The sequence below is a fragment of the Shewanella sp. SG41-3 genome (assembly GCF_014164545.1).
GTDB lineage: Bacteria > Pseudomonadota > Gammaproteobacteria > Enterobacterales > Shewanellaceae > Shewanella > Shewanella vesiculosa.
This window is the reverse complement of sequence record NZ_JACJFJ010000005.1, coordinates 346,029-444,661: the sequence shown is the minus strand read 5'-3', so window position 1 is coordinate 444,661 and position 98,633 is coordinate 346,029. Positions and strand designations below refer to the sequence as shown.

Sequence of the window (98,633 nt, the reverse complement as noted above, 5' to 3'; positions counted from 1 at the left end):
TACTAATACTAATACTAATACTAATACTAATGCTTTAGTCATTAATAAGGACGATAAAAATATAAATGGGGTTATTATTTCTACTCAAGCGAAATAATAAATAGTCAGTAAAGGTTATACAGTATCACTTTATCATCGTTTTTAGGTGAGGGTTTTACTTATCTCCTAAACAGGAAATAAAAATAATGACAATAAGTCAACATGAGGCTTCATTCAAACTGATGAATGAAGAGCAACTTCCCGTTGCCAAAAATAAATTGCACGGTTGGAAACATTTTGCAGGTTTGTATGCTGGGGAGCATGTTGCCGCAACTGAATTTGTTATTGGGGCAACGTTTGTCGCTTTAGGGGCGTCGACCATTGATATTCTTTTAGGCTTACTTATTGGTAACCTACTAGCCATGTGTTCATGGTGGCTATTAACTGCACCAATTGCGGTCGAAACGCGTTTAAGTTTATATAATTACTTAAATAAAATTGCCGGCGATTCGATGACTAAGCTTTATAATTGGGCAAACGTGGTGATCTTTTCGGTGATATCGGCAGCAATGATCACTGTATCATCCACTGCAGTTCGCTTCTTGTTTGATATTCCCGCACAGTTAAATTGGTATCCCAGTAGTCTATGGTTTGTGATGATTGTATTAGCCGTTGGCTCAATTGTTGTTGTGGTCGCCATGTATGGTTTCTCGACTGTGGCAGATTTTTCTAAAATCTGTGCGCCTTGGTTATTTGTTATCTTCATCGCGGGTTCTTTTTCGTTATTCCCAGCGTTAGCAAATCATGTGATTGGTAGCACTACTCTCAATAGCTGGCAAGATTTTATGACGATAGGTGATAGCTCAATCTGGACCGGCTTAAATGATAAAGGCGAGCCTGGTATTGGCTTGCTCGAAGTGATTGGTTTTGCATGGGCCGCCAATTCAATTACTCATTTTGGTTTGATTGATATGGCAATTTTTCGTTTCGCTAAACGTAAAAGTTATGGTTTATTATCAGGTGTCGGGATGTTCTTTGGTCATTACTTAGCGTGGATCTCCGCAGGTATTATGGGGGCGGGGACTGCCGTCATACTTAAGACCACTATTAGTCAACTCGATCCTGGTGATGTGGCATATCAAGCTCTAGGTTTTTCTGGCTTTGTGATTATTATTATTGCCGGTTGGACTACTGCTAACGCCAATCTCTATCGCGCAGGATTAGCTGCACAGTCGATATTTGTTAAACAATCTCGTGAACGGACTACTGCGATAGTCGGTCTTGTGACCATGGTGATTGCCTGTTTCCCGTTTGTATTTACTCAGATGTTACCCTTATTGACTTACGCTGGTTTATTAGTCGTTCCTGTGGGAGGCATAGTGTTTGCTGAACACGTGTTATTTCCTAAGATTGGTTTAACTCGTTATTGGGCTAAATATCAAAACTTAACCAAGAGCACTCCGGCAATTGCATCTTGGGCATTAGCACTCGTGTTTGGTTTTGGCCTAAATACGCTTGATATTATTTCATTTTATTATTTGTTTATTCCTACATGGATATTCACCATTATTATTTATACTTTATTAGCTAATAAATATGGTGCAGGTTTGGATTATTCTGAACATATTAAAGCTGATGAAATAGAGCAAAAGCAAATTGCACAATATCAGGATACTATGGCCAAAGGTGATAATCCTCACGTTGAAGACCACAGTAAATTAACAAAATTACTCAATGGTTTTGCATTTTTCTCATTAGTTATGATTAGCATTTTGGCGGCAAGAGTGATGTTTTATAGCCCAACGATGGAGATCTATGCCGTTAATAAATCACTGTTTGAAACCATCTGCCTGGTTTGTACTGTTATTTATTTTAGTTGTTCTTATGTCGCATTAAGAAGACATAAAAAATTAAATTACCATACTACTGAACCAAGACTTATGCGAACAACGGCAAATGAGTCTTAGTCTGAAGTGTTATTTGATTGAAATAACATTCAGTTCCATCATTTATTATTTTATGAGGCATGTACATGCATCACGCTCAACAAGTAAGCGTTCCACTTAAGACCTTAAATCAACAATGTTTATCCACTTTACCTTGTGATGTTGATGTACCTAGGTACGATCGTAGTAAGTTAACAGCAGGTATCGTTCACATTGGTGTTGGCGGTTTCCACCGTGCTCATCAAGCGGTATACATTAATGAGTTATTAAAACAGCCGGGCTCTGAATCTTGGGCTATTTGTGGCGTTGGTTTATTAGAAGCCAATCGTAGTTTACGTGATGTGTTGGTTAAACAAGACTACTTATACAGTTTAACCGTGCGTCATCCGAATGGTCAGATTGATCATCAAGTGATTGGTGCTATGATTGATTTTCTGTTCGCACCAGAAAATAAGCAAGCCGTGATTGATCGATTGATACATCAACATACTAAAATTGTGTCACTGACAATTACTGAAGGGGGCTATAACTTTAACCCTGCTACGGGTGAGTTTGATTACTCTAACCCAGATATTATTCATGACATGAGTTATCCAGAAGATCCTATTACCGCATTTGGTTATCTAACTGCCGCATTGAAGCAACGTAAAATCAAAGGGATGAAACCTTTTACGGTGCAGTCTTGTGACAATATTCAGCATAACGGTGATATGACTCGTAAAATGCTGTTGGCATTTGTGAATAAAAACGATACTCAATTAGGCAAATGGATAGCAGACAATGTCTCGTTTCCTAATGCGATGGTAGATCGTATCACCCCAGTGACCACCAAAGCCGACATTGACTATGTTGCCAGTACCTTAGGTATTAATGATCAATGGCCGATCACGTGTGAAGCGTTTAGCCAATGGGTCATTGAAGATAATTTTAGTGATGGTCGTCCACCGTTAGATAATGTCGGTGCACAATTTGTGGCTGATGTTACTCCGTTTGAAAAAATGAAGATCCGCTTATTAAATGCTGGCCATTCAGTATTAGGTTTATTAGGATCTATCCAAGGCTTTGCCACCATTGATGAGTCAGTATCTGATCCACTATTTGCAGGCTACTTACGCCGCTTTATGGACGATGAAGTCACGCCGTTAATTGAACAACTTGAAGGGATTGATTTAACCCAATACAAAGACACCTTAATTGAACGTTTTGCCAATCCGAACATTAAAGACAGTTTGGCGCGTATTTGCTCAGAAAGTTCGGCAAAATTGCCTAAATTTATCATTGCATCGATTAATGAAAATATCGCCTTAGGCCGCGATAGCTCATTGGCGACTTTAGTGATTGCGGCATGGTGTTTATACAGTGATAAGCGCGTCGATCAGCAGGGGCAGACATTAGCGATTAGTGACCAAATGGCACCGCAATTACACGATTTTGCCAGCAAGACGGCGCAAGATCCGTTGGCTTTTTTACAGTTAAGCGATTTATTTGGTGATCTTTGTCATCAAGCAAGCTTTTGCCAAGATTATCGCCAAGCGATTGCGGCCTTATATGCACCAGAAAGTGAGATTAAAACCATTATGCAAGCAAGATTAGACGCTAAGGAATAGTGATGAACAGTATATTAATCAATCATAAAGCCACCGAAGATATCAATATCAGCTGTTTTGGTGAGGTATTATGGGACTGTTTTCCTGACGGTAAACGCGTTGGCGGCGCGCCGTTAAATGTCTGTGTCAGACTCAACGCCCTGGGGATTAAAGGGGCAATGATCAGTGCGGTTGGCGACGATCAATTGGGTCATGAATTATTGGCTTTCATTGATGAACGCGGCGTTAATCGGAATTGTATCGCCATTGATACCGAAAAAAGTACCAGTACAGTGCAAGTGAGCTTAGATAAAAGTGGTTCGGCGTCTTATGACATCGTCGCGGATACTGCGTGGGACAATATCGCATTAACTGACGCTATCATCGATCTTGTTCATTGTTCAGATGTGTTGGTGTTTGGCAGTTTAATCGGTCGAAGTGCGGTGTCACTTGGTACATTAACGGCGCTGGTAGGTTTAGCCAAATTTAGTGTGTTTGATGTCAATCTTCGTGCGCCACATTATCAACTTGAGAGTATTGTCGAGTTAATGAAGCAAGCAGATTTTATTAAGCTCAATGATGATGAACTCTACGAAATCGCTAAGGCCATGGGCTCGCCATTTCACTCACTTGAGCAAAATCTCGAGTTTATTGCTGTCCAAACCCATACCGATTATTTATGTGTCACCAAAGGCAGTCATGGTGCATTACTGAGTATTGCTGGGAAGAAGTATTATAATTCAGGTTATTTAGTCAATGTAGTTGATACCGTTGGCGCCGGAGATTCTTTTTTAGGGTCGTTACTGTATCAATTGTGCACTGATACTAATCCGCAGTATGCGATTGATTTTGCTTGTGCAGTGGGTGCTATGGTTGCTCAGTCTCATGGGGCTACGCCACAGCTGACGTTAAATCAAATCCAAGCGTTTATGTACCCAAAGTAAACAGTGCGATGTTTTTTTGTGTGAAGTGTGTGAAGTGTGAGAAGTGTGAGAAGTGTGGGTTATTTCCTCTTATCTAACCCGTTAGCGCTTGGTCGTAATGACCAAGCGCTTTTTTATGGAAACTTAACGGCGGCAATTAATTTTATTGCTCGCTGCTTAACTCCATAATACCCGCTGCTTTTGAACCAAATAGTTGCTGATGTAAGCGACTTGCAAATCCATCTGTCATGCCAGAAATATAATCGGCAATCACTCGCATTGAATTATTCCCTTCATTACGCTCCGCTAACCATCGCTCACGAGTATTGACGGGTAAAAGACGTTCAGGATCTGAGGCAAATGCTTCAAATAATTCCATCACAATTTGTTGGCCTTTGTATTCCAGCATTTGGATTTCCGGTTTACGAATAACGTACTTGAATACTAATTGTTTCAGTACATGCAATGTTGCAGCAAAGTCTGGCTCCAGTTCGGCATTATATTTTAATAAGTCTTCGTCAAACTGCGGATTGGCACTAATACCAATCGCGGTGACGAAACCGTTGACTAAGGTACCGATAGCATCTTTACGTAAATGATGCTCATGGGAAAACAGTTTGCCACCAATGCTAGCCATTTCCGATATCAGCCATTGATCTTTGATTTCAGTTAATTGATCGACCACATCGCGTTGCCACTGATGTTGGTTGACAATCCCCATGACAATGGCATCTTCGAGATCGTGTACTGCGTAAGCTATGTCATCAGCCAACTCCATAATTGAGCAATCAAATGATTTATAGCGTGTTTTTAAATGGGGATAATCAAGGTGCGTATGGCTTTGTTCACTGCTGATAAATAATTGCCTGTCAGACTCGGATAATGGCGCTAATACCCAATCAATAATGGGCTTGTCATCATTAAACAATCCTTTCACCGGCGGCCATTCTGAGGGTTTTAATTGACGGTGATTAGCGATATCTGGACGTTGTTGATCCACAAATAACTGCCCATGAGTTGCGGGATATTTCATTACCCCGAGTAACGTTCGGCGGGTCAGGTTCATTCCCCATGAAGGCGTGTAGGGTTCTAAACGAGTTAAAATCCGAAAGGTTTGCCCATTGCCTTCAAAGCCACCATGATGGCGCATCATGTAATTTAATGCCACTTCACCGCCATGTCCGAAAGGAGGATGGCCTATGTCATGGGCTAAACAAATTGATTCAATAAGGCTCATTGAATTGAGTAAATACCGCAGTTCTGGATATTTCCGCCGTAGTTGAGCAGTAATGCCAGTACCAATTTGTGACACTTCTAATGAATGTGTCAGCCGAGTGCGATAAAAGTCATTCATACCAACGCCAAGCACTTGTGTTTTGGCTTGAAGCCGACGAAATGCAGCTGAATGCAGAATACGGGCGCGATCACGCTGAAATGGACTACGATGATCATTTCGGCGTTGTTTATCTTCACCGAGTAAACGCTGTAGCCAACGACTTCTCTGTTGTGTATCACTGGACTCGATGGTGTTATCAGGCATAAAATTCCTTTACAGCATTTGATTAATTTCGTCTAAATTCAATGTGAAACTTGGAATAAAACACTCACGGAAATAACCTACAGCAGGGTTAGTGTTATCGTCTAACATTTGTTCTAAACGTTTACGGGCACTATTAAATTCACTATTACCGGCTTTTTGTTCTTCTAGGCACTTTAAATATGCGCAAAGTGTATCCGCCGCTTTTACAATGGCCTTATATTGTGGGTCGGCTTCTTCACTGATAAACAGACTACGATAATCTTCTCTAAACTCAACAGGGACCATTTCCAGCATACGCTGTTCTGCTATAGCTTCTATTTTTTTATATTCAGCTTCGATTTCTTTATTAAAGTACTTTACTGGTGTCGGTAAGTCGCCGGTCAAAATTTCACTGGCATCATGATAAATGGCAATCGCAGCCGCTTTATTAGCATCTAAGTCAGTAGCGAATTTTTTATTACTGATGATCACTAAAGCGTGAGCGACCATCGCCACTTGCAGCGAATGCTCTTGAACGTTTTCACGGCGTACGTTATGCATTAACGGCCAACGTTGGATCAGTTTCATCCGTGATAAATGGGCAAATAAATGACTCATGAGACTCCTTACTGCGCTCAATAGTTTGTCTCAGCTTACAGCAGCTTATCGATAAAAAAAAGCGACTGTTCAGTCGCTTAGTATTTTATGGCAGAGATATTGTGTCTATTGACGATAATCTTCTAAGAAATTGCCAAATTCAGTCATTGCTTTAGTTAGATCTTCTTTATACGGTAAAAAAACCACGCGTAAATGATCCGGTTCTGGCCAATTAAAGGCTGTGCCTTGAACTAGCAAAATCTTTTTATTTCTGAGTAAATCTAATACCAAGCGTTCGTCATCGCGTAAATTAAACTTTTTCATGTCTAATTTCGGGAATGCGTACAAGGCACCTTGAGGCTTTTTGCAACTGACACCAGGAATTTGGTTAAGCAATTCATACACTGCATCACGTTGAATCGTTAAACGGCCATTAGGTAATATCAGCTCATTAATGGACTGATAGCCGCCCAATGCGGTTTGAATCGCATGTTGATTGGGTACGTTGGCGCACAAGCGCATTGAAGCAAGCATTTCTAAACCTTCAATGTAGCTTTTAGCGGCTTTTAAATTACCCGATAACATCATCCAACCCACACGAAAGCCTGCGGCGCGATACGCTTTTGATAAGCCATTAAAGGTGATAGTTAAAATATCATCAGACAAGCCTGCTGCAGGAATATGTTTAGCTTCGTCATAGAGAATTTTATCGTAAATTTCATCAGCAAATAAAATCAAATCGTGCTGGCGACATAGCTCAATAACTTGCAACAACAACTCTTTACTGTAAACCGCGCCAGTAGGGTTGTTTGGGTTGATTAATACTATCGCGCGGGTGCGAATGCTAATTTTACTGTTAATGTCGTCTAAGTCAGGAAACCAATCAGCTTCTTCATCACACCGATAATGCACTGCTTTGCCGCCAGCGAGGTTTGCTGCTGCTGTCCATAACGGGTAATCAGGCGAGGGGATAAGGACTTCATCATCAGTATTGAGCAAACCTTGCATAGCCATGACGATAAGTTCTGACACACCATTACCAATATAGATATCTTCAATATCAACCCCAAAAATACCTTGTGCTTGATAATGTTGCACAATTGCCTTGCGGGCAGAAAATAAGCCTTTTGACTCACAATATCCTTGAGCGCTTGGTAGATTTAAAATAACGTCACGCACAATTTCTTCTGGCGCTTCAAATCCAAACGGGGCCGGGTTACCGATATTAAGCTTTAAGATACGATGACCTTCGTCTTCTAAACGGCGGGCTTCTTTATGCACTGGTCCACGGATATCGTAGCAAACAGAGTCAAGTTTATTGGATTTGATAATGGGTCGCATACTACTCTCAATAACTAAATACGGCTTAAGTTAGCGAACCATAACGAATTTATCGTTATTGTGAAAGGGGCAAATGGGTAAAAATGATAATAATATCAGTCAAAAATACTGTTTTTTGGGCTAAATTAGGCTTTGCTTCAGTGTTTTATGCTGTTTATGACGCTGTTTTTAGCGGTGATATAGGGTTTAATAACAAAAAAGCCAGCACGTAGTGCTGGCTTTTAATGAGTTGACTTGTGTTATTACTATTTTACTAATAACCCAAGTTAACTGGCGATTAAACGCGCTTTTTGAACTCGCCTGTACGAGTATCAATTTCGATCTTGTCACCCACTTTAACAAAGTCAGCTACCGTAATAGTACCACCACCAGTAATGGTAGCTGGCTTCATTACTTTGCCTGAAGTGTCGCCACGAGCTGAAGGCTCTGTGTAGATAACTTCACGTACAATGTGAACTGGTAATTCAACAGAAATTGCTTTCTCGTTGTAGAAAGTCACTTGGCAAACGTCTTCCATACCATCAATGATATAGTCAGCAGCATCACCTAAGTTGTCAGCTTCTACATCATACTGGTTGTATTCTTCATCCATGAATACATACATAGGGTCAGCAAAGTAAGAGTAAGTACAATCAAGACGTTCTAAAATGATATCGTCTAACTTGTCTTCACCTTTAAAGGTTTGTTCAGTACCAGAATCTAGCAATACGTTCTTTAATTTTAACTTAACGATTGCAGCGTTACGGCCAGAACGAGTTGTTTCAGTCTTCTGAACAACCCATGGGCTGCCATCTAACATGATCACGTTACCAGGACGGATTTCATGAGCAGTTTTCATTTCACTATTTCCTATATATTTGGACTTTTTTTATTTATAGAGCAGTATCTTAGCAATTGTTAACGAATTGAACGAGTCGACTCGCAAGATCTGCATCATTTAACGCGTTAATTGGCCATTTAATCGCATGGTGCGTTAAAGGCAAACTAACAGAATTTAACTGTTGCCAGTGCATTACTACCGAGTTTGTATCACCACAGTTGAAGGCCGAATTCACCTCAGACCAAGTGGTAGCAATTTCTGGAGCAAGATTATCGCAGTAAATTTGCATAAAAGCTTGTAATTTTACCAGGTGATAATCATCTTCTTGAGGATAAATGTGCCATATAAAGGGTTTTGCGGCCCATTGAGCACGTAAAAACGAATCTTCACCCCGCACAATATTAAAATCACAGCTCCATAGCAAGCGATCAAAGTCATTTTGATCTGTCATAGGTAATATATGTATGGTTAGGTTGCCAAGAGTAAATTGTTGACCGGGCATCAAATCTGCAATGGCGCAAGGCAATAAACTGGATAAACTATGTAAACTACGGCCTTTAGGGATAAGCGCATGGATGGGTGTTGGCGATGCTTGCCATAATTCACACAGCGCAGTTAACGCGGGAGTTTCATAACTGAAAACACTGATTACCCTATCTTGAGCATTAATACCCTGCAAATCTAGTTGCTCGAATAATGCTAATTTATGTTTAGGATCGGCTTGCCATTGATCTCGTTGCTTGAATAATTGTGTTTCACAAATCAGTCCGCCAGTTTTAGGGCTAAATCCTGGAAAGTAAAACCACTTCTTAACACCATTTGGCTGTGTCGATGGTAGTCCATGACAGCCATCAACCCATTTTTCAGCGCTTAAATATTCAAGGTTTAACCAAATAGGCGTCTGAGTATCTGGCTGAATATGTAACTGGCCAATAATAGATTTAACCTGTGATGGTAATTCACAGGCAAAGGCTTCTATTATCACAGCACCAGCTTTATACTCTATTTTAATTGGGGTTTCCCAATGAAAAATATTCACACCATTAAATTCCTGCTGGCTTTTTGCAGGATTTAGCAAGGGTAAAATATGAGAAAAACTCAATAGATCGTCGACCCATAAATTAATGGGTATGCCATATTCGCTTGCCAATTGTTTAGCTAAACGCCAAGTTACACCTATGTCGCCGTAGTTATCAACCACGGTACAAAAGATATCCCAATGAGGGGATAATGGGTTTGAATGATGGACTGACATATTAATAGTTACTTAATCATTAAACCTAAACTATAGGCATAAAAAAGCGGCTATAAAGCCGCTTTCAATCACAAAACTAATCTGATGATGTGGGTTAGTCTTCTAACTCAGCTAAACACATTTCTTCATATATCTGCTTAACCCAACCGTCAACACGTTCTTCGGTAAGTTCTGGCTGACGATCCTCGTCAATCCCTAAACCAACAAAGTGCTTGTCATCAGCCATGCCTTTAGATGCTTCAAAGTTATAACTTTCTGATGGCCAATTACCAATAATAATGCCACCACGAGCTTCAACGATATCTCGTATCATGCCCATAGCATCAAGGAAGTATTCAGCATAATCTTCTTGGTCACCACAACCAAAAATAGCGACTAGTTTATCGGTGAAGTCGATTTGCTCAAGTTCCGGGAAAAAATCATCCCAATCACACTGTGCTTCGCCGTAATACCAAGTTGGAATACCAAACATAAGCAAATCGTATTCAGCAATTTGCTCTTTAGTACTCTTGGCGATGTCTTTGACATCTAACATGCTTTTACCCAGTTTTTTCTGGATCATTTTGGCTACAGCTTCGGTGTTGCCAGTGTCGCTACCGAAAAAAAGACCTACAGTTGCCATTGTCTATCCTTTAAATATCTAGTTCGCGTTGTGCGATGTTCTAAAAACGTCTCAGTTGTCGAGTTGCTGTTGCAGAATAAATTCGATTAACTGGCTACGGCTGATGTTACTGTTCAAAGCTTGTTGGTTCAAGGCATCATATAAATCTTGTGACACCTTTAACTCTATTCGTTTTAAACCGTTAGCGCGATCACGCTGAATTTGGTTACGCTTATTGATCTTTAATTGCTGCTCACGAGACAGTGGGTTACTTCTCGGACGCCCACGGCGAGTTTCTGCGGCAAAAAGGTCAATAGTCGTTCTATCTGTTGTTTCTTTTGCCATTGTACTCTTTAACCGATCCCAGAGCCTTCCCAGGTCATCTGAATAATACCTTTTGCAATAAACCCGGCGCAGCCGAGGAATAACACTGCCCAAACAATATATCGACCAAATTTAGGGACGTCACCCTGTTTAAGCACATCATGGATAGCCATGCCGATAAAAAAGAATATCGATGCAAAAAACAGGTTTAAGCCAACCGCTTCAATTTGATCCATGTATTGGTTTAACATACTTCTACCTTCGCGATTAAGTGTCTGGCGAAAAGAGGGCGCGAATATATCACATCAGGATACGATCGGCTATGTACAAAAGGGGAAATATTAAAAATTTACCCTTGGTTTTGTTCAATAAACTCAGACACGATACGGTTAAATATCTCTGGCTTTTGGGCATGTAACCAATGACCAGTGCCATTTAATGTTTTCGCGCTGGCATGTGGAAATTGACGCATGATCTCATCGCGATGTTCAGCCGTGACATAATTTGACTCACCGCCACGGATAAATAATGCAGGCTTATCGAAATGATTGTCATCTGTTAACGGTAATGTCCAGCCAATAATACGATCATAAGATTCAATTAGCCCAGTTAAATTCATTTTCCATTCAAAACCGCTATCAGTGCGTTGCAGATTCTTAAGTAGAAACTGCGATGTTGGCTCATCAATACCGGCAGACGTTAAATGTACTAAGGCAGATTTGCGCGTGGTATTGGCGTTTAATTCTAAACTGGTTAGGCCTGCAAACACGATTTGATGTCTTGGGCTGTAGGCAACAGGTGCGATATCGGCAACAACCAAGCTTATAACTCGCTCAGGATGTAGCAGTGCCATTGCCATGGCAATTTTACCACCCATTGAGTGGCCAACCACATGGGCTTGTGTAAGATGTAATTCATCGAGAACATCTATCATGGCATCAGCCAACTGTGGGTAGTCCATCTGGTCCCAATGCTCACTTAAGCCATGATTGGGGACGTCAACCCGAATAACTTGATGCTGTTGTTCAAGTACACTACCGAGATTTTTTAGATTATCAAGATTGCCAAATAGCCCGTGAATAAGTAGGACGGCTTCACCTTGACCAGAAGATACGAAATGCATAACGCAATAAGCTCATTGGGACAATTTGTACGGCAGATTTTGCTGTAATGAGCCAATCAAATCAAGTCATCATAACGATAGTGACCATTGTTGATGATATTTTACCCGCCTTTTGATAAATTTTTAAGAATATAGGCCATTTAATGATTTTGTGACTTTATTAGTTGGTTAAGCTTGGCTTACACTGAAGCCATAATTTTTGATCGCATTAGTAATAGGCGATCTGCGCTCCCGAATTACCAAGCGCCAGTCAAATAATGGCGACAGTAGTAACAAAGACTGATAGAAAAAGGATGACTCTGATGAAATACATTGAGATTGACGAAGAACTTTATCGCTTTATTGCCAGTAAGACTGAACGCATTGGCGAAAGCGCTTCGGATATTTTACGTCGTTTACTGAACTTGTCAGTTGAAAATGTCGATATAAGTTTACCCGATTCCATCAGTCAGCCCAGTTTAGAATCTGAATCAGCAGCTAATCATCATCCGGTTTTTAACCAAGCAAAAGCTGCTGTTGAAAAAATCATTGCTGAACAAAATAGCACCGGCCAATACAATCCTGCGGATGAACAAACATCGGCACCAGCAACGATTGATTTTGATGCTATTGTTAGTCAGCATTTGTTGAGCCAGCAAAAAGGTGCAGTAGGGCGTTTTATGCACTTATTAGCCAGTCTTGAAACCACAGCTCGCAGTGACTTTGATAAAGTACTGAATGTACAAGGGAAAGGGCGCTTGTATTTTGCCCGTTCTAAACAAGCGCTACTCAATTCTAGTCAATCTTCTAATCCAAAAGAAATCGCTGCTAGCGGGTTTTGGGTGACAACCAATAACAATACTGCCAAAAAACAAACGATATTAACTGAAGTATTAGAGCATTTAGGTTGCGATAGTGAACGAGCCAAGAGTATCGCTGAACACATTTAATGTTTGAATTTTGTTGAGAATTATATTTTTCATTTACTAACAGGAGACCATTCGTGGCCATTCACACACGCGCAGGGCAGCAAGCTTTACAAACGGATTTAGTGAATATTCCTAAATTAATGAGTCATTATTATCGCATTATTCCAAACGTGGAAGACGTGCAGCAAAAAGTGACGTTTGGCACTTCAGGCCATCGTGGTTGTGCCTATACCGCTAGTTTTAATCAAAACCATATATGGGCTATCACCCAAGCTGTGGTTGATTATCGTATTTCTGCCAATATTACCGGTCCAATGATTGTTGGTTTTGACACTCATGCACTGTCTTATGCGGCGTTTATGTCCGTCATTGAAGTGTTAACGGCTAACCAAGTCAAAGTATTAATTCAACAAGATGACGGTTTTACCCCGACACCTGTCGTGTCTCAAGCTATTGTTCGTGCCAATTCGTCTGCACCTGCTGCCTTAATCGATGGTTTAATCATTACGCCTTCGCACAATCCTCCACAAGATGGTGGCATTAAGTACAATCCACCTCATGGTGGACCTGCTGAAGGTGAAATTACTAAAATCATCGAAACAAAAGCCAATGAATATCTCGCCAATCAGCTGTCAGGCGTTAAAAAAGTCAATTACGGTGTCGCGGTTAAATCGGGCTGGATTGATGAAGTTGATTTTATTGCACCTTATGTTGAATCTCTTGCTGAAGTGATTGATACGGAGGCGATTAAAAAAGCCAACATTCGAATAGGTGTTGATCCTTTAGGTGGGTCAGGTATTTATTATTGGCAACACATTGCGACACAATATGGTCTTGATATCACCTTAGTTAATGACAAAGTTGATCCTACTTTTGGCTTTATGCCATTAGATAAAGACGGCAAAATCCGCATGGATTGCTCCTCTCCTTATGCGATGGCAGGCTTATTAGCCTTCAGCGAAGATTATGATTTATGTGTTGGTAATGACCCAGATTATGACCGCCACGGTATTGTGTGCCCGGGATTTGGTTTGATGAACCCGAATCATTACTTAGCTGTTGCGATAGATTATTTAATGACCCATCGTCCGCAATGGTCAGAGTCGTTAGCTGTTGGTAAAACCTTAGTATCAAGCGCGATGATCGACAGGGTTTGTAATGCCTTAGGCCGTCCTTGTTTAGAAGTACCAGTTGGTTTTAAATGGTTTGTTGATGGCTTAGCCCAAAGCACCATAGCATTTGGCGGTGAAGAAAGTGCCGGTGCCGCTTTTTTAAAGCGTGATGGCAGTACTTGGTGTACCGATAAAGATGGTTTTATTTTAGCCTTGCTTGCGGCGGAGATTTTAGCCGTAACCGGTAAAACACCCGCTCAGCGTTATCAAGAGTTAACGACCAAGTTTGGCGAGAGTTTTTATACTCGTATTGATAGCCCTATTAGCCTTAAGAAAAAGGCCAAGTTTGAGCAATTAAATCGTGATAGTTTCACTGACACTCAATTAGCGGGTGAACCCATTACGGCTATTTTAAGCCACGCACCTGGCAATAATGCCGCCATTGGTGGCATTAAAGTCACTACCGAAAATGGCTGGTTTGCTGCGCGTCCATCAGGTACTGAAGCCTTGTTTAAAATCTACGCCGAAAGCTTTATTAGTCAGCAGCATTTGGATGACATTATTACTCAAGCACAGACTATGATTGACCAAGCCTTAAAAGGCTAAGTTTACTGTTAGTTGTTTAATCAATATAAAAAGCACTGATTTTCAGTGCTTTTTTTGCTTCTATTGATGAGATTTTTTTGTCAGTATGGCTTAACTGTTGGTTGTTAATAATTAATGTTAAGTCATTTCAAGGAAGATATTAATGAATAAATATATGTCACTACTTTTTTTACCGGCAATGATGTTAACGGCTTGCCAAACTCAACTTGAAACTGTTCAAGTACCTCAAGCCGTGTTTAATACAAAGGTAATCACTATTGAAAATTCTCAACTCAATCAATATTGGTTATTGGAGCAGATTAAACCTGTAATGTTAAACAAACGTCCTGATTGGTTACCAAGAGGTGCAGGTAAGGGCGAATATTATATTACGATTGACTCAAACGGTAACGAAGTCAGTAAAGAGCTTATTGGCTCGCAGCCAGAGCGCTGGATGACGCAAGCATTGGTCAATAAGATGCCAAAACAGCAGTATGAGCCTGCGGCATCGAATATTAAGCGAGTACCAGTAAAAGTGAAAATGGATTTTGAAGTAAAGCGTATGAATTGATCTTGAGGTTACTTAACCTGTATTGAGCGATTTAACCCAATATAACAACAGGGCAGAATAATACATTCTGCCCTGTTGTTATATTACAAACTAAACATTATTACTGACGATAGTCACTACGCTAAATCAAATCGATCAGCATTCATTACTTTAGTCCATGCTTTAACAAAGTCTTTAACAAACTTTTCTTTTGCGTCATCTTGAGCATAGACTTCTGCATAAGAGCGTAAAATAGAGTTTGAGCCGAAGACCAAATCAACACGCGTCGCAGACCACTTCATCTTGCCTGTTTTGCGATCGATGATGTAATACAGGTTATCGCCGGCAGGTTTCCATGTGTATGACATATCGGTTAAATTTACAAAAAAGTCATTCGATAATACGCCTACATTATCGGTAAATACGCCGTGTTTAGTATTGTCATAGTTAGTACCTAGTACTCGCATACCGCCGACCAAGACCGTCATTTCATGAGCGGTTAGGCCCATTAATTGAGTACGATCGAGCATCATTTCTTCAGGCTGAACAATGTAGTCCTTCTTTTGCCAATTACGATAAGCATCGTGTAATGGCTCTAACACTTCAAATGATTCAATATCGGTTTGCTCTGCAGTGGCGTCACCACGACCAGGAGCAAATGGCACAGTAATCTTAACCCCTGCTGCGTGAGCTGCTTTTTCAACCGCAGCGGTTCCGCCTAGGACGATTAAGTCGGCCATACTCACAGGTTTTGTTAGTCCAGCTTGAATGTCAGTTAGGGTATCTAACACTTTATTTAATCTTGTGGGTTCATTGCCTTGCCAGTCTTTTTGCGGCGCTAAACGAATACGCGCCCCATTGGCTCCACCGCGATAATCTGAACCTCGGAAAGTTCGGGCACTGTCCCAAGCTGTCGCCACGAGTTCAGCAATGCTTAATTCACTGGATAAAATTTTAGCTTTAAGCTCAGTGATTTCTTGTTCACTTAAGCTGTAATCGACTTGTGGAATAGGGTCTTGCCAAATAAGATCTTCAGCAGGCACATCAGTTCCAAGGTAACGACTTTTAGGACCTAAATCACGGTGAGTCAGTTTAAACCACGCGCGGGCAAACACCTCTGAGAAATAGGCAGGGTCTTGATAAAAACGGTCTGAAATTTTGCGATATTCAGGATCCATTTTCATCGCCATATCAGCATCGGTCATAATTGGACTTAAGCGAATAGATGGGTCTTCAACATCAACCGGTTTATGCTCTTCCTTGATGTCGATAGGTTGCCATTGCCATGCACCAGCCGGACTCTTTTTCAGTTCCCACTCGTAGTTAAGCAGTAATTCAAAGTAGCCGTTATCCCATTGAGTAGGATGGGTTGTCCAGGCACCTTCGATTCCACTGGAAACGGTATCTCGGCCTATGCCTCGACTGGTTTTATTTAACCAACCAAAGCCTTGGTCTTCTAATTCAGCACCTTCAGGTTCGGCTTGTAAATTGTCGACATTGCCATTACCGTGACATTTACCAACAGTATGTCCACCCGCGGTTAACGCGACGGTTTCTTCGTCATTCATTGCCATACGTTCAAAGGTAGTGCGAATATCATGGGCGGTTTTTAATGGATCAGGATTACCATCAACACCTTCAGGGTTGACGTAAATTAATCCCATCATTACGGCTGCTAATGGATTTTCAAGATCTCTTTCACCAGAATAGCGGCTGTGCTCTGAACCGCTTGGGGCAAGCCATTGTTTTTCAGATCCCCAATAAATATCTGTTTCTGGATGCCATATATCGGCGCGGCCACCTGCAAAACCAAATGTTTTTAACCCCATAGACTCATAAGCTACGTTACCGGCTAAAATGATCAAATCAGCCCAAGAGAGTTTATTGCCATATTTCTTTTTGATCGGCCAAAGCAGTCTGCGCGCTTTATCGAGGTTAACGTTATCAGGCCAGCTATTGATTGGTGCAAAGCGTTGATTGCCAGTCCCTGCGCCACCACGACCATCAGCAATTCGATATGTACCTGCAGAATGCCAAGCCATGCGGATCATTAATCCACCATAATGGCCCCAATCTGCTGGCCACCAATCCTTACTGTCTGTCATTAAAGTGGTTAAATCGTGTTTTACAGCAGCGAGATCGAGGCTTTTGAATGCTTCGCTGTAATTAAACGTCGGATCCATTGGATCCGTCTTTTTGTCATGCTGATGGAGAATATCGAGATTGATCGCTTTAGGCCACCAATCCATGTTATGGCTATCGTTTGAAGTATTGCTGCCATGCATAACAGGGCACTTACCTTGACTATGTTGTACTTTGTCCATGAGATTTCCCTTTATCACTAGAGTAGCTTAATTTTGATATATCATTGGATGACAAGCTCAGGCTAACTGACTGTGGTTACTAATTAAAGCGACTTTTTCCGGTTCTGTTAATCGCTTTTATTGATACATAAAAGTAAGTCGTTGATTCAAGTTTGCGCTAACGTAATAAACTCAGTCTAGTTATCAATACCATAAATGCGCCAGTAAATAACATCATGATGGAAATATACCGTCGGTTTTGCCAAGTCATAATGTTTACACTGTTTATCAACAAGCCCTAATGAGAGCCAAGATTAACACCATTAACCTTTTTTAAAGCCGCTGTGACTGACATGTTTTATGCCAATGCCATTTAGTGGGTTAGGTTTAAATACATCATTAGCCTTAACGATAAGCATTGTTAAGGCAATTATCTGGATGTAGAACCAGTTCTTATTGCATTGAGGAAGTAAAAATAGATGAGTTTTATTAACGGCTAGCGCATTGTCTAGGTGCTACACATAAAAATGGCTAACCCAATACAGGTTAGCCATTGAAGCGATAATACACTATAGCAGTTGTGCCAAAAGGTTGTTGCTTTACAGTGATCAATAATCTTTAAATCAAATGCTTAAGGGTGACTGTTGGTAGGGTTTTATCCACGATAACCAAATAATTTTTGTTCCATGATTGCTTTGCTTACGGCTTCCGGAACGGCGTTAATCCAATCGCCTTGACCGCGGCAAATTTGTTGTAAAATTTCTCGCGAGAAAATATTAAATAAATCAGGGTTGCTCGACTCAATACTGGTGATAAAGCCATTATCGAGAACATGACGGAATAAATAGCGCAGATTATTGGGGACACTAATGGTCGTTAAGTTATTCAGATCACCTTTTTCATCTCGTTCAGGGTAAACGAACAAGCGCGTGTTATCGGGGAATAATTTACCGAATGCTTCGAGTATTCCGCCTTCCATACCGCGATAATATTCTTCATCAAAAATTTGTTTAATATTAACCATACCGACCACAATGCCGATTTGTAATTGGGTGTATTGGCGGAAATAGGCTCGTAACGAGAAATATCGGGTATAGTCGGAAACCATGACATTGTAGCCGAGTAAATTAAGTAACTTGACCCGTTCCATAATGTCTTTTTCAGACATGTTGGCATCTTTACCGCTCAAGTCATTTAAGGATATTTCAGCAATCAATACGGTACTTTTATCTGTTACACCATCGAGTAAGGAAAAGGCTTTATAGCCTTGTTCGATCATATCGACATTAAGTTTTGTTACTGGCTTAAATGAACCTCGAATGGTTAATACGTTCTTTTTGTAAAGCATGTCAGCAGGAACTGCGACACTGCCATCCGCTTTAAACATAATGGCGCGCGTTTTCCAACTGCGAATAAGATGAATATTCTTGGCTTGATTGTCGACATCTTCAAAGTAGGGCCCTTGAAAGTCGATACAATCAATCTCTATTCGATTAGCTTTCATGTTATCGGTTAATGAATCGATAATCATTTTCGGATCTTCAAAATAGTAATAACTGGCGTAAATGAGGTTGACCCCTAAAATCCCTAATGCTTGTTGTTGTGCTTCAGCGGTATCGTCAAACATACGCACATGAACAACAATATTAGACGGCTCTGCCCCCGGGTACATTTGAATTCGCACACCACACCATGCATGACATTCATTTTTACGATTAAAGCTCTTGGCTGAGACAGTTGCTGCGTAGGTAAAATAACGCGAAGACTTAGAGCGAATAGCTCCTACACGGTCAACAACGAGATCAAACTCTTGCTCCATCATTGCCAATACGCGTGCTTTACTTACATAACGACCATCTTCTTGAACACCGTAAATAGCGTCAGAAAATTTCATATCATAGGCCGACATGGTTTTCGCTATCGTACCCGCAGCAGCACCAGCGACAAAAAAGTTACGTGCGACTTCTTGTCCTGCACCAATTTCAACTATAGTGCCGTACTTTTTTTCGTCTAGGTTTAAACGAAGAGCTTTTTCTTTTGTGCCACGGGAACTGACTTGCTTATCCATAATATCTCCACACGATAAAACATTGGTATCTTAAGATTACTGCTAACAATGTTATAGCAAGTTAAAATATCCGCTAGTGCTGAAAGGATATTTGTGGCGATAAATTAATAATTTAACCTTTTTGAATAGCTTATAGATGTTTATTGCGACACTTTTGATCATCGTCAACCGTGAGGATCGCGTTAATAGCATGATTGCCGCAACCATACACGTTGCGGCTTTATAACTTTATTATCTAGGTACATCCATCATGGTTTGTAAAAATACCGCAGAAAAGGGGGCTTTTTGCTGTTTTTTAATTTGAGGACTTAAGCCATTTTCAAACAACACAAATAAATAGTTATGACCATTACTCACATTCACTCTACCGGCCAAGTTTGCAATTCCTAGCATACTGCCGGTTTTTGCAAATACATGATGTTTAAGTGGTGATTTATTAAAATAACGTTTGTAACGTAAGGTGCCACTGACACCTGACTCTGGAAGTAAATCGAGCAAGAATCGGTATTCTGGTTGTTGATATATGACGGTGAGTACACTTAATACGTGTTCTGGTGTGAGCAAGTTATAGCGTGATAAACCTGAACCATCGGCAATGTTTGCCGTCGATAAGTCGATACCTATCGAGTACAGAATGGTTTTCAATGCCTGGCCACTGCGAGCAAAGTCGCTTGGGGTTTGATAATACACCTCACCGAGTTTTTTTAATAAACTGTCGGCAATTAAATTATCTGATTCGAGTAACATGGTTTCTAGCAATTGCGGTAAAGCATCAGATTGGTGGCTGGCAATAACTTGCCGTTGAGCCATAAACTTGGGCTGCTTGTTCATCTTAATTGTCGTAATGGGGTGGTTATAGCTAATTCCTAAAGATTCGAGTTGTTTAGCTATGGTGTGCTGAGCGTAAATTTGCGGATCGCTAATGGCTATTGCTAAAGGTAATGACTTAGCCCCGACATGACAACCGCTTAGGTGATAGCGATTATTATCGAAACGACTTAAGGTTAACTGACACTGGGGTACTGACTCAGTGAGGTATGCAGGCAGAGCATTGGCCACTGGTAATGTAACAGCGGGCTTTACCACTGGGTTGTCTATGGTAGGTGAAACAAAATATGCGTCATTAGTGATGTCAATTGGGCGATTTCCCATCATGGTGATTTTCGCCACTTTATTGTAACCATTGGTGGATAATCGACCATAGACGCAATTTTTATTAATGATAAAAGGTGAGATTGGCGCAGCGTAGCAAATCCCTAAATCGTCCCATACCCAGCCAGGTGCCTGTAATTGGCTGTCTTGTTCGCTCGCCAACATAATATTCCCGGTAAGTTTTGTGATCCCCAACGTGCTTAAGGAACCAAGAAGTTGATGTAAATCTTGGAATGTTAAGGTTGGATCGCCACTGAATTCGATATAAATGTCACCAGAATAAACCCCATTGTTAATCTGAGTTTTATCCAGCGGTTGATCGGCTAAGGTTGTGAGTTGGGTTTGATAGCTAAATTGTTTACCGAGTTGCTTGGTTGCTGCCAATGCGGTTAACAGTTTTTGAACACTAGCAGGTTGCATTAATGATTGATTATTATATTGAAATACTGTTTTTTGACTGGTCATATCCCACACGGTAATGCCCAGTTGTGAATGTATCGGCTTTAATAGTTGCAACATATTATCCAGATACAGGGCTGCGGGTTGTTGATTAATATTATCTAGGGGTGAAGAAGGTATCTGTGGTTGCACCACCGCAGGTCGAATAAGCTGCTCGGCAGCGCTGACGGTATTTGGTAGGCAGATGATCATCAAAGACCCTAATAGAGATAAAGTACGCCTCAGCCATAAAGGTTGTTGCCTATGAGATAAATGTGGCCGTGGGAGATGGAATAGTATTGAAGTCATATAAGTCTACATCTAGGTATCACTAACGATAGGTTATGGTAGCTGATGCTAACCTTGGCTGATACGAATTTGATAATGTTTCGTCCTTTTTGATGACATGCTTATCCCTTTAGTGTGATTATCATGTTTCTATAGCTGACCATAGGCTGGCTAGTTCGCAAGCAATATGGCATTAAAGTATTAATTATCGACAAAAAAACACACTAAAACGGCTGCTAAGTAAGAAAAATCTTGCTCATCACCTTGTTAATCGGTAATTTCTATCAGCTTAAGAGGACGCCAATCTCAACTATCTGCCAAATATCAATGCTACAGTGCTGCAACAGCAGTATTTGATTGCATATTGTGTCTTAGCAAAAGCAGATTTGAGTTTGATAGACTGGCGATAATTTATCGTTAAACAGTATTGTTTTTACTGAGATGTTATTTTGTCAGTATTATCGCAATCGCGTTGTAAGAAACATCATCAGTTGAGGTTGGTTATAAAATTGGCCTTTATGTCGAGGCAAACATAGCGTGTGCTTAAACATGCAACCTTATGCTTGTTAAACAATTGAACAGCGTACTCACAATTACAATATATCGCTGTGATGTTTTTGAATTTGATCCCATTACTGATAAGCGTAATGGTCACCCATTTTAAGGAGGATGCCTTGCTGGATAAGCTAGGTGGTATTGCCCTAAATGCAGATGCTGTGTCTTGGTTGCTTAACCCGAAAGATTTTAAGCAAGCCTTGCTAACTAAAATCGCAGCGGCAACATCTTCAATTTACATCGCGGCATTATATGTTGAAGATGATGAAGCAGGTCGTGAAGTATTGCAGGCGTTATTAGACGTCAAAGCCCAAAATCCACAAATAGATATTAAGGTATTAGTTGATTACCACCGTGCACGCCGCGGCTTAATTGGTCAAAAGGGCGACAGTGGCAACTATATTTTATACCGTAAATTAATGGCTGAAGCGTCACACCCATTTGATATAGTGGGCGTGCCAGTAAAGTCGCGAGAATTTATGGGCGTGTTGCATCTTAAAGGTTTTATTATTGACGACGCCGTGATTTACAGTGGCGCGAGCATTAACAATATTTATTTACAACAACAAGAAAAATATCGGTTCGATAGATATCATGTTATTGACTGTCCAGAGCTTGCTCGCAGCATGCGTGACATGATCAAACAAGATATCGTCAGTGATCCTGCTGTAAGCATATTAAGTCAATCTGGCGATATTGAAGAAAACCCTGAAAAGAACGACATCAAAAGCTTTAAACATCGTTTATCTCAGGTGCGCTATCAGTACAAGTCAACCACAGTCGGTAACCGTATTACACCGTTAGTTGGCCTTGGCAGAAAGAACAACCAATTAAACGACACTGTGATAAACCTGGTTGATTCCTCTACAAAAGAGCTGTTTATTTGTACCCCTTATTTCAATCCACCAACGATTTTGACTCGTGCATTAGCTAGACACCTGCGTGAAGGGAAGAAAATAGATATCGTTGTAGGTGATAAAACCGCCAATGACTTTTATATTCCACCGGATCAGGATTTTTCAACCATTGGTGCATTGCCTTACATGTATGAACAATCACTGCGTAAATTTGCCAAAAATCAGCAGTGGGCGATCGAGAATGGACAACTTAATATTCATTTATGGAAAGATGGGATTAACAGCTTTCATTTGAAAGGCATTAGTGCCGATAATCGCAAGCATCTGATCACCGGCTCTAACTTAAACCCGCGAGCTTGGGCGTTAGATTTAGAAAATGGTTTATTGTTGCATGATGAGTCGGGGAGTTGGAAAGAGTCGTTCATCAAAGAGCAGCACTATATTTTACTCCACACTGAACGATTATTTCATTATAGCCAAATTGATACCTTGCAGAAGTACCCAAAACCAGTGAAAAAAATTATGAATCGAATTCGCCGTTTAAAAGCAGACTTTTTATTGCGGCGTATCTTATAATTACCTCATCAGTGTCATATCCGTTCATCACCAAATTTGGTGATGAATTTTTTTCACCTCAGAGTTCTTTAATGTCAGAGTTATCAATAAAATCAATTAAACCGCCTATTCATGCAGTCCATCGCTTACATGAATACCGAAAGTCATTATCGACTAAGCCGTTTGGTGCCCGCGGTAAGAAGCTGATTAGGTGTAATCTTTGTCTCTTAGGTGAATTATTTTGTACCTGTGAACATCGGCAATATTTAACCACTAACGTTAGCTTTATGTTGGTGATGTATAACGACGAAGTCTTAAAGCCCACTAATAGCGGCAGGTTAATTGCTGATTTAATTCCAGATACCCATGCATTTTTATGGACTCGAACAGATACCGACAGCGCAATGTTAGCGTTACTCGATAATCCTCAATACCAACCCTTTTTAGTGTTTCCACAACAATATGTGCAGAGCGAGCAAATTATTGTTGAGCAAATAACCCCAGCCTTGCTAACTTCGGAGCAGGGGCAAGCTAAAATTCCTTTGTTGGTAATGCTTGATGGCAGTTGGCGCGAAGCAATCAAAATGTATCGCAAAAGCCCGTATTTACATCAAATGCCGGTATTATCATTTGCGCCAGAAACCTTAGCGACTTATGCACTACGTAAAGGCAGTCATGATTTTCAGTTAGGCACAGCTGAAGTTGCGGCGCTGGCATTAAGCGCTGCTCAAGAGCCTCAAAATGGTTTGGCACTATCGACCTGGTTTGATTTATTCGTAGAATCTTCATTGCTTGGGCGTAATCGCCGCGCAAAAGAAACCTTAACCCCAATTGCTGTGTATATTGATGCGTTTAAACTCGCATTAAAAGTCAGTCATGAGCACATAAAACGCAGTATTTAGGCGGCTTAATCGACGCCAAACGGTTGCATATTGTGACTAATTACGAGATGCTAACAGACGTTTATTACTTGAGTTATATTGCTAACAAATGAGCGAAGCTAAGGCTTTACGCTAATGTCAGGTTTTCATTAAGGACTGTTTTATACGTTATGGAAGAGTTGATCAACAGTGCTAAAGCGCTAAATGCGAAGAAATTGGTTGTGTTGTGTCGTCTTGAACCGGGTTGTTTAGGCCCTGATGGCATCGATCATATTGACGCTTTTTGCCAAGTTGCAGAACGTGCATTAGTGAATTTTAATGCCGATATATGTCATTGGTGTCTTGCGCCTCGCTTAGATAAAAGTTTGATTGAAATACAATACAGCCTTGCAGGAAAAGTCTTATCTCGTGATAAAGCAATTAAGTTTATCAGCTCTTTTGAACAAGACCTTGATGTCATAGAAGAACGCTTTGAAGATAAACTGACTCAATTGATCAATCAGTATATCGCCCGTAAACGTTAGATTGAGCATAGCGTGCTTTAGCTTTTCCTCCATGCGACTGATGCTCGATCTCATATCGTTAACAGTTTAATCCTATGTTATTTGGGGTTAATAATAGGATTTATTATGACTCCCTTTATCGATTCAGCCGCCGCTGAAGCCAGCCCAACATCTTCCGAAACTCAAATATTGCACCAACAATTACAACAGCAATTTGGTTTTACTCAGTTTAGAGAAGGCCAACAGGCGGTTATCGAAACCATTTTAGCGGGCCATTCTGCGCTAGCCATATTTCCTACCGGTTCGGGTAAATCCTTGTGTTATCAATTTTGCGCTCAACAGTTACCTAAGCTGACTTTGGTTATTTCACCGTTATTAGCGTTAATGAAAGATCAATTGGCCTTGTTAGCGAGTAAAGGCATAGCTGCAGCGAGTATTGATTCAAGTTTAACTTATGATCAAACTCAGCAAGTGATGCGCGATATTCGTGAGCAACGTACGCGGATTTTGATGGTATCGGTTGAGCGTTTTAAAAATGAGCGCTTTAGGCAATTTCTCAAGTCGGTTCCCATTTCTTTGCTGGTGGTTGATGAGGCGCATTGTATTTCGGAGTGGGGACATAATTTTCGCCCCGATTATCTTAAAATCCCTCAGTACTGCCAAGAGTTTTCCATACCGCAAAGTTTATTATTAACCGCGACAGCCACTGAACAAGTTAAATTAGATATGGCTAAGCGTTTTGGTTTGTCCGCGCAACACATAGTACAAACCGGGTTTTACCGAGCCAATTTAGATTTGGCAGTTGTTGCAGTGAGTCAGCAACAAAAACTTACTCAGCTTACACGTACCGTAAAAGACTATTCCGGTAGCGGTATTGTTTATGTCACCTTGCAGCAAACTGCTGAAGATGTAGCCGCGCACCTAATCGCTGAGGGTATCAATGCCGCGGCTTATCATGCGGGAATGGATCAAATACGACGTCAACAAATTCAACAGCAATTTATGGATAATCAAATCCAAGTAATTGTGGCAACCATTGCCTTTGGCATGGGCATTGATAAATCCGATATTCGTTTCGTTATCCATTTTGATTTGCCTAAATCGATTGAAAACTACAGTCAGGAAATTGGCCGAGCAGGGCGTGATGGTCAATTATCCCATTGTGTGACACTCGCTAACTTAGACGGCTTAAATACTGTTGAAAATTTCGTTTACGGTGATACTCCTGAACTACAAAGCATTGGCCAGTTATTAGAGACTATTGCCTCAGAAACTGACAATGGTCGCTGGGAAGTACAAGAATACCCTTTATCAAGCGCATGCAATATTCGCTCATTGCCGCTAAAAACTTTATTTGTCCAATTAGAGCTATTGGGCGTGATCCGTCCAAGTTATGCTTATTTTGCAGAATTTAAATACCGCTTTGTTGAAGAGCAGGAAGCCATTCTCAGCCGATTTAACCAACAACGTCAGCAGTTTCTTCGCCAAGTGTTTGCTCATACACAGTTTAAAAAGATTTGGGGACAGTTGGATTTTGATACTTTATATCAACAACATGGCTGTGAACGGCAGCGTGTTGTGGCTGCACTAAATTATTTAGCAGAGCAAAATTTGATTATTCTTGAGACAAAAAAAATCACTCAAGTGTATGATGTACAAGAGCAGGCATTAGCGACACCGCAACAATTGCACCATTTGACTCAGCAACTGGGTCAATATTTTAGTGACAATGAACATAAAGAGATTGTGCGGATTGGTAAGCTAGTCGAATTTTTTGAACTTGATCGTTGTTTAAGTGCGAATTTAGCTCAATATTTTGATGACCACTCAGTGCCACAAAATTGCGGTCACTGCAGTGTTTGTCGTGGGCAAATTGCCATCTTATCCAAACAAGCTGTGGCTCCGTTACCAGACTCGGCCACAGTGACAACATTGCTTGAACCGTTAATCTCAGTGGCTCAAGCAAAATCGTTACCCACTCCAACCATTGCTACGCAAGCTAAATTCCTTGCTGGTATGATAATGCCAATGTTTAGTCGTTTGAAAGTTAAACAATTAGAGGGCTTTGGACGTTTTAGTGCTTATCGATATCAAGATATCCTGGATACTGTTAAGAAGGTAAATTCATGAAACCGGTTCCTAAAATATTGTTAGAGCGACACGGTGAGTTAATACAAAGTGAAGGTGTGACAGTCGTGTCCCATATTCAACGTCAAGTTGGAGACTGGGTGGTACAGACGTTAATGATTAAAGATTGTGATGTGCCATTTAAATACAAGCGACCTCAACGTTTCAAGAGCTTGTTAGATCATAAAGTCAATTTGATTTATTACCCATCGAAAGAGGTCATTGGCGGCTTTGAAATTGAAATAATGCAAGTAGTAAGGGTGCGCCGTTACTAAAACCTATATTAAGCTCAGCTCACCAAGCTTTAGGTGTGCTGAGCGCAATATCAGAGAGCTTGAGAACTTGAACCCCCCAGTATGTTTATCATCTCTATCTGCACCGTTATTGGCTGCTTGAATGCGATGCCCTCACAAAGTCAATCAATAGTCGATGATTAAAGACTCAAGAATTACTTAAGTCCTTTATATCTAGAGCTTACTGCCCACTAAACACAAACTCATTTGCGGTTTTCCATAATCTATAGCGTAATTCTGTTCCTTGTGGCAAATAAAATACTTTTGGTTGACGACTGTCATAGCTGAGTGTCAGGGCTTGATTGAGAACAATAAATTTGGCTTTTTTCGCTTCAGTACACATCATTCTGGTCGTCGGCCCCTGCATGACCTGATCGACTTGATAATAGACATATCCCCAACCAGGTAATGATAGGGTGTTAATATCGCCCATCAGTTGAGTTTTATTACAGTCAACGACTTTATTTTGGCCTATTTGCACTTCAAGCATGTAATCTTGTTCATTTGTCAGAGCAGGCAATGTCAGGATGTGTTGCACCATTCCAGAAGTGGGTGCTGGATACATTTTTGTGGACTCTTGCGCTTGATAGTCACGGGTATCCATCACGCTGCTACTGATGTTTATGCTGTTTAAGTGATTGTTGTCAACTGGGTTGGTCGCACAAGAGCTAAATGATAATGCACTCGCTATGACAACGGTAAGTGTGAGAGATATTTTCTTTGCATAAGCAAATGTTTGCTGGTTCATCTTGTTTCCTTATGGAGTAAATATTGCCAATAATGAGTGGCTGGTTGGCTTATCTATTTACATTAAACGTGCTGTAACTGAAAAAGGGTTAAATAAATAAAGTTAATTTTCCCATGTTTAATGGTTAACATAACGAACAATAATTGAGTTTAGTTCATAAGTATGACATAACATACTGATAACCTTTAACACATTGTATTTATCAAAAAGGTATCGTCGTCGATGCATAATACCCAAAATCTTGAGCAAACCGCGCATATTCTGAATTTAGCGTTACCTAAAATGGCGTCTTTAGCTATTCCTGTAACGCCAGAAAATTATGCTATTTGGTTTGAATATTTTGCTGAGACGAACCTTAATTTAAAGCGCTCTATTGATGGCTTAATTGCTAATGGTGTTAAATTCACACCCGAAGTTAATCTAGGCTTATATAATCGCTTTATCGAAGAACGCTCTCCAGAAATCATTGAAAATGTGCAAATTGAAACGCATATTTTGATCAATAGTTTGCTGAGTAAGATAGAGCAGCTTAATGAAGGTACAGAAAAATTCTCAAGTAATCTCAATCAGTACGGTGAAAAACTGCAAACCAACCCTAATGTCGATGATCTTAATCTTATTGTGATGAGTATAGCGGCTGAAGTTGAACAAGTCATTGCCAAAAACCGGCAAATGTCGGCGAGTCTAGAGTCGTTGTCGACAGAGATCCTTCATCTTAAAGATGAAATGGACAACTTAAGTAAAGTCGCCATGATGGATGAACTCACCTCATTAAAAAATCGCCGTTCATATGAACTGTTTGCCGCGGAGCAGGTGACTAAGTTTGTTGATACTCAAACCGTATGCAGTCTGTTAATGATTGATATCGATGATTTTAAGCAATTTAATGACACCTTTGGTCATTTAATTGGCGATAAAGTGTTGGCCTATGTCGCCTTAGCGATGAAGAATACGGTTAAAGGTGACGATTTAGTCGCTCGGTATGGCGGTGAAGAGTTTGTCGTGATGTTACCTAATGCCAAACTTAATGATGCTGTGAAAGTCGCCGAAAAAATCCGCGAGCGAATTTCATTAAAGCAGCTTTCTATCGGTAAAGAGAAAAAACAAAATCTGGGCCATATTACCGTTTCTATTGGTGTGGCAACCATTAACACAGGCGATGATGTTGATACTTTATTATCGCGAGCAGATGAACAACTCTACAAGGCTAAAGCAGCAGGCAAAAATTGCGTTAAGTTCGGTTAATGCCAAACCGCTTTATTCTCGAATGTATTTATTCCCTGATTTATGGCTATACGCTTTTAGCCTAGTACTCAAATGATCATGAATTATTTTAGGTTTGTGTTTAGCTGCCGTTAATCATTACCTTTTGATCATCATAATGTTATTTATCTTCAGCCTTAGTGCGTAAATCCATGTGCATTTTTATCAGATGTTCTTCCATATCAAACGACACAGTAAAACCAAGTGATTTAGCCAAGTTGGCCATGTTACGGTTTTCAAACATGGTAAAGCCCATTAAGAAAGGCGTGTTATTGGTTTTGTAATAGGCAATCAGTTTTTCGAGTAATAACTTCCCTAAACCTATCCCTTGATAGTTACTGCGCACAGCCATTGCAAACTCAGCTTCGGTATTATCTGGGTCTATAGAGGCTCTGACGGCGCCTAAGGTGAGCTCTTCACCGTCTGCAGTCATTGTGGTTGCAATAAACGCCATTTCTCGCGAATAATCAATTTGAGTTAATACCGCCATCTCTTCGTGGGTCATGCGCGAGCGCACCCCAAAATAGCGTTTATATCTGTCTTCATCACTTAATGAATTATCAAACTCTAAATGCCTGGGTTCATCTTCTGGCAAAATAGGTCGCAACATGACGTGTAGACCATTTTTTAAGGTGGTGGTTTGTTCTAATTCCTTAGGGTAGGGCAAAATAGCTAATCTGTTCAGATTATCTTGTGGGGTGTCATGCAGACGGATATTGACGTCTAATAAGGTGATTCTTTCGCCCGCAGCCAACACGGGGTTTATATCGATTTCGGCGATTTCTGGACAATCTATAATCAAGTGTGAAATTTGAGTCAGCATCACACACAAGGCATTCATGTCTAGCCCTAGGGGTAAATGACGGTCACGCAATTTATGCGTTTTAAGTGCTTGAATGACCATATAGCGTGCCAACGCCATATTTAATGGTGGCAGTGCCACAGCAGCATCGCGAGTCGGATCCCATTCAGAACCACCTTCACCTAAACAGATCGCAGGGCCAAATACTGGGTCATTAATCACCGAGACTCTAATTTCTTGTGCGCCTGCCGTTAAGGCCATTTTTTGAATGATTAATCCGTCTATTTTGGCTGTAGGATTAATTTGATGAACCCGTTCAATAATAGAGTGGGCCGCATGGCTAACTTCTTCGTCTGAGGTTAAATTCAATACCACGCCATGTACATCTGATTTGTAAAGTATGTCGGGTGATTGCACTTTCAGCGCAACCGGATAACCTGCTTGATTAGCGACATTAACCGCTTCATCAACATCTTTTACAAACCAAGTTTCAATGGTGTTTAACCCGTAAGCCCTTAAAATATCAACCGCTTGATGAGTTTCCAGTACCGTTTGACCGTTTTCTAAGCTGTGTTGCAATAATGCCCGTGCTGCCTTGCTGTCAGTGGGGATGTTATCAGGTATTGATTGTGGTACTTCTTGGAGTAGCTTTTGGTTACGTCGAAACTCAACCATGTGCATAAAGGCTCTTACAGCACCTTCTGGAGTTCGATAGGTAGGAAGACCCGCCGTGGTAAAGCGTTTACGACCGAGGTAGGCTGAATCTTCACCGCTCCAATTGGTGAGCATATTAATTCGATGTCGGTTGGGATGTTGGTTAACCGTATCAATAATACTATTGGCAATTTCGACACTTTCACCCAATATAGACGGCGAATGCAGCACTAAAATAGTGTCAGTGTCGTTGCTGCTCATAAGTACTTTTAATGTATCAGCGTAGCGTTGGCTGTCGGCATCACCAATCATGTCGATAGGATTTTGTTTCGACCAGGTACTGGGTAAAATAGCGTTAAGTTGTGTAACTGTTTTTTCGGATAATTGAGCTAGTTTACCGCCTTTGATAATTAACTCATCCGCAGCCAGTACCGCAGGACCGCCGCCATTGCTCATTATCACTAAACGTTCCCCCTTAAGCGGGGTGGAATGCGCCAGACTTTCAACTGCAGCAAATAATTCAATGAGATCATTTACCCTAAGCATACCTGCACGTCTAAAAGCGGCTTCATAAACAGCATCATTGCCACCAATTCCGCCAGTATGCAGCATTGCCGCTTGAATGCCTTCTCGGCTGCGGCCTGATTTGATCACAAAGATAGGTTTGTTTCTTGAGGCTGCTCGGGCGGCAGACAAAAAATGGCGCTTTTCATTAATGGAATCAATGTACAACATAATAGCGCTGGTTTTACTGTCACGGCCTAAGTAATCGAGTAATTCATCAAAATCGATATCGGTGGCATCGCCTAGTGAAATAAACGATGAAAAGCCAATTCCCTTGTTGTTCGCCCAATCAAGAACCGTGGTACAAATTGCAGCAGATTGCGATACAAAAGCAATTTTACCTATGTTAGCTCCTGCATGCGCTAAGCTGGCATTCAATCCCATTGGCGGTAATATCATCCCCAGGCTGTTAGGGCCTAACAAACGCATGCCGTAGCGTTTAGCATATTGCTTGGTAATTTCGAGTAAATTGTTACCTTGCTCGTCGGTTTGCGATGCCATCCCAGAGGCCATAATAATCGCCACTTTGCAGCCAAATTGAGCTAAGCGTTCGACAATACTGGGAACCTTTAGTGCATTGGTGCATATAATGGCTAAATCAGGTTTGATGGGTAAGGCTTCAATGTTCGGGTAAGCTAAGACTCCCATGACTGCGGTATATTTAGGTGTTACCGGCATAATAGGACCCGAAAAACCACCTGAAAGTAGGTTCTTCATCACCGCTTTTCCTGCACGTTTATTGCCGTTAGATGCGCCGATAACCGCCACTGACGTGGGCTTAAATAGCGCATTAATGCTGCGTTGACTCATAGAATTTGACCTTAGCTGGCTGGCAATAAACACTGTGATTATGCTTAGATTAACATAAACTTTTATCAAATAACGATAAACAATCTATTTTACTTGATGAGATATTTTATGAATAAAACCAATTACTCAGAAAGTTTTTTGACAATTAATTGTCACATCTTAAAATTGTATACTGGCTTACACTTTAGACTAAAAATCAATGTTGAATGAATAATAGACAAGGCTCTGTAATGCATCAAAGTAAAAGGGCCATTAAGGCCCTTTTTTATGGTTGATACTCATCATTGCAAGTCGAAGTTGCCCGTGACTAGTGTTGCTCGGTGACTGTTGTTGCAGACGAGGATTTAGGTGCATAAATATTGATAAGCTTGCGCATCATGTCTTTACCGTCTTCAATTGCAATGTATAAGCAAGGAATGAGACACAAGGTCACCACAGTTGCGAACAGTACCCCAAAGGCCAATGATACCGCCATTGGAATCACCATTTGAGCTTGCATACTGGTCTCGGCCATAATCGGTACTAAACCAATGAATGTAGTCAGCGAGGTTAGCATGATGGCTCTAAAGCGGCGGCAACCTGCATTTAAGACAGCCTCTTTTATTGGTACCCCTGATTTTCGCGAAGTATTGACATAATCGACCATCACTAACGAATCATTCACAACCACACCCGCAGCAGCGATAATACCAAACATAGATAGCACACTTAAATCGATACCCAGGATAATGTGTCCCATTACTGATCCAATGACACCAAACGGGATCACAGACATGATCATAATAGGTTGAATGTATGAGCGTAGTGGAATTGCCAATAAGCTATAAATCAGCAATAACGATAAAATAAAGTCACGCATTTGGGTATCTGCGCTGTCTAATTGCTCTTGAATACTACCTGATACTTCACTGTGTACCCGCGGATACTTAATTAGCAACTCTGGCATAAAGTTATCACGGATATCTTTAGCCAATTTAAAGGGTTCAGTTTGATCGGCATCCACACTGGCCCATACGTTAATCGTACGGTTTCCATTTTCACGGCGGATGCTGTTAACCCCTTGAACCACTTTAATGTCTGCCACTTCGGATAAAGGTAACTCTGTCCCTTGTGGAGTGTTAATCATCACATCTTGTACCAGTGCAATAGAATTGCGCTGTTCTTCTGGATAGCGAAGCATTACTTTAATTTCTTCACCATTTCGAATAATTCGCTGCGCTTCTAAACCGTAAAAACTGTTACCCACTTGCGAGGCAATATTGGCCAGTGTTAGGCCTAATGCATTGGCTAACGGTTTTAATTGGAATTGCACTTCTTTAACACTTGATTGGCGACTGTCATTAACGTCACTGACACCCTTAAGTGAATTAAGCTTTTGTTTCAGCTCTAGTGATGCTGCAACTAATTGGCTCTCATCTTTTCCCTCAAGTCTAAAGCTAATGTCGCCGTCTTCACGACCGCCACCCATTAAACTGTCCTGAATGCTAAATGATTTTACCCCAGGAATTTGCGGCATCGCCTTACGCCATAAATCAGCTAAAGCAAATGTATCCATTGGTCTGAGTGACGGATCGACTAGTTTAGTCATTACTTCTGCAGTCGTTTGATCTTTAAGATCAACCTGCATATCAGAAATCATTTTTTGGCCGTATTGTCGCTCTATTTTTTTATCGACATCGTATAAGGTTTGCTCAATTGCCAATGCCGCCGCAAGTGTCGATTTCTCTGAGGCATCTACGTTCATTTCAACTGTGACTCTAGGGAAGTCATGAGGGATTTTTGGTTGACCAATAAAGCGCACCAAACCACCCATATACAGACCAACACAGATCAGGATCAAGCTGATGAACAACATGATCACGGCATAGCGATACTGAACCGCTAATTCAAGCGAAGGGCGATACATAGAAGTAATGAATATATTCAAGCCACGATCAATTTTGCCTTGAATAAAATTGACCCCGTTACGCAACCAATCTAATGGATTTTTTGAACCGGGTTTAACGATTTTAGGTTTTTTCATGTGCGCCAAATGCGCGGGTAAAATCAGCTTTGATTCTATTAATGAAAACAACAAACATAAAATAACGATATAACCAATAGCCTGACCAAATGCTGATGACGGGCCATCGTCCATAGTGATGGGGAGGAAAGCAGCAATAGTCGTCAGTACCCCAAAGGTTGCTGGCATGGCGACTTTTTTGACCCCACGGATAACACTGTCGATACTTTGGCCGTGTTCTTCAGATTCGCTGTGGGCACTTTCGCCCATCACAATCGCATCGTCGACCACGATCCCCAGCACCAAGATAAAGGCAAACAAGCTAATAACGTTGATGGTGACATCAATAAATGCCATTGGCATAAACAGTAGGGTACCTAAGAAGCATACTGGTAGTCCCATCATTACCCAAAATGCTAATCTAACCCTTAAGAATAGCGCTAGCATAATAAATACCAGTACGGCACCACTTTTCATACTGTCGAGCATCAGCTGTAAACGCCCATCTAAGTAGTAAGTCATGTCAACCCAAGGCTCAAGCTTAACTCCTTGGGGTAATATTTTTTGCTGTTTTTCGACAAAATTATTAATTGTTTTCGCTACATCGGTAATGCTCTGATTTTTAGCCGCACCAATAAAGAAGGTAACCGAATTCTTGCCATTAAATTTTGAGTATTGAATACCTTCTTGAAAGCCATCGTTGACGGTGGCGATATCACCCAATAAGATCTTAGTGCCATCATCTAATGTTAATAATGGTAGCTGTTCAAACTCATAACCTACATAGGCTTGGTTCTGGACTCGTAAATTAATGTAACCATTTTCTGCTTTAATTTGTCCTGCAGACATATTTCGTGAATAACCACGCACTGCACTAGCAACATCGTCAAAGGTTAAACCATATTCGCGTAAGCGATCTTTGCTGACTTCAATACCGATTTCATATCCAAGACCGCTATAATATTCGCTAATATTGACACCAGGCAGTTGCATTATCTCATCGTTAATTCGCTCGCCTAAATCTTTGAGCTGTATTTGGTCTAAATCGCCATACAGACTTAAATACATCACCTCTTGTCTGAATTTAATTCGTTCAACTTTAGGTGGTTCCATACCGCCTGGAAAGGTTGAAATAGAGCCAATTTCGGCTTTAACTTCTTCAAGTACTACTTGAGGATCATATGATTCCTCAACTTGAAAATACCCTTGAGCCATATTACGGTTTGAATAGGTAATGACCCGTTTTAATCCTTGAACACTCTCTAAAGCTTGTTCAATTTTAATGGTAATGCCTTCTTCCACTTCTTGTGGTGCAGTGCCTGGGTAGACTGCGCTGAATTGGATCCAGTTAATTTCAACAGCAGGGAAGAATTGCTTGCGGATAGTATTAGCAGTCAACAGACCGCCGAGTAAAATAATGATCATCAGCAAGTTTGCCGCGACACTATTACGGGCAAACCAAGCGATGATTCCTTTATTCGTATCGTCCATGATGTTTATTTACCTTCCATAGCGATTTCAGTTTTATCGGTTTCTATCGGCTCGTCCTGAAGGATTTTATCTACCGGCAACGCCAGCTTCATGCCTTCTAATGGGTAATCAAGCGCTGATGTGATGACTTCCATTCCAGGATCCAGACCTTCAGAAATAACCACATTGGCGCCTTCTTGGCGAATAATCTTTACGGGTTTATAGCGTAAGGTGTTGTCGCTATCCATTATTGCGACTAAGCCATTTACAATTAAATGACGTGGAATAACGGCGACATTGCCAGCATTACTACCTTGAATGTTTGCAGTAACATAGGTGCCGAAACGTAATTCATTTTTATCAGTTTTAAGTCCATATGGGTCTTCGATTTCAGCAACCAGGTAGGTCATGCGACTTTTACTGTCAACAACTCCTTCACTGCGAACTATTTTCCCTTGCCACTGTTGTTTACTTCCGGCGAAGTTACCCATTAATGTCACTTCAGAATGAGTGCCTTTTTGATCCAAATATTGCATTTCTTTATCGGCGAGAGGTAAGCGAATTTCAGCCGTATCGGTATTATAAATGTGTCCGATTTTACTTCCTGTGGTGACATAAGCACCTAAACCAATTTCACGGCTAGAAATAAGTGCATCATAAGGGGCGCGGATCACAGTCCGTTCTAGATCTCGATGTGATCGGAGTAAATCGGCTTCTGCACTTTTTAGCTTAGCTAATTCTTGAGCGAGTTGTGGTTTACGCAAACTGAGAGCGGTAGGCTTACTATTGGTAATTTCTGCCCATTCACGTAAGGCAACTTCACCATTAGCGCGTTCTTGAACCATGTTAGCTTTTGCTGATGCCACATTAGCCTGAGAATCTAATAAGCCAGCTTCGTAATCACTAGGATCAATCTTAGCTAAAATATCGCCTTTTTTAACAAAGCCACCTTTGACGAATTTATCCGCTAGATAAATGATTTCACCACTGACTTGTGCAACCAATTCGGTATCGTACTTGGCTGCGACGACACCGTATGAACTGACCGAAAAGGTCATGGGTTTGTACTCGATGGCTTCCACTGATACCAGAGGAGTAGTATCAACGACAGGCTTTTCCTCTGGGGGCTTTTTTAACGCAGAAATCCCAACTAAACCAGCTATTCCAATTGCTAATACTATTATCGGTAGTATGATTTGTTTTTTAGTTGCCACGATCTTTCCTTATAAAATAATGCGTTATTTTTGCAGTAAGCCAAGTCAATACTGCCAATAGTCTTTTTTGTCATTTATATGTTAATCGAAATGTTTAATCTTTGGTGTTTCATTGTGTAAACTTGTGTGTCAACCCAAGGAGAAAACAATGCAAGTCGCCAATACATCTAGATTACAATTATCATTAATAACCCTTGATGACAGTGCATTATTATTTGAACTCGACCAGGACGAGCGAGTCATGCATTTTCTCAATGGTGGAATTAAAACCACACAGCAGCAGATTGATACGGTGATGATGCCAAGATTAGCTCAATATTTACATCCTGCTAAAGGTTGGGGGTTATGGAAAGTCCAAGCGCTTGATTGTCCTGAAAATGAGCAACACGGCTTAAGCGGCGAGTATTTAGGCTGGGTATTAGTCAGACCGATGCACTTTTTTACCCAAGCACAGCCACATAACTTGGAATTAGGTTGGCGGTTTAAACATATCAGTTGGGGTAAAGGCTATGCTACCGAAGCAGCGAAAGCGGTAATGGAGGCTGTGAGTGCCTCAGCTGAAGTAACCCATGTCAGTGCTATTGCAGTAGAAGACAATCTAGCTTCAATTGCAATAATGAAAAAACTCGGTATGACTTTTCAGCATAAGAGTATTCACCGCGATCCATTAGGTGATACCGAAGCGGTGTTCTACCAAAAAATGGTGTAATACTCATTTGATTCATTTTGATAACAGCTATAAAAAAAGAGCAGCCTAAGCTGCTCTTTTTAATTAAATGCAATCAATTACTTTTTCGCGTCTAGGTAACGCTCAGCATCAAGTGCAGCCATACAACCCGTTCCGGCAGAAGTGATGGCTTGACGATAATGTTGATCCATTACGTCACCACATGCATAAACACCTTCGATGCTAGTTTGTGTTGCATTGCCTTGTAAGCCACTGTTAACTTTTAAGTAACCGTGATTCATTTCTAGCTGATCAGCAAAAATGCCAGTATTTGGGCTGTGGCCGATCGCAACAAACACACCCGCGACTTCTAGGTCGGTAACTGAACCATCTTTAGTGCTCTTTTTCTTAAGACCTGTCACACCCATGTCATTACCCGTCACTTCTTCCAGTGTTTGGTCTAGGTGTAAAATGATATTACCGTTAGCGACTTTATCCATTAAGCGGTTAATCAAAATCTTTTCTGAACGGAAACTATCACGACGGTGAATTAAGTGAACTTCAGACGCGATGTTGCTTAAATAAAGTGCTTCTTCAACAGCAGTGTTACCGCCACCGATAACCGCAACTTTTTGGTTACGGTAGAAGAAACCATCACATGTTGCGCAGGCAGAAACACCACGGCCCATGAACGCTTCTTCAGACGGAAGGCCTAAATATTTAGCCGATGCACCTGTCGCAATAATTAGTGCATCACAAGTAAACTCTCCGTTGTCACCTTTTAAGCGGAAAGGGCGCTCAGTTAGGGTCACTTCATTGATATGATCGAAAATAATTTCAGTATCAAACTTTTCAGCGTGCTTTTGCATGCGTTCCATTAATGCTGGACCAGTTAAGTCTTCCGCATCGCCTGGCCAGTTTTCTACTTCCGTAGTGGTCGTTAATTGGCCACCTTGTTGCATACCTGTGATCATCACAGGATTTAAATTTGCACGCGCAGCATAAACAGCAGCGGTATAGCCGGCAGGGCCAGAACCTAAAATTAGTAGGTTAACGTGACGAGCTTCACTCATGATTTTGATCTCCGATAACATGCCTTAAGCAATTTGCATGGGATTGTATGGAATTTACTGCGGCGGGTAAAGTGAAGTTGAGTGTAGGAAATCGATTGGGGTTATCTATTATGTAAATATTCCGTTTCAAGTGAACGAACTGACCTGACATAAATCAAAACTACCCAGCACCTGTTGAACTTCATTCGATATAATAATTAATCGTTATAATTTGCTTAGGTAGAAGCAACCACAACGAGAAAATACACCAAATGAGTACTGACGAACAATATAAGTGATATGAAAAATTTTTATTATGAACAAATTATAACTGGTGTTCAAAAAATCGTTTTTGAAATAGCGCCTGAATAATTGCTGTACTAAAAGCATATCTTGGATCAGAAAAATAACATTTATTCCAATGAAACGACATTGCTAATAGCTAAGGCCTTATATTACTTTAAGAATTATACATCGTTTTTTTTTAATGATAATATAAACATTACTCACGGAATGAAGTTCAAACGATTCATCGTAGCTTCAATAGGATTGATTTTTTAAAGGACTAATCTATGTCAAATGATATAGAGCTATGCTATAGCAAAAGTAATACCTATCCAGTAAACCCAAATAACGAGCCAGCTTTTGCTACGTTTCAACAAGACAACCCACATATTAATAGTGCCTTTGTCTCTGCGGGCACTCCGTTTATTATGCGTAATGGAGCTAGCAATGGTTCTAATTGGCGAAAAGAACGCCCTGAATTAGTTTGCACGCTTAGTCAAATACAATCTTTACCGCAACAAGCAAAACGAAATATTGCTTTGATGGATGATATGTTTGGAGGCGAAAACCTACAAGCCCTCGCTGATTTTTATCAAGCTGAATTAGCACCCATGGTGCGCAATGAAAGCATCGGAGCCATAGGTGCAGCATCTACAGCTTTAGATACGAGATTAAGTAACTTTGCTAAAGCCGCTCATAAACTTCAAGATGCATTAGAGAAAGTTAGAATAGGCGCACAAGCAAAATATCCTAAAGCCAAAATGATGATGTTAGAACAAAACGCAAGGGAACTTGGGAAAGACTTCAATCAAAAATTCCTGACAGAAATCAATAAATACATTGGTCGGGTCAAAAGAAAAAGAGGTACTGTTTACAGTAATGCTGATCGTGGTATCAATAAAGCAAAAAGCGGTAGGTCCATAAAACCGATTCAATTTACCTCTACAGTTGATTTTCAAAATTTACGCGCTTTTGAAATGGGAGCAAATCTTCTCGGTAAAGGATTAATTGTGCTTGATGCTGGGATCCGTGCGGGCAATGTAAATGTTGATTATTTAGCTGGAGCCAATTGGCAAAAACGTGCAGCAGTTGAAACAGCCGGTTTTGGTATGGGTACTGCAGCAGGTTTATGGGGGGGAGGTCAAGTCGTAGCGGCAGGCCTAGGTGTTGCTATGCTAGCTACGCCAGTTGGATGGGTCATTATTATCGGTGCTGCCATATCGGTTGGAGTTGTAGCAGCTAAAGGTGGAGATATTGCTGGGAAATGGGCTGCCAATAAAGCCTATAATATCGGAGATTGGCTTAATAGCCTGTAAAGGAGGTATTCATGTCAGAACTATCAACTGAAGACTGGATGGGTATATTTTTTTGTATTACCTTCTGTATGTGGAGTATTGCTGTACTTTTGTTTGGCCGAATTACCGTTAAGCATATTGAGCGCGAAATGGCAAAAGAGGACATATTGCCGGCAGAATGGGATAAAGGCATAGGTATGAGATACCCCGCTTATGCGAGTATTATCATGCGCCCTAACGCTAAAAGGCATGCTTCTATTGTTGACATAGAAGCTACCAAGCGCTTTAGTCGAAAAGTCGACTGGTATTTGGCTGTATTTGTACAGATCTCTAGTGTTGTGTTTTTTACTCTTATGTTCACTGTTGCTTATCTATACGGCCCTGATAGCTAGCAAAATTGGTTGAGTTAATATTTAGATACGACGATAACAATTGGTATTGTGGTGACTAAGGCCGGTAATGGGATTGGGATATTCGGAGCTAATAAAGCCTTTAATTTAGGTGACAGGTTAAATGGCCTATTGCGAGGGATTTATGTTAGAACTATCAACTGAAAGTTGGATGGCAATATTATTTTTTATTACTCTTTGTATATGGTGTATTACAACTTTTTTATTTGGCCGCATTAGCGTTAAGCATATTCAGAGCGAAATGGCGAAAGAAGGTATAGCACCGCCTGTTTGGGATAAAGGAATAGGTACTATTATCGTTACTTACTCCTTAATTATGGTGTTCCCAAAGTTGAATCCAATAATTATCGATTTTGAAGCTGTTAGACGACATACGCGGAAAAAGGATAAAAAACTCGCATCATTATACGTTGCTTCCAGTGCTATTATTTTTATTATTGGGGTAACAATCTATTATTCATACATCTCTGATAGCTAGCCGATTTGATTGAGTGATTATTATTGGTTCATCCATTGAGGTTGGAGGGGGGCTAAATGGGTTATAGCTTGGAAATTCGGAGCCAATGAGTCCTATCATATAGGTGACTGTTTAAGCAGTTTATAATCGAGGTTTTCATGGATGAACTATCCACAGAAAGTTTGATGGCTATTATTGGCGGACTGTCATTTCTTATATGGGGGATCGCCATATTATTATTTGGTCAAATTACCGTTAAATATATTGAACGCGAGATGGCGAAAGAGGGGATATTACCTCCTGAATGGGATAAAGGTATCGGTATGAGGTATCCTGCATACGCAAGTATCATTATGCGTCCTAATGCAAAAAGAAACGCTTCCACTGTCGACATAGAGGCGACTAGACGTTTAAGTCGAAAACTTGATTGGTACTTGGCTGTATTCGTTCAGGTTTCGAGCGCTATTTTTTTTACTATTATGTTTACAGCCTATTTTTTATATGGTTCAGAAGACTAATTTGAAAATTATTCTTGTACTACTGGTACTACTGGTACTACTGGATATCTTGCAGCTAAAGTGGTGATTAATTTGATCAATGGACTGCATAGGTTCATGGTTGAATAATTTATAAGTGAGATATTGATGTCTGAACTTTCTGTTGAAAATTGGATGGCTATTATTGGTGTTTCAATATTTTTATTTCGGGTATATCAACATTCTTGTTTGGCCGCATTACTGTTAAGCATATTGAACGTGTAATGGCAAAAGAAGGAATAGATCCACCTATATGGGATAAGGGTATTGGTGCGCGAATTTTGGCTTATGCAGGGATAATTGCTTTCCCTAACCTCAAGCGACATGCTTCTCTTGTAAATATAGAGGCAACTAAACGCTTTACCCGGGAAAAAGATAAAAAACTTGCATGGTTGTATATTATTTCCGTGGCTAGCTTTTTTATTGTATTAATAGTTTTTTATTTATTTCTTGAACCCGACAAAATACTACGCTAAGTAACAGTTAACCATTTAGCTCCCATTTGTCTTGATTAGCAATAGCTCTGTTAACAACATCTGATGGTTAATTTTCTAAATTTTATCTGAGCTTTAATTGCGAAAGTTTATTATTTGATTCAATTTGTTAAAATTATGAAGCAAGCACTGAATTTATAAGACTAAGAGTGAGGGGTTGGACTCATGGCAGAACTATCCACAGAAAGCTGGATGGCGGTATTGTTTTTTATTGTATTGCTTATATGGGGTACGGCCATATTTTTATTTGGCCGTATTACTATTAAACATCTTGAGCAAGAAATGTTGAAAGAAGGGATAGAGCCCCCTGCTTGGGATAAAGGTATTGGTGCACGAATGGTTGCTTACGCTGGGGTTATTGCTTGGCCCAACCTCAAACGTCATGCTTCTCTTGTTAATATTGAAGCGACAAAGCGCTTTAGTCGAAGCAAAGACAAAAAACTTGCGTGGTTCTACATTATTTCTTCGGTAAGTATTTTTACTCTTGGATTATTTATTTACTATTTATATATCCATAAGAGTTAATAGTGTGTGTTTGTTTCATTGTTGAAATAAGGACATCCCTCTTATTTCAACAATGTGTCGTAAACTCAAAAATATCAGTGATTTTGGTTGATCACGTAATAAGAAAAGTATTATTTATCTCAATCCAATTAGTAAACCAAATGACAAGTTGGTAGGTTATTTTTTTCTAAATAATTCTGGTGATATTCCTCGGCTATGTGGAATGTTTGTATCGGTACAATTTCAGTCACAATATGACGCTGTCCCCATTTACCGCTGCGTGCTAATGCCAGCTTTGAGGTTTCAGCTTGGGCTTTTTGCTCTTTATCGTGAAAAAATATCGTACTGCGATATTGAGTGCCAATGTCGCCACCCTGCATGTTTAACATGGTCGGGTTATGGTTTTTCCAAAACACATCCAGTAGGTCGTTAAAACTGACCACTTCAGGATCAAATTCAACTTGGACAACTTCAGCATGGCCAGTGGAACCCGTCTTCACTTCTTTATAAGTTGTTGCAGTGTCTTTGCCACCCATGTAGCCACACGTTGCGTTACTGACGCCGTTAATTTCACGGAAAAAATATTCAACACCCCAAAAACAGCCTGCACCAAATGTTGCTAACGCCATGACATACCCTTAAAACATATTATAGAAGTCTAGATGGCTGTAATTGTGTTGAATATTGTGATGTTTTGCAAGCAAACTTTTATTAATAAATAAAACTAACATATGCCTGCAATAAAATAGTCTTTGGCTATGATAGAATCTGCCGTAATAGGCATCTTAGTTAACAGCCGTTTACGTCAAGTTTAACTACGCCATATAATAATGAGACAAGGAGTTGATAGTGTTATCTGACCTGATGATAAACCACGATTTTTTAGCCTATACCTTAGCAAATCCGACTCGACTACCAGCAGCGTATGACTTTATGTTAGCCCAACATACTCGGGTTGATGTATTAGATACTGGGGTGATTGTATTTACGCCAACAACTGCCACTAAAGACATAGTGTTGTCATGTGCCGTGCACGGTAATGAAACTGCGCCAATTGAAATATGCAATCAACTGATTAAAGATTTGCTGACTCAACGTATAGTGGCCAAGCAGCGTGTAATGTTTTTAATCGGTAATCCCGCTGCGATCATTAATAAAACCCGTTTTATTTATGAAAACATGAATCGCCTATTTAGCGGTGCGCATTCAAAGGGCGAGGGTTTAACTCACCCAGAGCGCCATCGAGCTAAAGCGTTAGAGCAATACGTGGCTGACTTTTTCAATGCCAATAGCGACAATCAACGCATTCATTACGACTTACATACTGCAATCCGTGCTTCAAAGCATGAAAAGTTTGCCATTTACCCATACCGTCCAGGTCGTGCTTTTAGCGGCGAGCAAATTATGTTTTTGGCGGCATGTGGTGTTGATACCATGTTATTCCATCATGAACCGACAACTACGTTTAGCTATTACTCCTCAGAGCAATTTCAAGCAGATGCATTTACCGTTGAATTAGGAAAAGTGATGCCATTTGGTCAAAACGACATGAGTCGTTTTGCGCAAACTCATACTATGCTTGAAAAACTGGTTACTGAGCCTCAGTTAGCGCCTGTTGAGTTTGACGCAAGTAAGGTCAACTTGTATAAGGTGTCTAGGTCGATTAATAAACATTTCGATGACTTTGAATTTAGCTTTGCTGGTGATGCAGAAAACTTCAGTGCTTTTAGTCAGGGGGCTGTGTTAGCGACAGAAGGTGGTAAAGCGATCACCGTCGAACAGCCACAAGAGGCCATTGTATTTCCGAATGCAAATGTACCCATTGGGCAGCGTACAGTGCTATGTTTAGTACCTGCACCGAACGAGTCAATCTTATAGTCGTAAAGCAATATATACATGTCAATCGTGAGTAAAATACGTTTACAGTGAGAGTAAGTATTGATAGGTAGTTTACGTTAACGTAATGTCTACTCGCATAGTATAAATAGAGCCATGTTTATGTTGAACATGGCTTAACAATAACAAGAGCATAATATGAGCAACGCACCACTGACCAATGAAACAGTGCACCGTGTCAGCTTCTTAGACAAAGCGTCATTGCACATCCCCATTTTGCGTATTTTGCAAGCTGATGGCACCACATATGAAAATGCGGTTTTACCAGTAATCGACAAGGCTCTGGCCGAAAAAATATTTGATACCTGTGTTTTTACACGAGTATTAGACGAGCGTATGTTGGGTGCGCAACGTCAAGGACGAATTAGTTTTTACATGACCTGTACCGGTGAAGAAGCCTCAATTATCGGCAGCACAGCAGCGCTGGATAAAGACGACGTCATTTTGGCTCAATATCGCGAACACGCCTCATTGCGTTATCGTGGATTTAGTACTGAACAATTTATGAATCAAATGTTCAGTAACGAGAAAGATTTAGGTAAAGGTCGCCAAATGCCGATCCATTACGGCAGCCGTGAACTCAATTACCAAACCATTTCGTCACCACTGGCAACGCAAATTCCGCAGGCGACTGGTGTTGCTTATGGTATGAAGTTACAAGGCAAGCGTAATGTGGCCATTTGTTATTTTGGTGAAGGCGCTGCATCAGAAGGTGACTTCCATGCTGGTTTGAATATGGCTGCAGTACTCAAGTCTCCTACCATCTTTTTCTGTCGCAACAATGGTTATGCTATTTCTACCCCAACCGAAGAGCAATTTGCCGGTAACGGTATTGCCAGTCGCGGCGTAGGTTACGGTATGCATACCATACGTGTAGACGGTAACGACATGCTCGCAGTGCTAGCCGCTACGCAACAAGCTCGAGCTCACGCATTAGAGCACAATGCTCCGGTATTGATTGAAGCTATGACATATCGTTTGGGTGCGCATTCTTCATCAGACGATCCATCTGGGTATCGTTCAAAAGAAGAAGAAGCAAAATGGCAACAGCACGACCCAGTAAAACGTTTTAAATTGTGGATGATCAACAAAGATTGGCTTACTGAAGCCGATGAAGCCAAGTTATTTGAACGTTATCGCGAAGAAGTGTTAGCGGCAGTTAAAGTGGCTGAAAAGTTGCCGGTGCCGAAACTCGACGAAATTATCGAAGATGTGCTTGATAAACCAACTCCAGCGCTTAGAAAACAGCTTAAAGAGTTGAAAGAGCATATCGCTAAGTATCCAAAAGCCTATCCAAAAAGCGCAGGGAGACTCTAAATCGTGGCTCAAATGAATATGTTACACGCCATCAATGAGGCGTTATCAATAGCCATGACTGCCGATGAGCGCATGGTGATTTTTGGTGAAGATGTGGGTCACTTTGGTGGCGTTTTTCGTGCGACTTCTGGTCTGCAAGAACAGTTTGGTCGTGATCGTTGTTTCAACACACCGCTAACAGAGCAAGGCATTGCAGGTTTTGCTAATGGCTTAGCATCTTATGGTATGACTGCGGTTGCTGAAATTCAGTTCGCTGATTATATTTTTCCAGCATTCGATCAAATAGTTAATGAATCAGCAAAATTTAGATACCGCAGTGGTAATCAATTTGATGTGGGTGGATTAACCTTCCGAACCCCTTATGGCGGTGGGATAGCAGGTGGTCATTATCACTCACAATCTCCTGAAGCCTATTTTACCCAAACACCAGGCCTAAAAGTGGTTATTCCACGCAATCCAGAACAAGCAAAAGGATTGTTGTTGGCATCTATTCGCGATCCAAACCCGGTTATTTTCTTTGAACCTAAGCGTTTATACCGCGCATCTGTTGGCGAAGTGCCAGCCGGTGACTACGTTATCGAATTAGGTAAAGCACAAGTGGTTAAGCAGGGCAGTGATATTACAGTCCTGGCTTGGGGCGCACAGATGGAAATCGTTGAAAAAGCCTGTGAGCGAGCGGAAAAAGAAGGTATTTCATGTGAAATTATCGACTTACGTACTATCGCACCATGGGATGTTGAAACCATCGCTAAATCAGTCACCAAAACCGGTCGTTTACTGATTAACCATGAAGCCCCTTTAACCGGTGGTTTTGCTGGCGAGATTGCCGCAACGATCCAACAAGAATGTTTCTTATCGCTTGAGTCACCAATTTGTCGAGTGTGCGGCTTAGATACGCCTTATCCATTAGTGCATGAAAAAGAATACATGCCAGATGAGTTAAAGACCTTCGAAGCTATCAAGGCCACAGTTGCTTATTAGGAGTAAGATATGATTAAAGATTTTATTTTACCTGACATCGGCGAAGGTGTAGTGGAATGTGAATTAGTCGATTGGTTAGTCAGTGAAGGTGACATGGTTACCGAAGACCAACCGATTGCTGATGTAATGACTGACAAAGCCTTAGTACAAATTCCTGCGCCACATGCCGGAAAAATCACTAAGCTTTATTACGCTAAAGGCGAAATAGCCATAGTGCATCAGCCATTATATGCGGTTGAGATGGACGGTGATGACACCTCTAGTGTGTCTGAGACTCCTGTAGCTGCTGTCACTCCGGTTAAAGAAGCTGTTAACGATACATCGGCTAATCACGCTCCTGTTGACAGGGATAACTCTGTCGCTGCGACAACAAAAAGCTCATCAAATATTGAAGAATTCTTACTACCCGATATTGGTGAAGGAATTGTTGAATGTGAGCTAGTTGACTGGTTGGTAGAAGAAGGCGATATGGTGGTCGAAGACCAACCGATTGCTGATGTCATGACAGATAAAGCGTTAGTGCAAATTCCGGCGATGAAAGCCGGTAAAATAGTTAAACTGCATTACCGTAAGGGTCAGCTTGCTAAAGTGCATTCGCCTCTATTTTCCATCGAAGTCGAAGCTGATGCTGATAGTGCATCTGCTAGCGTTGACGTGGTTCAACAGGCTCAAGCAGCTGCACCACATGTTAATCTAGAGCCCGTTGCCCAAGGTAAAGCGTTAGCCAGCCCAGCTGTTCGCCGTATGGCGCGGACACTCGATATAAATATCGCAACTGTAGTGGGTACGGGCAAAAATGGCCGTGTTTACAAAGAAGATATTGAACGTCATCAGCAAGGTGCAAGTGCCTCTCAACCCGCTGCAAATACAAATGCTGCTTCATCGTCTGCTGATCAAGTTACAAGTCCTGTCAGTGGTCAATTAGTTAGCCCTGCTTCAGCAAGTGATCGTGTTGAACCTATCAAAGGCGTCAAAGCTATTATGGCTAAAATGATGGTTGAGTCAGTATCGACAATTCCACATTTTACCTATTGCGAAGAATTTGACTTAACTGAATTGGTTGCTTTGCGTGAAAGTATGAAGCAGCGCTACTCAACCGACGAAGTGAAGCTCACTATGATGCCATTCTTTATGAAGGCCATGTCGTTAGCTATCAATGAATTTCCGATCTTGAACAGTCAAGTAAACGCTGATTGTACTGAACTCACATATAAGTCGCGCCATAATATTGGTATGGCAGTTGATTCTAAAGTGGGTTTATTGGTTCCGAATGTTAAAGATGTGCAAAATAAGTCTATTTTAGATATTGCCGCTGACATTTCACGCTTAACCACAGCTGCACGCAGCGGCCGTGTGTCACCAGCCGATTTAAAAGATGGGACTATTTCAATTTCTAATATCGGTGCATTGGGCGGCACGATAGCAACACCTATCATTAATAAACCTGAAGTGGCGATTGTGGCATTAGGTAAGTTACAGATACTGCCTCGATTTAACGCCAAAGGTGAAGTTGAAGCACGTAAGATTATGCAAGTTAGCTGGTCTGGCGATCACCGCGTTATTGACGGTGGCACCATAGCTCGCTTCTGTAATTTATGGAAACACTACCTAGAGCAACCACAAGAAATGCTCTTAGCCATGCGTTAATAATGATTAAGCTATCTTATGCAAAAGGACGCTAACGCGTCCTTTTGTTTTAAGTGGCTTTTTCGTATAATACACAAACAATGTAAATCGATTGGAACTTTGTATGAGTCTGTCGGCACCTAAAATTGAAACTATTGAATATCCGTTTCCGCCCAAACCTGCCGTGTTGTCTGACGCTGAAAAAGCACAATATAAAGCACGTATCAAACAGTTATTGATTGATCAAAATGCAGTCCTTGTTGCCCATTATTATACCGATCCTGAAATTCAAGCATTAGCTGAAGAAACTGGTGGTTGTGTGTCAGATTCTTTAGAAATGGCTCGCTTTGGTCGCGATCACCCAGCAAAGACATTAATTGTTGCTGGGGTTAAGTTTATGGGCGAAACCGCTAAAATCTTAAGCCCTGAAAAAACCATTTTAATGCCCACTCTAGACGCAACCTGTTCGTTAGATCTAGGTTGTCCGATTGAGCAATTTAATGAGTTTTGCGATGCTCATCCAGATCATACTGTTGTGGTGTATGCCAACACCTCTGCAGCAGTAAAAGCTCGTGCAGATTGGGTGGTCACCTCAAGCATTGCTTTAGAAATTGTTGAGCATCTCGATAGCCAAGATAAAAAAATTATCTGGGCACCCGATCGCCACTTAGGCTCCTACATCAATACACAAACTGGCGCCGACATGTTGTTATGGCAAGGCGAGTGTATTGTGCATGATGAGTTTCAAGCTAAAGCATTGCGCGAGCTTAAAAAGCAGCATCCTGGCGCAGCCATTTTGGTTCACCCAGAGTCACCAGCTAGTGTGGTTGAGCTTGCTGATTCTGTAGGTTCTACCAGTCAGTTGATTAAAGCGGCGCAAACCATGGCCAACGACACCTTTATTGTTGCCACGGATCGCGGTATTTTTTATAAAATGCAGCAGGCTGCTCCAGGTAAAACCTTGCTCGAAGCCCCAACCGGCGGCAACGGTGCCACCTGTAAGAGTTGTGCCCATTGCCCGTGGATGGCCATGAACGGCTTGCAAGCTATCGAAGCTTCACTAGTTGATAGCGATAAAACTAATCATGAAATATTTGTTGATGATGAACTGCGCGTCAAAGCACTCATCCCACTAACTCGCATGCTCGATTTTGCCAAAGAATTGAATATGAAAGTGAAGGGCAACGCATAAGTAAATAGCTAAGTTTGCGAATCAATTACTAGCCTGATAAAAAACCGACTCCATGTCGGTTTTTTATTCTCAATTGTTATTGTTGTGGTGCGGTATTCTGTTAAATTTTAAATTGCCCAACTAAGGTATTAAGTTGCTTAGACAAATCAGCAAGGTCCTCGCTTGCCTTGGCTGTTTGCATTGCACCATCCGTAGTCTTAGTAACGATATAGTTGATGTTATTGATGTTTTTATTAATCTCATTTGATACCGCACATTGTTCATTTGCTGCACTGGCGATTTGAATATTCATCTCAGTGATAGTATTGACCGCTGCAAAAATGTCATCGAGCGCTCGGTCGGCATTATTTGCCTGTGCTACACAAGAATCTGTGACCTTACTACTTTCTTTCATGACTTGAACTGCTTTCGCTGCACCACTTTGTAATTGTTCTATCATGGCTTGAATGTCTTGGGTTGAGGCCTGTGTTCGGCTTGCTAAGGTTCGAACTTCATCAGCAACAACAGCAAAGCCTCTGCCTTGTTCGCCAGCGCGAGCAGCTTCGATTGCGGCATTCAGAGCTAACAAATTAGTTTGATCAGAAATATTGCGGATTACTTCCAGTACACTATCAATGGCTGTTGTTTGGCTTTGTAAATGTGAAACAGTTTCTGTCGCAATGTTGATTTCTGATGCTAATTGATTAATTTCTGATGACACTGCGCTGACGACAAGTTTTCCCGTTTCTGTTGCTTCATTGGCTTTTTGGGCAGCATCAGCTGCTTGAGTAGCATTTTGTGCAACCTCTTGAACGGTTGCACTCATTTCATTCATCGCGGTCGCAACCTGCTCAGTTTCCTGTTGCTGTTGAACGGTATCAGCTCGTGTTTCAAGTGTAATATTAGATAAGCGTTCAGCAGAGTTATTAAGCAGCTGAGTAGCTGACATCACTTGGGTAATTGTGCTATGAACCTTGGTAGCAAATTGGTTGAATGCTTTGGATAGCTGAGTAATTTCATCGTTGCCGATAACGGTTAAACGCAGTGTTAAGTCGCCATCGCCATCTGCAATATTATTCATCGTGTTAGTAGTAGTATTAATTGGCTTTGTAATACTTCTGCTTACCACCCAAGCAATGGCTATCCCTAATAATAACGCAATAATACCTACAAAAATCATAGTTAAAGATACTGTCTTTAGTGCACTCGTATTATGAGTACGATCCATTGCGATTTCTAGGACGCCAATAGGTTGACCAGAAAAATCTTTTATTTGACGTAAGTAGATAGCATAGGGGGTGTCGTTTAATGTTGACTGGCTATTAAGCACTTCACCATTAAATGCTTGCGTTAAATCGGCATTATTTGAAAAACTATTAGGTTTTGTTGTGGTTCCAAAAGCTTCAAATCGTCCATTTTTCTCAGTGTAGAGAGCAATATCGACGTTATAATCTTTTTTAAATTCGTCAAAAAATGTTTGTCCAAAAGACATACCAAACTCAACAGAGCCAATATGTTTGTTTTGATAATTTATCGGCATAATTCCGCGAATGCCTATCCCAGCGACTCCTTTTTCTAGTCCTTTAACCGCTTTTTTGTCTCGATTTGCGACAACGATGGTTTGTCTAAAAGAGGATAAATCATCCCCAAACTCCTCTTGCTTGTGAACCCTTAAAAAGGACGTCGCAGGAGGTAAGTGGAACTGGAATTGACGAACGCCATAACTATTTTTTAATGAGTCGAAAAGCGGAATAGTTCTAGCCGCTAATTCATTTCTATTGCCCTCACTGAATAGCTTTTGTAATTCTCTATCGCTAGCAATGACAGTTGCTAAAGCTTGAGCCAATTTCCCTGTTGATTCAATATCAGCTGTAGCCGTTTCATATAGCTTGTGTAGCTCGCGTTGCTCGGCGCTATCGATAGTGGCTGAGAATTCAGATAGTACGAAAGGAATAACGGTACCCATGACTAAAAACAATACAATGGCAATACCTAAGATAATACGGTTGCCGATAGTTAAATTAAATTTGCTCGCCATTTTTAATTCCTTTGACCTTTTGTAAATAAATAATATTTAATGATTTAAAATATCAGCTATAAACAGAAAATAAACAAGGCTCTATTGGTCGAATTTTGTGCTCTATGTTGTAATAACTTATCTTTACTCATAATTAAATTCATTTCATTACTCTCATTCCATTTTGTACGATTAATAGACTAGTGAACGAATTGAAATAGAAGGGGAGTCGAATCTGTCTTACTTTATTTAGTGCTATTTGACTTCGTCACTTATAAGCAATAGATATTGGGTAATAGGATATGACAGCTAACAGTGTATGTATGATTTTAGCGTGTTGATAAAATTTTAGGCGATGAATTTAATGATAATAGAAAATTGCAGTATTATTTGGATCCCCGAGCGATGAACTAACTTTTTAATAAATAAAAAAGCCCCGCAAATGCGAGGCTATTAAGTAGATCTTAACGAGCTAATTTATAGTTTAATTACTTAGCGTTCATTAACGCAACAGCGTTGTCTAACATGCGGTTACTGAAACCCCATTCGTTGTCATACCATGACATTACTTTCACTAATCGACCGTTAACACGAGTTTGTGTAGCGTCGAAATTAGAAGAGAAAGGATTATGGTTGAAGTCGATAGACACTAATGGCTCTTCATTAATCGCTAATACTTCAGACATTGGTGACGTTAGTGAAGCACGGGTAATGATGGCATTCACTTCTTCAACAGTGGTATCTCTAGAGGCTAAGAATGTTAAATCAACTAAAGACACGTTGATTGTTGGCACTCGTACCGCTAAACCGTCAAATTTACCCATAAGCTCAGGAACCACTAAACCTACTGCAGCTGCTGCACCGGTTTTAGTTGGTATCATTGACATTGCTGCAGCGCGAGCACGCCGTAAATCTGTGTGGTATACATCAGATAGACGTTGATCATTGGTGTAAGAGTGGATCGTGGTCATCAAACCAGATTCAATACCAATTTCATCATTTAACGGCTTAGCAATAGGTGCAAGGCAGTTAGTGGTACATGATGCACCAGAAATGACTGTCATGTCTGAAGTTAATATATCGTTATTCACACCATATACGATTGTGGCATCAACATTCTTACCAGGAGCTGAAATAATAACTTTCTTAGCACCAGCAGTAAGGTGTGGTTGCACAGATTCTTTAGATGTGAAAATACCCGTACATTCAAAGACAACATCAATTTTTAATTCTGCCCAAGGTAACTTTGATGGGTCACGTTCTTGGAAAGTTAAAATTTTGTCGCCATTAACATAGATAGCTTCATCGTCATGATCAACTTTCGCGTTGAAACGACCATGTACAGTATCGTACTTAGTTAAATGAGCATTAATAGAAGCATCACCTAAATCGTTTAACGCAACGATTTCGATTGGGTAATCTTTGTCGCTTTCGTACAGTGCACGTAGAACGTTTCTACCGATACGGCCATAGCCGTTAATTGCTACACGGATAGTCATCTCATATCCCTCAAGTTAAAATAATTTGGTGGCATATCATTCGCCTGGTTGTAAAATTACCAAATTGGCCGTAATAATCAAGTTAAATCACCCAAATATGCCGAATTAAGCCAATAATATTCGTATTTTTTTTACATTTAGCCCATTTTGAAGATATTTTAAGCACAGTTTTGTAAGTAATAATAAATTTAATAAGCCACAAAATGGATTCAAAGTTCACAATCCTAGCTTATTTTAATAATGCTTCACTGTGACTATTGGCAAATTGTTCGCTCATTACCACTGAAACGAGTTCAATGGCTTGACTGTCTAATGTCGATGCAAGCGCTTGATCCCCCTTAATGATAGCTAATAACTGTTGTTCATCTGCTTGGTTTTCACTGATCAATAAGTTGGCTCTGGTCAACAGGTATTCTTTTTCACTATCTTGTTGTTGGCGGTAAATAGAAGCGAGAGCTAAAAACCAGTCAGGATCAATATCTGCTGGCTTGGTGGTAGCAAGCAAATGCAAATAAAGCGTTTTGGCATCATTAGGCGAAACTCTCACATAATAGGCTGCTAGTTGAGTAATGATATCGTTATCGACAAGCAATCCTTGCTTATAAGTGTTTTCTACAATCGCTAATCCTGCTTGATCGTTAAAACGCATCCAACGATAAAAAGCTAAATGCACTTCGTTATTTGCACGGGTGGTTTCTTGAAGTTCGCTGAGTGTCTGAGTGCTTACCGCAAAAGCGCGTTCTCGATCACGGGTTCGGTCAGTATTAATTTTATGTTGTACACCAGCAGCCAATTCGATGCATTTACTGTATTTCTCTAAGTAAATAAGTTGCTGGTAAAGTTGTTTACCTGTAGGCGATGAGCTCTGTTTTAACGCATATCTGTGGCGGATCAGGTCACCTTTCTCAAATCGGCACCAACTATCTTTGTGTAAATCACTACAAAGTTCAGGATTATTTTTACAAATAAGGTCGCTGTTTCGGTCATTATCGCAGCCAAAAAGGCCAAAACAGGCCCCGATAACTGTAAATGATGTAATTAATACAAAATTATGGCTCAAAAGCGTCTCCGAGCGGTAAATTGTCTAATAAAATTACACATTTACCGAAAATTTGTTACTAGCGAAATCGGCTGTATTTCTTTACAATGTCGGCGACCAACAGGGGGCCACCCCCATACAATATACTAAATTATTGGTCTTTTCTTTTTGTTACTCAAACCTTTCTGAAAAAACGAGAAAAGTGAGATAAAGGATCCCTACATGAGCGCAGATAAACATTTACAAAGTTGGCAAGAACGTTTCGAAATGGCAGAAGCAATGCAACCGTTGCTTGGCAAGTTGTATCGTAACCAAGGTATTGAGGTTATGGTATATGGTAAACCACTACTCAATGCATCAACCATCGAAATCATTAAGTCACACCGTTTAGTACGTCGTCATGTCGGTGAAAAATTACGTCTTCGTGAAAGTTTCCCATTTGTTGTAGCACTTAGCAAATTAGCCATCAAGCATTGCCGAGTCGATATTGGTAAATTAGCGATTAATTACTGGCGTGATAACAAGGATGCAAGTGGTATCGAAGCTTATATGGCACAGGAGTTGTCAGAAGCGGTTAATCATGGTGATGACACCCCAGCTCGTGATGTTGTACTTTATGGCTTCGGTCGAATAGGGCGTTTGTTAGCTCGATTACTCATTGAGCGTACTGGTAAAAGTAATAAAATGCGCCTTCGTGCCATTGTATTGCGTGGTGGTAAAAAAGGTGATTTAGAAAAGCGTGCCAGTTTATTACGTCGTGACTCAGTACACGGACCATTTAATGGTTCGGTTGAAGTTGACGAAGAAAACAACGCAATTATTGCCAATGGAACTTACATTCAAGTCATTTACGCTAACTCACCAGATGAAGTTGATTACACTAAGTATGATATTAACAACGCGTTAATTGTTGATAACACAGGTATTTGGAAAGATGAAGCTGGTTTAGGTTTACACCTTAAGAGCCCTGGAGCAGCAAAAGTATTATTAACAGCTCCAGCCAAAGGTGCGATTAAAAATATCGTTTACGGCGTTAATGAAAACGATATCCTTGATTTAGACACCATAGTGTCAGCGGCAAGTTGTACAACTAATGCCATCACACCAGTGTTAAAAGCGGTTAATGACAAATATGTGATTGAAAATGGTCACGTAGAAACGATTCACTCATATACCAACGATCAAAATTTAATTGATAACTATCACAGTGCAGATCGCCGTGGACGTAGCGCTCCGCTTAACATGGTCATTACCGAAACAGGCGCGGCTAAAGCTGTTGCTAAAGCATTGCCTATATTAGCGGGTAAACTAACCGGTAACGCGATTCGCGTTCCAACGCCTAACGTCTCTATGGCTATCATCAGTGTTAATTTACAACACGAAACTAATCGTGATGAACTGAATGAATACTTAAAAGATGTCGCATTGCAATCTGGGTTACAAAATCAAATCGATTTTACTGAATCGACTGAAATTGTTTCAAGTGACTTAGTGGGTTCACGTTATGCAGGTGTTGTCGATTCACAAGCAACGATTGCAGAGGGTAAACGTGCCATTTTGTACGTATGGTATGACAACGAATTTGGTTATAGCTGCCAGGTTGTTGGCGTTATGCAAAAAATGCTTGGCTTAACCACATTATCACTACCTAAAAACTAATATTTAATTAGTACCAAGTTTGCTGACAGTGGATGTTTAACAAGGTTTGCAAAGTGAATATCGCTGTTTATTGAGTACTTACCCAGGTATGTAGTCTTGAAAGCATCTCTTTGGAGATGCTTTTTTATCCGCCTTGTAATATATTTAATCAGAATGATGATTTATGCATCAAACAGTCATTTTGTTGCAATAAATCTGTTTTTATTGATTGACTATCAGAGCTAAAACGGTAGAATGCCATTCCGCAGTCAGGGGAAACATCCTCTTATTGCAACGTCTCGTTTTAAATAGAGCGTTAAAGAGATACAAATGCGACATTAGCTCAGTTGGTAGAGCGATACCTTGCCAAGGTATAGGTCATCGGTTCGAACCCGATATGTCGCTCCAATTTCTTATCTCCTCCGATGGATTTGATTTTGGTTAAAGCATGGCGCGATGGCAGAATGGCTATGCTACGGATTGCAAATCCGTCTATCTCGGTTCGACTCCGGGTCGCGCCTCCACAAAATTGCGTTTAATTGTTACTTTTAGTAGCGGTCAAAACAACACTTTGCCCGAGTGGTGGAATCGGTAGACACAAGGGATTTAAAATCCCTCGCTGAATAAGCGTGCCGGTTCAAGTCCGGCCTCGGGTACCATTATTTATAGTAAGAAATTACATACTTAAGTATGGTGTAAAAAAGCCTCAACAATAGTTGGGGCTTTTTTACGTCTGCAATTTGGCTTATATATTCAAAGGTAAGAAGATATAAGCAGAGAAGATAAAATCCCTCGCGCTCTGGTTGAACATCAGGCGTACAGGCGCAAGTCCGGCCTCGGGTACCATTATAATCTCTAGCAATAGAGAGTGGTGTAAAAAAGCCTCAACATTAGTTGGGGCTTTTTTACGTCTGTAATTTAGCTTACACATTAAGTGATAAGTAGATAGATAAAAAGCTGAAAAGATAAAATCCCTCGCGCTCTGGTTGAACATCAGGCGTACAGGCGCAAGTCCGGCCTCGGGTACCATTATAATCTCTAGAAATAGAGAGTGGTGTAAAAAAGCCTACCCATGCAGTGATAAGTAGAGAGATAAAAAGCTGAAAAGATAAAATCCTTCGCGCTCAACTTGAACATCAGGCGTACAGGCGCAGGTTAATTTGATGATACATCGCGTATTGCTCTTGATATTTTGAGCTGATTTTAGATATAGCCACAATGTGCCTTGCATGAGTTAAAGGCCAGTAATGAGCTTGGTGTGAATTTGGTATGAAGTTGATATTTTAATCGGGTTGCACTGCAAGGCATCGAAATGATTGCTAAGCAATAGCATCATCTGGAGGGCTAAGAGATTAAAGGCTAGACTAGCAGCTTATAACGCAAGATTATTCTTGCGCTACAGGCTGTAAAGGGGACTTATTGAGCAGGATCGTCTACTTGAATTTGGCCGACGTACAATACAGGCGCCGCATCAATATCATTTGCATCCATCATGGTGGCGATGCGCTCAACGGCCGACAATAATTGGCTTTGTTCCCATTCTTCAAGATTTTGATAACGCATAATAAAATGCTCTTGTAGCGGTTTAGGTGCACTGTTTAATAATGTTTTACCAGCATCACTCAATGACAAGTGTACTTTGCGCTTGTCAGTTTCACTGCGCGTTCTAATCACCATGCCACGATTTTCGAGTCGATCAATTATGGTCGTCACTGTCGCCGCACTTAAATTAATCTCTTGCGCTATTTTTTTTGCTAATGGTGCTTCAAGTTGATCCACTTTCTGCATAACCATTAATTGTGGTCCAGTCAGACCGGATAGTTTATTTAATTGACGCGAGTGAATATCAATAGCTCTGATCACTCGCCGTAATGAAATTAGTAGTTGTTCGTATTTTTCCATAATCCCCTCATAATTCACCACGCACCATAACAGAATTCAGCTTATGACTCATGTCCAATATCAAAAAAAAGCAGAATAATGCTATAGACATTATTCTGCTTGGTTATTTTTTCAATTATGGCAAATTATAAGCTAAAAGTACGCGCCACAGATACCACAGCACGAGTATCACTGATATCGCTATCTAGGCTGGTATCTTCTACTGCAAGGTTGAAATCAAAACCTTCCCAGCTTGTCATGTATTCTGCACGATAATGGTTGTAAGAATCACTGTCTCCCCATGCCCATTTATTTTCGTCTTGAGACGTTGAACGATCGAAGCTGACGCGAATGTCATGACCTTCTGCAACAGTGAAGGTATGGGCTGCCATCATGATGTAATGACCTGCATCAACACCAAAATAATCCCATGAGTACCAGAAGTTTAATTCACTTTGACCAAGCGATGAAGCATAACCAAACTTGGTGTATACCTCTGGATAGTAATACTCATCAGAGGCATCATCGCCGTGATATGTGTAGTAAGCAATACCCGCATCGAGCGATACTCGATCTGTTAATTCAAAATATTTACCAGCATAAAAATCAAGCTCTAGCCAAGTATCATCTCCGCCACCAAAGTCTACGTTTGATGCCCAAGCACCGACATACCAACCATCATCGGCCGCGTAATCTAGGCTAGCTTGTAATGCTGGGCTATTATCTGTTTGGCTTACACCATTAAAAGTGTAATCAGACGTTGCATTAACCGTTGTGCTCAGTTCTCCTGCCATGACAGAAGTGGGTAGGGTAAATAAACTTAATAGGGCTAACTTTTTTATTGTCGTATTCATCATTATTCCTTGGATTGTTTTTATTGTTTAGTCTGCTAATTCGATTTTAGTAAAATCGATTTTATTTTCTTTTGGAGAGCGTTCAATATCCCCGACCGTACGATGGTGCGATTTCAAAATGTATATGAAACAGCTTAATATCAAGCCTATAGCCAGTGCGCCTACTAATTGAATCTGTAAAAAGTCTAGTTTAAATAATAAGGTTAAGCCACTCAGTACAACAACATTACCAACGATATAAGGAACTTTACCAAAACGTTCAACAGTTATGTTCAAATTGTCAGTATATAAACGAACGAGTGAATCTAATGAGTTAATTACAAATGTTATCCCTACTACTACCATAGCAAGATTATAAAACCCTGAGGTATCGAGAGCGTTTGCACTGTAGTAATACAACACTGTAAACCAAATCGCGATCGGGATTGAAGGGAATACCATCATAGCCAGTAACACTTGATAGGTTTTCATACCACCCACAAAGCGTGCAGTAAATTGACCAATCATAATGCTCCAAGCAAACCACCAGAACAGGTAGAACTCATGATAATCGTTTATCGGTAGTACAAAGTTATGAATGTTAGCAAAGTAGTCGCCAATTAATGCAAATGTAGTGAAAAACTCACCGACACTTGAGTCATCGGATAAAAATGCACCAGACCACATAACGGCGATTAAGCCTAAGAATAACCAAGTACTGCCTAAACTGAGATAACGAACATAGCGAATACTGGTGCTTGAATACACTGCTGCAGCAATAACCATAAACACAATGAGGTAGAAGCTGCCGACAATGCTTTCACCATCACCTAACTGTGGTAAATACCAAGGTAAATTGCTTAATAATAAATAAGCGGTGAAGGCACACGTACCAATGATAACGATGTTATTGATAAACTTAATCAATGGGATTTCAAAATACTTTACTCTGGGTTCAATGACACAGAAATAGAAGCAGGTTAAAAAGTAAAATGCCCAAATTAAGCAAGCCCAAAAGCCAAACTCAATTGCCAGTGGATTAGTAAATCCATATTCTGGACTGGCAGCTAAATCGGCATAACCGGCAAACTCAGTCAACGGGAACATGATTAAACCTACATCTAGCCCGGAGGTGAACAAAATAGCAATAAAGGTAAACTTACGTACTGGGGTGACACCAATACACTGCATGTTACCCCAACGATAAATCACAAATGCGATTGCGGCAAAAGTAAATAGAATACCTATTGATAACCAGGTCGTCATTTTTTGGCTCCTTGTTGTATGTTTTTAATGCCATAGAACAATTTTTAAAGGCAAAATGCCCTCAAGCCTTAAGTATCGTGTTGACGATAGTTAAACCCTGATAGATTGATCTCAGCTAAATTGGCCATTTACAATTGTGAAGGTTGGCCACAACCTGCTATTGATGTGTATATAGGAATACACATCAATGAATGAGGGCTAATCGGAATGTCGTTTCGGAGCTTGTAAGCGTTGTGATGTTTGCCAATGCTTAGCAATAGTCACTTTTGCCAAACTGGGTGCCAGTGGCTTGTTACCTAAAATAATGTCGGCAGCACGCTCGGCAACCATGATGGTCGGTGAGTTCAAATTCCCATTAGGAATGGTTGGAAAAATAGATGAGTCAACGACTCTTAAACCGTTAATACCGTGAACTTTCGTTTCTGAATCAACCACGGCCATATCATCCTCACCCATTTTGCACGAGCAAGAAGGGTGATAGGCACTTTCAACTGAGCTTCTGACAAAACGGTCAATTTCTTCATCGGTTTTGACCGCTAAGCCTGGCTGAATTTCTTCACCACGATATTCATCTAAACCCGGTTGATTAATAATTTCACGGGTCAAACGAACGCACGCTCTAAAACCTTCGATATCATCTTGATGTGACAAATAATTGAACTGAATTTGTGGGGCAACCTTGGCATCATTTGATACGACCGTTACTGCACCGCGGCTTTTAGGTTTGTTGTGGCCAATATGCACTTGGAAACCATGGCCCGCAAACGCTTCTTTACCGTCGTAACGCATTGCAGCAGGTAGGAAATGATATTGCAGATCTGGCCACTCTAAACCCGCTTTTGAGCGGATAAAACCACAAGACTCAAAATGGTTAGTTGCGCCTAAACCCGATTTATTTAAAATCCATCGCGCACCAATAAATAATTTGCTTAATGGATCTATCTTGCCATTAAGCGAAATCGGTTTTAAGCACTTAAATTGGAAGTAAAACTCTAAATGGTCTTGCAAGTTTTGGCCTACACCAGGCAATTGATGAACTTGCTCAATACCTGCACTCGCTAATGTACTGGCATCGCCAATGCCCGACAGTTGTAAAATATGCGGCGAACCAATAGAACCTGCTGATAAAATCACTTCTTTATTGCAGTTAACATCAATTAACTCGCCTTTACGTTCGTAACGAACGCCAACAGCCGTTTTGCCTTGCATAATTACTTTATGTACAAGCGCATGAGTAACCACGGTTAAATTCGAGCGTTTCATCGCAGGGCGAAGGTACGCATTGGCTGTAGACCAACGCACGCCGTTTTTAACTGTCATGTGCATTGGGCCAAAGCCTTCTTGCTGACTGGCATTGTAATCACTCGTCGCTAGGTAACCGGCATCGACACCTGCATCAACAAAAGCTTGATATAACGGGTTTTTCATCTCATTACCGTTATTAACTGCTAATGGACCTTTATCACCGCGATAAACATTACCGCCAAAAGACCAGGTTTCAGCTTTTTTAAAGTAAGGCAGACAGTGAGCATAATCCCAGTCTTTTGCACCTTGTTGCTGCCACTCGTCAAAATCACGCGCATGGCCACGCACATAAACCATGCCATTAATGGATGATGAGCCGCCGAGTACCTTGCCTCGAGGGCAATGCATACGACGATTATCTAAATGGGGCTCTGCTTCTGTTTCAAACTGCCATGCATACTTTTTGGTATTCATCGGGATAGATAACGCCGTAGGCATTTGAATAAAAATGCTTTTGTCGCTACCTCCGGTTTCAAGTATGAGGACTTTATTGTCTGGATTTTCCGTTAAGCGGTTGGCTAATACACAACCTGCGCTTCCGGCACCGACAATAATATAATCGTATTCATGAGATATTTGCGTAGACATTAATTGGTCACTCCTAAAATGGGCTTTCAAGTGACTGCATACCAACGTAAACAGCTTTAATTTGGGTGTATGCTTTCAAGGTTTCAGAGCCATTCTCGCGGCCAATACCAGACATTTTGTAACCACCAACCGGCATTTCTGCTGGTGAGGCACCATAAGCATTGATCCAACAAATACCAGCTTGAATTTGATGAATAACCCGATGAGCGCGAGTAATGTCTTGGGTAAACACCCCAGCCGCTAAGCCTAGATGTGTACTATTAGCACGTTTAACGACTTCGTCTTCATCAGTAAAGGTCAATACCGACATGACTGGGCCAAAGACTTCTTCTTTAGATAGCGTCATTTCATCAGTGCAATCAGTAAAAATTGTTGGCGCGACAAAGAAACCATTTGGCGCATTGTCAGGCTTTAATGCACTGCCGCCCGTTAACAAAGTCGCCCCTTCTTGTTTACCAATCTCAATATAATCAAGCACTTTTTGTTGATGATCACGTGAAATCAACGCGCCGAAATTAGTGTTAGGGTCCATTGGGTCGCCGCAAACAATATTCTGCTCAGTACGTTCTTTTAAACGTTGAATAAATTGTGGATAAATATCTTGCTGCACAAAGACTCTCGTACCATTGGTACACACTTCGCCTTGCGTATAAAAATTGGCTAACATTGCCGCAGAAACGGCATTTTCAACATCGGCATCGTTAAATATTATCAATGGCGACTTACCACCAAGTTCCATGGTTACGTCTTTAAGTGTTCCCGCCGCAGCTGCCATGACTTTTTTACCGGTACCGACTTCGCCAGTGAATGACACTTTAGCGATATCTTCATTACTGGTTAGCCATGCGCCCACTTTACCGTCACCTTGAACAACGTTAAATACGCCATCTGGTACGCCAGCTTGTGTGAATATTTCTGCCAAACGCATTGCACCGCGTGGTGTTTCTTCTGATGGCTTAAAAATCATCACATTACCGCAAGCGAGAGCAGGGGCCGCTTTCCAACAAGCTATTTGCAGCGGATAGTTCCAAGCACCAATGCCGGCACAAATGCCTAATGGCTCGCGGCGAGTGTAATAAAAGTCCGCTCCAACAGGTTGTTGATTGCCTTCAATACTTGGGGCAAGTCCGGCAAAGAACTCTATAGAGTCGGCGCCAGTAACCACATCAACTACCGATGCTTCTTGCCATGGCTTACCGGTATCCAATACTTCACCTGCTGCAAGTTCATCATTTTGTTCACGTAGTAGGGCAACGGCTTTTAATAAAATGCGGCTACGTTCGATTGGCGTCATTGCCGACCAAATTGCAAATCCTGCTTTCGCGCTCGCGATAGCCGCCTGTTGTACTGTTTCGGTAGCCACTTCAACTAAATAACTGACATCACCAGTCGCAGGATTAATAACCTCGAAGGTTTCTCCGCTACCATTTGAAATGTATTTACCGTGAACATAATTTTGGTATGTAATTAACGCTGACATTCAATTTCTCCGTGTTGCACGATCACAGCCTCAATAAAGGCTTTAGATAAAATTTGGGCTTGCTTAAAATCTTCTATAGGGGTGGAGCTCAGCGCGCTGCGTAACCAAAAACCATCAATCACTGCAGCGGTTTGCTTTGCTGCATTAATCGCTGCGGTATTGGGTAATAATTGCTTAAACGAAAAAAGCAGATTGCTGTATAACCGCTGACTATTAATATTTTGTAATCTTGCTAGCCCAGGATCGTGCATCGCTTGGGACCAGAAGCTTAACCATGTTTTTGTCGCGGCATTTGAACGTTGTAATTCAGTAAAGTTTGCTTCCACTATCATCGAAAGCCGTGCTACTGGAGTTAATGTTTTGCCTGATGTTCTCGTCAGTAATGCCTGCTTTAATTCATCTAACAGAAATTTCTGCGTGGCTTCTATTAACCCTTGCTTGCCACCAAAATAGTGACTGATAATTCCCGATGACATTCCCGCCAAGCCACTAATGGTATTAATCGTAGTGTGTTGCAACCCATGACGTTCGACTGACATTAACGTGGCATTTATCAGCTGTTGTTGTCTGACGTTTTTCATTATCGGTCTTGACATAAAAGGGGTCCGTTATCTGTATTAAGAGTTATTAATTGAACGCTCAATTAATAAGTATGCTAATGATTAGTGCTGTAACTATCAAGCTATAATTTGATATAGGTCACAACAAAGGGGTTGTAAAATAGGGTAGGAATGCGATTATTTTCTGTAAATCTATGTTTTACATAGGTTGATTGTTGCGATCTTAACGTTGATCTTATGTTGTTAAAAACAAAAAAAATTTACATGAAATCATTACAGCTGCAGTTATTTTTGGTTTTTTTATAAAAAACCGACTTCATCGTAACGTCGATATTTCTCATCAATAATCCTTTATTGATGAACCGTTATTGATGGTTAACATCTAAGAAAACGTTAATCTGCAACCCACTATCGTAATCATGAGTTATCGATCGTCACCATTTTAAGGACGTAACATTTAGAACTAATGGGGGGTTAACATTTACAGGAAAGTGCCTATCTGATGCACTTAAGTCATTAGCCAGATTAACTGTAAGGCTCAATATAATTCTGCATCGATGTCAGTGATTGATCATTGAAAGGGAGTGGCTTGTGAGTAGCCGGCGATAGATAGGTAAACAAGTTCCATGCTATAACCTTATACAAGCTTATGATCTAAGGTGTAGATATTAAGATTGTTAACTAAGAAACCATTAAATATTCAATTATCAGGCGTTAGCTAAGAGGTTAGAGATGGGAAGTGCATCAATGATCATGTGGAGTGTTCTATTTGGCGCTATTGGTATGGGTTATTTTGTTTTTGGTAAACGCCAACGTGCGATTGTCCCCTTGTGTATTGGCATCGCGTTATTTGTGTTTCCTTATTTTGTTGCCAGTGTCACTAGCTTACTGATTATAGGCGTTGTTTTAGTTGCGATCCCCTACTTTATCCGGCTTTAGTCGTGAATATCTGCCACGATTTAGCATCAGAGTTAAATCTGACCATTGCTACACTAGTGGCTTTTTATGCTCCAAAGAAAGTGGCTCCAAATAAAGGTTTAGCATTTTTTATGTTTGGTTGAATGGGCTTTAAGATTGTACCCTCATTACAGTCAATCACCTGCAGTGGGCTTATGTGCAGATACTGTTTCGGGACGCTTTGCGCCGTCCATGGCCGCTTGTATGCCTTGGAATATATAGATATACGTGAAAGGCCATGGTCAGAATCGGTGAAGTCAGCTTTGTTGTACTCCTAGTCAGAATCCTTAAACATAATTTCATCAATGCTTTCTTTTTGCATAATATGCTCAAGCATTCTGACTCTTGTTGTATTGTTAGTTACCTAATAGGGAAAATATCCTTCAAAAAGACAAACTTAGAATTTACTGATTGCAGCAAGCAAACTTTGATTGAATGTCTTATCAGTAACGACGCCTTCCTCTAAGTCAAAATTATCAAAAAAGCTTGGTAATGATATAGCGGCTATTACTGTTGCTGCAAAGTAGGGCGCTGATGCTTGCGCTGCGGCTAAGACACTTTGCGCTCCTCCAGGACCTGGCGAGGTGGACAGCATAAGAATCGGTTTATTTTGAAAGACTTTCATGTCTATTCGAGATGTCCAATCGAACAGGTTTTTATAGGCTGATGTATATGAGCCATTGTATTCAGCGAATGACATCACGATAGTATCTGCTGCGCCAATCGCGTTATAAAAATCGTGTGCTAATTGCGGAATACCAAATTCAGTTTCTCTGTCTACGCTGTATATGGGCATTTCAAAGTCATGAATGTCGATTAGCGATATATCTGCGTTGTTGATTTGCTGTGCGGCATAAAAAGCCAATTTTTTGTTAATAGAGTTTTTGCTGTTGCTTGTGCCGAAGGTCAGTACTTTCATTTTAATTCCCTGTGATCAATATTATTTCAAGTGTGCAGTATAGATTGCTTTTTAAGGGTGGCGCGCCTATTAGCGCGAGGGCTAAAGTCACACCGCCATTAGTAAGTAAAAGTCACTGTATCCCAGCTTGGTGATGTATAGTGGTCAAGTGAAGTTAGCCACTATTTGTAGGTAATTCAATTACTTTTTCATATTAAAGGTTATTCGAAATCATTCTGACTTATAAAATAACTAACACACTTCTATCCCTAAACGAGTTATAAAGTGCTCACACTGTATTGCCAGCGACGATGAATCAATATGTCTAGGCCGTAAACATATTCAAACTTTATTCCGTCATCGATCAATCTTGAGATAATTTGTATCTACTGTTGAGACTTCACTATTATCCATTTCATTCGTTTCTGATGTGAGTCATCAGGTTGCTGATATTTGTTCAAGCATTTGTGCCGATAGTGATAAAAAATGCCAGTCAGTTAACTGACTGGCATTTTTACATTGTGACGGATGCGTGTTGTAACTAAGACAACTTATTGCAGGTCTTTACTTAAATTACCAAATACGTACGCGTTGCTCTTCAGGTAAGTACAACTCGTCACCGGGTTTAACATCAAAGGCTTTGTACCAAGCATCGTGGTTACGTGGGGCGAGGGCGCGGTAACGACCTGGTGCATGAGTGCCAGCACGAAGTTGGCTTAACATGCTTTGCTCGGTGCGTTTTTCTTTCCACACTTGAGCCCAAGCTAAAAAGAAGCGTTGATCGCCAGTAACGCCATCAATAACCGGTGCTTCTTTACCTTTTAAGCTCAACTTATAAGCGTGGTACGCCATTGATAAGCCACCAACGTCGCCGATATTTTCACCTAAACTGTTACGTCCGTTGACAAAGTTTTCTGGAATAGGCTCATATTTGCTGTACTGTTCAGCCAGTTTATCGGCTTTAGCATCAAAGGCGGCGCGATCTTTGTCGGTCCACCAATTACGCTGAATACCATTGGCGTCTGATTTAGAGCCTTGATCATCAAATCCATGACCCATTTCGTGACCAATGACCGCACCAATACTGCCATAGTTCACCGCGGGATCTGCGTTTGGATCAAAAAATGGCGGTTGTAATATAGCCGCAGGGAACACAATCTCATTAAACGAGCTGTTGTAATAGGCATTGACTGTTTGCGGTGTCATGCCCCAACGATTACGATCGGTTTTTTCCAGTTCCTGAGCTACGCTGTCGGCTTGGAAGTATTTGCGCAGATTTTTAATATCACCGACTAAATCATTTTTAGTCAGGGTTAAACCATCAAATTCTTGCCATGAATCTGGATAACCAATTTTAGGGTTAAATGCCGCTAATTTAGCATGGGCATTCACTTTAGTTTCATCGCCCATCCACTCTAAACCATCAATACGCTGTCCAAGTGCTGTGCGTAAGTTTTCAACTAATTCGGCCATTTGTTGCTTAGACGACTCAGGAAAGTAACGTGATACATACACTTTACCGATTGCAAAGCCCAATGATTGAGTGCCTGACATTTCTTCTACCGCGCGTTTCCAACGTGGACGAGGTTGTTCTTGGCCTGTTAACTCTTTGCCATAAAAAGCAAAGTTAGTATTGAAAATATCTTCTGATAATAATCCGGCATTATTACTGACCGTGTGGTAGGTCAGATAGTCCTGCCATACATTTAATGGCTGTTGATTTATCAAGTCAATGATAGCCTTAACCGGTTCAGGTTCAGATATATTGAGTTGAGGGACTTGATAGCCTGTTTGTGCAAAATATAAATCCCAGTTAAATCCAGGATATTGCTGAGCAAGATCTGTGCGCTTAAGTTGGTTTAAGGTTAAATCGCGATTACGACGTTTCTCTCTAGGCCATTGTGCTTGTGCTATTTTAGTTTCAAGTGCAAGAATCGCCGCGGCACGTTTTTCACCGTTTTTTATCCCCGCAAAAGCCAGCATTGCAGCGATATGCTCAACATAAGCTTTACGAATATTCACAAAGCGATCACTTTCTTCTAGGTAATATGAACGGTCTGGTAAACCCAAGCCACCAGCGCCAATGGTCATTTCATATTGATTAGGGTCTAAACGGTTAAACCACATTCCACCCCAAATAGGTGATGATGTACCTGTAAGCCAGGCTTCGCCGAATATTTTTGTTAAGTCTTGAGTCGAGTTGATTGCCGCTATTTGATCTAAGGTGCCTTTAATTGGTGTGATACCCAACTTATTAATGGTTTCGGTATCCATATAGGCATGATAAAAATCAGCAATTAATTGTTCTTCTGCATTTAAATCACTGCGGCCAGCAATATCATCAATAATTGCTTTGACTTGATCTTCACTGCGCTCAGCTAAGGCATTAAATGCGCCGTAACGGGTTTTGTCTGCTGGCATGACAAAGTTGTCGTACCAATGACCACTGGCATACATAAAGAAGTCATCGCCAGGTTTAACCGCTTCATTACGCGCTGTTAAGTCAATACCAAAAGTACCTAATTCAGCTTTAGCGGGAGCAGGGGAAGTGACGGCTGCAACCTGAGTATTTGTTGTATCAGATACACCACAACCTGCTAATAGTGCAGTGGTTAATCCAATCGCAATTAAGGATCTATTCATTGTTATCGTATTCCTTAGCCAATGTGTTGACAGAGTTATTTGCTTCGTCATCTTGAAAGAATGACACAAAATGTCAACATTTGAATTGTTAGCAAATTTTAGCAACTAGGTTATTAATAAGACATTTCAGCGATGAATCTTCCTTGTTAACTATGCTTTTTGCCACTTATCTCGCGATGATTTTACACCGTAAAAATAGTATAATTTGAATAAACCCCATGTGTGGAGTATTATTGGTTGTGGTAATAAGTCGTCTTTATATCGCTGTATAAATCTCTGAGGGGGCTGGATATGTCTGCAATTGAGCAAGCTGTGTTACAGCAAAATCCTGAAAAAACTGCCCAAGTCGCGCTGAAGGTGTTTTTTAATATCATGGATGCTTGGCATGTAAGAGCAAAAGATCAAATTGTGCTGTTAGGTAGGCCGGCCGAGTCGACATTTTATAATTGGAAAAAAGGTAAAGTGTCGTCATTGTCGCCAGATACCTTGGAGCGTATTTCATACGTTTTAGGCATTTATAAAGCCCTTGGGAGTTTATTTCCGACAAGAGATCAAGCCGATGCTTGGCCTCAAAAAGTCAATCAAGCCTTTAATAATCAAACAGCTTTGGAGTATATGCTAAAAGGTAGCATGATAAATTTGAGTGATATGCGGAGATACCTTGATGCACAACGAGGTTAATACCATTGAGCCTAACGCGGATAAGCTGTACAGATTAGTGCCCAGCCATTTTCCGCCTATCGACTTATTTGAACAGGTCGCCAACCCTGATGAGCTTGAGATAGTTTTTGCTATTGAATCACTCACCAACGACCGCTTACGTGAAGAAGCAGGCGAGTTGGCCCTGGTGCCAGTAGAACAACGTATTTCTGGTATTGGAACCTCGCCAATAATGGCGGCATTTACCCATATTGGTACGCCATCACGCTTTACCGATGGTTGTCAATTTGGAGTGTATTATGCGGCTAAAACGTTACATACCGCCTTTTCTGAAACCATTTACCACCGAGAAGTGTTTTTACGCGCGACTAATGAGCCCGATACCGAACTCACTATGCGTTGCTATATTAATCAAGTCGCGTTGGCACTGCACGATATTAGATCCCAAGAATTTGATGACTTACACACAGATGACTACGCGATAGCACAGCAATTTGCTAAAGCATTGCGTGCCCGTGACAGTAACGGTTTGGTGTATCGTAGTGTAAGAGACTGTGGTGGTGAATGTATTGCGGCGTTCAAACCTAAAGCCGTCACAATCCCACAGCAAGGTGGGCATTACAAATACATCTGGAGTAGTAAAAAGCAAAAGATTGAGCACATATTAGAAGTCAATTTGATTAAGTAGCCGCAGCCATTTAACGGTATTCATTAATTTTAAAATAAACAAATGTAAAATGAATCGCATCTAATTCTACAACTCGTTTAATACCTAAATCTTTTACACGTTAGGCGCTCAAGCCGCTATCTAGAATCAACCTCACTAATCTATAAATTGCATTATCTCTTATGCTTAAACTTTCCGGTTACTCTGGCAGTTGTTGCAGTGACTTATCGATTTGCTCAGATAACTGAGTCAATAAATGGCTGTATGCACTAACCATGTCTGGCGCCGTTGCTCCTGCTTTGGTGACAGCAGTGAAGTGTTGCTGGGTGATATGTCGGTTTACTTGGTTATCGATAAGATCCCAATAAACATTTAGTCTGACATTGTTACTGTCTCTGCTTAAGCTCATAAGCTTTATTTTGACACTGTACTGCGGGCTATTTTCTGCTCCCCAGGGGAATAACACTAACTTACGACTATGATCGCTTTGGTTGAGATTAATACTCACAACACGGCCGATACCTTGATCTAATGGCTCAGCCCAGTAGCTGTTGGCCATTCTTTGTAGGCTGCCATCTTCAAGCGGATATACCATTTGAGTAAAGTTTAGGTACTCGGGTATTTCAATAGGGCCAATGCCAATATCGTATTCGAGTGATGTACTGCCGGGCTCTATCTGCAAGGACGGTGCGGTTAACACAAAGTACTGTTTTGGCGGTGAGCTTTGGCAGCCGCTGATCAGGCTAAGTGCCAATAAACTCACACTCCAATATAGTGATCTCATCCAAGATAGCCTCATAACATTATTCTCCTTGCTTACCACGTATAATCGCCTCGGGTTGCTCATCTAAGGTTTCACTTAAACTACGTAACGCCCGAGCTGTGCGGCTAATCTCTGCCAATGTATTGGTTAATTCAATCACGAGTGGGGAGTTTTGATCTAAAGAATTACCTGCTTGATTCGCCAACTGATCAATACTGACTAATGTTTTGTGCAGTGCCGCTAAACTGAGGTTGAGAGACTCAACCATTTGCGGTTCATCTTTATTTAACTGCATCAATAAACTATCTAGTTTAGCCAGTACTTCGATACTCTTGGTGCCTAATGTCGCCTGAGTTGTATCGATATGCACAGCGGTGTTTCTAACGGCTGTTGCAGCGCTATCAAAATTATCCAGCGCTTGCTGTATTTTGCCACTGGCGGCAATGTCGCTAAGTTGCTGAGCCAATTTATCCACATTGGTGATGACGTTTTTCAAGTTCAATGATTGCAGATCTTTAAACAAGGATTCGAAATCAGTCGCTATGGTTGGTAGTTCCAATAATGAATCTTTGTCATCATGGAAATGTGCGGATGTGTTGGGATAAAAATCTAACTCAACATAGAGTTGTCCGGTTAATAAACTCAGATAATTCAGCTGAGCACGTAAGCCATTCTCTATCGCGTGGGAGAAAAACTCTTCTCCCACTTGTATGCCTTTAAGGTTAATGCGTTTCAACAGTAAATCGGCGTGAACTGAGGCCGTGACACCTTGGCTACTGTCGTTGGGGAAATCAATACTAATATCGCTTATTTCACCAATGATTACGCCTTTTAACTTCACTGGCGCACCGACTTGAAGCCCTTGTACTGAGTTATTGAAATACATGACCACAGGCGCTTTTTCGGCAAATATTCGCCCACCAGAAAAAAATAGCAGGGCAATAAACACTAAAAGAATCGCGCCAAAGATAAAGGCCCCAATCGCAAGAGGAAGTCGCTGGCTTTTACTCATGATGCCTCCACTTTATCAGCACGATTGAGAAATTGTCGCACTCGAGCTTGGCTACTGTTAAGTTTTAATTCTCTCGGATCGCCACAATCAAGCATGGTATTGGTTTGATTATCGAGAAACACACAGCGGGTGCCGATTGACAATATACTGGGTAGCTCGTGCGATACGATAATCACGGTCGAGTCCAGTGCTTGGCAAATTTGCACTATTAGGTGATCTAAGCGCATAGAGCTAATGGGATCTAAGCCTGCTGAAGGCTCATCAAAAAATAACAATTGTGGATCCAGTGCAATCGCGCGCGCCAAGCCTGCACGCTTATGCATACCGCCACTTAATTCGGCAGGGTAAAATTTTTCAAATCCAGCTAAGCCGACTAAAGCAAGCTTATATGCCACAGCCTCTGCTATTTGCCGCTCCGAAAGGTCGGTATACATTTGTAGCGGTAAAGCCACATTTTCGGCAAGCGACATACTGGAAAACAACGCGCCAGTTTGAAACGTGATCCCCCAGTCTTTGAGCATGGCCACTTGCGCTGGTTCATCAGCGTCATAAAAGTTTTTACCTTGATAAAGTACTTCTCCCTTAAGTGGGGTTAACAATCCTACCATTGATTTAAGTAAGGTTGTTTTGCCGCAACCACTTCCGCCAATGACAAAAAAGATATCATTTTTGTTAATCTCGAAGTTCAGTTGTTTTTGTACCTCGGTCGTACCATAACCGACACTAAGATTGCGTACACTGATGAAGGCATCATCCACCATAATTAGATCCCTAACTTATCGTATAAGATATTGAGCGCGGCATCGGAAACCACCAGAAACACAATGGCTTTAACTACAGCACTGGTCGTGGCTAAACCAACGGCATTAGAATCTCGCCCGCATTTAAGCCCGGCCTGACAACCTGCAATAGCAATTAAAAAACCAAAAATAAGGCTTTTTATCAACCCGGTGGATATGTCTACCCAATCAATGGCAACCTGAGTTTGTAAAATATATTGGGTGTAACTCACGCCCATGCCATTGGCAACTACTGCACCGCCGATCATGCCTATCACGTCAGAGTAAATGCACATTAACGGCATAATGAAAATCAATGCCAACAAGCGAGGTAACACCAGAAACTCCATGGTGGAAATACCCATGACTCGCAGCGCATCAATCTCTTCATTGACCTGCATGGTGCCTAATTGAGCGGCATACGCGGCTCCTGTTCTGCCAGCCATAATAACGCCTGTCATCAGGGCGCCCATTTCACGTACCATTCCAATCGCCACTAGGTTAGCGACATACACCTGAGCACCTAACTGACGCAGCTGCACTGAACCTAAATAGGCTAAAATCATTCCCACTAGCAGACTAATCAAAGTGACAATCGCCAGTCCTTTAGGCCCTGCTTGTTCAATAAAAAATACGATATCACTGCGCCGAGTACTGGCTTTACCTCTTAACCAACGCCCTAATGCCAACGTGCTTTCCCCGACAAACACTAAGCCATCGTGCACCTGTAAGCCTTGTACAATCATGCCTTTACGAAGCGTGACCCACATGCCACCAATGACACCATCATTCGCCGTTTGATACACGGGCACATCGGTAGCTAGCTGCAGTAATTGTTGTAATCCTTGTGGGGTATCTTGAATATTGAGGGCTATTTTTTGTTGTTCACACCAGCGGGATAATTGTAATAAGGCAATGGCAAGGCTTGAATCCCACTGAGATAATTCAGTCGTCACTAATCTGACAGTATGGCAAGTTGCGGGAAGGGCGGCACAAATATCGGCACCTAGTGGTGCTTGGCCTAATTGCCAATCACCTGCAAGACTCAGGTCGCAGTTGTCATCGTGCATGTCGATATCAAATGTGGCGAGTGTCATACTAGACCCCAAAAAAAGTAGCAATCAAGTGTATATTTGCATCAAGTTCATTGTTGTACTGATCACAAGTGTAGACCAATCGCTCAGATTGTATTTTGACCTTGAACAAATAAACTCATTAACTATTAAACTGATAACGCTATCTAGCTGGCTAATAACAACCTTCAATGGCTAAATATGCCGCCTGCATATCGCGATTTAACATAAATAAACTTGCACAGACAAAATTTAGCGCTACTATGTACCCTATAATGGTACTGTGTTTTTATACAGTATCGGTATAAATGTACGAGGTTAGCGTATGCGCTTTATTCCCATTGTCGCCAGTGCTGGCATTACCGGTTTTGAAAGCCCTGCTGCTGAGTATCTTCAATTAGGCCTCAGTCTTGATGAGATGTTAGTGCAACATCCAAGTTCGACTTTTATCGGCTTAGCCCAAGGGGAGTCAATGCAAGGTGTTGGGATATTCGATGGCGACTTACTGATTGTCGATCGTCATGAAACGGCTAAAAGTGGCGATGTGATTGTGGCTAATTTTAATGGTGAATTTGTGTGTAAAATTCTCGATCTGCAACGGCGAATGCTAGTGTCATCTCATGAGCAACATTTACCAGTAACTATTTGCGATTATGATGACTTTAGTATTGAAGGTGTGGTGATCCGCTCAATTCGTTGTCATCGCCAAAGCCCCATGTTTGTTAGCCACCAAGGGTAAGCAACAATGTTTGCCTTAGTTGATGCCAATGCTTTTTATTGCAGTGCTGAACAGGTATTTCGTCCTGATTGGCGTGGTAAACCCATCATTGTACTGAGCAATAACGACGGTTGTATTGTGGCTGCTAATCGACAAGCAAAAGAAGCGGGCATACAAAAATTTCTACCCTATTTTCAAGTTAAAGCGCTATGTGCCGAGCGTAATGTGATTGTGTGTTCATCTAACTATGAGCTCTATGCCGATTTATCAGCAAAAATGATGGCGATAATAGGCCGCTTTGCGCCCGATCAGCATGTGTACTCCATCGATGAATGTTTCCTGTCGTTTAAACACAGTTACCCCGCGATTAAATGCCTGCATACCCATGGTCAGTTAATCCGTCGTACGGTTTGGAAAGAAGCACGTTTACCCGTTTGTGTCGGTATGGGTGACACCTTGACCTTAGCCAAGATAGCCAATCATGCCGCTAAAAAAATTCCAGGATACCAAGGTGTTTGCGTGATTGAGACATTGCAGCAACGCACTGACATTTTGCGTCAGCTTGCGGTCGGTGATGTATGGGGCATTGGTAGGCGCATAAGTAAAAAACTTGAAGTAATGAATATTCGCAGCGCATATGATCTTGCCTGTATGCCACCGAGCCTTGCGAGAAAACAATTTAGTATTGAAATAGAGCGAACCGTTCGTGAACTGAATGGTCAAGTCTGTAAACAATGGGATGAGGCAAGGGCAGATAAAAAACAAATTTTCTCGACTCGTAGTGTTGGTGAGCGCATCACTGACTATGAATTGCTATTACAGGCATTGAGTAAACATATCGCTATCGCGGCGCTTAAAGCGCGTCAGCAAGGCTCGTATTGCAAAACCATGTTGCTGTTTGCCAGTAATTCCCCCCATGACGAACGGCCCGTGAGTGATAAGGTCATTGTCCATTTCCCTTGCCCGACACATTGCTCTGTTGAACTCACCAAAGCGCTTAGACAAGCTGCACCAAGGTTGTTTCGCGTCGGTGTGCGGTATTACAAAATTGGCGTAGGCCTTGTTGATTTAGCCAGCGAGAAATATTTTCAATTTGATTTATTCAATCCTGCTAAGGTCGATTATGCCCTCATGCACACCCTTGATAGCATCAACCAACGTTATGGCCGCGATACTGTGTTTCTTGCTGCACAAGGAATACAACAAAAGTGGGCAATGCGTCGTGATTTGCTTACTCCTCAATATTCAACTCAATGGAAATGCTTACCCAAGATTAAATGTTAATATTTTTATGGTTCCATCATTAAAATTGTCATTGAGCAAATAAAATAGAAATCACTGATTCGATTATTGGTATTGATATTGAGCTAAGCGTGGCACTGGTCACAAAATATCAATGCTAATTGGCATATGCCATTAATCGGCGTATATATAGCATATGCCAATTACTGTTAATCGATAATGGCAAGCATTAATGTCATCAACCATAACCATTTATGCCGTTTAAACTAAATGGTATCTCGATGATAAAATTGAATATTGTACAGTGAGGACAGCCCCCATGATTACAGCCATACCCATGAAAGCGGAAAATATTTCCAACCATTTTAGCAAAGCCGATGAGGTACTGTTTATTAATGACCAAGCTCAAGTCGTCGGGCGTTTTACCAACCCCGCTTTACTCGATGGATGTGAGGGCAAGCAGCAATTAGTCAGTTTGATACTGGCACAAGGCGCGAATCGGGTGATCATACGTAATATTGGCCAGCAGTTATTGTCTAAGCTACTAAACCAGAATTTGAGTGTATTTCATGCAAAAAACGGCCGTACAGAGTTACAGCATTTTGCGGCTGCTGTTTTATCCAACTGTGAACAATATACCCAGGTAAGTCAGGGGCGTCCGTCAGTGAAACATATTGCTAAGCAAGCTAATGGCGGTTGTTGCGAACATGATCATGCTGATGGAGAAGCGGGCTGTCACAGTGCACCTGAGGCGAAACGTTGCTGTGAAACTAAAGCGGGCGCAGAAAGCGCCATGATGAAACCTTGTTGTAATAAAAAGCACTCACTCACTCATGCACCAACATTAGTGAATGCGCAGGTCGAAGTGATGTGCTTACAGCGCTGTTAGTTTTAAATCATAGCGCTGTAATTTACGATATAAAGTACGAACACTAATATTAAGCTTAATGGCTAATTCTGCAGGAGACCCTTGAAATTGCTCACAGACCTGAAAAAGATACCTATACTCAACGTCATCTAATGACATGATCGTGGTTGCCGTTTTTAGGGAATTGTTTTCTTCGGTCGACAGGTTATTAGGTTGAACAATTTCAGGTAAATCACTGCTGTGGATCATATCTTCGTTGGCTATTAATGCTGATTGCTCAATAATGTTTTTCAATTCACGAATATTACCTGGATAGGCATAACGACTGAGTAAGGTTAACGCATTAGCTGAAAACTTTTTATGCTTGTATTCAGAATATTTAATAAAGTGATTAACGAGCGTTGGAATATCATCATGGCGTTCACGTAACGAGGGTAAGTAAATCGGAAATCCTGCAATGCGATAATACAAATCACGTCTGAATTCTCCTTTTTCAACTAAATCGAGTAAATTTTTATGGCTGGCGCTGACTAATCTAAAATCAGAACGTTTTTGTTTTAAGCCCCCAACGGCGCGATAGCATTGAGTTTCAAGTAATCTGAGTAACTTGACTTGCATATTCATTGGTACGTCGCCAATTTCATCAAAAAACACCGTCCCACCATGGGCGATTTCAATCAGACCTTTTTTGCTGGTGGTCGCCCCGGTAAAGGCACCTTTTTCATAGCCAAATAATTCACTTTCGAATAGATTCTCACTCAGTCCGGTACATTCAATCACCACAAATGGCTTATCACTTCTACTGCTGGCCTGATGTACAGCTTTGGCGACCAGCTCTTTACCAGCGCCTGTTTCACCTTGCAATAGTACTGCAATGTTGGATTGAGAGGCGCGATTTATCCGATTGAGCATTTCCTTAAACGGCGCGGATTGACCGACCATAGTGCCTTTTTTAGATTCGATCGATGCATAATCAATAGCATCTAGAATCTCTAGAAACCCTAAGATTTGGCCATCATTATCTTTAATCGGTTTCATTAAAATATCGCAATATGACTTGCCATGAGCCGTGCTATGGATATGCATCGCATTGGCTGCTCTAGTCGTACTCAGGCATTGCTGTAAAGGGCAATCTTCGCCGTGTTTGTCACAAGGTTCGTTACTATGATGGGAAATCTGATGACACTTACTTTGACCCAATATCACTTTGGTCTCATATGTTTCTGCATAGGCTTCATTGACCGCATGTATGACATAGTCTGGGGTAATAAATATTGCCGGTTTATCAATCGCGTTTATCATCGATTGGACTACGGTAGTGTTATCCATTTATTGCTCTCGCTTGTCTACATATGCATCAGTTAATTCTAATATGTCATTATAGGTGCCATAATTGTCACGTCAATGCCACATTTGTCACTTGGTAACCTTGCATTTACATTATCTAAACATTGATTGGTTCTAGGTAACTGATTTCATTGCCTTAAAATTTAAGATGTGATCTGGCACAAGCTTTGTATAGCTCTAATATACATGTCTGATGGCCGTATTGAGTTCAAAGACACTGTAAATGGGGAGAACATTCAATGGCTAAAATTGTTGTGATAGGTGCCGGTACTGGTGGCATGCCAGCCGCATACGAAATAAAAGAGATTTTGGGTAAGGACCATCAAGTTTTAATGGTTAACGAACATGATACATTTCGTTTTACCCCTTCTAATCCTTGGATTGCAGTTGGGTGGCGAGAACCTAAAGCCATTACGTTCCAGATAGAAAAACACTTAGCAGATAAAAAAATAGAATTTAAATGTGCCAGAGTGACTAAAATTGATACTGAAAAAAATCAACTTATAACTGCTGATGAAGACATTATTGACTATGACTATTTGGTTATCGCAACCGGTCCTAAACTGGCATTTAACACTATACCTGGAGCAGGCCCTGAACACTTTACTCAATCTATTTGCACACTTGAACATGCAGTAGAGTGCAAAGTTGATGTCGATAAACTGTTAGCTAATCCGGGTCCTGTGATCGTGGGGGCATTTCAAGGTGCAAGCTGCTTTGGGCCGGCTTATGAATACGTGTTTATTTTAGACAAGGTGTTACGTGATGCCGGCATTCGAAGCAAAGTGCCAATTCATTTTGTCACTAGCGAGCCTTATGTTGGGCATTTAGGTTTAGGTGGCGTTGGTGATTCAAAATCAATGCTCGAGTCTGAGTTACGCCAAAGAGATATAAAATGGATATGCAATGCCACGGTTGACTCTGTAGAGGAGGGCGTGATGCATATTTCAGAGCTTGATAGAAAGGGAAATGTTGATTTTTCTCACTCATTGCCATTTCAACATTCAATGTTAATCCCCCCATTTGCTGGTATTGATGCTGTCGCGAATGTTGAAGGACTATGTAACCCTAAAGGCTTTGTTATTACCGATGAACATCAACGTTCACCAACATTTAGTAATATTTTTGCGGGTGGCGTTTGTGTGGCAATCCCGCCAGCAGAAATAACGCCAGTCCCAACCGGAATGCCAAAAACAGGTTACATGATTGAGTCGATGATGACTGCAATCGCTCACAATTTGCATAGCATTATTATTGAAAACAGCCCGCCTAAAAGTAAAGGCACCTGGAATGCAATTTGTATTGCTGATATGGGTGACACAGGTGCAGTATTTGTGGCAATGCCTCAAATAGCACCGCGTAACGTCTCTTGGTTTAAAAAAGGGAAATGGGCACATTTTGCCAAAATTGGTTTTGAAAAATACTTTCTACGAAAAATGAAGACAGGTAGCAGTGAACCATTATACGAAAAATATGCGTTGAAACTCATGGGGATCACGCGCCTAGAAGCAGAGGATGATGATAATGACATTAGCAAAGAATTGTAATCAACACGTGGCAGGATTTGGCAAATTAGGCGCTTTACTAATACTCGCGAGTATGTGCAGCGTTAGCCAAGCAGCATCATTAACCGAACAGCAAATGCTTGAGCAAGAGGCTAATGAGCGTATTGCCGAATTTAGCCAAACATTAAAAGGTCAGTTACAGGCAGCCATAAAGCAAGGTGGATTGCCCAATGCTGTGTCTGTGTGTAAGTCGGTAGCGCCTGCCATTACTGCACAGAATTCGAAACAAGGCTGGACGCTCGCTCGAACCAGTTTGCGGGTGCGTAATTCAGACAATACGCCAGATGCATGGGAGTTAGCACAATTACAAAAGTTTGAAGCCATTCAGTCTTCAGGACAGTCATCCGTTGATAAACTGATAGTGGCCAGCGAGTATATTGTTAATGGCGATAATACTGAGTTTCGATATATGAAAGCCATTCCAACTCAAGAGTTATGCTTAGGTTGTCATGGCAGTAATATTAACCCTGAACTGAGTGCATTGATTAATAAAACCTATCCTGATGATAAAGCAATTAACTTTGCCCTTGGTGATATTAGAGGTGCATTTTCATTGCAAAAAGTCATCAGTGATCCAGTATCGCCGATGACAGCCAAACCCTAATAAAGACGTAAATAATGACGTAATAAGGCTTAACAAACGTTAAGTCTTATTACGCAAAACCTAAATCATAGTGAGTTGATTCGTTCGCAATTTATTGCGACATAATTCGCAGTAAAAGATGATGATTTGACTTAACATTATACTGTAATAATCAAACTTCCTCAGTCAACGATAAATGATGTTGCGAATGTGACCGATATTCATATGAGGTTTTATCTAACAAATGCCCAAGGGATTTTGTTGGGAGTAATGTGTCATGAGCAAAATCCGCATCGATCCTTTTTATCATCACGTTAGCCATACGATTACTTATGTGGTGACGGATCTTGCTACGCGTCAAAGCGCCATAATCGATCCTGTTTTAGACTTTGATATCGCCTCTGGAACCATAAGTACCCACTTTGCCGATATGCTGATTGAGCATATCGATAAACATGGATATGAAATTGAATGGATTTTAGAAACGCATGCCCATGATGATCATATTTCAGCGGCATGCTATATCAAGAAAAATCGAGGAGGGATAACGGGAATTGGCGAGAATATCACCAAAGTCCAGCACACGTTTAAGCGATTACTTAATCTTGATGAAAGCTTTCAGTGTAATGGTGAGCAGTTTGACCAACTGTTTGTCGATGAAGAATTGATTAAATTCGGTCATTTAAATATTCACGTAATGCACACTCCGGGCCATACACCAGCTTGTGTTAGCTATCTTATTGAAGACACAGTGTTTGTCGGTGATACCTTATCTATACCTGAGTTAGGGACTGCGAGTACTGAATTCCCAGATAGCAGTGCAACCACCTTATACCATTCAATTCAACGGATATTAGCATTGCCAAATTGTACCCGTGTATTTGTAGGACATTATCCGTTCACAGATAAAAACGCGGAGAATCAATTAGAAACATCGGTTATTGCGCAAAAAAGGAATAACCGCGTTGTAGGGGGTAAAGTCACTCTTACTGAGTTTGTTGAGTTACATCAACAACGTCATATAAATGCTGATACTCCAGCTTTGCTACTACCCGCAATCCAAATCAATATTCGAGCAGGCAATATTTCACCCATAGAAGGTGAAGATAACTATTATATTAAAATACCGCTAAATCAATTGTGATCACATCACGAAAATAATCATCTTACCAATTAGTGGTCAAATAAACGGCCTCCAGCTAATGGCAGTGAAAGATATCAGCCATTAGCCAGAGCATATCTAGCTTACTGTGATTTAAACCTTATACGGCACTAATGGAAATCCATCTTGTTGCCATTGCACCATACCACCTGCTACAGATAGTGGTTTTTTAAAGCCCATATTTTGTAATGAATCAGCAGCAAGTGCGGAGCGCCCCCCAGTACGGCAAATCAGAAATATCTCTTTTTCTGCTAATTCATTTAATGCTAAAACCCATTCGCAATGGTGACTGACCAAAGGATGCTCGTGTATTTTCATCTCTAATACACCACGAGGGAAATTCACTGCACCTTCGATATGGCCTAATAAAAATTCTTCGTGTTCACGGACATCGATAATAACCACATCAGGGTTAAGCATTGCCGTGAGTAAATCATGGGTACTCACTTCGATAATGTTAGCTTTGATTTCACTTATGTATTCTTGAGCAGTTTTCATGTGTACCTCGTGATATTAAATAATAGATTTAGTTAGGATAAATAGCGCCATTAGGACTAAAAACACGGCAAATATTTTCTGTAATATTGCTTTAGGTAAATATTGGCTTATCCATTGACCTGCAATACTGCCGACAAACCCGCCAGTAATCATGATCCCAATAACCGACCAGTCAAACTCAAGCCCTTTATCTGAAAGCAATGAGTAGTATTTTATAAAGCCAACGAATGAATTCATGGTAATAATCAGTAAGCTGGTGCCAATCGCGAGTCCAATATCAATACCACCGAGGATCACCAAAGCCGGCACAATTAAAAAGCCGCCACCAACACCAACAAAACCAGTCACAACACCGACCCCTAAGCCTTGTAAGAGGATTTTGGTCACATCCAGCGTGCCTGCTTTACATCGACTTGATTGATTACGCCACATCATGACGGCACCCATAAGCATTAAAATGACAAACACAGTCAGTTGAATGTCACTGGTCACAAAAGTGCTTGTCCAAGCACCTAAGTAAGTCCCCGCCATGCCAGGTAAACCAAATAAGAACACATGACGCCAAGAAACCTTTTTATGCTTAATGAAACGCATACTGCTGATTAAACTGATTACACCAACGATACATAATGATGAAGCTATGGCTAATTGTGGTTGCATACCAATAAGATATAACAACACTGGAACCGTAATAATTGAGCCTCCAGAGCCCAATACACTCAGCACTAAACCAATCAATAATGCGCCAATAATTGCTTGTATCATTTTGATGACTCTTAGGTTTAAAGAAGGTTAATCGGGATTTTTAAATAGACTGTGCCATTGTCTTCAGCATCAGGCATTTTTCCTGCACGAATGTTGACTTGAATCGATGGCAATATCAGCCTTGGCATGGCTAACGTGGCGTCTCGTTTTTGTCGCAAAGCAACAAAATCGGCTTTTGACATGGTGTCGTTAACATGAATATTGTGTTGTTTTTGTTGACTGATTTGAGTTTTAAATTGGTGGTCACGGCCTTCAGTAGGGTAGTCATGGCACACATAAATGTCGGTCGAGTCTGGCAAACTAAATAATGTCTGGATTGAGTCATATAAGGTATTGGCATCGCCACCAGGGAAATCGCATCGCGCAGTCCCCACATCAGGCATAAAGATAGTGTCACCTACAAAAGCGGCTTGTTCGTTAATGATGTAGGCTAAATCGGCAGGTGTGTGCCCTGGAGTATGCATAATGCGTATGGTCATATCACCGACTTGTAGCCGATCACCATGTTTAAATAGTCGATCAAATTGACTGCCATTCGGCAAAAAACTCGCCTCAAGATTAAATATGCTTTTAAAAGTATCTTGAACTTCGGTGATATGCTCGCCAATGCCTATTTTGCCACCGACTTTGTCACATATAAAACTGGCAGCAGATAAATGGTCTGCATGGGCATGGGTTTCTAATATCCATTTTACCGTCAAGTTTTGACGTTCAATCCAATGTAAAACTCGTTTGGCACTTCGAGTATCAATACGACCTGACTTGTAATCAAAATCTAAAACAGGGTCAATAATAACGGCATATGAAGTGGCATTATCGGCAACGACATAAGTGAACGTTTCACTGTCATCATCTAAAAACTCATGGACACTAAAAGTAGAGTTCATTATAAAGTTCCTATATTAATCCTATGTAAAAGATGCACAGGAACTTAGATCCCTGTGCCGGCAAAATTAAAGCGATTTTTTGCTGAAATACCAATCAGTATATTCATAACCTTGGTTTAAACGGGCTTTGGCTTCAGCAGTAGTGGCTGGTGGGGGGACAATAACGTCATCACCAGGCTGCCAGTTTTCTGGAGTCGCTACGCCATTGGCGTCGCTGGTTTGCAATGCTTTGACTAAACGAACAAATTCGCTAATAGAACGGCCGTTGCTCATTGGGTAATAGACCATGGCACGTAATATACCTTCAGGATCGATAATGAAAGTTGCACGCACAGCGGCGGTATCACTCGCGCCAGGTTGGATCATGCCGTAGGCTTTAGCCACTGCCATTGATAAATCGGAGATAATAGGGAAGGTAATTTCAACACCAAAGTTTTCTTCAATATTACGTACCCAAGCAATATGAGAGTGAATACTGTCGATAGATAGACCTAATAATTCGGTATTAATCTCAGCAAACTCTGCAGCGTGTTGTGCAAATCCCATAAACTCAGTAGTACATACAGGGGTGAAATCTGCTGGATGCGAGAATAACACCAACCACTTGCCTTTATAGTCAGTGAGAGAGCGCATACCATGAGTCGTCTTGGTATTAAATGCAGGTGCTGGTCGGTTTAATTGTGGAAAAGAAACAATAGAATCAGTCATGTTATTACTCCAGTAGTGGTTAACTTAAATTCTGCCTAATCTGTAAAACAGATTACAAACATACTTAGTAATAGCAATTGGTGGGCCAAGTTGGCTTGGTGCGAGATCTTATTGGAATAATATTTATAACACATTGAAAATTATCATTTTTAAATCAGTTAACTTTATAAGGCTTGATATCGGTGTTATCTAATAGCGACTATCGTCTCGCTATGCTTTGCCATAAATGACACCAGTGACAATAGTGGTGACAAATATGGCGTAGAGAAGTCAGTTATTGATGGTAATAAACCCAGAACCCAATCCACAAGATCAGAAACACTGCTGCCTAGTACGCATGTGAAGTGCTGGGGGAAATGTGATTGGATATTGAATAGAAAAGAAATTAACGGATCAGCAAAGGTTAATGTGAAATAAGCAAAGACTCATAAGCAACTAGAATGACGTTGAACGGCCTTAAATAGACTCTTTATTCGTCAGCACTGTGAAGCGGCTCTTGATTATGACTTTTGAGCCTATACACATATCCTCTTTAGCTTTATATTTTAATGATTAAATCCAATATTTATAAAGGGTTAAGACACTAATGGATTTGGCAAAGCTTTCCCGTATTAGCATGAAACACTTAATCACTTTGCATGTGATGCTTGATACCCTCAGTGTCACTGCAAGTGCTGAACGCTTATGTTTAAGCCCATCATCGGTAAGTAAAACCTTGAGTCAATTAAGAAACAGCCTTAATGATGAATTATTTTATCGACATGGTAATTCGCTAATCGCCACCCCCTTAGCGCGAAGACTGGACCCTAGTGTGCAGCAGATGATCAATGATATGAACCATATCATGAGCCAAGATGTGTTTAGTCCTGCTGATTATCAAGGCCGTTTTGCGCTCTCTATGCGTGAAAGCACCTTTGAACTACTGGCGGCAAAAATAAGCGCTCATATTCTTAAGTTAGCGCCTAACATCCATTTAGATATTTATAGTAAAGACAATATTGGTTTTGATGGGTTAATAAAGGGCTCGTTAGATTTCATTATTTTACCCCACGACCTAAGTCAGCCGACGGATATTGATGACGATTTAGTCTGGGAAACCTTGATCAATGATGAGATGGTTTGTTTAATGAATGCATCACATCCTTTGGCTTTGCAGCAAGACATCAGCCTTGATGACTATTTGCAATTCAGCCATATAGGTATAACCGATACCGACTTAAGCACACCCTTTTTCGATATTTTGCTGGCTCAGCAATCCAAAAAACGCGCGATCCCCATTTCAGTAGCAGACTTTGGTAGTGCCGCCTTAATGTGTAACCACAGTGAATTACTGTTTACCTGCTCGCGCTACTGGGGAGCCACAGCCAAACAAGCCCAAGGGCTGATCATTAAAGCTTTACCTATAGATTATGGCAAAGTCGCTTATAGCCTCGTATGGCATAAACAAAGCATGAATGATCCCGCACACCGATGGTTATATGAGCAAATATTACACTGTCGTCATTGCTGAAATAGGATGTCGAGATTAAATCGACTTAATTGAATTAAAGATATAGCGCCGGTAAGGCAAGATTATTCACTCCTCGCTGGCTCAGCAGCGCGGCTAATTTTTCGATATCAGCCTGAGTGCATTGCTTCCATGTTGAAGCGATTTCACCAACTCCGTGATGGTGAAATGCATTTAGTTTAACTCGGGTATCACTTGGTAGCTGAGTTAAATAAGCCGCTAGGGCATCTATCTGGGTATCATAATCTGTAACCTCAGGAATATGTAACAGTCTAACTTCATAGAGCTTATTGTGCTGAGCAAGTAACTCAATTGAGTTAAACACCGCTTTGTTGTCTCGCCCGGTAATATAGTAGTGAGTAGCTTGGTTCCATGCTTTTAAATCAACCATAGCACCATCTAAATAGGGGAGTAACTTATGCCATCCCGTGCGACTTAAACTACCATTGGTGTCGATCATGCAAGTTAAGTGTGCTAGTTGCTCAGATGATTTAATCGCCTTAAACAGAGTAATAACAAAAGGTAATTGCAAACTCGCTTCGCCGCCGCTAACTGTAATACCGTTAATAAAATGTCGCTGACAACTAATGACCTCAAGGATTTGCTCAAGCGTATAAGTTACCGTTTTGGGCGAGGATTGTGCTTGGCATACCCTAAGGCAAGTATCACATTCAGTGCACTTAGTGCTGTGCCACACGATATGTGGCTTACATTTTAAATCTGTATCTTGCGACGCAATGAGCGTCAATGCTTGCTCAGGGCAATGATCAACACAATCGCCACATGCACTACACAAACTTATCGTTTGCGGATTATGGCAATTTTTGCATTGATAATTGCAGCCTTGTAGAAAAATCACCAATCTACTGCCCGGTCCATCGACGCATGAGAACGGTAATATTTGGCTTACAACTGCCAGTTTACTCATAAACAAAAGGCGCTTGTTCGTGAGCAATAACACGGGCTTGGCGCTGTAATATGCCGGTATTCATGGCAGCCTCAGCAGCTAAACCGCTAGTATTGCTGCGTGAACCACGTTGTTTAAATGTTTCAATGTCAGATCGTTTGACCATGTAACCAGTAACGCGGACTAAATCATTATTCGCGACATTGGCGGTAAACTCCCTAAAACCTAAGCTAAATGCGCCTTTACAAAGTTGGAACATGGCTTGTGGATTCGATTTTACGGTTTCATCTATGCTAAGAATATCGCTAATTCCCGCAGTATAATATTGATGATGCTTCGCTAACGCTTGAATATGACTAATGGGATCGGGCTCGGTGCCATAAGGAATACGAACACCAGGAGTCACATCTTTATCGACGCTAATACCACTTTGAGAATGCAATAACGCACGCCCCTTATAACCATAGGTCACCGGAGTTGATGTCACCATGTTAGCCAATGCAGCTGAGATCCTTAGGCCTAATTCATTAGCTGCCTGGCTGTGACCATAGGCGTTACTGGATAGATCAGTAGCCTCTTGCGATCCAATAGCGGCAGCTAACCCCTTAGCAGACAAGGCTTGTAAAATATTGACCGCCTCAGCCATACCGTAAATCCCAAACATAGGCGCAAAACGGTCCTCATCAATGAGTTGCTCCTTAACCAAAAAGCTGTCGAAAAAATGTGATTGTTGATGTAAGAATGCCGAACGCGCCTCAATAAGCTCAAAGGTGAGTTGGCCATAATAAGGCAGTACTTGTTGAAAAAAATCATCGATGCTAGTGGCTTTTAAGGCAACTTGTTTTAAGTTAAGTCGTACTAACGTATTGGCGCCGCCAGCTAAAGGGAGCGCGTTATAACAACTGACAATGCCAAACCCGCGCTTATCGAATGTTTCAGCATGCAACGAATAGTTGGCGATGTGAGGCTTATTGCAAAAACAAATATTGGTGGTCGCCTGCAATAATAAATCATCTGGTGTTATTGCGGGCTCGTACATAAAGGTCAAATTAGGCGCAATTTGTTGTAACTCAAGATCAATGCGCAATAAAGTCCGGCAAATAATATTATCAGTCGGACCAATATTCACATGCATAAATGCATCGGGTAATATGCGGTCAAGTAAGATCCAAAAACGGGTTAATTTGCGATAAATGGCATCAGCGTCAAGCCCAGCAACAAAAGGCATCAATAACGCATCTAAATGACCTAAGAACACCGGAATATTGGTCACCGACGGCACATGATGATAAAGCACCATTAACGCATTAAGGGCATCATCAAAATCTTCAGCCGGTGATAACGCTAAGTACTCTGAGCCTTGCTTCAGGTATTTAGCGTAGTCGGGCAGAACATAACGCGGTTTAAACGGCGCGTGGCCTTCAAACATATCGCAAATAATACCGTCCTTCATCGCATCACTAACCTGCTCAGACACTGCCACATATGGCAGACTATTTTCAGCTTCTAGGGCCAAATAATTTGATTTTTGCTTAGGAGAAAGGTGAGGGTGGCTGACTATTTGGATAATATTTTCTTGTAATGACATGACTGAATTCACTTTTTAAAGGCTAATGCTTAATAGCCATTAATCTACTCAGTGACCGGGGGGTTAAACAGTGAAAATAGCGGAGGTTGGCATTGATAAAATCGAAATCCGATGATGCAGATCACAATCAATCAAGTTCTCTACTCCATACTATGCCCTAATAATTCTAAACGCATAATGATTATCGTTAAGCTGAATTGATTAACGGTTGAAGTCATTGATAAACTTTTCTAAATTGGCTTTTTAAAACTGATAGATAGAAAAATAAAACTCAATTACAATGGACGACTTTTGCTTCAAAAATATTCGCGATCTGAGCATAACATGCCAGCGTAAGATCTAAGGAACATCTTTAATTGAGAACATTAATTGTCTTTATCACAACAGGCTTTATCCTGTTAAGTGGTTGCCAAACGGTGGCAATTAAAGATGCCGACGCAGACCGCAATATCAGTACTGCCAATAAAACAAGCTCAACGATCCCTAAGTCTTTAGCCCGCCGAAATTACCAAGACAATGGTGATGTGTGGGAACGCATCCGCTACTCAATGGATATGCCAATCCCAGATGAGCAGTTAGTTAACCAATATCGACAGTGGTATATCGATAATCCACAGCATCTTGAGAGTATTTCGCAACGCGCAAAGCCATTTTTGTATTTAATTGTGCAAGAGTTTGAGCATCGAGATTTACCTATCGAATTAGCCTTACTACCTATGGTTGAGAGCTCATTTAATCCTTTTGCGTATTCCAGTGCCGATGCGTCAGGTCTATGGCAGTTCACCTCACCAATGGCCAGCCATTTTGGCTTGCAGATGAATTGGTGGTATGACGGTCGAAGAGATGTGCCAGCGGCAACATCCGCAGCATTAGATATGCTCGAATACCTGTACAAAAAGACCGATAATTGGTTATATGCATTAGCCGCATACAATGCCGGTGAAGGTCGGTTACGTGAGGCGATTAGATACAATGAAGCGAGAGGACTGAGTACTGACTTCTGGTCTTTACCATTGCCTAAAGAAACCAGACAGTATGTGCCGCAATTACTGGCAATCGCTGATGTGATAAAAAATGCTCAACGTTATGGTATTGCACTCAAAACGATTCCTAACAAACCCCTTGTTGAAGTCATTGATGTTGGCAGTCAAATCGATATCTCGGTGGCAGCTGAGCTTGCAAATATGCCCATTGCTCGGCTACAAAATCTAAATCCTGGATTTAATCGTTGGGCGACATCGCCAGACGGACCGCATCAATTAATAGTGCCTGTTAGCAAGGTCAATGTATTTAAAAAGGCACTTGCTGATACTGACATTAGCGCCAGAATGAAATGGTCTAAATATAAAATAAAACCGGGCGATAGCATGAGTGCTATTGCTAAACGTTATCAAACGACTGTGTCTAAAATTCAACAAATGAACGACATCAATAGTGATAAAATCGTTGCCGGTAAATTTTTGTTTATGCCGCATATCAGAACGGCAGCCATTGACGAAGTAGCGTTAGTGTCTGCTCAGCCTACTCACATATTATCGCCAATACAGACTGCATCTCACAAGCCGTCAGTAATGTTAAATGCCAGTAAACCGCAAGCAAAAGATCATCACACTGTCAAAGTTGGTGATACGCTTTGGAGTATTGCAAAAGTGTATAAGGTTAGCGTTGATCAGATCACGAGTTGGAATAACATGACGGATAAAGACAGGTTAAGTGTAGGAAAAACCTTGATGTTTTATCACCAAGCGGTAAAAAACAACATTTAACTGTCTAGTCTTTAATCTCATCATACAAAACTGGCTAATATGAGATGAGAGGTTCACATATTTTAAATCTGCTTCTCATCTAATTCTCGATTCATGCGCCATGACTTGATGAACAGTGAGACGTCATCGCTATTATTTTTCTGCTCGGTATCGACAGCTTTTCTTGTTCACCTTCCACCCAAATGATTATCACTTTAGCTTGAGTCGTTAAAATCCCTACTTGACCTGTGTGTTACACATAGGTTTATAGTCAGATGATTATAATGATTAACCTTAGCGGTGGAGGCTGCATGAAAGTGAACCAACTTGCTACTGAATTAGGTATTACTGCCGACACAGTGCGCTTTTATACTCGCATTGGCTTACTTAATCCCAATAAATCTCCAGTCAATGGTTATAAAGTCTATGACCATAAAGATAAGTCGCGTATGCAATTTATCTTAAGCGCTCGCAGACTTGATTTTTCAGTTGAAGAAATTAAAGTGATTTTTTCAAAAACCGACCATGGTGAAAGTGCCTGTCATCTTGTGCGAACGTTAGTTAAACAAAAGCTGGCTGAAACGGAAAGACAATTTAATGAAATGGTTAAACTACGCTCAAGGCTTGCACACGCAGTTGAGCAATGGTCAACCATGCCAGATAACTTACCGACAGGAAATATGATTTGCCATTTGATTGAAGGTTCACATCAAACAGATGGCACTCCTACAAGAATTAATCAGGATGATAAGATTACATTAACACCAACGGAGGTTAAGTAATGGAACACACAACGCATTCACCTATACAGCTCAATATTATCGGCGCAGGCTGCGCTAGCTGTGTTGGTAAAATTGAGAAAGCCATTAAAACCGTACAAGGCGTAGATTCGGCCGATATGAATTTTGCAGATAGAACGGTACTTGTTACTGGTCAAGCAACTGCAGAGTCCATTATCAACGCGGTAGAAAGTGCTGGCTACAATGCCACTCAAATCCAGGCTGAGTCGGCAGAAGATGCCATGAATGAGAAAGAACAGGCTGATTTACAACATTATAAAAGTTTATTACGCCATACTATTATCGCTTTAAGCGTCGGTATTCCGTTGATGATCTATGGACTTTTTATTGGCGAAATGACGGTATCAAGCCTCTCAGAGCAAATGGTATGGGGGCTGGTTGGTGTAGTTACCATGGCCATTATGTTGATATCCGGTAAACATTTTTATATTGGTGCTTGGAAATCTTTTTTAAACCATAACGCCAATATGGACACCCTCATCGCCTTGGGAACAGGAACGGCTTGGATATATTCGATGCTAATTGTGGCATTTCCGCAGTGGTTTCCCGAAATGGCAAGACATGTTTACTTTGAAGCAACCACAATGATCATTGGTTTAATTAATCTTGGTTTAGCACTAGAAGTAAAAGCGCGCGGTAAGACCTCTGAAGCCATTAAGCGTCTTATTGGCCTGCAAGCAAAAACGGCGCGGGTTATCCGTGATGGCAAAGAAATCGATATCGACATTGCCCAAGTGTTACTTAACGATCATGTTAGAGTCCGTCCTGGCGAAAAAATCCCCGTGGATGGGGTGGTTATTGAAGGTAAAAGTACCATTGATGAGTCAATGCTGACCGGTGAGCCCATGCCAGTTGAAAAAGCTGTTGATGATGATGTGGTCACCGGTACTTTAAATAAATCTGGCTCAATCATATTTAAAGCAACACGGGTCGGAAAAGATACCGCACTGGCGCACATTATTAGTATGGTCAAACGGGCACAAAACTCGAAGCCACCGATTGGTCGATTAGCGGATGTCATTGCGGCTTATTTTGTACCAGCCATTATGATCATTGCCATTGTCAGTGCCATGGTGTGGTTTAACGTTGGACCTGAGCCATCAATGGTATTTGCCATAGTGTCTGCTACAACCGTGTTGATTATCGCTTGTCCTTGTGCCCTCGGACTCGCAACACCAATGTCGGTAATGGTTGGCGTTGGTAAGGCGGCTGAATCTGGGGTACTTATTCGTAACGGTGAAGCTTTACAAACGGCCTCTAAAATCACCGCAATGATTTTAGATAAAACTGGCACCATTACCGAAGGTAAACCGCAAGTTACCGATATTATTCTGGCTCATGCAGACAGTGAAGAGCAGGTAATTGCCTTATCGGCTGGAATTGAAAGTCACTCCGAACACCCCCTAGCACAAGCCATTGTTGACAGTGCCAACGCTAGAAGCATTAAAGCCATTAACACTGAACACTTTAATGCCATTTCGGGGCAAGGTGTAGAAGCGCAGGTGGATGGACAAACATTACTGTTTGGTAATGAAAAACTGATGCAAGACAACAATATTGCGATTAGTGACTACCAAGCCAAGGCCCAAACCTTAGCCGAAGAGGCTAAAACACCTATGTATTTGGCGCTTGCAGGGCAGTTACTTGCCATTATCGCAGTATCTGATCCGATAAAATCCGATTCAATCGAAGCGATTGCGAGACTAAAACTCAGTGGCATTAAAGTGATTATGTTAACCGGAGATAATAAAGCCACCGCAGCCGCAGTGGCGAAGAAAGTCGGTATTGATGACTTTTTCGCTGAAGTGATGCCAGCAGATAAAGCCAAAAAAGTCGCTGAACTTCAGCAACAAAATGAAATTGTTGGCATGACTGGCGATGGCATTAATGATGCTCCAGCGTTAGCCTTAGCCGATGTCGGCTTTGCAATTGGTACGGGTACCGATGTCGCGATAGAAAGTGCCGATATTACCTTAATGCGTGGATCACTTCATGGATTAGCCGATGCCATAGCAATTAGTAAAGCAACGCTGCGCAACATTAAACAAAACTTGTTTGGTGCATTTATTTATAACGTTGCGGGTATTCCGTTAGCGGCAGGAGTGCTTTATCCGGTATTTGGTATTTTGTTAAACCCAGTGATTGCCGGGGCGGCGATGGCCTTTTCATCGCTAACTGTCGTCAGTAACGCCAACCGTTTACGTCTGTTTAAAGCTAAAGAACACTAGGAGACTCAAAATGTTGATTAATTTACTGTGTATCGCATTAATCGGTTTTATCATTTGGTGGTTTTGGCTGTATAAACCATCAAATGAAACTAAGGTTGATGCCAGCACATCAATAGTGGTTAAAGACGGGGTGTATTCGCCTGCAAGAATTAACATTAGCGCCAATACGCCGACAGAAATAACCTTTTTACGCCAAGATAAATCCGGATGTTCCGCCACAGTCTTGCTACCCGACTTAGATATTAGCCAAGATTTAGCACTGGATAAACCCACGACGGTAGCATTACCTGCTCTGGAAAAAGGCGAGTATCCATTTCATTGTCAGATGCAAATGTATAAAGGCGTGTTGATCGTTGAGTAAGCGTTACCAGCCCGTTATGGCATAACGGATTGGATAATGAATCTTTGGGGGACATGAACAAAATGACGTTCAGAACTTGATAGTGTAATGTCACCCTAAGATTTAATTAATGATTATCGTTAATGTAACGCATGCCTATCGGCAAAATGAATTTACTGAGCAAAAATGACCCAGACAATTGACTTACCCATACTTTATTCTTTAAGAAATTGCCCTTATGCAATGCGGGCTAGGTTGGCGATTTATGCTTCAGGCCAGCAAGTTCAGCTACGCGATATAGTGTTAAGTAACAAACCTGATGAGATGCTTAAGGTGTCACCTAAAGGTACCGTCCCGGTACTAGTCACCACCGATAACCAGGTGATCGATGAAAGCCTAGCCATCATGCAATGGGCATTTTTACAAACAGACCCAGAAGGTTACACTAACAAAGCAGTCCCCAACGCTTTAGATGAAATGTTGGCTGTTATTGCGATATTTGATAATGAATTTAAAGGTCATCTTGAACGGTATCGCTGCTCAAAACGTTACCATGAACCCTCATTACCAGAAGATAGACAGCAATGTGAGCGTTATCTTGCCGATCTGGAATCGCGACTCTGTCTGCACCAGTATTTGATGTCCGACAAACCGAGCTTAACTGATTTGGCATTAATGCCGTTTATGCGGCAGTTTGCCCAAGTAGAGCGGCAATGGTATCTACAATCACCCTATCCAAAATTGCGCCAGTGGTTGAATCATTTTTTGCAAAGTCGGATGTTCAGCAAGGTAATGGTACAAAATTCAATGTGGTTAGACACTAAACAACGCCTGATATTTGGCGCTGGTGTCTAGGGCTATTATTTTTATTGAGCTTGAGTATTTAAGATTAATTCGGCATAGCGCGCCATTGGAATATTGATTTGTTGTTGCAATATTTGAGCCTTACGCATGAGTTGTTCAGTTTCTATTTGGGGTATGGCATTTTTGAATGCCAGAATGATCCTGTTGCCACTGTCAACTTCGAAACTGATTAAGCGATGTTCAAATTCTAGCGCAAGTAATGCATCTAACTCTTGTCGAAGTTCTACCGATGTATGCCAAATATTGAGTACTAAAACGCCATTTTCATTAAGTGCAGTTTTACAATCCCGTAAATAGGATGACTGCACTTGGTTAGGTTCCATGCCTTGTGAGTTATACAAATCTGAAAAAATAACATCACTTTTGACAGTAGTATATTTAATGTGATGGACTGCATCGTCTATATGAGTAACGATGCGATGGGTATCGGGTAAATAAAAGTAATCTTTGGCGGCATTGACTACCGCTTCGCGGTATTCAACCGCATGGACGTTTATATTAACGAAACTATTGAGTAAACACTTTGCCATCGATCCCGCCCCCAGCCCCATAATAGTGGCGATGTTCACTGTCGGAAGAAACAATAATCCGCTCATCATGGCTTGGGTATAACCAAGATGTAATCCATTTATATCATTGAGTTTCATGCAGCTTTGATAGATTTTTCCATCGAAGCTAAGAATACGGCTATTTTTTGTTTGATAAACATAAATGGGGCCGTGCTCATCTTCAGTTGATGAGATGCAGGTTCCTTTGATATCCATGGTATTGTTAACATCGCTTAAATACGTACATGTAACGGGTAGGGCAGTATAGCTGATAATAGACGCGGTAAATTAATTGCTTACGAAGTAAAGCTCTTTTAGTTGATATCAAACGGCTAAATTATTCGTGGTTAAGTTAATATAATGTATCCAGAAAGTGACTTTTTTCAAATATAAAACTACTATGATTATTATGAAAATAACAAATTGATTTTTTATGAAAAAATATCTCTTTACCTTAATTATCATTTTGCTATTCGCTTGCGAACAACCCGCTACAGAAAAAGCCCTGCAGTACAGTCGTTCGCCTAGTAATAATACCGCGTTAACCTATCGATTTGCGATTCACCCTTTACACAATCCGCAAAAGTTATTCGAAGCTTATCAACCGCTGATTGATTATATCAATCTTAAAATCCCTGAGATTGATATTGAACTCGAAGCATCAATCGATTATGCCTCTTATGAACAAAAAATCCGCGACAGAAAGCCAGATTTATTACTGCCTAATCCATGGCAGACCTTGCAGGCTAGGGACAACGGATATCGAGTGATTGCCATGGCTGGTGATGCTGATGATTTCAAAGGGATTTTTATTGTAAGAAAAGACAATAATATCCAAAAACCAATTGAGCTGAAGGGTAAAAGAGTGAGTTATCCTGCACAAACAGCGCTTGCTGCGACAATTATGCCACAGTATTTTTTGTACACTAATGGAATCGATATTAACCAAGATCTTGATAATATCTATGTGGGTTCACAAGAGTCTTCAATCATGAATGCATATCTTGGTAAGGTAGCTGCAGCAGCAACTTGGCCACTTCCTTGGCGATTATTTCAAAAAGATCACCCAGAAAAAGCAAACCAGCTTAAAGTTATTTGGCAAACACCATCTTTAATCAATAACTCAGTTATGGTACGTGATGACTTTCCTAAAGAGATTAGTCAAAAAATACAACATTTACTGATTACTTTAGCAGACTCACCAGAAGGTAAGGCGATTATGCTCGGTATGGAAACCGCTAGATTTACTCAGGCTGAAGATGCTGATTACGATGTTGTACGCAGCTATATAAATAATTTTGAGAGTAAAGTGCGTCCAGTGGAAAGCTCAATCAATGATTAAAAAATTGCAACGTATTCTATTAGGCACATTGCGCCGACAAATGATGATTGGCATGACGCTCATCATCACTTTGATGATGGGATTATTTGTCTGGGATACCACTCATCGCCAACAAAAAATTAAAGTTGAACAATATAAAGATCAAGCTATTGCACTTGCTGATACTTTAGCGACTTCGTCTGCTATTTGGGTTGCCTCGCGAGATGTCAGCGGTCTGCAGGAAATCGTCAATGGTGTCTCAAAATACCCTAACTTAAAGCAAGCTATCGTCATCGATTTACGTGGCCAAGTGTTGGCACATACAGATTTAACTAAAGTGGGTTTGTATATCGATGCATTCAACCAAGACAATGATCTGCAACAGATACATTATTCTAATAGTAGTATTGATGTAACTAAAGCCATTGTATTAGCTGATCGAGAAATTGGCTGGGTGGTGATTGATTTAGATAGACGCGCTTACTTAGAAGAAATTAACCAAATAAAAATAAACAGTTTCTTTTATGCACTTACTGCCATTTTACTTGGTGTATTAATCACCACCTTAGCCAGTCGTTATTTAACTCGTCGTTTGTATATCATTCAAAAAGTAGCCGACAAAGTCCAAACTGGCGCCACTCATTTACGTGTCAACATGAAGGGAACTGATGAAGCTTCGTTACTTGCTAAACAATTTGATCAAATGCTGGATAGCTTGGCATTAAGGGAATCTCAATTAGCCTCATTTTATTCTTTAGATTTGGTCGGTTTAACGGTTACGTCACCAGATAAAGGCTTGATCAGTATCAATCCTTGTTTGTGTAAGATGCTGGAATACACCGAAGAGCAACTGAAAAAATTAACATGGAATGATTTAACCTACCCTAATGATTTAGAGGCTGATGAAGCCCAATTCACCAGGTTACTTGCCAATGAAATTGATGGCTATAGTCTAGAAAAACGTTTTATTAGCAGAACAGGCAAAGTGATCCCTACCATGTTAGTCGTTCGTTGTGTGCGTAAAAACGATGGCAGTATTGACTACGTTCTGGCAATGGTTCAAGACATCAGCAAGCAAAAAGAAGACGCTATTCAAATAGAGCGACTAGCCTACTTTGACCCGCTAACGAAATTACCCAATCGGCGGTTATTAGATGATAGGTTAAAACAAGCATTAATATTTAGTGATCGGAATCAGTATTATGGTGCGATATTATTTCTTGATCTGGATAATTTTAAAACACTCAACGACACCCTAGGACATGATATTGGTGACCTGTTATTGCAACAAGTGGCCAATCGACTTATCAATATTATCCGTGAAGGTGATACAGTCACTCGCTTTGGCGGTGATGAGTTTGTGATCATATTAGAAGGCATTCATTCTAATGCTTTTGTTGCCGCCACACAGATAAAAGCGATTGCCACGGCTATTTTAGATACCATTAACCAGCCTTACACTATAGCAGGCCATAGTTACTCGACCAGTACCAGTATTGGCGCGACTTTGTTTCTCGGCAATAATACCACCCCAGATGAGTTACTCAAGCAAGCTGATATTTCCATGTATCAAGCCAAAAAATCAGGTCGAAACCTTGTCTGCTTTTTTGACCCTAAAATGGAAATCAGCATTATCAATAGAGTGGTGCTTGAACGCGATTTACTCATTGCACTAGAACATAATCAATTCCAATTGTATTACCAAGTACAAGTCGACAGCTCAAACACCCCCGTGGGCGCCGAAGCCCTTATCCGTTGGAACCATCCACAGCGTGGCATAGTGTCCCCCTTAGAATTTATCCCGTTGGTAGAAGAAACCGGCATGATTATCGAAATAGGACAGTGGGTTATTGATTCGGCCTGTAGGCAACTCAATGCCTGGCAGCAACATGTTAATACCGCAGGATTATCATTATCTATCAATGTCAGCGCCAAACAATTCCATAAAGCCGATTTTGTCGACATAATCAAAAAAAGTATTGATAAATATAGTGTTAATCCTAAATTACTTAAAATTGAATTAACTGAAAGTGTACTGTTAAATAATATTCAAACCATTATCGAAAAAATGAATATTTTAGCGGCTATAGGTATCCAGTTTTCGTTAGACGATTTTGGTACTGGTTATTCATCATTACAATATCTCAAAAAACTTCCATTACATCAGCTTAAGATCGATCAGTCATTTGTGCGTGAACTCTGTGTTGATAGTAACGATAAAACCATTGTTAAGACCATTATTTCGATGGCACAGAGCTTAGGTTTAAGTGTAATTGCAGAAGGTGTAGAAACTGAACAACAACAGCAATATTTAATCAGCCAAGGGTGCCGTAATTTTCAAGGTTACTTGTTCAGTAGACCGATACCAATTGACCAGTTTGAAAGCCTAATACCTCAAATCGCTTAATTAGGCAGATGCCAGTAGGCTAGGGCGACGATAAGCAAAATGCGCCTATTGACTTAGAGTCAATAAAGCGGCTATTGCGTAGAGCATGGAATGAGATAAAGCGAAGTAAACACTAAGATTTTTGTTTTGAGGTGTGCGTATAAGGGGCCATGTTGCCGCTGGAATAAACAACTAATGAATCAACACGATAGACCAATAGTGGCTAAAGTCAATTAGCCACTTTACTCGACATTATCTAACAAATGCCTGTTAACATAGACTGTCCCAACTCAAGATAAGCATTAGCATCATCAACAATCCCTTTCGATTTAAGATGATGGGCAAAACCCAATCGTGCAGTCATCAATAACCAAAATATCGTACTAATTAAGCCCACAATGCGCCATAGCGTAGATTTTGCCCATTTAAGCGTAAAGGTAATCGAGAGTACATAAAGTACGAAACCACCTAATTTAGACGATGCCCAACCGTTCACAAACGGGTACAAGTTCAATGGATTAACGATAATCATGTAAACAAAGGTGCAGATAAACAGAGCATACAAAACATGAGGACCGATCTTTAGCAGTTTATTATTGACCTTGTCAGAGCCTTTCATCGTCAACACAAAGTTAATGATAAAAAATATAAACGTCAGCGCAATTATTGTCAGGTGGGTGTGCTTAACTATCATGTACATGGTCTTGTTCCCTAAAAAGTAATGTGTATATAGTACTTATACCGTGTGTTTGTAGTTTAAAGCAAAGTCTGTAACCAACGAACCTTAATTACGTTCTACGGTGGCGTTAAGATCAATATCACCAACCAAGTCTAATTATAGTATTTGAGTATCGTGCTTATATGAAAAATAGGCATCAAACTTTCTCTTACAAACTTTCTCCTCATATCAGCAATACAGCACTGTAGGCTACAGTTTTTTCATTTTAGCGCAGCTCATGAGTACTAACTCTTTAATCCGTTGCTCAGGTGTTATCTTTGCTCTTTTTGTCAGTTTTTGTATTAAACCATTACACTTTGCGCACTGACTTTACAATGAATTTACTAGCCAAGCGTTCATCTCATTCAGCTTC

At 40.9% G+C, this 98,633-nt stretch carries 84 protein-coding genes and 3 tRNA genes; 45 read left to right on the top strand and 42 right to left on the bottom strand.

Translation table 11 applies throughout. The annotated features are described in order from the left end of the window. Positions 1 to 185: 185 nt before the first annotated feature. Genes H5164_RS12760 through H5164_RS12750 form a run of 3 tightly spaced genes read left to right on the top strand, consistent with a single transcriptional unit; the run spans position 186 to position 4,455 of the window. Entirely contained in the window at positions 186 to 1,946 is a 1,761-nt protein-coding gene (locus H5164_RS12760) for a cytosine permease (RefSeq protein ID WP_182756460.1), read from the top strand. Positions 1,947 to 2,005: 59 nt separating this feature from the next. Then, positions 2,006 to 3,532, top strand: a complete 1,527-nt coding sequence (locus tag H5164_RS12755) for a mannitol dehydrogenase family protein (protein WP_404948424.1) — start codon at positions 2,006 to 2,008, stop codon at positions 3,530 to 3,532. 2 nt (positions 3,533 to 3,534) lie between these two features. Then, positions 3,535 to 4,455 (top strand): carbohydrate kinase, encoded by a 921-nt coding sequence (locus tag H5164_RS12750; protein WP_182699073.1) that lies wholly within the window; start codon positions 3,535 to 3,537, stop codon positions 4,453 to 4,455. A gap of 142 nt (positions 4,456 to 4,597) precedes the next feature. Here the strand turns inward: H5164_RS12750 and H5164_RS12745 are convergent, their stop codons facing one another. The 9 genes from H5164_RS12745 to H5164_RS12705 all read right to left on the bottom strand — a co-directional run bounded on the left by H5164_RS12745 (position 4,598) and on the right by H5164_RS12705 (position 12,014). After that, positions 4,598 to 5,974: an anti-phage deoxyguanosine triphosphatase gene (locus H5164_RS12745; RefSeq protein WP_220492697.1), complete on the bottom strand. Its 1,377-nt coding sequence runs from the start codon at positions 5,972 to 5,974 to the stop codon at positions 4,598 to 4,600. 9 nt (positions 5,975 to 5,983) lie between these two features. Beyond that, entirely contained in the window at positions 5,984 to 6,571 is a 588-nt protein-coding gene (yfbR, locus tag H5164_RS12740) for a 5'-deoxynucleotidase (protein WP_182723790.1), read from the bottom strand. 105 nt (positions 6,572 to 6,676) lie between these two features. Continuing rightward, on the bottom strand, positions 6,677 to 7,891 hold the full coding sequence (locus H5164_RS12735; protein WP_182756455.1) for a pyridoxal phosphate-dependent aminotransferase: 1,215 nt from the start codon (positions 7,889 to 7,891) through the stop codon (positions 6,677 to 6,679). Between the two features lie 277 nt (positions 7,892 to 8,168). Beyond that, positions 8,169 to 8,729, bottom strand: a complete 561-nt coding sequence (efp, locus tag H5164_RS12730; protein ID WP_124014963.1) for an elongation factor P — start codon at positions 8,727 to 8,729, stop codon at positions 8,169 to 8,171. Positions 8,730 to 8,778: 49 nt separating this feature from the next. Beyond that, entirely contained in the window at positions 8,779 to 9,966 is a 1,188-nt protein-coding gene (earP, locus tag H5164_RS12725) for an elongation factor P maturation arginine rhamnosyltransferase EarP (protein ID WP_182756453.1), read from the bottom strand. 94 nt (positions 9,967 to 10,060) lie between these two features. Beyond that, positions 10,061 to 10,588 (bottom strand): flavodoxin FldA, encoded by a 528-nt coding sequence (gene fldA / locus H5164_RS12720; protein WP_124014961.1) that lies wholly within the window; start codon positions 10,586 to 10,588, stop codon positions 10,061 to 10,063. Positions 10,589 to 10,639: 51 nt separating this feature from the next. Further along, on the bottom strand, positions 10,640 to 10,912 hold the full coding sequence (ybfE, locus tag H5164_RS12715) for a LexA regulated protein (protein ID WP_011637372.1): 273 nt from the start codon (positions 10,910 to 10,912) through the stop codon (positions 10,640 to 10,642). 8 nt (positions 10,913 to 10,920) lie between these two features. Then, entirely contained in the window at positions 10,921 to 11,142 is a 222-nt protein-coding gene (locus tag H5164_RS12710) for a DUF2788 domain-containing protein (protein WP_124014960.1), read from the bottom strand. Between the two features lie 98 nt (positions 11,143 to 11,240). Beyond that, complete coding sequence (locus H5164_RS12705) at positions 11,241 to 12,014, bottom strand: alpha/beta fold hydrolase (RefSeq protein ID WP_182741804.1); 774 nt, start codon at positions 12,012 to 12,014, stop codon at positions 11,241 to 11,243. Positions 12,015 to 12,316: 302 nt separating this feature from the next. Here H5164_RS12705 and seqA point away from each other — a divergent pair, with 302 nt between their 5' ends. The 3 genes from seqA (at position 12,317) to H5164_RS12690 (ending at position 15,190) form a co-directional block, all read left to right on the top strand. Then, positions 12,317 to 12,943, top strand: a complete 627-nt coding sequence (gene seqA / locus H5164_RS12700; RefSeq protein WP_182756451.1) for a replication initiation negative regulator SeqA — start codon at positions 12,317 to 12,319, stop codon at positions 12,941 to 12,943. Positions 12,944 to 12,996: 53 nt separating this feature from the next. Further along, on the top strand, positions 12,997 to 14,640 hold the full coding sequence (gene pgm, locus H5164_RS12695) for a phosphoglucomutase (alpha-D-glucose-1,6-bisphosphate-dependent) (protein ID WP_182756440.1): 1,644 nt from the start codon (positions 12,997 to 12,999) through the stop codon (positions 14,638 to 14,640). Positions 14,641 to 14,782: 142 nt separating this feature from the next. Next, complete coding sequence (locus tag H5164_RS12690; protein ID WP_182756438.1) at positions 14,783 to 15,190, top strand: hypothetical protein; 408 nt, start codon at positions 14,783 to 14,785, stop codon at positions 15,188 to 15,190. Positions 15,191 to 15,306: 116 nt separating this feature from the next. Here H5164_RS12690 and katG read toward each other — a convergent pair whose 3' ends face one another. From katG to dacB, 3 genes are all read right to left on the bottom strand, one after another. Then, positions 15,307 to 17,493, bottom strand: a complete 2,187-nt coding sequence (gene katG, locus H5164_RS12685) for a catalase/peroxidase HPI (RefSeq protein ID WP_182697424.1) — start codon at positions 17,491 to 17,493, stop codon at positions 15,307 to 15,309. 634 nt (positions 17,494 to 18,127) lie between these two features. Next, positions 18,128 to 19,540 (bottom strand): TonB-dependent receptor, encoded by a 1,413-nt coding sequence (locus tag H5164_RS12680; protein ID WP_124014954.1) that lies wholly within the window; start codon positions 19,538 to 19,540, stop codon positions 18,128 to 18,130. 231 nt (positions 19,541 to 19,771) lie between these two features. Next, entirely contained in the window at positions 19,772 to 21,343 is a 1,572-nt protein-coding gene (dacB, locus tag H5164_RS12675) for a D-alanyl-D-alanine carboxypeptidase/D-alanyl-D-alanine-endopeptidase (RefSeq protein WP_182756436.1), read from the bottom strand. A 722-nt stretch (positions 21,344 to 22,065) separates the two neighbouring features. Between dacB and pssA the strand changes: the two genes are divergently transcribed. The 5 genes from pssA to H5164_RS12650 all read left to right on the top strand — a co-directional run bounded on the left by pssA (position 22,066) and on the right by H5164_RS12650 (position 27,171). Then, positions 22,066 to 23,406 (top strand): CDP-diacylglycerol--serine O-phosphatidyltransferase, encoded by a 1,341-nt coding sequence (pssA, locus tag H5164_RS12670; RefSeq protein ID WP_124014952.1) that lies wholly within the window; start codon positions 22,066 to 22,068, stop codon positions 23,404 to 23,406. A gap of 71 nt (positions 23,407 to 23,477) precedes the next feature. Then, complete coding sequence (locus H5164_RS12665; RefSeq protein WP_182697422.1) at positions 23,478 to 24,287, top strand: tRNA-uridine aminocarboxypropyltransferase; 810 nt, start codon at positions 23,478 to 23,480, stop codon at positions 24,285 to 24,287. Between the two features lie 149 nt (positions 24,288 to 24,436). Next, on the top strand, positions 24,437 to 24,790 hold the full coding sequence (locus H5164_RS12660) for a hypothetical protein (RefSeq protein ID WP_124014950.1): 354 nt from the start codon (positions 24,437 to 24,439) through the stop codon (positions 24,788 to 24,790). A 105-nt stretch (positions 24,791 to 24,895) separates the two neighbouring features. Next, entirely contained in the window at positions 24,896 to 26,899 is a 2,004-nt protein-coding gene (locus H5164_RS12655) for an ATP-dependent DNA helicase RecQ (RefSeq protein WP_182756434.1), read from the top strand. Further along, complete coding sequence (locus tag H5164_RS12650; RefSeq protein WP_124014948.1) at positions 26,896 to 27,171, top strand: hypothetical protein; 276 nt, start codon at positions 26,896 to 26,898, stop codon at positions 27,169 to 27,171. Before H5164_RS12655 ends, H5164_RS12650 begins: the two co-directional genes overlap by 4 nt. A 199-nt stretch (positions 27,172 to 27,370) precedes the next feature. Here the strand turns inward: H5164_RS12650 and eco are convergent, their stop codons facing one another. Further along, complete coding sequence (gene eco, locus H5164_RS12645) at positions 27,371 to 27,937, bottom strand: serine protease inhibitor ecotin (protein WP_182741811.1); 567 nt, start codon at positions 27,935 to 27,937, stop codon at positions 27,371 to 27,373. A 222-nt stretch (positions 27,938 to 28,159) separates the two neighbouring features. On the opposite strand from eco, the gene H5164_RS12640 reads away from it, so the two are divergent. Continuing rightward, positions 28,160 to 29,182, top strand: a complete 1,023-nt coding sequence (locus H5164_RS12640) for a GGDEF domain-containing protein (protein WP_182756432.1) — start codon at positions 28,160 to 28,162, stop codon at positions 29,180 to 29,182. Between the two features lie 139 nt (positions 29,183 to 29,321). Here the strand turns inward: H5164_RS12640 and H5164_RS12635 are convergent, their stop codons facing one another. From H5164_RS12635 to H5164_RS12625, 3 genes are all read right to left on the bottom strand, one after another. After that, on the bottom strand, positions 29,322 to 32,030 hold the full coding sequence (locus H5164_RS12635; protein WP_182723778.1) for an acetate--CoA ligase family protein: 2,709 nt from the start codon (positions 32,028 to 32,030) through the stop codon (positions 29,322 to 29,324). Between the two features lie 307 nt (positions 32,031 to 32,337). Next, positions 32,338 to 35,523 (bottom strand): efflux RND transporter permease subunit, encoded by a 3,186-nt coding sequence (locus H5164_RS12630; protein ID WP_182697418.1) that lies wholly within the window; start codon positions 35,521 to 35,523, stop codon positions 32,338 to 32,340. A gap of 5 nt (positions 35,524 to 35,528) precedes the next feature. After that, entirely contained in the window at positions 35,529 to 36,716 is a 1,188-nt protein-coding gene (locus H5164_RS12625; protein ID WP_182697417.1) for an efflux RND transporter periplasmic adaptor subunit, read from the bottom strand. A gap of 148 nt (positions 36,717 to 36,864) precedes the next feature. Here H5164_RS12625 and H5164_RS12620 point away from each other — a divergent pair, with 148 nt between their 5' ends. Beyond that, entirely contained in the window at positions 36,865 to 37,425 is a 561-nt protein-coding gene (locus tag H5164_RS12620; protein ID WP_182756430.1) for a GNAT family N-acetyltransferase, read from the top strand. 77 nt (positions 37,426 to 37,502) lie between these two features. Here H5164_RS12620 and trxB read toward each other — a convergent pair whose 3' ends face one another. Next, positions 37,503 to 38,456: a thioredoxin-disulfide reductase gene (gene trxB, locus H5164_RS12615; protein ID WP_124014941.1), complete on the bottom strand. Its 954-nt coding sequence runs from the start codon at positions 38,454 to 38,456 to the stop codon at positions 37,503 to 37,505. Positions 38,457 to 39,007: 551 nt separating this feature from the next. Here trxB and H5164_RS12610 point away from each other — a divergent pair. From H5164_RS12610 to H5164_RS12585, 6 genes are all read left to right on the top strand, one after another. Then, a complete protein-coding gene (locus tag H5164_RS12610) occupies positions 39,008 to 40,036 on the top strand; it encodes a hypothetical protein (protein ID WP_182756428.1) in 1,029 nt (342 codons plus the stop codon). An 11-nt stretch (positions 40,037 to 40,047) separates the two neighbouring features. Then, positions 40,048 to 40,407: a hypothetical protein gene (locus H5164_RS12605; protein ID WP_182756426.1), complete on the top strand. Its 360-nt coding sequence runs from the start codon at positions 40,048 to 40,050 to the stop codon at positions 40,405 to 40,407. 142 nt (positions 40,408 to 40,549) lie between these two features. After that, positions 40,550 to 40,903 carry a hypothetical protein gene (locus H5164_RS12600; protein ID WP_182756424.1) on the top strand — a complete coding sequence of 118 codons (354 nt, stop codon included), beginning with the start codon at positions 40,550 to 40,552 and terminating at the stop codon, positions 40,901 to 40,903. Between the two features lie 137 nt (positions 40,904 to 41,040). Further along, entirely contained in the window at positions 41,041 to 41,400 is a 360-nt protein-coding gene (locus H5164_RS12595) for a hypothetical protein (protein ID WP_182756421.1), read from the top strand. A 242-nt stretch (positions 41,401 to 41,642) separates the two neighbouring features. Beyond that, positions 41,643 to 41,894 carry a hypothetical protein gene (locus H5164_RS12590; protein ID WP_182756419.1) on the top strand — a complete coding sequence of 84 codons (252 nt, stop codon included), beginning with the start codon at positions 41,643 to 41,645 and terminating at the stop codon, positions 41,892 to 41,894. A 183-nt stretch (positions 41,895 to 42,077) separates the two neighbouring features. Beyond that, positions 42,078 to 42,437, top strand: coding sequence for a hypothetical protein (locus tag H5164_RS12585; RefSeq protein WP_182756417.1), 360 nt, complete (start codon positions 42,078 to 42,080; stop codon positions 42,435 to 42,437). A gap of 128 nt (positions 42,438 to 42,565) precedes the next feature. On the opposite strand, the gene msrA is transcribed toward H5164_RS12585, so the two are convergent. Further along, positions 42,566 to 43,045: a peptide-methionine (S)-S-oxide reductase MsrA gene (gene msrA, locus H5164_RS12580; protein ID WP_124014938.1), complete on the bottom strand. Its 480-nt coding sequence runs from the start codon at positions 43,043 to 43,045 to the stop codon at positions 42,566 to 42,568. 220 nt (positions 43,046 to 43,265) lie between these two features. Here msrA and astE point away from each other — a divergent pair, with 220 nt between their 5' ends. The 5 genes from astE (at position 43,266) to nadA (ending at position 49,428) form a co-directional block, all read left to right on the top strand. Next, complete coding sequence (gene astE, locus H5164_RS12575; protein ID WP_182756415.1) at positions 43,266 to 44,294, top strand: succinylglutamate desuccinylase; 1,029 nt, start codon at positions 43,266 to 43,268, stop codon at positions 44,292 to 44,294. A 156-nt stretch (positions 44,295 to 44,450) separates the two neighbouring features. After that, positions 44,451 to 45,629: a thiamine pyrophosphate-dependent dehydrogenase E1 component subunit alpha gene (locus H5164_RS12570; RefSeq protein WP_124014936.1), complete on the top strand. Its 1,179-nt coding sequence runs from the start codon at positions 44,451 to 44,453 to the stop codon at positions 45,627 to 45,629. A gap of 3 nt (positions 45,630 to 45,632) precedes the next feature. Then, positions 45,633 to 46,610 carry an alpha-ketoacid dehydrogenase subunit beta gene (locus H5164_RS12565; protein WP_124014935.1) on the top strand — a complete coding sequence of 326 codons (978 nt, stop codon included), beginning with the start codon at positions 45,633 to 45,635 and terminating at the stop codon, positions 46,608 to 46,610. Between the two features lie 9 nt (positions 46,611 to 46,619). Next, positions 46,620 to 48,257, top strand: a complete 1,638-nt coding sequence (locus H5164_RS12560; RefSeq protein ID WP_182756413.1) for a dihydrolipoyllysine-residue acetyltransferase — start codon at positions 46,620 to 46,622, stop codon at positions 48,255 to 48,257. A 103-nt stretch (positions 48,258 to 48,360) separates the two neighbouring features. Next, positions 48,361 to 49,428, top strand: a complete 1,068-nt coding sequence (gene nadA, locus H5164_RS12555) for a quinolinate synthase NadA (RefSeq protein WP_182756411.1) — start codon at positions 48,361 to 48,363, stop codon at positions 49,426 to 49,428. A 100-nt stretch (positions 49,429 to 49,528) separates the two neighbouring features. Here nadA and H5164_RS12550 read toward each other — a convergent pair whose 3' ends face one another. The 3 genes from H5164_RS12550 to H5164_RS12540 form a co-directional block, all read right to left on the bottom strand. Beyond that, on the bottom strand, positions 49,529 to 51,445 hold the full coding sequence (locus tag H5164_RS12550; protein ID WP_182756410.1) for a methyl-accepting chemotaxis protein: 1,917 nt from the start codon (positions 51,443 to 51,445) through the stop codon (positions 49,529 to 49,531). 467 nt (positions 51,446 to 51,912) lie between these two features. Next, positions 51,913 to 52,923 (bottom strand): type I glyceraldehyde-3-phosphate dehydrogenase, encoded by a 1,011-nt coding sequence (gap, locus tag H5164_RS12545; protein WP_124014931.1) that lies wholly within the window; start codon positions 52,921 to 52,923, stop codon positions 51,913 to 51,915. A gap of 229 nt (positions 52,924 to 53,152) precedes the next feature. After that, positions 53,153 to 53,983 carry a DUF2989 domain-containing protein gene (locus tag H5164_RS12540; protein ID WP_182723773.1) on the bottom strand — a complete coding sequence of 277 codons (831 nt, stop codon included), beginning with the start codon at positions 53,981 to 53,983 and terminating at the stop codon, positions 53,153 to 53,155. A 201-nt stretch (positions 53,984 to 54,184) separates the two neighbouring features. Here H5164_RS12540 and H5164_RS12535 point away from each other — a divergent pair, with 201 nt between their 5' ends. From H5164_RS12535 to H5164_RS12520, 4 genes are all read left to right on the top strand, one after another. After that, positions 54,185 to 55,621 carry a glyceraldehyde-3-phosphate dehydrogenase gene (locus H5164_RS12535; protein WP_182697410.1) on the top strand — a complete coding sequence of 479 codons (1,437 nt, stop codon included), beginning with the start codon at positions 54,185 to 54,187 and terminating at the stop codon, positions 55,619 to 55,621. Between the two features lie 311 nt (positions 55,622 to 55,932). After that, positions 55,933 to 56,008 (top strand) — tRNA-Gly (locus tag H5164_RS12530). Between the two features lie 42 nt (positions 56,009 to 56,050). Continuing rightward, a tRNA-Cys gene (locus tag H5164_RS12525) sits at positions 56,051 to 56,124 on the top strand. Positions 56,125 to 56,173: 49 nt separating this feature from the next. Next, positions 56,174 to 56,259: transfer RNA gene (locus H5164_RS12520), tRNA-Leu, on the top strand. 757 nt (positions 56,260 to 57,016) lie between these two features. On the opposite strand, the gene H5164_RS12515 is transcribed toward H5164_RS12520, so the two are convergent. From H5164_RS12515 to betI, 6 genes are all read right to left on the bottom strand, one after another. Continuing rightward, positions 57,017 to 57,502: a MarR family winged helix-turn-helix transcriptional regulator gene (locus H5164_RS12515; RefSeq protein ID WP_124014928.1), complete on the bottom strand. Its 486-nt coding sequence runs from the start codon at positions 57,500 to 57,502 to the stop codon at positions 57,017 to 57,019. Between the two features lie 125 nt (positions 57,503 to 57,627). Then, positions 57,628 to 58,335 (bottom strand): TorF family putative porin, encoded by a 708-nt coding sequence (locus H5164_RS12510; RefSeq protein WP_182722972.1) that lies wholly within the window; start codon positions 58,333 to 58,335, stop codon positions 57,628 to 57,630. A 27-nt stretch (positions 58,336 to 58,362) separates the two neighbouring features. Further along, positions 58,363 to 59,580, bottom strand: coding sequence for a BCCT family transporter (locus H5164_RS12505; protein ID WP_182756408.1), 1,218 nt, complete (start codon positions 59,578 to 59,580; stop codon positions 58,363 to 58,365). 198 nt (positions 59,581 to 59,778) lie between these two features. Further along, on the bottom strand, positions 59,779 to 61,473 hold the full coding sequence (gene betA / locus H5164_RS12500; RefSeq protein WP_124014925.1) for a choline dehydrogenase: 1,695 nt from the start codon (positions 61,471 to 61,473) through the stop codon (positions 59,779 to 59,781). Positions 61,474 to 61,486: 13 nt separating this feature from the next. Continuing rightward, positions 61,487 to 62,953, bottom strand: coding sequence for a betaine-aldehyde dehydrogenase (gene betB, locus H5164_RS12495; RefSeq protein WP_124014924.1), 1,467 nt, complete (start codon positions 62,951 to 62,953; stop codon positions 61,487 to 61,489). Continuing rightward, positions 62,941 to 63,549 carry a transcriptional regulator BetI gene (betI, locus tag H5164_RS12490; protein WP_182756406.1) on the bottom strand — a complete coding sequence of 203 codons (609 nt, stop codon included), beginning with the start codon at positions 63,547 to 63,549 and terminating at the stop codon, positions 62,941 to 62,943. The genes betB and betI overlap by 13 nt, the downstream gene beginning before the upstream one ends. A gap of 696 nt (positions 63,550 to 64,245) precedes the next feature. Between betI and H5164_RS12485 the strand changes: the two genes are divergently transcribed. Continuing rightward, positions 64,246 to 64,452, top strand: coding sequence for a hypothetical protein (locus tag H5164_RS12485; protein ID WP_182697407.1), 207 nt, complete (start codon positions 64,246 to 64,248; stop codon positions 64,450 to 64,452). A 415-nt stretch (positions 64,453 to 64,867) separates the two neighbouring features. On the opposite strand, the gene H5164_RS12480 is transcribed toward H5164_RS12485, so the two are convergent. Both H5164_RS12480 and H5164_RS12475 read right to left on the bottom strand, forming a co-directional pair. Beyond that, positions 64,868 to 65,389: an NADPH-dependent FMN reductase gene (locus H5164_RS12480; RefSeq protein ID WP_124014921.1), complete on the bottom strand. Its 522-nt coding sequence runs from the start codon at positions 65,387 to 65,389 to the stop codon at positions 64,868 to 64,870. 552 nt (positions 65,390 to 65,941) lie between these two features. Continuing rightward, complete coding sequence (locus H5164_RS12475) at positions 65,942 to 68,011, bottom strand: M13 family metallopeptidase (protein ID WP_182756404.1); 2,070 nt, start codon at positions 68,009 to 68,011, stop codon at positions 65,942 to 65,944. A 291-nt stretch (positions 68,012 to 68,302) separates the two neighbouring features. Between H5164_RS12475 and H5164_RS12470 the strand changes: the two genes are divergently transcribed. After that, on the top strand, positions 68,303 to 68,692 hold the full coding sequence (locus H5164_RS12470; RefSeq protein WP_182697405.1) for an antitoxin Xre-like helix-turn-helix domain-containing protein: 390 nt from the start codon (positions 68,303 to 68,305) through the stop codon (positions 68,690 to 68,692). Further along, complete coding sequence (locus tag H5164_RS12465) at positions 68,676 to 69,359, top strand: RES family NAD+ phosphorylase (RefSeq protein WP_182742285.1); 684 nt, start codon at positions 68,676 to 68,678, stop codon at positions 69,357 to 69,359. Before H5164_RS12470 ends, H5164_RS12465 begins: the two co-directional genes overlap by 17 nt. 178 nt (positions 69,360 to 69,537) lie before the next feature. Here H5164_RS12465 and H5164_RS12460 read toward each other — a convergent pair whose 3' ends face one another. From H5164_RS12460 to H5164_RS12445, 4 genes are read right to left on the bottom strand one after another with little or no spacing between them, the layout of a single operon-like run. Next, positions 69,538 to 70,122: a membrane integrity-associated transporter subunit PqiC gene (locus H5164_RS12460; protein ID WP_165870025.1), complete on the bottom strand. Its 585-nt coding sequence runs from the start codon at positions 70,120 to 70,122 to the stop codon at positions 69,538 to 69,540. Between the two features lie 19 nt (positions 70,123 to 70,141). Continuing rightward, positions 70,142 to 71,113, bottom strand: a complete 972-nt coding sequence (locus H5164_RS12455; protein ID WP_182756402.1) for an MlaD family protein — start codon at positions 71,111 to 71,113, stop codon at positions 70,142 to 70,144. After that, complete coding sequence (locus H5164_RS12450; RefSeq protein ID WP_182756400.1) at positions 71,110 to 71,874, bottom strand: ABC transporter ATP-binding protein; 765 nt, start codon at positions 71,872 to 71,874, stop codon at positions 71,110 to 71,112. The genes H5164_RS12455 and H5164_RS12450 overlap by 4 nt, the downstream gene beginning before the upstream one ends. 2 nt (positions 71,875 to 71,876) lie before the next feature. Next, the gene (locus H5164_RS12445; RefSeq protein WP_182722965.1) at positions 71,877 to 72,989 is read right to left on the bottom strand and encodes an ABC transporter permease; all 1,113 of its coding nucleotides are present in this window, start codon (positions 72,987 to 72,989) and stop codon (positions 71,877 to 71,879) included. Positions 72,990 to 73,290: 301 nt separating this feature from the next. On the opposite strand from H5164_RS12445, the gene H5164_RS12440 reads away from it, so the two are divergent. From H5164_RS12440 to H5164_RS12430, 3 genes are all read left to right on the top strand, one after another. Further along, positions 73,291 to 73,704 carry a LexA family transcriptional regulator gene (locus H5164_RS12440; protein WP_124014913.1) on the top strand — a complete coding sequence of 138 codons (414 nt, stop codon included), beginning with the start codon at positions 73,291 to 73,293 and terminating at the stop codon, positions 73,702 to 73,704. 6 nt (positions 73,705 to 73,710) lie between these two features. Continuing rightward, positions 73,711 to 74,967 (top strand): Y-family DNA polymerase, encoded by a 1,257-nt coding sequence (locus H5164_RS12435; RefSeq protein WP_182722964.1) that lies wholly within the window; start codon positions 73,711 to 73,713, stop codon positions 74,965 to 74,967. A 277-nt stretch (positions 74,968 to 75,244) separates the two neighbouring features. Continuing rightward, positions 75,245 to 75,814, top strand: a complete 570-nt coding sequence (locus tag H5164_RS12430; protein WP_182722963.1) for a NifB/NifX family molybdenum-iron cluster-binding protein — start codon at positions 75,245 to 75,247, stop codon at positions 75,812 to 75,814. Here the strand turns inward: H5164_RS12430 and H5164_RS12425 are convergent. After that, positions 75,800 to 77,122 (bottom strand): sigma-54-dependent Fis family transcriptional regulator, encoded by a 1,323-nt coding sequence (locus H5164_RS12425; RefSeq protein ID WP_259396800.1) that lies wholly within the window; start codon positions 77,120 to 77,122, stop codon positions 75,800 to 75,802. The genes H5164_RS12430 and H5164_RS12425 overlap by 15 nt on opposite strands. Before the next feature lie 257 nt (positions 77,123 to 77,379). Here H5164_RS12425 and H5164_RS12420 point away from each other — a divergent pair, with 257 nt between their 5' ends. The 3 genes from H5164_RS12420 (at position 77,380) to H5164_RS12410 (ending at position 80,432) form a co-directional block, all read left to right on the top strand. Beyond that, entirely contained in the window at positions 77,380 to 78,687 is a 1,308-nt protein-coding gene (locus H5164_RS12420) for an NAD(P)/FAD-dependent oxidoreductase (RefSeq protein ID WP_182697397.1), read from the top strand. Further along, positions 78,665 to 79,309, top strand: a complete 645-nt coding sequence (locus H5164_RS12415) for a DUF3365 domain-containing protein (RefSeq protein ID WP_182697396.1) — start codon at positions 78,665 to 78,667, stop codon at positions 79,307 to 79,309. The genes H5164_RS12420 and H5164_RS12415 overlap by 23 nt, the downstream gene beginning before the upstream one ends. A gap of 256 nt (positions 79,310 to 79,565) precedes the next feature. Continuing rightward, positions 79,566 to 80,432, top strand: a complete 867-nt coding sequence (locus tag H5164_RS12410; RefSeq protein WP_182722961.1) for an MBL fold metallo-hydrolase — start codon at positions 79,566 to 79,568, stop codon at positions 80,430 to 80,432. A gap of 111 nt (positions 80,433 to 80,543) precedes the next feature. Here the strand turns inward: H5164_RS12410 and H5164_RS12405 are convergent, their stop codons facing one another. The 4 genes from H5164_RS12405 to H5164_RS12390 form a co-directional block, all read right to left on the bottom strand. Then, positions 80,544 to 80,948: a rhodanese-like domain-containing protein gene (locus H5164_RS12405; protein ID WP_124014907.1), complete on the bottom strand. Its 405-nt coding sequence runs from the start codon at positions 80,946 to 80,948 to the stop codon at positions 80,544 to 80,546. 15 nt (positions 80,949 to 80,963) lie between these two features. Continuing rightward, the gene (locus H5164_RS12400; RefSeq protein WP_182697394.1) at positions 80,964 to 81,713 is read right to left on the bottom strand and encodes a sulfite exporter TauE/SafE family protein; all 750 of its coding nucleotides are present in this window, start codon (positions 81,711 to 81,713) and stop codon (positions 80,964 to 80,966) included. Positions 81,714 to 81,730: 17 nt separating this feature from the next. Further along, positions 81,731 to 82,600, bottom strand: coding sequence for an MBL fold metallo-hydrolase (locus tag H5164_RS12395; protein ID WP_182756398.1), 870 nt, complete (start codon positions 82,598 to 82,600; stop codon positions 81,731 to 81,733). Positions 82,601 to 82,666: 66 nt separating this feature from the next. Further along, complete coding sequence (locus H5164_RS12390) at positions 82,667 to 83,308, bottom strand: peroxiredoxin (RefSeq protein WP_182697392.1); 642 nt, start codon at positions 83,306 to 83,308, stop codon at positions 82,667 to 82,669. A gap of 586 nt (positions 83,309 to 83,894) precedes the next feature. Between H5164_RS12390 and H5164_RS12385 the strand changes: the two genes are divergently transcribed. After that, entirely contained in the window at positions 83,895 to 84,818 is a 924-nt protein-coding gene (locus H5164_RS12385; protein ID WP_182756396.1) for a LysR family transcriptional regulator, read from the top strand. 34 nt (positions 84,819 to 84,852) lie between these two features. On the opposite strand, the gene H5164_RS12380 is transcribed toward H5164_RS12385, so the two are convergent. Then, a complete protein-coding gene (locus tag H5164_RS12380; protein WP_182756394.1) occupies positions 84,853 to 85,743 on the bottom strand; it encodes a YjjW family glycine radical enzyme activase in 891 nt (296 codons plus the stop codon). Further along, the gene (locus H5164_RS12375; RefSeq protein WP_182756392.1) at positions 85,736 to 87,310 is read right to left on the bottom strand and encodes a YjjI family glycine radical enzyme; all 1,575 of its coding nucleotides are present in this window, start codon (positions 87,308 to 87,310) and stop codon (positions 85,736 to 85,738) included. The genes H5164_RS12380 and H5164_RS12375 overlap by 8 nt, the downstream gene beginning before the upstream one ends. Positions 87,311 to 87,666: 356 nt before the next feature. On the opposite strand from H5164_RS12375, the gene H5164_RS12370 reads away from it, so the two are divergent. From H5164_RS12370 to H5164_RS12350, 5 genes are all read left to right on the top strand, one after another. Continuing rightward, positions 87,667 to 89,076, top strand: coding sequence for a LysM peptidoglycan-binding domain-containing protein (locus tag H5164_RS12370; protein WP_182756390.1), 1,410 nt, complete (start codon positions 87,667 to 87,669; stop codon positions 89,074 to 89,076). 290 nt (positions 89,077 to 89,366) lie between these two features. Beyond that, on the top strand, positions 89,367 to 89,837 hold the full coding sequence (locus H5164_RS12365; RefSeq protein WP_182756388.1) for a MerR family DNA-binding protein: 471 nt from the start codon (positions 89,367 to 89,369) through the stop codon (positions 89,835 to 89,837). Further along, positions 89,837 to 92,083 carry a heavy metal translocating P-type ATPase gene (locus H5164_RS12360; RefSeq protein WP_182722954.1) on the top strand — a complete coding sequence of 749 codons (2,247 nt, stop codon included), beginning with the start codon at positions 89,837 to 89,839 and terminating at the stop codon, positions 92,081 to 92,083. The genes H5164_RS12365 and H5164_RS12360 overlap by 1 nt, the downstream gene beginning before the upstream one ends. Before the next feature lie 10 nt (positions 92,084 to 92,093). Then, on the top strand, positions 92,094 to 92,444 hold the full coding sequence (locus H5164_RS12355) for a cupredoxin domain-containing protein (RefSeq protein ID WP_182722953.1): 351 nt from the start codon (positions 92,094 to 92,096) through the stop codon (positions 92,442 to 92,444). A 165-nt stretch (positions 92,445 to 92,609) separates the two neighbouring features. Then, positions 92,610 to 93,278, top strand: a complete 669-nt coding sequence (locus tag H5164_RS12350) for a glutathione S-transferase (RefSeq protein ID WP_182722952.1) — start codon at positions 92,610 to 92,612, stop codon at positions 93,276 to 93,278. A gap of 11 nt (positions 93,279 to 93,289) precedes the next feature. On the opposite strand, the gene H5164_RS12345 is transcribed toward H5164_RS12350, so the two are convergent. Next, positions 93,290 to 94,051: a spermidine synthase gene (locus H5164_RS12345; RefSeq protein ID WP_182722951.1), complete on the bottom strand. Its 762-nt coding sequence runs from the start codon at positions 94,049 to 94,051 to the stop codon at positions 93,290 to 93,292. 217 nt (positions 94,052 to 94,268) lie between these two features. On the opposite strand from H5164_RS12345, the gene H5164_RS12340 reads away from it, so the two are divergent. Then, entirely contained in the window at positions 94,269 to 95,177 is a 909-nt protein-coding gene (locus H5164_RS12340; RefSeq protein WP_124014885.1) for a phosphate/phosphite/phosphonate ABC transporter substrate-binding protein, read from the top strand. Then, entirely contained in the window at positions 95,170 to 97,563 is a 2,394-nt protein-coding gene (locus H5164_RS12335; protein ID WP_182756386.1) for an EAL domain-containing protein, read from the top strand. The genes H5164_RS12340 and H5164_RS12335 overlap by 8 nt, the downstream gene beginning before the upstream one ends. A 235-nt stretch (positions 97,564 to 97,798) precedes the next feature. On the opposite strand, the gene H5164_RS12330 is transcribed toward H5164_RS12335, so the two are convergent. After that, entirely contained in the window at positions 97,799 to 98,242 is a 444-nt protein-coding gene (locus tag H5164_RS12330; RefSeq protein WP_182756384.1) for a SirB2 family protein, read from the bottom strand. Positions 98,243 to 98,633 lie beyond the last annotated feature (391 nt).

Coding starts and splice junctions, on each gene's coding strand:
- H5164_RS12760 (WP_182756460.1), top strand. CDS start 186: ATGACAATAAGTCAACATGAGGCTTCATTCAAACTGATGAATGAAGAG.
- H5164_RS12755 (WP_404948424.1), top strand. CDS start 2,006: ATGTACATGCATCACGCTCAACAAGTAAGCGTTCCACTTAAGACCTTA.
- H5164_RS12750 (WP_182699073.1), top strand. CDS start 3,535: ATGAACAGTATATTAATCAATCATAAAGCCACCGAAGATATCAATATC.
- H5164_RS12745 (WP_220492697.1), bottom strand. CDS start 5,974: ATGCCTGATAACACCATCGAGTCCAGTGATACACAACAGAGAAGTCGT.
- yfbR (WP_182723790.1), bottom strand. CDS start 6,571: ATGAGTCATTTATTTGCCCATTTATCACGGATGAAACTGATCCAACGT.
- H5164_RS12735 (WP_182756455.1), bottom strand. CDS start 7,891: ATGCGACCCATTATCAAATCCAATAAACTTGACTCTGTTTGCTACGAT.
- efp (WP_124014963.1), bottom strand. CDS start 8,729: ATGAAAACTGCTCATGAAATCCGTCCTGGTAACGTGATCATGTTAGAT.
- earP (WP_182756453.1), bottom strand. CDS start 9,966: ATGTCAGTCCATCATTCAAACCCATTATCCCCTCATTGGGATATCTTT.
- fldA (WP_124014961.1), bottom strand. CDS start 10,588: ATGGCAACTGTAGGTCTTTTTTTCGGTAGCGACACTGGCAACACCGAA.
- ybfE (WP_011637372.1), bottom strand. CDS start 10,912: ATGGCAAAAGAAACAACAGATAGAACGACTATTGACCTTTTTGCCGCA.
- H5164_RS12710 (WP_124014960.1), bottom strand. CDS start 11,142: ATGTTAAACCAATACATGGATCAAATTGAAGCGGTTGGCTTAAACCTG.
- H5164_RS12705 (WP_182741804.1), bottom strand. CDS start 12,014: ATGCATTTCGTATCTTCTGGTCAAGGTGAAGCCGTCCTACTTATTCAC.
- seqA (WP_182756451.1), top strand. CDS start 12,317: ATGAAATACATTGAGATTGACGAAGAACTTTATCGCTTTATTGCCAGT.
- H5164_RS12690 (WP_182756438.1), top strand. CDS start 14,783: ATGAATAAATATATGTCACTACTTTTTTTACCGGCAATGATGTTAACG.
- katG (WP_182697424.1), bottom strand. CDS start 17,493: ATGGACAAAGTACAACATAGTCAAGGTAAGTGCCCTGTTATGCATGGC.
- H5164_RS12680 (WP_124014954.1), bottom strand. CDS start 19,540: ATGGATAAGCAAGTCAGTTCCCGTGGCACAAAAGAAAAAGCTCTTCGT.
- dacB (WP_182756436.1), bottom strand. CDS start 21,343: ATGATCATCTGCCTACCAAATACCGTCAGCGCTGCCGAGCAGCTTATT.
- pssA (WP_124014952.1), top strand. CDS start 22,066: ATGGTCACCCATTTTAAGGAGGATGCCTTGCTGGATAAGCTAGGTGGT.
- H5164_RS12665 (WP_182697422.1), top strand. CDS start 23,478: ATGTCAGAGTTATCAATAAAATCAATTAAACCGCCTATTCATGCAGTC.
- H5164_RS12660 (WP_124014950.1), top strand. CDS start 24,437: ATGGAAGAGTTGATCAACAGTGCTAAAGCGCTAAATGCGAAGAAATTG.
- H5164_RS12655 (WP_182756434.1), top strand. CDS start 24,896: ATGACTCCCTTTATCGATTCAGCCGCCGCTGAAGCCAGCCCAACATCT.
- H5164_RS12650 (WP_124014948.1), top strand. CDS start 26,896: ATGAAACCGGTTCCTAAAATATTGTTAGAGCGACACGGTGAGTTAATA.
- eco (WP_182741811.1), bottom strand. CDS start 27,937: ATGAACCAGCAAACATTTGCTTATGCAAAGAAAATATCTCTCACACTT.
- H5164_RS12640 (WP_182756432.1), top strand. CDS start 28,160: ATGCATAATACCCAAAATCTTGAGCAAACCGCGCATATTCTGAATTTA.
- H5164_RS12635 (WP_182723778.1), bottom strand. CDS start 32,030: ATGAGTCAACGCAGCATTAATGCGCTATTTAAGCCCACGTCAGTGGCG.
- H5164_RS12630 (WP_182697418.1), bottom strand. CDS start 35,523: ATGGACGATACGAATAAAGGAATCATCGCTTGGTTTGCCCGTAATAGT.
- H5164_RS12620 (WP_182756430.1), top strand. CDS start 36,865: ATGCAAGTCGCCAATACATCTAGATTACAATTATCATTAATAACCCTT.
- trxB (WP_124014941.1), bottom strand. CDS start 38,456: ATGAGTGAAGCTCGTCACGTTAACCTACTAATTTTAGGTTCTGGCCCT.
- H5164_RS12610 (WP_182756428.1), top strand. CDS start 39,008: ATGTCAAATGATATAGAGCTATGCTATAGCAAAAGTAATACCTATCCA.
- H5164_RS12605 (WP_182756426.1), top strand. CDS start 40,048: ATGTCAGAACTATCAACTGAAGACTGGATGGGTATATTTTTTTGTATT.
- H5164_RS12600 (WP_182756424.1), top strand. CDS start 40,550: ATGTTAGAACTATCAACTGAAAGTTGGATGGCAATATTATTTTTTATT.
- H5164_RS12595 (WP_182756421.1), top strand. CDS start 41,041: ATGGATGAACTATCCACAGAAAGTTTGATGGCTATTATTGGCGGACTG.
- H5164_RS12590 (WP_182756419.1), top strand. CDS start 41,643: ATGGCAAAAGAAGGAATAGATCCACCTATATGGGATAAGGGTATTGGT.
- H5164_RS12585 (WP_182756417.1), top strand. CDS start 42,078: ATGGCAGAACTATCCACAGAAAGCTGGATGGCGGTATTGTTTTTTATT.
- msrA (WP_124014938.1), bottom strand. CDS start 43,045: ATGGCGTTAGCAACATTTGGTGCAGGCTGTTTTTGGGGTGTTGAATAT.
- H5164_RS12570 (WP_124014936.1), top strand. CDS start 44,451: ATGAGCAACGCACCACTGACCAATGAAACAGTGCACCGTGTCAGCTTC.
- H5164_RS12560 (WP_182756413.1), top strand. CDS start 46,620: ATGATTAAAGATTTTATTTTACCTGACATCGGCGAAGGTGTAGTGGAA.
- nadA (WP_182756411.1), top strand. CDS start 48,361: ATGAGTCTGTCGGCACCTAAAATTGAAACTATTGAATATCCGTTTCCG.
- H5164_RS12550 (WP_182756410.1), bottom strand. CDS start 51,445: ATGGCGAGCAAATTTAATTTAACTATCGGCAACCGTATTATCTTAGGT.
- gap (WP_124014931.1), bottom strand. CDS start 52,923: ATGACTATCCGTGTAGCAATTAACGGCTATGGCCGTATCGGTAGAAAC.
- H5164_RS12535 (WP_182697410.1), top strand. CDS start 54,185: ATGAGCGCAGATAAACATTTACAAAGTTGGCAAGAACGTTTCGAAATG.
- H5164_RS12515 (WP_124014928.1), bottom strand. CDS start 57,502: ATGGAAAAATACGAACAACTACTAATTTCATTACGGCGAGTGATCAGA.
- H5164_RS12510 (WP_182722972.1), bottom strand. CDS start 58,335: ATGAATACGACAATAAAAAAGTTAGCCCTATTAAGTTTATTTACCCTA.
- H5164_RS12505 (WP_182756408.1), bottom strand. CDS start 59,580: ATGACGACCTGGTTATCAATAGGTATTCTATTTACTTTTGCCGCAATC.
- betA (WP_124014925.1), bottom strand. CDS start 61,473: ATGTCTACGCAAATATCTCATGAATACGATTATATTATTGTCGGTGCC.
- betB (WP_124014924.1), bottom strand. CDS start 62,953: ATGTCAGCGTTAATTACATACCAAAATTATGTTCACGGTAAATACATT.
- betI (WP_182756406.1), bottom strand. CDS start 63,549: ATGTCAAGACCGATAATGAAAAACGTCAGACAACAACAGCTGATAAAT.
- H5164_RS12485 (WP_182697407.1), top strand. CDS start 64,246: ATGGGAAGTGCATCAATGATCATGTGGAGTGTTCTATTTGGCGCTATT.
- H5164_RS12480 (WP_124014921.1), bottom strand. CDS start 65,389: ATGAAAGTACTGACCTTCGGCACAAGCAACAGCAAAAACTCTATTAAC.
- H5164_RS12475 (WP_182756404.1), bottom strand. CDS start 68,011: ATGAATAGATCCTTAATTGCGATTGGATTAACCACTGCACTATTAGCA.
- H5164_RS12470 (WP_182697405.1), top strand. CDS start 68,303: ATGTCTGCAATTGAGCAAGCTGTGTTACAGCAAAATCCTGAAAAAACT.
- H5164_RS12465 (WP_182742285.1), top strand. CDS start 68,676: ATGCACAACGAGGTTAATACCATTGAGCCTAACGCGGATAAGCTGTAC.
- H5164_RS12460 (WP_165870025.1), bottom strand. CDS start 70,122: ATGAGATCACTATATTGGAGTGTGAGTTTATTGGCACTTAGCCTGATC.
- H5164_RS12455 (WP_182756402.1), bottom strand. CDS start 71,113: ATGAGTAAAAGCCAGCGACTTCCTCTTGCGATTGGGGCCTTTATCTTT.
- H5164_RS12450 (WP_182756400.1), bottom strand. CDS start 71,874: ATGGTGGATGATGCCTTCATCAGTGTACGCAATCTTAGTGTCGGTTAT.
- H5164_RS12445 (WP_182722965.1), bottom strand. CDS start 72,989: ATGACACTCGCCACATTTGATATCGACATGCACGATGACAACTGCGAC.
- H5164_RS12440 (WP_124014913.1), top strand. CDS start 73,291: ATGCGCTTTATTCCCATTGTCGCCAGTGCTGGCATTACCGGTTTTGAA.
- H5164_RS12435 (WP_182722964.1), top strand. CDS start 73,711: ATGTTTGCCTTAGTTGATGCCAATGCTTTTTATTGCAGTGCTGAACAG.
- H5164_RS12430 (WP_182722963.1), top strand. CDS start 75,245: ATGATTACAGCCATACCCATGAAAGCGGAAAATATTTCCAACCATTTT.
- H5164_RS12425 (WP_259396800.1), bottom strand. CDS start 77,122: ATGGATAACACTACCGTAGTCCAATCGATGATAAACGCGATTGATAAA.
- H5164_RS12420 (WP_182697397.1), top strand. CDS start 77,380: ATGGCTAAAATTGTTGTGATAGGTGCCGGTACTGGTGGCATGCCAGCC.
- H5164_RS12415 (WP_182697396.1), top strand. CDS start 78,665: ATGACATTAGCAAAGAATTGTAATCAACACGTGGCAGGATTTGGCAAA.
- H5164_RS12410 (WP_182722961.1), top strand. CDS start 79,566: ATGAGCAAAATCCGCATCGATCCTTTTTATCATCACGTTAGCCATACG.
- H5164_RS12405 (WP_124014907.1), bottom strand. CDS start 80,948: ATGAAAACTGCTCAAGAATACATAAGTGAAATCAAAGCTAACATTATC.
- H5164_RS12400 (WP_182697394.1), bottom strand. CDS start 81,713: ATGATACAAGCAATTATTGGCGCATTATTGATTGGTTTAGTGCTGAGT.
- H5164_RS12395 (WP_182756398.1), bottom strand. CDS start 82,600: ATGAACTCTACTTTTAGTGTCCATGAGTTTTTAGATGATGACAGTGAA.
- H5164_RS12390 (WP_182697392.1), bottom strand. CDS start 83,308: ATGACTGATTCTATTGTTTCTTTTCCACAATTAAACCGACCAGCACCT.
- H5164_RS12385 (WP_182756396.1), top strand. CDS start 83,895: ATGGATTTGGCAAAGCTTTCCCGTATTAGCATGAAACACTTAATCACT.
- H5164_RS12380 (WP_182756394.1), bottom strand. CDS start 85,743: ATGAGTAAACTGGCAGTTGTAAGCCAAATATTACCGTTCTCATGCGTC.
- H5164_RS12375 (WP_182756392.1), bottom strand. CDS start 87,310: ATGTCATTACAAGAAAATATTATCCAAATAGTCAGCCACCCTCACCTT.
- H5164_RS12365 (WP_182756388.1), top strand. CDS start 89,367: ATGAAAGTGAACCAACTTGCTACTGAATTAGGTATTACTGCCGACACA.
- H5164_RS12360 (WP_182722954.1), top strand. CDS start 89,837: ATGGAACACACAACGCATTCACCTATACAGCTCAATATTATCGGCGCA.
- H5164_RS12355 (WP_182722953.1), top strand. CDS start 92,094: ATGTTGATTAATTTACTGTGTATCGCATTAATCGGTTTTATCATTTGG.
- H5164_RS12350 (WP_182722952.1), top strand. CDS start 92,610: ATGACCCAGACAATTGACTTACCCATACTTTATTCTTTAAGAAATTGC.
- H5164_RS12345 (WP_182722951.1), bottom strand. CDS start 94,051: ATGGATATCAAAGGAACCTGCATCTCATCAACTGAAGATGAGCACGGC.
- H5164_RS12340 (WP_124014885.1), top strand. CDS start 94,269: ATGAAAAAATATCTCTTTACCTTAATTATCATTTTGCTATTCGCTTGC.
- H5164_RS12335 (WP_182756386.1), top strand. CDS start 95,170: ATGATTAAAAAATTGCAACGTATTCTATTAGGCACATTGCGCCGACAA.
- H5164_RS12330 (WP_182756384.1), bottom strand. CDS start 98,242: ATGTACATGATAGTTAAGCACACCCACCTGACAATAATTGCGCTGACG.